Origin of the sequence: Arthrobacter sp. 2762 (genome assembly GCF_040548745.1) — a bacterium.
In the GTDB taxonomy this organism is placed as follows: Bacteria; Actinomycetota; Actinomycetes; order Actinomycetales; family Micrococcaceae; genus Arthrobacter.
The window spans coordinates 1-111264 of the sequence record NZ_JBEPSI010000006.1; the positions used below are offsets into that span (position 1 = coordinate 1).

Consider the following 111264-nt stretch of genomic DNA (forward strand, 5'->3'; position numbering starts at 1 on the left):
ACTTGGCACACTATTGAGTTCTCAAACAACAGACACTAACCGGCACCACCGGACCCTTACAGGGCCACAGGATCGCTCCGGAGCAACTTTTCAAAGTTACCCGATTCGGTCGCATGAAGCAAACCGTCCTCAGGTCCCCCAACCAGATCGGAGGCGCAAAAAGCACCACCGGAAACCGGTAATTTGAAGGGGATTTCGTCACCATTATTTCCGCATCAGCGGCGGCGACTCAGATAACTTTACACGTGCCATACCGTCCTAACAAATCCAGCCAGACGCCGCCCAAAACCCCGTAAACACTGGGGAATCTGCCCGGAAACACGTCAATATCTCCAGAACCGCTGTCCGTGAAGCCCGTCACACAAAGAAGAGGCGGAAATACCCGCCCTTTGAAGCGGCACTCAGGATCCGCCGTCGGGCCTGATTCAGCGGCCGGCCGCCAAACACGTCACCACGTGAGAGAACGTCCGTCCAAACACGTCACCACGTGAGAGAACGTCCGTCCAAACACGTCAGGATGTGAGAGAACGTCGGGAAGGGCATCGGGCGCAAGAGGCTGTTTGGCGGGCATCCGGCAGCGCGCGTCCAAGCGAGGCACGAGCGAGCGCGCAGAGGATGCCCGCCAAACCGCCGGATCCCGCCTAACGCGGCGCCCCCCAAACGACCCGGCCGAACCCAGGCCCAGCCCAGCCCAGCCCAAACTCAGTGACCGCCGTGGCCTGCGCCTTCGGTCTTGCGCATCATGGCACCGAGCACTACGGCAGCTCCGGCAATGATGGTTGCCGCCAGGAAGGCGGCTTGCATGCCGGCTACCAGGCCGGAGGATGCGGACACCACGGCGAAGATGGACACGAGCAGTGCAGTGCCAGCGGCACCGGCCACCTGCTGGGCCGTGCTCATGATGGCCGATCCGTGGGAGTACAAGTGCGGAGGCAGCGGGTTCAAGCCCGTGGTGAAGGCAGGCGTGAAGAGGAGTGCCAAGCCAAGGCTCAACGTTACGTGCAGGGCAATCACCCATCCCAGAGCACTGGCCTGGTCCAGGCGCGAGAACTGCCAAAGCGTCAGCACCATGAGGACTGAACCGGATACGGTCAGCGGCAGTGGACCCACTTTGTCGAAGATCCGTCCGATTACAGGACCCAGCAGACCCATGGCCAAACCGCCGGGCAAGAGTGCCAGGCCGGTTTCCATCGGCTGGAGGTGCAGGGTGTTCTGCAGGTAGAGCGGGAGCAGGATGACGCCACCGAACAGGGCCATCATCGCTACGACCATCAGCAGTGTGGACACTGTGAACATTCGGAAGTTGAAGGCCCGGAGATCCAGCAGTGGCGAGTCGGACTTCTGCAGTTTGAGCTGGCGGAAGACGAACAGCGCAAGGCACACGACTCCTACTACGAGTGCGATGATCGGGACCACCCCGGCGTTGGCGCCACCGATCTGGCTGAGGCCATAGACCAGGCCACCGAACGCAGGCACCGTGAGGATCACTGAGGTGAAGTCCAAACCGGTCTTCCCGCGCTCCCCCACGTTGGTGAGGTACTTGGCGCCGATAGCCAAGGCAGCCAGGGCTACGGGGAGCACGAACACGAACATGAAGCGCCACGAGAAGTGGTCCAGGATGATGCCTGAAACGGTGGGGCCCATAGCGGGAGCGACCGAGATGGCGATGCTGACGTTACCCATCACGGCTCCGCGCCGGGACATCGGTACCAGAGTGAGAATGGTGGTCATCAGCAATGGCAGCATGATGGCTGTGCCGCCAGCCTGGACGATGCGTGCAAGGAGCAGCACGGGGAACCCGGGTGCCAGGGCGGCGAGCAGAGTTCCGCCGCTGAAGAGTCCCATCGCGAGCATGAACGAGCCACGGGTGGTCAATCGCTGCAGGATGAACCCGGTAGTGGGAATGACGACCGCCATGGTCAGCATGAACCCGGTGGCGAGCCATTGGACCGTGGGCGCATCCACCTTGAGATCGGTCATCAGCCGCTGGAGCGCCACGTTCATGATGGTCTCGTTGAGGATCACCACAAAGGTGGCAACCAGCAGGGTGACAATGACCGTGACGGATTCGCGGGACATCTTCCCTGATACGGGAGTCTGCGTGAGCGCTTCCTCTGTGGAGGCAGCACTTGCGGATGCGCCGGAACCGGGCTCGCTGTTGGCGTCGGACGTGACGTCGGTAGACATGAGGATTCCTCAGGTTTGGGCTTGGATTCCGGCGGTCGGTGCCGGTGAAGACAGCAACAGTCTAGACGCCCAGGAGATTCCCGTCAGCAGAAAATCCAAACGTTAGGTATTCAACCTCAGGAATTAAGCGGAAGGTTGTCTATCAACCGCACGGGGCCCACCTTGGCGGCAATGATTGCCAGCCCTTCGCCGCGGAACGGAGTTTCTTTGCAGTTCTCCGCCAGCGGCTCAAGAGTGTTGGGATCCACGACGTCGAAATAGTCCAGTTCCACCAGCGGCTGGGATTCAACAAGCGCGACGGCGGAATCCAGGTCCAGCGGTTCATGTGCGTTCGCGCGGGACTCGATAAGGCGCAGAGCCCGTGAGAGCACCAGCGCTGCCTCGCGTTCTTCGTCCGAGAGGAAGCGGTTACGGCTGGAAAGCGCCAACCCGTCGTCACTACGGACGGTGGGCACGGGCACGATCCCCACGGGGAAGTTCAGATCCGCGACCATTCGCTTCACGAGGGCAAGTTGCTGGGCGTCCTTCTGGCCAAAGTAGGCACGGTAGGCAGGCATAGAACCGTCCGCAGCTGCACCGCCCGGAATTCCGTAGTGCAGCAACTTGGCTACCACTGTCAGGGCACCGTCGAAGTGTCCCGGGCGTGAGGCGCCTTCCCATTTCCCGCCCAGCGGACCCGCCGTGACGCGAACCAGCGGCTGCCCGCCGGGGTACACCTCGTCCACGGAGGGCGCGAAGACAAGGTCCACTCCTTCGGCATCCAGGAGGGCCATATCGGCGTCAAGGGTGCGGGGATAGCGGTCGAGGTCCACGGCGTCGCCGAACTGGAGCGGATTGACGAAAATCGTTGCTACCACGACGTCGTTTTCTGCCACGGCGGTCTTTGCCAGGGCTGCATGGCCGGAGTGCAGGGCCCCCATGGTCGGCACCAGGCCCTGGGAACTTCCTCGCTTGGAAGCAAGGAGCCGCGCGCTTTCGGCACGCAGTTCGGCCGCGGTGGTCACGAGTTTGATGGCCATGCTGTTCAGATTCCTTCCGGCGCGGTGGGCTCTGTTCCCAAGGCCTCGCCAATGTCAGTCAGTTGTTCAGGGCGCAGCAGTCCGCGGTTTCCGGCACGCCGGGCCGTCGCCCGGGCCATGGCCTGGTAGGCCGCGAGCACGTCGCCGCCCGCACCGCCGTCGTATTCTTTCAGCACTTGGGCGTGCGCAGCAACGGTGCCTACGTCGCCGCGCGCGACGGGACCGGTCAACGCAGACTCGCCGGACGCCAGAGCATTCTCCAGTGTGGCCCGCAGCAATGGGCCCAGCATGGACTCCGGGGATTCGACTCCGATTTCCCGCAGCAACTGCGACGCCTGCGCAACAAGCGTCACCATGTGGTTGGAGCTGTGCGCGAGGGCGGCGTGGTACAGGGTGCGGTCTGCCTCGGCAATCGCTACCGGCTCGGCACCCATCTCCACAACCAGTGCTTGGGCAATCGGCAACATAGCGGCGTCGGCGGTGATTCCGAACGTGCAATCCATGAGGCGGGTCAGGTCAAGGCTCATACCGGTGAACGTCATGGCGGGATGCATTGCCAGCGGAATGGCACCCGCCGTGCGGATCGGTTGCAGGATCCCGACGCCGAAACGGCCGGAAGTATGAGCCACCAGTTGGCCCGGCTGCCACGCACCGAGCTTCGCGAGTCCGGCAACAAGCTCGCCGAGGGCATCGTCAGGAACGGAAAGCAGCACCAGTTCTGATCGCTCCACGATGTCCTGGATCCCAAGGATCGGGACTCCCGGTAGCAGCGTTTCTGCCCGCTCGCGGCTCGCTTCGGATACGGCAGAAACCCCGACGACGGCGTGCTCGGCCGCGCGCAAAGCGGCACCCAGGACGGCCCCCACCTTGCCGGCACCGATAATGCCGACTCCGAGTCTTCCTGGCCTAACCATGCTGTGGGTCCTCCTGCGTTGGTGCTTGCGGTAGAGATTGCGTTGGGGCTTGCGGTAGTGATTGGGGTGGAGCCTGGCCGCTTACCTGCGCAAGCCATTGCTCGCTGGTCTGCCGCTTTCTCGCCTCGCGGGCACGGGCAGCCTGCTGGTCGAAGAGCTGCACAGCCTGCTCCACGTCGGCCTGATAGAGGCGCGGCACCACGGGTCCGGCCGTGGTGTGGAGAACAAGATCAGCCACACCAAAACGCCGCGCAAGCGGACCTTGCTGCAACGCCATGGACTGCGTGCGCTGATGGGGAACCAGGACCAGAGTGCGCCACCATCGGCCGGATCGAATCAACAATGCCGTTCGCGTGGCCAGGAAACCGTTGCGCCGCCAGCCCAGTGGTGCCAGGAGCCGGGCGCGGCGCGGAGTAGTGACGAAACCATCGGTGAAGATAAATCCGGCAGACCCGGCTGAGCCGGAACCCGCCGGCGTCAACCCCTCCAGCCCAGCCAACCCCTGCAGCCCGGAAGTGAAAACCCGTTCCGGATCCTCAACACCCGGATCCGGCAGCACGAGGGACAGGATCCGCATGACGTCAGGCTTCATGCCCACCGGAAGCAAGGTGGTCCGGGCAGCGTTCTCATTGCCTGCCGCACCCCCGTAGCCGGCCACGTTAACTTGCATCCGGTACCAACCGAAGATCCTCCAGATGGGCGGCTGGGTGACTTTCAGCGCCTGGATTCGGCCCGGGGGCAAGGTCTGGGCTTGGGTGTCCAGGAGCCCGTAGCGCAGCCGGATCCCATCAGGGGAGATCGCGGCGGTAAAGTTGTAGCCCTTGTTGAATGAGCTCCAATAAGCAGCACCGATGCCCAGCACGGCCGGGATCAGCGCCAAAAAGATGGCGCTGTTTTCGGTGTACACGGAGATAGCTATGGATGCCACGGCACCGAGCAGGATACCGACGGTTTGCTCGCTCAGCAGGAGCGAGCCAATAAGCCGGGAAGGTGGCACGGACAAGACAATGTGCTCCGGCGCTTCGGGGATTTCTTCCGCAGTCTCTGGTCCACACACCACTCCGGCAGCTCGGGCAAGGATAGTGGCGCGCAACTGTTTGGCTTGGGCCAGCGGAAGGTAAGCGAGCCGCACGGCCGACTCGCCGGCGTCGGCGACTTCAAACTTGAGTTCAGCGAGGCCAAAAATCCTCGCCAAAAGGGGCTGCACTATGTCGATCGCCTGGACACGGTCCAGCCGCGCCTGCCGCTGCTGCTTGAACACGAATCCGGTGTTGACCCGGACATAGCCTTCGGCCACCTGATAGCGCGTGAAGTACCAGCTCAGGATGAATCCGCCCACGGTCAGGAGAAGCACAATGCCGCCACCGGCCAACAGCCAGGGCACCCGTCCATTGAGGTTGGGATCGAGGATGTCGCGGCCCTGCAGTATGCGTTCAAAGGCGTCGCGACCGAAAAAGTATCCGACGGCGGCCAGCGCCACCCAGCCGCGCACGAACGGCGACGCTGGATGCACGCGCCGCCAATCGCCGTCGTCGGCTTTAGCGGGGAGGCCCACGGTGGCGCTACCTTCCGGGCTCACAGCCCGGCCAGCCTGGCTTCTCCACGTGCCGAAAGCTGTTCACGCAGCCGTGCCCCTTCCTCGGCAGGAAGCCCAGGAAGGTATGCGCTGGTTCCGGCGGACGCCGTGTGGAGTTTCAAAGTACAGAGTCCCAGTCCACGTTCCACCGGACCAACAGACACATCCACGTACTGCATGCGTCCATACGGGACCACCATGGTGCGCTGGAAAAAGATGCCACGGCGGATGAGGAGATCGTCATCGCGCTCCGCGTAACCGATTGCGCGGACCTGGCGCGGAATCAGCACGAGCCGCCACAACGCCAGAACGAGCATTACCGCAGGTACCGTGATGGCGAGCCACAGCGGGGGCCACCGCCACCAACCCAGCTGCACAAATACGAGGGGAAGGCTGAGGATCGCCACCATCACCAGGTTTCCGATGGCCCACTCCACCAAGCGGACCGTGACGTACTTCGGGGAGACCCGCAGCCACTGGACCCCGGGAGGGTCAATCGCCTCGGTACGCATACTCGCCTTCGCCTTTTGCTTCCCCGCGGCGGGTTTCCGGTCCAGGGGTGCCACCTTCGAGGTCTTCCGGTGGGATCCGGCAGAACCTCTCGACCACCAGGCCAACGACCACCATCACCACGCCACCACCGCCCATCAGGACAGCGTTCCACAGGATGCCTTCACCACTGCGCAAGGTTCCGATTCGCAGAAGGTCAAAGGAGATGCCAGCATGCCAGCCCAGAAGGAGCGTCCCTGCATATGCGCAGGCCTGGGCAAGAATCAGCGTCCTTGCGGCCAGGATCGGGTTGAGCAGGTTCTTCTTCTTGCCGTTGCGCCACCGCAGCACCCGGATTCCCATGATCAGGGTGAGCACGGCGATGACGCCCATGGTGACCAGTGCGGAAACCGGAAGCACGGGAGTGGGCATGCTGAAGCGGTTGGTTGCCGCCGTGGCCAGCCAACCGATGGCGGCAGCGATGATGGCGATGATGACCAGGACCGCGGGGCGCATGGGCTTCACTGCTACTCCACCGCTCCCGTCGCAGGAACACCGGCGACGTCGCCGTAGCCGTCGAAACGACGGATGTCGGGCATGTCTTCAGCTGCGGCTGCCAACTCTGCAATGCTCTGCCCGTTCAGTTGGGCGCTCGGCTCCAGCAGCGACCACGGGTACAGGACAAAGGCCCGTTCGGCCGCCCTCGGATGAGGCAGGGTCAGGACGGGGTCTTCGCTGACCACATCACCGAAAACGATGATGTCGACGTCCAGCGTCCGCGGACCCCACCGCACTTCACGGGTGCGGTGGTGCTTCTGCTCGACGTCGTGGCAGTGCTGCAGCAGCTCAAGGGGACTGAGCGTTGTCTCGACTGCCATGACCATGTTCAGGAAATCGGGTTGGCCTTCCGGGCCGCCGACTGCCTTGGTCTGGACAACCGGAGATACTCCAAGGAGCCTCACGTCCGGTGGGTCAACGAGATCGGCGACGGCGGTGGACAGGGTGTCGTTCCGCTCACCAAGATTGCTGCCGAGGGCCAGGATCGCTTTGGTGTATCCGGAGTTCATGATCGCTCCCTGTGGACACTCACAGTGACATCGCCGAACGGAACCTCGATGGGCGCCTTCGGCTTGTGGACGGTGACATCCACTGCGGCCACGTTGTAATTGGCGAGGATGCCATCGGCGATCCTCACAGCCAAACCCTCAATCAGGTTCAGCGGCTCGCCCTCGATGTGCGAGGTAATGAGCTCAGCCACCTCGCCGTAGTGCGCGGTGTACTGGAGGTCATCCGTCTCCGCAGCCTTGCTGAAGTCAGTATGGAGGACGGCGTCCACGACGAACGGCTGGCCGTCCCGGCGCTCGAAATCGAACACTCCGTGATGGCCGACGGCGGTGACACCGGTCAGCGTGATCCTGTCCACAAGGTCCTCCGGTCAGCGGGCGATTCGAGCGGCAACCTTGACGGCGTCAAGGCTCGGACCGACGTCGTGGACGCGGACAGCCCAGGCGCCCTTCGCAGCGCTCAAAGCAGTGATAGCTGCGGTGGCGGCATCCCGCTCCAGCGGCGCGGCCGACTTACCGGCAACAGTCAGAAGCGAGCCGAGGAACCGCTTGCGCGACGCAGCCACCATGACCTTGTGTCCGAGTCCGAACAGCTTGTCCAGGTTCTTGAGGATTTCCCAGTTCTGGTCCTCGTTCTTGGAGAAGCCGATTCCGGGGTCAACGATGATCTGCTCGGGAGCGACGCCCGCTGCATAAAGTTTGTCGCGAACCCCCTTGAGCTCGGCCACGACGTCTTCGGTGACGTCGTTGTACTCGGTGAGGCTGTCCATGGTGCGGGCATCGCCACGACGATGCGTGAGGATGTATGGAACCTGGGTCCGTGCCACGAGCTCGGGCATGTCCGGCTCGATGGTCAGCCCTGAGACGTCGTTGATGATCGCGGCACCGGCTTCCACCGCAGCAGCCGCCGTCGACGTGTGCATCGTATCGATGCTCACCAGCGCGCCTGCCTTGACCAGCGCCTGGATCACAGGGAGGACTCTGCGCTGCTCTTCTTCAGGGGAAACAGGTTCGGCGCCGGAGCGGGTGGACTCGCCACCGACGTCGATGATGTCCGCGCCGGCGTAGAACATACGCAGGCCGAGGGCGATTGCGGTGTCCGGCGTGCGGTGGGTGCCGCCGTCGCTAAAGGAATCCGGGGTGACATTGAGAATTCCCATAACGAGCGTGCGGTCCGTTGGCAGGTCCTCAAACCTGGCCGCGGGCCTCGGCTTGCGGAGAATCGGCAGTGGGCTTGTGGCCGGGCCGGTTCCGGGAGCTGCAGCGAGGGAATCCATATATTGCTTACCTTCCGAGTATGAGGCTCATGGCCTCGGCGCGGGTGGCCGGGTCATGGAGCTGACCACGCACCGCGCTGGTGACAGTCTTGGCGCCGGGCTTGCGGATGCCGCGCATGGACATGCACATGTGTTCGCATTCGATGACGACAATCGCGCCGCGCGGGTTCAGGTGCTTAACCAGTGCCTCAACGATCTGCGTGGTGAGCCGCTCCTGCACCTGCGGCCGGCGCGCATAAATATCCACCAGACGGGCCAGCTTGCTCAGGCCCGTGACCTTGCCGTCATGTGACGGAATATAACCAACATGAGCGACGCCGTGGAACGGCACCAGATGGTGTTCGCACGTCGAGTAGAAGGGGATGTCCTTCACGAGGACAAGCTCTTCATGGTCAAGGTCAAACGTGGTGGAAAGGACATCCGCCGGGTGCTGGTGCAGGCCCGCAAAGACCTCAGCATAGGCCTTGGCAACACGCTTGGGCGTGTCATGCAGGCCCCCGCGATCAGGGTCTTCACCGATGGCGAGCAGGATTTCACGTACTGCTGCTTCAATGCGCGGGCGGTCTACTTTGTGGCCCCGCTTACCGTCCGCGGCTGAGCCGTGGGCGGCGGCGAGGTCGTCGTCGTCGAAATGAGTCACAGCAGAAAGCTTAGCCGTGAAGCGGAGAGTCGTTGCCGCCGTCGGGTCCCGGTGACTGGAATGACTCCTGGCTGCTGACGCCCTGGGCGTGCGGGGCTACGGCATCCAGCGGCTCGTCCAGACGGGCCTTCTTGGCCTCTTCCTGGGCCTCGCGCTCGGCTTTCTCGGCGCGGGACTCTACCGGCGGGATGGACTGGACAGGGCGGGACTCCTTGGACAGCCAGATCTCGCGGAAATCGCGCTTGCGGATGTCGTGGAAGATCTCGGCGATCTCGGCCTGGTTGAGGGTTTCGCGCTCAAGCAGTTCCAGTGCCAGCCGATCGAGGACATCGCGGTTTTCGGTGAGGATGGCGTAAGCCTCATCGTGCGCCTGATCGATCAGGCGACGCACTTCCTCGTCCACAACGTAGGCGATCTGGTCCGAGAAGTTGCGCTCCTGCGCGGCGTCGCGGCCGAGGAACGGCTCACCGCCGCCTTGGCCGAGCTTCACAGCACCAACGCGTTCGCTCATGCCGTATTGGGTGACCATCTTCCGGGCCGTTGACGTGGCCTTCTCGATGTCGTTGGACGCACCGGTGGACGGGTCATGGAACACGATTTCCTCGGCAACACGGCCACCCATGGCGTACGCCATCTGGTCCAGCAACTCGTTACGGGTTACCGAGTACTTGTCGTCCTCAGGAATCACCATGGTGTAGCCAAGGGCACGGCCACGGGGAAGGATGGTGATCTTGGTGACCGGAGCGGAGTTACGCAGCGCGGCCGCAACCAGTGCGTGGCCACCTTCGTGGTACGCGGTGATCTTGCGCTCGAGTTCCTTCATGACGCGGCTGCGCTTCTGCGGGCCTGCCATGACGCGGTCGATGGCCTCGTCCAGGGCGCGGTCATCGATCAGGTTGGCATTTGAACGCGCAGTCAGCAGCGCAGCTTCGTTCAGGACGTTGGCCAGATCCGCACCCGTGTAGCCGGGAGTCTTCTTGGCAACACCCCTGAGGTCGATGCCCGGAGCCATCGGTTTGCCCTTGGCGTGGACGTTTAGGATCTGTTCGCGGCCGATCATATCCGGGGCTTCCACGGTGATCTGGCGGTCGAAACGACCCGGGCGCAGCAGCGCGGGGTCCAGGACGTCAGGACGGTTGGTCGCCGCGATGAGGATGACGTTGGTCTTGACGTCGAAGCCGTCCATCTCAACGAGGAGCTGATTCAAGGTCTGCTCGCGCTCATCGTTACCGCCGCCGATACCCGCACCGCGGTGACGGCCAACGGCGTCGATTTCATCAACGAAGATGATGGCAGGGGAGCTTGCTTTGGCCTGTTCGAAAAGGTCGCGAACACGGGAAGCACCAACGCCGACGAACATCTCAACAAAGTCCGAGCCGGAGATGGAGAAGAAGGGAACGCCTGCCTCGCCGGCAACAGCGCGGGCCAGCAGCGTCTTACCTGTACCTGGAGGGCCGTAGAGCAGCACACCCTTGGGGATCTTGGCGCCAACGGCCTGGAACTTGGCCGGCTCCTGGAGGAATTCCTTGATTTCCTGGAGCTCTTCCACGGCTTCGTCAGCACCGGCGACGTCTGAGAAGGTCACCTGGGGCATGTCCTTGTTGACCAGCTTGGCCTTGGACTTGCCGAACTGCATCACCTTGGAGCCGCCGCCCTGCATGCGGGACAGCAGGAACCAGAACAGGACACCGAGCAGCAACACGGGGATGAGCAGGGAGAACAGACCGGAGAACCAGTTGTTCTCGACCGGCTGGTCAGTGAAGCCCTTGTCCGGGTTGGCGCTGGTGACAGCCTTGACGACGTCCGGGCCACGGTCCGTGACGTAGAAGAACTGGACGTTCTTGCCCTTGTCCTGGCCATCAATATTCAGGTTGTCTTTCAGTACCAAGTCAACGCGGTTCTCGGCGTCGAAAATCTTGGCCTGCTCCACCTTGCCGCTTTGCGCGAGGAGCTCGAGGCCGTCCTTGGTGTCAATACGTGTGGAACCGCCCGGAGCCAGCGTTGCGAATGCCACCAGGAGCAAGCCGACGACGACAACAATCCAGATGCCCGGGCCCTTGAAGAAACTCTTAGCTTTCATCTGATCGGGGTTTTGCCCCGTCCCTCCTGGTAGTGCTGCGAGGCGCAACTTCTGCGCGCGAATGGTGCTGCTTCAGTTTCTAGCTATACACCGTTCCCAGTTATTCACGCACTGGAATGCTCAAAAGTTCCCTCTGGGCGTACACAGGATACTCGCCTACGCCGCGCTAGGACAGCCCTGGGTGGGGATTCGTAATGGATTCGCGGGTCACCAGGGGACACTCCAGAATCGTCGGCTTGGCTGCCAGGACGGCGAGGTCTGCCTTGCCCTCGATGGCATCGATCAGGCGTTCAGTGGCCCAGGCACCCATCTCGTAGTGGGGCAACGCCACTGTCGTCAGGCCAGGATAGAGGTTGGCCGCGATGAGTTCCTGATCGTCGAAACCCACCACGGACAGTTCATTGGGAATGCTGATTCCCACCTCGGCCGCTGCACGGTAGGCACCCATTGCCATGCGGTCGTTGTAGCAGAACAGGCCCGTGGGCCGGTCCTTTCGCTTGAACATCCGCAAGGCGGCAACATAGCCGCCCAGCACCTCCGAGAGCTCGGACTCCACAGGTGCGGCAGCGCCGTCGAGCCCTGCTTCGTCCAAGGCGTTCCGGAAACCACGCAAGCGATCCCGCGTAGCCGGGACGTCGTCGGTGTTGTTCAGGAAACCGATCCGGCGGTGGCCGGCATCAAGGAGGCTTTGCACGGCAACCCTGGCGCCGCCCTCTTCGTCGGGGACTACCGCAGCGACGCTCCCGGTCAGGCTCTCGGAGTCCACAAGCACCGCGGGAATTGAACTCAGGTTTTCCGGCAACGTGACCTCGCGGTGGTACATGGTGGCGTACAGGATGCCATCCACGCGTCGCTCCAGGAGGGCCTCGACATCGGCCTGCCTGGACTCGTCACTTGCTGCGCCTGAGGTGTTGATGATCATCAGGTTGTAGCCCCGCGCCCTGGCGGCCTCATCTGCACCCAGGATGATTCGCCCTGCGTGTGGTGTGGTGGCGATTTCCTCGCTGACGAGACCCAGCATTCCGGTCCGTTGCGTACGCAGGGCCTGGGCCAGCCGGTTTGGGCCATAGCCGAGGCGTTCCGCCGTGGCTTTGACCTTTTCCCGTGTTTCCAGGCTGATGCGGGCGTAGGCGACGTCATTCAGGACGTGGGAAACAGTGGTGACGGACACGCCGGCGGCAACTGCTACGTCCTTGATGCCAATGCTTTTGTTCGTCAACGGGTTCCCACGTCCTTATGGTCCGGTGAGGGCGTAAGTAAGGGGATTTACTCGTAAACGTGCGGGGCCAGCGTGCCCACGAAGTCCAGGTTGCGGTACTTCTCGGCGTAATCCAGGCCATAGCCCACAACGAACTCGTTGGGGATGTCGTAGCCGACGTATTTGACGTCGATCTCCACCTTGGCGGCGGTCGGCTTACGGAAAGCGGTGCAGATCTCAACGCTGGCCGTACCCCGGGATTCGAGGTTGGACTTGAGCCATGAAAGTGTCAGGCCGGAGTCGATGATGTCCTCGACGATCAGCACGTCCTTCCCCATGAGGTCGGTATCGAGGTCCTTGAGGATACGTACAACACCGGAGGATTGGGTGCCGGAACCGTAGGAAGAAACGGCCATCCAGTCCATGCTGACGTGGCTGTGCAAGGCACGCGCCAGGTCCGCCATGACCATCACGGCACCCTTGAGGACACCGACGATCAGCAGTTCGCGGCCTTCGTAGTCCTTGTCGATCTGCGCCGCCAGTTCAGCGATGCGAGTTTGGATCTGCTCTTTGGTGTAAAGAACGTGCTTGAGATCTGCCTGGACGTCGTTTGAATCCACCAATGGCTCCTGTTTTGATGCTCGGGTGCGGCTACTGTTGGGGCGATTTCTGATGCCGGAATACTAGCTTCCCACAGCGTGCGGCCTCGCGGGGACCGCTCGTGGCCGAAGCACCGGACTCGGGACCGCCGGAGGCAGCCCGTTCCTGCTCCAAATCGCTGAGGGACAAGCGATAGACACTGACGTGGCCGGGAAGTTCCACAGGGCCGGCAGAACCCTGGCGGCGAAGCAACGCTTCCGCGGCTTGGAGCCGCCCGTACCCGGGTTGTAGGCCCCCGACGTCGGCAGCGGCCTTCGCGATAACGCGGAACCTCAGCGCTGCGGGAAGTCCGCGGACGGCGTCCTCCGGCAACCACGCGCCGTCGTCGGTTCGCTGCACCAGCGAGAGATACGTCTCGTTTGCAAGATCCTCAAGGAAATCGGCGTCCTGCTGCAGGATTGCAGCCGTCCGTGCCAAAGATTCGGCAACGCCCGGCCCCAGCTTTTCTTCGAGTACCGGCATGACCTCGACGCGGGTTCGCGAGCGCGCGAAGGCAGAGTCACTGTTGCTCGGATCGTGCCACGGCTGCAGTTCCTCGACCTCGCAGATTTCCAGGGTCTCTTCCCGCCTTAGGCCCAGGAAGGGCCTAAGCAGCCGTCCCCGGATGGGCCTCATGCCGGCCAAAGAACGGGTACCCGAGCCACGGGCCAGCCCCAGGAGCACCTGTTCGGCTTGGTCATCCAAGGTGTGCCCGAGCAGGATTCGATCGCAACCAAGGTCATCTGCAGCGGCCTCGAGTGCTGCGTGCCGGGCATCGCGGGCTGCAGCTTCGGGCCCGAATCCTGTGGACGCGACTTCCACCGTACGCACTTCCACAGGTGAGAGGCCGAGTTCCCTCAAGACCGCTGCCGTCCGGGAAGCTACGTCTGCCGAGCCAGCCTGAAGTTGGTGGTCAACAACCACGCCTGCCACGGAAATGGGATGCCCGTCCACGTGGCCGCGCCGGGCGAAGTATCCAGCCACCGCGGCGAGCGCAAGCGAATCCGGGCCTCCGCTGCAGGCTACGAGAACACGTTCCGGGTAACCCGCAGCGGCCAAGGCGTTCTGCAACTGCTTCCGTGCCTTGCCGACGACGGGCGCCAAACGGCCGGGCCGGCGTCGGCCCGTGCCTTTAGCTCCATTCTCGGAACCGTTGTCAGAACGACTGCCAGAAGCGCTCTGGGAACCACCATCAGAGGGGCCATCAAACACGAGTGCGCTCAAAGCCCCATCCGCTCGAGCCACATCCTGGAATTGTGGATCTCTTCCTCGGTGGGGAGGTTTTCGGCAGACTCCCACACCCGGTTGAAGCCTTCCATGCCGCCCACCTCAACAACCTCGCGCACGAACTTTGCGCCGTCGGTGTACTGGCGCATCTTGGCGTCGAGACCGAGGAGGTTACGGATGAACTTCTCGATGATGCCGCGGTCCTTGCCGCGATCATTGAACCGCTGGCGAATCGTCTTCACGGACGGGACGATGCTGGAATCGACCGCATCCATCACCACGTTGGCATGACCTTCGAGGAGGCTCATGACGGCAGTGATGTGGGACAGGGAAGCCTTCTCCTCGGGATCCTGCAGCAGGTCCAGAATTGCGCCCCGGCTTGGCACGTTTCCCGATGCAGCGCGGTCCTTCAGGGATTTGGCTACCGCCGCTGCCCGTTCAACCAGGGAATCCATGTTGCCCAGGAGATGACTGCTGAGCTTTTCGATTTCGGCGAGCATGTGGTCCCGCAGCCACGGTGCTGCGGCGAACTGAACGCGGTGGGTTTGTTCGTGGAGGCATACCCAGAGCCTGAAGTCGTCCGGGTGCACGTTGAGTTCGCGTTCCACCGAGATGATGTTGGGTGCAACAAGGAGCAGCCGGCCGCCCGAAGGAACGTTGGCGTCCGGGGCCAGGGCCGCGAACGGATCGTATTGGCCCAGGACTTTACTGGACAGGAAAGCAAGGATGGCGCCGAGTTGGCTGCCGGTGATGGCCCCGCTGGCCGCAGCGGCCGCAGGTGTCAGGGACAGGCTGCTGCGGGACTCCAGCATTTTCTCCAGGACAGGCTGGAGCATGACGGAGAAGCTCTGGGTGTTGGCCTTGGACCATGAGGCACGGTCCACGACGAGAACGTGCGAATCCCGCAGGTCCCGCGCCGCTTCAAGCCCGGTGATGTCATGGACATGCGGCACGGAGATATCGGCGTTGAAGCGCAGGTTCTCCACCGCCTTGCCGATTTCCCCGGCGCTCATCGCGGGACCGGGCGGGGTAAGCCGGGCAGCCGTGGAGGCGGCCAGGTCCCAATTGATCAGGGACGGGGCCCCTGCTGACGAATCTCGGGCAGATGACACCATACGGTCCATCACACCACATGAGGGTGGCAATGGGCCTTTAAGTTCGCTCCACGCGGAGCGAGGGGAGTTTGCTGTTCCCCAGCGGGGCTAGCGGCATCCACACGAGGCCAGTACCGATGCCGAGCGGTCCATCGCCTCCTTGTTTCCAGCCGCACCCGGATCCAGGCCATTGCCGATGAAGGAGAACACCAGCAGGCGTCCATCGGCGTCCACTACGTACCCGCTGAGCGCAATGACAGTGTTGAGGGTCCCCGTTTTGGCGCGGACAAGCCCTGCACCCTCGGCAGTGCTGGGATCCACATACCTGTCGTCCAGGGTGCCCGTAAGGCCCGCCACCGGGAATCCGTCCAGAGCGGTTCGAAGGCTCAGGTCCGGTCCGCTGGTGATGGCACGGACTACCTCCGCAAACTGGCGGGCAGTGACCTGGTTCTCCAAGGCAAGGCCCGAAACATCGGCCAAGTGCAACTGCTTGGGATCAGTGGCGATTCCCAACTCCCCCAGCCGTTGGCGCACGGCTGAAGTGGCGCCGTCGTACGTCGCTTCCTGGCCGGAGGCAAGGGCGGTCATCCGCCCGAGCGCCTCCGCCAGGAAGTTGTCCGAGGTCTCCAGCATGAGATCCACTTGCTCGCTCACAGTCGCGGATTCAGCGGCCGCCAGCATCTTGGCGGGGACACCCTTGCCGCGCTCGACGCCGGGACTCACCTGGACGCCGGCAGCCACCAATTGTTCGGCGAAAGCCTGGGCGGTGGTGATGGCCGAATCCTGCGGACGCGGCCCGGTGGTAACCGTTGGTGAGTAGCGCCCGGAATTCAGGGCGAGGGAAAACAAGGGGGCGGTTTCGCCAGCCGCGACGTCGTCCAGACTCCACGCAGGGTTGAGGGGCGCGCCGCTGAACAGGGAATCATCCACCTGCACGGTCACGGGCCCTTTGACCCCGGCGGCAGCCAAAGAAGCGGCAGTATCGGCGGCCAGGGTTGCAAGACCCGCCCGGCCCATCACGGCCCCGGGATCCGAGGCGCCTCCGCCAAGCAACACGTCCCCTCCTCCCGTCAGCACCACGGTTGACTCATCAGAACCGGCCAGCACACGGGTTGTAAAACGGGATTCCGGACGGAGCGCCTTCAAAGCGGCGACGGCGGTCAAAAGCTTCATGTTCGACGCCGGGATTCGGTTGGCGTTGGCATCGCGGTCGAACAGGACCGTGCCTGTGGAGGCGTCCATGACAATGCCCGTAATGCTGCCGGCACCGGAAGGTTTCAGGGCGTCATTCACGAGGCGCGAGAGCTCAGCCGGTACAGGCGCGGGCGCATCGGGGTCCAGGGGAAGCACGCCGTTGGCCTCGGACAGGCGGTCAGGCTCCTGCTGCCATGGCGGCGCGGAAGGCGGGGGCTTGGGTGCGCTGAGGAGTCCAGGCACCATACCGACCACCACGATCGCACCCACGCACAGCAGAACCAACGTCAACAGCATCGGCCACTTCAAGCGCCCCCACGCCGTGGACACCCACTTCCGGGCACCCCCGTTTTTAACGCCCTTCATGCAGTTGCTTGGTCCTGTCAGTCCTGAAAATGTCCCCGCCGGTTCAAGAAACCCGGGCCTCTCGCTATATCCTCAATAGTAGTCGGCGGCGCTGGCTGCACTTTCGCCTGCCGCGCCCCACCCCCACCCGTCAAGGAGCACGCCATGAAGCACGACGTGACCATCGAGATCCCCAAGGGATCGCGCGTCAAGTACGAAGTTGACCACGAAACCGGCCGCGTCCGCCTGGACCGCGTCCTCTTCACCTCCATGCAGTACCCCACGCACTACGGTTTCTTCGAGAACACCCTGGGCGAAGACGGCGACCCGCTGGACGCACTGGTGCTCCTGCAGGACTTCGACCTCCACCCGGGCGTCATCGTTGAGTCCCGCCCCATCGGCGTTTTCAACATGACCGACGACGGCGGCGGAGACGCCAAGGTCCTCTGCGTTCCCGTGGATGCACGCTTCGACCACATCCAGGAAGTCAGCGACGTCAGCGAATTCCTGATCAAGGAAATCGAGCACTTCTTTACCCGTTACAAGGACCTGGAGCCCGGCAAGTGGGTCAAGGCTGAGGGCTGGGGGGATCGCGCCGCTGCCGAAGCCGAACTGGAAGCTTCCATCAAGCGCTTCTCGGCCGAAGGCCACTAGCATCACTTACGACGGCGACTGGTGGTGTTCCCTGTGAACAGCACCGGTCGCCGTCGTGCTTTAAGCAACGCGGGGTCACTTATGGCCCGTTGGGAACCCCAACGTGGGCCATAACTGACCCCGCGTTTTCCACATGGGCATCTCTCCCCATCGCGGCATCTTCGGGGTCCGCCTACGCTGGGACGAGACTTTACGACGCATGTAACAGGGGGTTCCACATGGCTGGGTTCTACGGCGCGGACATTGCGCAGCTTCGCAGTCTGGCCGGCGTCATGGGCAAGGCTGCCGATGCCATCAATTTGCAGAGCGCGCAGTTGTCCAACGCCATCAACTCCGCAACGGCGTGGCAGGGGCGCGACGCCACAGTCTTCAAGAGCGATTGGAACAGCCAGCACAGGCAGAGCCTGGTGAAGGCCGCCAACATGCTCAGGGACAACGCGAGCCAGCTCAAAAAGCACGCCAACCAGCAGGAATTTGCCAGCCACAACGACGGCTCGGGTACATCGGTGGGCGTCCTGAAGGATGTCTATGACACCGCAACGGGCGTCAAGGAACTGGGCGCGCAGCTCTGGACTGCCTACAAGTACGGCAAGCTAGGTCATGCCGAATGGGTCAAGACGCGCGAGGTACTCACCAATTGGCGGGCTGGCGGTACAGTACTGCGGGATGCTTTGAGCGCCTTGCGCAGCGGCGAGAAGGTCACTGACGTCATCACCGACCTCAAGGCGAACATTCCCTACAGCCAGGCCTTCCAGGACGCCACAAAGTTCTCCAAGGGCCTTCGAATCGCCGGAGCCTTGGCGGCGCCGCTGAACATCGTTGGCGGTATCAGCGACATGATCAATCCGGAGCACGACGGCTGGCGCGGTACTGGAGACCGGGTTGCCGGCGGCCTGTCCGTAGTGGGCGGGGTGGGCAGCATCATGCTCATGACGGCCGGTGGCGCAGCCTTGCTGGGGCCCATCGGCGCCCCGATCGTGATCGGCGCGGGCATCGTTGCCGGAGCCTGGGCCTTGGGCAACCTGGTGGCGGACAACTGGGATTCCATCAGCAACTTCGCGCGGAACCCTGGCAGTTACATCGCCGACGGCGCCCGGGAAGTAGGCAATTTCGCCAAGGATGTAGGCAGTAAGGTGGCAGACGGGGTCGGTAATGCCGCCAAGTCAGTCGGAAACTTTGTCGGAGGGATATTCGGATGACCACCAGCACCATGAATTGGACCGAGCGGGACGTACAGGCTGCAGCGAAGGTCCTGGCATCGGCCAGCGCCACGGGCAAGGCCTTGCCGACGTTGACCGATGAAGAGGTTGTTGCCTTGGACGGCGTCCAGCACGAGCAGATCGTGGCCCTTCCGTGGCTCACGGCGCAGGATGCCAGCAAGGAGCTGATGTGCGCGGTGGCCTTGCGTGGACTGCTCGCCAAGGAACTCGTCTACCCCGTGATCTTTGAAGGCGAGACCGAGCCCACCCGCCTGCACGCCACCGAGGAAATCACCGGTGCCCTGACACTGCGTCGCAGCGGCAGCAGCGTGGTCTCCGTGGAACGCACCGTTTCCACCGGCAAGCGCTGGCTCTACGGCTACATCCACGACGACGGCGTGCTGCTGGAGGAAGTGGACGAAGGCGGGCTGCACGGCTTCACTGTTGTCACCCGCGATCAGCTGGCTCCGCGCCTTGCTGAATTTGTTGACCCGAACACGGCGGCCCACCGGGACACCGATCCGACTGTTTACACAGAGACCGAGTTCGAAGAATATGCGGCAACCGCCTTGGCCGATACCCAGGCGGCCAGCAACGTGGTGGTCTTCAACACTGACACGAACGACTTTCCGACCGTCACCGTGTACACCGGTCCCACCAGCGTGCACCTCCTTACTCCCCGCGTAGAAGGCGAAACTGTCTCCCTTGAGCTGAAGGAGACGTCCGCACCCACCCTGGCCCAGGTCCTCGGCGGGCTGGCTGGGCTGGCCTGACCCATGAGCAATTCGAAGTCCCAAACCGCTACTGGCTTGGTTGATGCCCTCAACGGCCGCCCGGTACGCCGCCATCCTGAAACTGGCGCATACTTCGTGAAAGTATCCGGAGGAGCCCACTTCTGGGGTCGCGTCCTTGACGCGATCGTGTTCCTTGCCGGGTATGGCATCCTGGCCACGATAGTGGCCGTTGCACGCAACGCCATGATGAACTCCGGCTCACTCCTCGCCTTCAACGACGGCTTCTGGCTGACGCTCTACGTCGTTCTCTGGTTCGTTGGGTTGTTCGTTTACGGCACGATCTGGGGTACAGCGGGCAGCGTTGGCGATGCTGCAGCGGGCATGCGTTCGGTACGGATCAAGGACGGCACGACGGCGGGCGCCTGGCTGGGCGGCTGGCGTGCCATCTGCTGGTCCTTCTTCCCGTTCTTCGTGGTGATGCTGATTCTGGCGGCGTTCAGCGGGAGCTCGGGCGATACGTGGGATCCAAAGTTTGCAGCTTTTGATCGGCGATCCGGGGTGGCACAGGGCCGCCAGCCGGTCCCGGACCCCAAAGTGGTCGCCGCACAACAAGCCGCAGAGGCAGAAAGGCAGAACCTGCCAAATCTCTACGGCCAGCGCCCTGATGCGCGGCCGTAACTGGCTGGTAAGGCGCACTGAGCGCAGGCTCGGACCCGAGCTTGGACAGCTACGTCATGTCGCGTCCTCGCGCCGCATCTTTTGGAAGCTCCTCATCCCCTGCTTGGCGGTTGGATTCCTTTTCGGCGCAATGGGTGAGTTCATCAGCCCCGCCACTTCCACGCGGGAGCCCGGCCACTTCGATGATCCAGTCCTGTTCATCGTGGCAAGCACGCTTACAGGCCTGGTCCTCTGGTCCATGACGCTCCTGGGCAGCTTCCGCAAACTCCTGGTGTTCGATGGTGGGATTGTGGCCAGGTATTCCCAGCAGTACACCACTTTGGAGTTTCCGTGGGCGGAGATCCCGCCTGCCTATATCAAGGCAGTGACCACGGCGGATGGCACTGATCCTGACCGCCGTTTGGTGGCGCGGCAAAAGTCGTCGCTGGGAGTTGCCGGAAACAATGCGCTGGTTTTTCAGGCACGCGACACATTCTGGGTGTTCTCCACCAATGAAGATCCTGCCCCTCTGGTGGAAGCCATCCAAGTGGCGATGCGTGAAGCCGGAATACCCGACGCCCGCCGGTTGGCGGCAGGTGCGCTGCCCGCCGTCGTCGTAACCGGACGCACCGCCCTGGACTAGGTGTATTGGAACCAGGGAAGGGGTGCATTGGAACGAGGGAAGGGCTAAAGAAATAAGGAAAATAAGCCCTTGCAGAGCGGCTACCAGCCGGTAGCATGTGATCCACTATGTTCACTCTGACCATCAACCAACGCGACAGCCGCCGTGACGGCGACCTCGTGCCCGAGCTCCTCAAGGACCTGCGGCATATTCCGGCACGGCTCGACTTCGACCGCTCGGTTGAGGACGAGGTGCAAGGCATTGTCGAGTCCGGCCACCAAGCTGTTGATACAGCGCTGATCGCCCTACGGACCGGCCAGTGGTATGTGGGAATCGGGGTGGGGCCCATCAACGAGCCCCTTCCCAACCTTGTCAAAGACGCTTCCGGGCACGGTCTTGTCTATGCCCGGCGGGCTGTTGACCGTCTCCGCAACGGGAAGGAACGAGTCCCTGTTGCCGTTGATGGTCCTTTCACGGCTTTGGCAGCAGAAGCCGAAGCAGTACTGCGACTCCTCGGACACATCGTGCAGCACCGGAGCGTGGCCGAGTGGCGGGTCCTGGACCTCCTCACCCCCGGTGTCCGCGGCCAGCAAAAGGCTGTGGCCCAGGAACTCGGCATCACAACGCAGGCGGTCAGCAAAGCACTTGCCCGCGCACAGTGGGCCGAGGAACACGCTGCGCGTCCGGCCGCCGCACGTTTGCTGCAAATGATCCTGGAAGTGCGCTAACCAGCCCCGCGAACCCAACTGAGTCGCAGTTAAGGCCGTTCTGACAGCTCAAAACGGCCCTAACTGCGACTCAGTTGGGTGAGTAACGCGATTACTGGTTGCCGAGGTTGTCCTTGGCCATGGCGGCGCGATCCTGCACATCTGCAGCAGCGGCCTGGCCCTCGTCCTTGACGTTGGCAGCCGCCTCAGTGGCGCTGTCTTTGACGTTCTGGACTGCGTCCTGTGCCGGTTCCTTGAGGTGTTCGGCCATCTCCTGGGCGGCGTGGCCCAGTTCCTCGGTCAGTGGCTGGGCTGCTTCCTTGACTGCCTGCGCAGCCTCGCGTTCCTTGTCCGACGGTGGGATGAGGGCCGAAACCAGCAGACCCGCGCCGAAGGCGATCAAGCCCGCAGCAATGGGGTTGCCTTGGGCTTTTCGTGTGATCACCTGTGGTGCGTCGCCAATGTCCGAGACCACACCGGAAACAGCGTCCTGGGCCTGATGGGCAACATGGCCCGCCCTGTCCTGAACGTCGTCGCGGGCGCCAAACACGGCCGTCTTGATCCTGTCTACCCTCCGGTTGACGATGTGCGAGGGTGTGACCTTGTCAGCAACGGCGTCAACGTTGGTACTGAGCCGCCTGCGAGTTTGTTCGATGTCGGCGCGCAGGGCGTCGGGGTTCTGCGTCATCGTGTCTCCTCAGTATTCGGTTTGAAGGTTGGAGGTATTTCCTTGACTGTCTCGGTGGTGCGCGGCATGCCCTTGATGGCGTTCAATTCCTTTCGCCCCATCGAGGCCAGCACCGCTGCGACTATGCCCCAAATGACCGCCACAACAACTGAGGACCATCCCAGGCCTATGAGCTGACCCAAGGCCCACCAAAGCGCCAAGGACAGGAACAGCACGGTCAGATGCCCGGCCCAAGCGGCTCCGGCCATCATCCCTGCGCCCTTTCCGGCCTTGGTGGCCGACTCCTTGAGCTCTACCTTGGCCAGCTCAACTTCCTGCCGCATCAAGGTGGAGACATCGCGCGTCAGGTCGCTCAGCAGTTCGCCGAGGGGTACTGATTCGGCTTTGAGATGGGCTTCGGTGGGAGGAAGGTCGGCAGGACTACTCATCGGGGACCTCCATATACGGGATCATCGGGATCGCTGGGATCGTCGGGACGTGCCAGCGGATCTCCTTGCGCCTTTACCCCACCGGCGTCGGTTTCCGGGTAGGGCATGGTTGATCCTTCAAGGCCACCCGTTGTGCCCGCGCCGTATCCAGTGTCAGTTCCGGCACCAGTCGCAGTTGTTCCAGCGGCTGTCGTTCCGTATCCAGCACCTGTTCCGGCACCGGTCGTGCCGTATCCAGTGTCCGTTCCAGCACCCGTCGTTCCGTACCCAGCGGTTGTCGTCTGAGGTCCTGGCAGATCAACTGCCGGAGGAGTCACAGCGCCACCCTGGGTTGGGTAGTACACGGCGCGCGGGGTCTGGGTGGTGGCATCCGAAGCGCCGGTCCCGGTCATGGGCGAGTTGTCCGCCATTCCGCGGCCCAAACGTCCGGCGAGGACACCCGCACCGGCCGCCAACAGCAAGAACGTACCCGGCTTGCGGCGGGCAAAGCTCTTGACCTCGTCCAGGAGTGAACCCGGATCCCGGTTCTCCAGCCACCGGGCAACCGAGGAGGAACGCTCGGCCGCTTGCTGGACCAGATCCGTGGCCACACCACCGTTTTGGGTCGAATTGGCCATGGTGGATAGTTCGTCGGAAATGGACCGCAAGCCCTCCGCAACCCTCTGCTGTTGGGTAGCGGCCTGATCCGTCAACTCGCCCTTGGTTTGCGTTAGCAACTGCCGGGCGTTGATCTTGACCTCTTGGGCCACATTTCCGGCCTCGGCCTTGGCTGTTTCGACGACGCCGCCAGCCGCATCGCGGGCTGTGCCGGCGACTTCGGCGGCTTCATGCTTGGCCGAATCGACAGTTCCCGTGCCGGATGTGGTCCCGGTTCCCCCGGTAGTGCTTCCGTAGCCGGTAGTCCCCGCGCCGGCATCGGTTTCCATGCCAGTGGTGTCGGTTTCAACCGGTGAGTCCAGGTAACTTCCCGAGTAAGGCTCGGTCCCGGCGGGGACCCCAGTCCGTGGCGCCGCGAAGCTTCCGTCCTGCGGCGATTGGCTCTCAGTCATTGTCGCTCTCTTTCCACAGTTGGCAGGCTGCGGACAGCAGCCGGGATAGTAAGTATCGTTACTATCAATGGGTGTGTACCCGCTTGCCGGGGATTCAATCGCCACATTCTGAAACGAAATCCCAGCTCGACACGCGGAGTAAGACCCGTCTACGTTGGACCAATGAGCCACAAGCCCTCCAGGCGGCGGCTGATTCCCGCGCTTCGAAAAACTGTTACGCGTCACCGACTCCTGTTCGCCGCTAAAACCGCGGCGGCGGCAGGATTGGCCTGGTATCTCGCGCCCTTCATGCCTGGTCCTGCAGCGTCCTACCCCTACTACGCACCGCTCGGCGCACTCGTCAGCATGCATCCCACGGTGGCGGACTCCGCCAGGCATGGTCTGCAGAGCCTCATGGGCCTGGCCCTGGGTATAGGCATGGCTTTTGCGGTGACCACAGTGGCAGCGCCGACGGCGTTGGCAGTCGCCGTAGTGGTGGGGTTGGGCGTGATCATCGGCGGCCTCCCCCGGCTGGGCACCGCCTCCGAATGGGTTCCGATGGCTGCCTTGTTCGTACTCGTCCTCGGGGATTCCAATGCGGAGGGCTTCTCCTTTGCCTACGTCCTGCAGATGGCCATGGGCGTTGCCGTTGGCTTCGCTGTGAACTGGCTGGTGTTTCCGCCGTTGCACCTCGAAGGAATCGACCCCGCCCTGGCCGGGCATCAACGGGCCTTGTCCCAACAATTGAAGGACATGGCGCGCGCGATGGAGGAATCCTGGCCGCCCAACCACGAAGCCTGGGCAAGCCGCAGCGGCGAACTGTCAGCAACCGCCGCTGCCGTGCGGACTGCCGTTCATGAAGCGGAACTGAGCGCAAAAGCGAACCCCAGGTCCCGGCGTCGTGCTGGCCGTCTACCAAGTGATTTGGCTGGATTGCGGATAGTGGAACGGCTGACTTTCCATGTCCAAGACATCACGGACGTCCTGGCGAGCGTGATCTGGGAAGAGGACGCGGGAACAGTCATCCCGGACAGCGTCCTGACCAACCTGTCCGAAGCGCTGGAGGTCGTGTCCCGCGTGATTGATCAGTGGCGGGGCGAGGATGCCGGGGAATTGAAGAGCCGTTTGGCGGAGGCAAAGGACAGCATCTCGGAGCTCGGGGATGCGGTCACGGAAGCTGCAGCTGGCCAGGCTTCGGTGAATGCGGCGGCGTCAGTGGCCATGAGTTTGCGCAGGATCATCACGGTGGTATCCCCTGCGGATTAGGGCCACAAACACAAAAAACTAGCGTGGCGTCAACGGCGGCGAGGCTTTCCGCCCCTTGCCGGCACCGAGACCCTCCAGCACTTCCGTCAGCGCCTCCAACGATGATCGGTGGGGCATCCAGCCCAGGAGGCTGTGGGCGCGGCTTGTGTCCATAATGGGTGCGCCGGCCGCCATGTCCACCCAACCGCCGTCGGTTACCTGCAACCGCAGGCGCCAACTGACCTCGACGACGGCGCGCAGCACCGGGAGCGGCAAGGGCAGCTGCCGCCGGGCGTTGAGGATCCAGGCGAGGGCGTTGGGATCCAGCACGGGCTCCGCGGCGATGTTGAACGCGCCTTCTGCGCGACGTTCCAGCACGCGCCAGTACGCATCGGCGACATCGTCGGCGTGAACGGCCTGAAAAATCAGCTCCTTGGGGATGGGGAGAATGGGCAGCCATGGCTTACGGGGAATGAGCCGCGGGAGAACGCTCCCCAGAAAGTAGCGGCCCACTTCACTGCCCGCCTCGGCGCTGAAGATCAGTGCCGGGCGTAGCCGGGCCACTACGATGTCCGGATTTTCTTTGGCAAAGCCATCCAGAAGCCGCTCTTGGGCTGCCTTGTCCACACTGTAGTGGGATCGCCTGATGCCGCCTGCCGGCCAACCTTCCTTGGTCCGTTGATCCTTGGGGGCCGGCGAATAGGCACCAACGGATGAGGCACAGACGACGTGCTTCACGCCAGCCTTCCTGGCCGCGCCCAGTACGTGGGCTGTTCCCGCTACGTTGGTCCGGCGCAGAAGTTCGCGATTGTGATTTGGCTGGATCTGCCAAGCCAAATGCACCACGGCGTCGGCACCTGCGAAGGCGTTTTCCAGTGCATCCCTGTCCTTATAGTCGCCGACGTCCAGCGTGTGCCACTCCACTGCGTTGTAAGGGGCCGCGTTCTTGTCAGGTTCGCGTCGCGCTATCCCCACGAGTTCAAGATCCGCGCCCTCTTCAGAGCGGGCAGCCTGCAACCGCTTCAGCAAAGCGGTGCCCGCGTTACCGGTGGCTCCCGTGATGACTATGCGCATGAAACTCTCCCTTCGCCTTCCTGCAAGGCCCGGTCAGGCATACGGGTTCTCTCCCGTGGAACGTATACGCTCCAGTACCGCCGTCGTGGAGTGTTCTGGGACGTAATCCAAAATCGTCACCGTGCCGCCATAGCGCTCCACAGCCGCGGTTTCGGCCAACATTTCCGGCGTGTAGTCGCCACCTTTGGCGTACACATCGGGCTGCAGCAAATCGATGAGCGGGATGGGAGTTGGGGTGTCGAACACCGTGACGTGGTCCACGCAGCTGAGCGCGGCAATCACGGCAGCACGGTCCGCTTCTGGATTCACAGGCCGGTCCTGCCCCTTCAGCTGCCGCACCGAGGAATCGCTGTTAAGGGCCACCACCAGGACATCGCCCAGTTGCTTGGCTTGGTTCAGATAGCGGGTATGGCCACGGTGCAGGACGTCGAAGCACCCATTGGTCAGCACGATCCTCCGGCCCTCCCGGCGGTGCGCTTCCACCTGCCTGGCCAATTCATCGGCAGTCAACGCAGTATCGGCGAACCCGCCCAGGTGGCGGGCAAGTTCCTCGGTGGTGCAGACGGAAGTGCCGGGCCGGTGGACCACCACATCAGCTGCAGCCTGGGCAAGGTCAACACTGGTAGTCAGGGGCAGCCCGGCCGCCCGCGCCAAGGTCAGCGCGGCCACAAACGTATCGCCGGCACCGGAGGCCTGCTTCTCGGCTTCCGGCCTGGCCCAGGTTCGGTGGGTGGCGCGGGATCTGTTCGTATCGTCGCCGCTTGCGTCCGGATCGCTGGAACGCAGCGTCAGCGTCCCGTCACGGTCCAAAGTCACGACGACGGCGCCCGCACCCGAGGCGCGAAGGAGCTGGTCCGCGTGGGCCTCCACGAAGGGGCAACGTGCAGCGCCACCGGGAAACTCTGTTCCGAGCAGCCCGGCAGCTTCCTGGGCGTTCGGGGTTGCGAGATCCGGCTTGAGTTCGGCCCACCGGGCAGGATGATGGGCATCGACCACCAGCAAGGTACCCTGCCTGTGGCTGGAGTCAGGGTGAGAACCGGCCTGGGGATCACGGGCGGGTCCCAGTGCATTCATCAAAGCTGCACGCACTGGCCCCTCCAACGCGCCGGCCTCGTAGTCGCACAGCACCACGGCGTTGGAACCCGCCAATGCTCCGGGGATGGCGGCTGCCAACTTCTGGAGGCCCTCGGGGGGAACGTCCGTGGCTGCGTCATCCAGGCGAAGCATCACCTGGCCGGCGCTGCTTATCCGGAACTTGGTAGTGGTGATCATGCCGGTATGCTGCACCACGCCTGATATGTCGATGCCGGCAGCCGCGAGTCTCCCAATGAGCTCCTGACCTGCAGAATCCCGGCCGACCAAGGAGACAAACCTGACGTCCGCGCCAAGGGCCGCCAGGTTCATGGCAGTATTGGCGGCTCCTCCGGGGGCGAAGTCGCGGCGCTTGACCTGGACCACCGGGGCGGGAGCTTCGCGGCAAAAGCGCTCAATCAACCCATCCCACCAACCGTCCAGGATGGCGTCGCCGACGACTGTTACTACGGGCCGTTCCTCGGCCAAGCGGCGCGGCAGCCATTCGGCCAAACCTTCTTGATTGGATAGGCGTGCCATTGGGTACCTTCCGGTAGAGGCGGCATGTTCCTGCTCCCCTCAGGTACCCCACAGCCCGCGGTTCACACGCCGGCTTCGGTAGTTTTCCACCACCTTTGACGAAGGGAAGTCCAGATGGTCGTTCAACCGAATTTAGGCGTTGGCCCCGTTCTGGAGAAGTTCCCGGACGTGGAACGGATTGCCGTTCTCAGGGGTGGCGGCCTGGGCGATGTGATTTACGCATACCCTGCGCTCTATGCCCTGAAAGAGGCCTACCCGGAAGCCATTATCACGCTCCTGGGCACGCCGATCCACGCGGCCTTGGCGGCCGGGACGGATGGGCCCATTGACGACGTCGAAATTCTCCCCTTCGCCAAAGGCGTCCGCGACGGCGGCCTTAGGGACGGTGATCAAGAAGACGACACCCAAGACAGACCTGCCCAGGAGGAATTCTTCTCCGCCATGCGCGCCCGCAGGTTCCACCTCGCGCTGCAAATGCATGGCGGCGGCCGGTACTCCAACCCTTTCCTGCTCCGTCTCGGGGCGCGGCACACCGTGGGCACCCGAACCAAGGACGCCGAGCCCCTGGAGCGGAATCTCGATTACATCTACTACCAAAACGAGCCTGACCGATGGCTTGAGGTAGCGGGGCTGGCAGGCGTGCCAACCATCATTTCTCCACCCTTACGGCCCCTGCCCGAACACCAACAAAGCGTTCAAAGCCTGCTCAACCCCCAACGGGGTCCCCTCCTGGTGGTCCACCCAGGTGCCACCGATCCGCGGCGGCGCTGGCCGGCGTCGTACTTTGCTGAAGCTGCGGCGACCATCGCGCAGGAAGGTGCGCAGGTGTTGGTGGTGGGTGACCGCTCCGAAAAGGCGCTGGCCCAGGAAGTGGCAGAACTCGCGGCAAGGCAACTAACGATCGGGGGCAAAGATGCCGTGCGGTCAGTTGCCGGCGAACTGGAGATCGGCGAACTCGCTGCGCTCTTGGACGCGGCCACCGTAATGCTTGCCAGCGACAGCGGTCCCCGGCATTTGGCGCAAGCCCTTGGAACACCAACCGTGGGGATCTTCTGGGTAGGCAACGTTTTCAACGCAGGGCCCCGAGGCCGGAGCCTGCACCGTATCCATATGTCGTGGGTGACCGAGTGCCCGGTGTGTGGGGCGGATGTGACCCAGGTGGGCTGGTCTGCACAGCACTGCGGCCACGACGACACCCTGATCAGGGGTATCGCCGTGGCCGACGTTGTTCAGGACGTGCATGACCTTATGGCCACGAGCCTTCTTCTGCGGGGCAAATAAGGAGCTCGCGGACCTCGCTGCCAAACGGCTGCGACAACGCGAACACCACGGCTTGCGCCACATTCGCAGGATCGTTGAGCTTGGAGTCGTCCTGCGGCTTGTATTGTTCGTCGCGGTCATCAAAGAAGTGTGTCTTCATGCCTCCCGGAATGATGGTGGTGACACCAATGACTCCCCCGGTTTCGGCGGCCAGTGCCCGGCTGAATCCGATGACGCCGAACTTGGAGGCGCAGTACGCCGTGGCGTCCGGCAGTGCCCGCAAGCCCAGGGTTGATGCGATGGTGATGGCCCGGCCCCGGGATTCCTTCAAGTAGGGCAACGCGGCACGGACCACGGAAACGGTGCCCAGGAGATTCACTCCAATCACCTTTTCCCACTCGGCTGCGGGAACGTCCGCCAGTTTGCCACAGCGGTCGATGCCCGCGGCCGTCACAACCCCATCCAGGCCGCCGAGGCTTTCGGCTGCCTCCTTCACGGCAGCTTCAACTGATTCACGGTTGGAGACGTCGACTTCAAGGGCTTTCGCGCCGGACACGTTGCTGATATTGCGGTCGAAGACGAAGGGAGTGCCTCCGGCGTCGCGGATGGCATCGACAATTGCAGCGCCGAGGCCGGAGCCGCCTCCGGTGACGATGACGCGGCCGGGAGTTTGCGTGTTCATGCGGTTCCTTTCGGTGGTCGATTCTTTGATGGCAATTACGGTCAGCTGACTTTGGCCAGTGCTGCAGCCAGACCGCTGGTGGAGCGGGCCGGATGGAAGGGCACCGTAACGCAACGCCCTCCCCACGCAGCCACGAGGCTGGCTTCCGGTAATTCATGGGGTTCGTAATCTCCGCCTTTGACCCAAATATCCGGCCTGAGTTGGTTCAGGCAGGCTTCGGGGGTGTCCTCATCGAAGATCACCACGGCATCAACGCAGGACAACGCGAGCAAGAGCTCTGCCCGGTCCTCCATGCTGACGATCGGCCGGTGCGGGCCCTTGAGCCGCCGCACGGAATCATCGGAATTCAAGCAAACGATGAGGCAATCACCCATGCTGCGGGCCGCGGCCAACGTCCTGGCGTGACCGGCATGGAGGAGGTCGAAGCAGCCGCCGGTCGCCACAACGGTCCCGCCATTCGCGCGGACTGTTCGCGCAAGTTGGATTCCGCGTTCCAGGCCCGGAAAGCGGCCAAAAAGCTCGACGACGGGACTCGCCTTTGCCCTGACAGGCTGGCTGTTCCCTCCTGCGTCGGGGGTGCTCGTCGCCATGGCCAGGGAGGAAGCTCCGCCCTTCGCGAGGAACGCGGAAGCATCCTCAATAGCCCTGGCCGCGGCACCAGGCAGCTCGAGCCCCAGCCCCAAATACACGGCAAGGCTCCCAGCCAAGCGGTCTCCGGCACCGCAAGGATCGTCCACGATTGTTTTGGGAGCGAGGATGATCCTGCCTGGCCTCCCAGCCTCCACCAAGACTGCACCGTCTTCGCCGGTGGTGACCAGGACGGCATTGCTGCGCCAGCGATCCAGCAAATGTTTTCCTGCGTCCTCTGCAGCAGACGTGGACGGATCCAGCCCGCCCGCCTTCGCAGCGGCCCGGGCCTCTGCGAGGTTGGGCGTCACGACGGCGACACCCGGCACCGGCTCCGAACCGGAGGGGTGCGGATCCCAGACCACAGGGACGCGGCGTGCGGCGTCGGCGAGCGCAGTACGGATGTCGGGGTTCGCCGTGATTCCACGGCCGTAGTCGGCCACGATAACCGCTTCCGCGGAGGCAATGGCTGCGAGCATCTCCCCGGTGCATGACGGGGAAGGGGCAGGCGCGCATCCTTCATCGAACCGGACCATGGGGTGGGTTCCAATACGCACGCGGGTCTTGGTGGGCGTTGGGGCGAGCGGGGCTCCGGTGAATATGGCGACACCGGTCAGGGCGCGCCTGAGGTGGGTGGCGCCGTCGTCGTCCGATACCGCGGTGACCAGGGCGACGTCGTGACCATCACGCGCAAGAAGGGTAGCCACGAGACCCGCGCCGCCTGCCCGACGCCGGATATGGGCGACGTCCACGACGGGTACGGGTGCGTCGGGGCTGAGTCGCGTGGCGGTGCCGTTGATGTCAACGTCCAAGAGGACGTCACCTACAACTGTCACTTTCATGGCTTGGCTCCGCCCTCGGCCGGGCGAGGCCGCGTCCTCCTCGCGACCTCCGCATCGAAGGCACGGCATACTGCGTGGACGGCGATGAGGTGGCCCTCCTGGGCGTTGGCGGCGATGGCGTCCACTGTGATGGCTTGATCGCAGGCGTCCGCCAGCGGGTTGGGGCCGGCGCCCGTCAGCGCCCAGGTGGTGATGCCGCGTTCGTTTGCTGCCCTGACGGCGTTGAGGAGGTTGGGGCTGCGTCCGCTCGTGGAGAGCAGGATGAGGACGTCCCCTGCCCGGCCGTGTGCCCTGACCTGGCGGGCGAAGACTTCCTCGTAGCCGTAGTCGTTTGACAGTGCCGTGAGGGCGGAGGTTTCGGCGTGCAGGGAAATCGCGGAGAAGGGTGCGCGTTCGGCGTCGAACCTGCCCACGAGTTCGGCGGTGAGGTGCTGGGCTTCGGCAGCCGATCCCCCGTTGCCGGCGGCCAGCAGCCGTTGTCCGGACAGGAGCCGGTGGGCGAGTTCAGTTCCCCACTCCGAGAGGCGGGCTGCCTGCGAGCGCAGGGACTCCAGCGCCGGCAGTACGTTGTCCAGGTGGGCGGTGACCTCTGATGCGATCTGTGGTTCACGGATGTTTGTTGACCTTGTGGACCCGGTCCAGCCCGCGGGCACGGTATCCGGGACGGGCTGCGTGGTGGGCGTGATTCTCTTGGGAACTGTCGATTCTGTAGTCACAGCGCTGTTCCTTCCAGTGGTTCCAGGCCTTCCCCGGCTTGCCGGGACAGCCCCGCGGCCAAGACGGACCGGTACGCTTTCTCGGTGTCTGCGGCGATGCGGTCCCAGGAGTAGCGGGAGCGGGCGCGGCGGTTTCCCGCCCGGCCCATTTCGGCGCGCAGGGCGGGGTCCGCGAGGAGCCGCGCCACGGCGTCGGCGATTGCTTCCGGGTCCCGCGGCGGTACGTGCAGACCGGTTTTCTGGTCAACCACGGTCTCCCGGAGTCCGCCGACGGCCGCGGCCACCACCGGCACTCCGCAGGCCATGGCTTCAAGGGGAACGATGCCGAACGGTTCGTACCACGGCGTGCAGACCACGGCGTCAGCGCTGCGGAAAATTCCGGGCATTGCGTCGCGCGGGACCTGTCCCCGCATGGTGACCTTGTCCTCCACGCCAAGTTCCTTGGTCAAGGCGCGAAGTCTCTGGGCTTCCGGATCCTCTTCGAGGTTCAGGGCGTCGCCGGAGCCTCCGACTATGAGGAGTTCGACGTCGTCGAAACCGGCCTCAGCCAGGAGGGGCAGTGCCTGGATCACCAGATCCACGCCCTTCCTGGGCACCAGGCGGCCCACACTCAGGATGCGGTGCGTGCGGGACTTATTCTCTGGTTCTCCGGTGCCCGGGAAGAGGTTGAGATCCACCCCGCACGGTGCGATGGAAATCCTTGACCGGCCAATGCCCAGCGCTTTGAGCTCAAAGACCTCGTCAGGGCAGGTGGCGATCACCCAGTCCGCGGTGCGCCCTACCCACGGTTCAAGCCATGCACGTGCGGGTGGGCTGGTGTCCGCTGAACCTTGGTGCCTGCGCTTGACCGAACCCAGTGCGTGGAAGGTCTGGACCACGGCAATCGGCTCGGCGGCACCGGCCCGCCTGGAAGCTTGGATCGCGGCCAGCCCTGACATCCAGAAATGTGCATGGACAACGTCCGGGACCGAGCCCGCCCAGTCCCCGCAAATGCCATCGGCGAGCTCACCCATGAAAGGAAGCAGCTCGTCCTTGGGGATGTGGCGGGCCGGGCCGGCGTCAACGTGTACCACGGTGAGTCCCTGCGTAACCTGCACCTTTGCAGGAAGATCCGGGTCATCCCGCCGCGTGTAGACGGTGACCTGGTGGCCACGGCTGGCAAGGCTTGATGAAAGGGCCGCCACGTGGACGTTTTGCCCCCCGGCGTCCACACCTCCCAGGGCGGCCAAGGGACTGGCGTGTTCGGAAACCATGGAGATTTTCATGGGTGCGTCCTCTCTGTGTCATGGCTGACGGACTCCGAACCGGGTTGCGGGCGGCGTTCCGTGTCGGGGAGGTGTTTGTTTGGGACCTGCTTTTCGGGAATCTGCTTTTCAGGAAGACGGGTTTCGGGGGGCGAGGGGCGGGCCGTGGTGAGATCGGCCAGGAGTTCGTCCCAAGCCTGATGAAATTTCCCGAGACCGTAGCGTTCCAAGGCGGCCGCGCGGGCCACCATCCCCATCGCGTAGGCGTCATCGGGCTCATCCAGCAGCCGCCGGGCGAACCGTTGGAGTTCGTCCACGTTGTTCGTGACAAGCCCGGCTCCCGGCGGGACAGCGCGGCTCGCCTCAGTGGTAGCAAGTGCCAGGACCGGCATTCCGAGGTGCATGGCTTCGAGCAGGGCCAACCCGAGCGAAGTCCAACGCAGGGGATGCAGGTAGAGCCGGCAGCGGGCGAGTTCTTGATGCAGCCTGGGCGCCGGTACGTCCCCCGAAATCCGCAGGCGCTCCTCGCTCAAGCCGAACCCCTTCAGGTTCAGCGCTTCCGGCAAGGCTTCCGTCCCCATTCCGAACACCCTCAACGGCCCTACCCCGGCGAAGCCAGGGAGGAGGTCCGTGCCCGTCACGCGGCCGCGACGGACGGGTTCGTTGACCACCACCCCCATCTCTTCGCGTTCACCGGTATAGAGCCGGCCGGTATCGGGGATGCCGTGCTCGATCACAACTGTTGGCGTGGATCCGGTATCCCAGAAGAGCTGGTTGAAGTGCGTCACATGAACCACGGGGATCGTGTGCTGATCGGCCAGGGGATGGAGAGTGAACGGGACGTCGCCTTTGGGCGTGTTGTGTTCAAGGTAGACGGCAGGCAGGTCCACTCCGGGCCTTCGACCCAGCTTCCGGGCAACGGCGGCGATCTCCTCCGGACGTTGCAGGACCACCGCGTCCACGCTGTCCGGATCAAGGGTGTCCAGGTCAATCTCCTGCGCGGCGGCCGGCCACTCACGGCCACCTCGCCCCAAACCCCATGCACCGCCGTCGGGCTCTACCGGGAGGAGGTATTCGTGCCGGCCCCTGACGAAGGCCTCCATCCATCCTCCGTGGATATGCCAGACCAGGATCCTCATGGTTTCCACACCTTTCTTCGGGTGCTGAGGGAGGAGACTCCCCCCAACAGCCGTTCCACCGCCTCAAGGACTTGTTCCGGGGTAACTGAGCTAAGGCACGGGTGGCCCGGTACCGGGCAGATGCGTGCCCGCGTGTTCCTGCATGCTGCTTCCTGGTCGCCCAGCAGTTCCAGCGGAACGCCGTATGGCGCCCAGCGAATTGCTGGAACCACAGGGGCGAACAGGCACACCACCGGCGTACCGACCGCGGCGGCCAGGTGGGCGGGCCCGGTGTTGCCGGTAACCACGACGGCGGCGCCCGCGAGTACCGCGGCAAGCGTTCGCAAGTCTGTTCTGCCCCCGAGATTATGCGCGGAGGGTCCAGCCACGGTTGCCGTCAGCGATGTTTCGCCCGGCGCTCCCGTGACCACCACGCGGTGCCCGTACGCTTCAAGGAGTTCCACGGTGGCTGCATGGTGAAGCGCAGGCCAGGCCCTCGCCGGAGCGGCTGCACCCGGGTGGACCACGATGTACGGGCCCTTTTGGGTGAGTTCGTCCACCAGTTCTTCGGATTCGTCCACCGGGTTGATGTGCAGCTTGCCGTCGTCGCCCCGGGGAAGCTGGAAGCCCGCTGCCTGCGCAATCCCCAAAGCACGCAACACCTCAGGCTGGTCCTCGGGAAAGTCTTCGCCGGGTTTCAACCGGACGTCCAGGAGGGAGCCCGCGTAGTCAGTGGAAGCGCCCGTGATGCGTTTGACGCCTGCCAGCCGCAGCAACAGTGCCAACGGAAGCGGGGATTGGTGGAAGGACGTGAGGATCACGGCTTCCTCAATCCTGGAACTGCGGACGAACTCGATCAGGCCATTGGTCAGTTCAGCTGTCGCAGCGGGCGCCGGATTGACGATCCATGGGCACGGCCACGTGTGGACCTGGGTGACTCCAGGGAGCATCTCCGCGGCGCCGGCGCCTTCAGGGCCGCACAGGAGGACGACGTCGTTGGGTCGGCTGCCGTCCAGCCTGCTTCCGTTCGCCACGGCACGCAAAGCCGGTCCAGCAAGGAGGACATCGCCTATGCTGTCCAGTCGGGCTACCAGGACGCGGCTCATACAGGTGAGTCCTGCCTGGCGTCGGGTTTCCGGGATGCCCCTCCTGCCGCGCCTGTCGCAGTGTCAAGCAACAGCTCGACGGCGGCCAACAGGTTCTCCGCAACCACCTCTGCCGCCTCAATTTCCTCGGTCCGCGTCACGTGGGTGGGCACCAGTACCGACTGCGAGCCGGCCGCCGTCGCTGCTTCCACGTCGGCACCGATGTCCCCAACAAAGGCCACTTGGGACGGGTGCAACCCCAGTGTGCTGCAGGCTGCGAGAATCATTCCCGGCGCAGGCTTACGGCAGGTACAGCCATCGGCCGGTCCGTGCGGGCAGATTTCCCACACATCAAATGGGCCCAGGAGCTCGTCCACGCGCTGGTTGACGGCGCGGACCTGATTCAAGGTCAGCAAGCCACGCGCAACGCCCGACTGGTTGCTCAGCACCCCTGTTGCCAGTCCCGCCCGGCGTACCCGCTCCAGGGCCGAACGGGCACTGTCCATGGGCCGCACCAGTTGCGGGTCACCGTTATATGGCACGTCAACGACGAGCGTTCCATCGCGGTCAAACAGGACCGCTTTCAACGTTCCAGTTCCTCCCATACCCGCAACGTTCCCCAGTTCTCCCGACACTAAACAGCGTGACAACGAGAAGTTTCCCTGCGGCGCCGGCGCCTGCGTTGGCCGCTAGACTCCTAGCGGGAGGCCACCATGGACATCGTCGAAATGAACGGACAACCCCTGCTGCTTGCCCTGCGCGCCTTGAAACTAGGCGACCTCCTTGTTGCCGTTCCTGCGCTTCGCGGCCTGCGCCGGGCATTTCCCGAGCATCGCAATTTGTATGCGGCCCCAGCCTGGATTGCCGAGGCCTTGGAACTGGTGGGGGGCATCGACCACCTGCCCACGCCGGGCCTTGATGATCCACTGAACATCCCCCCGGGCGCCGTGGACATCGCCGTGAACCTCCACGGGAACGGACCCGAAAGCCGCCAACGCATCAATGAACTTCGCGCAAGGCGGGTGCTCGCGCACCAGGCTCCCGGGTTGGATGGACCGGAATGGACCACTGGCATCCCTGAGCGCGAGCGCTGGACGCGCTTGCTCAACTGGCACGGCATCGACGCCGATCCCCTGGATTATCGCCTCAACAGGCCAAGCATTCCTTCACCCCGGCCCGGCGCCACGGTCATCCATGTCGGCGCCGCATATGGCAGCCGACTCTGGCCCATTGAACGATTCGCCGAAGTGGCCGTTGAGCTCACACGCGCAGGCCACGACGTCGTGCTGACCGGGGGCACGTCCGAGCGTGGGCGAGCAGTGGCGACTGCCGCCTTGGCAAACCTCAAAGGAGCAAACCTCGACGGCGGTGTGCTGGCCGGGCGGCAGAGCCTCGCAGAGTTCGCAGCGACCATTGCAGATGCGCGGCTCGTCGTTTCCGCGGACACCGGTGCGGCCCACCTGGCGTCCGCCTATGCCCGGCCCTCCGTGGTCCTGTTCGGCCCGGCTCCTGCTGAAGAATGGGGTCCGCCGCCGGGACCGCACGTGGTGCTTACCGCCGTCGAACTTCGCCGCGGTGACGTTTTCGCCGCCGATCCCGATCCCGCACTCCTTGCCGTGACCGTCCATGATGTGTTGGATGCGGTGGACGGGTTGGGCTGCTGAGTCCTCCTGGTTGTTGTTTGCCTACTTTGCCTACTTTGCTTATCAGGGCGCCGTTCCGTCCTGGAGGTGCGCTTCCTCATCCAGCAGCTGTGTCTGCAGGGACACCAGGATCTTGGAAAGCCGCCGCGAGACCTGCATTTGGGACATGCCCAGTGCCTCCGCGATGGTGGACTGCGTTTCCTCGCGGTAGTAGCGGCGATAGAGGAGGTGCCTGTCCTCAGCGCTCAGGCCCCGGATGGCATTGCGCAGGGCGAGCACGTCCTCCAGCCTGTCGGTCGGACATCCGAAAGCGGAAAGATATCCTTGCAGTCCGTCGCGGCCTTCCGCAGCGGGGGCGTCAAGGGAATCCGGCCGTTTGCTGGTGCCGGCCATCAATGCTTCCCTGACTTGGCAAGGTTCCAGGCGAAGGTCCGCCGCCACTTCTTCGGGGGTCGGAATCCTCTGCAGGCTTTGGGTCAGTTCCTCGGTCCTGGCGAGAACTTGGCGCCGCACATCCTGGATGGGCCTCGGTGGGCGCACTACCCAGCAGTGATCGCGGAGATACCTCTTGACCTCGCCAGCGATGGTCGGAGCGGCGTAGGCGGGGAAGCTGACGCCTTTACTTTCGTCAAATCCTCGTGCCGCTTTGATCAAGCCCATGTACGCAACCTGCCGGACGTCGTCGAGATCGTGTGTGTGGGCGGAATACCGGGCGGCAATGGATTTTGCGAGATTCAGATGGTCCAAAACCAAGCCGTCCTGGAAGCTTTGACGGATGGTACTCTCCGGCGCAGGAGGCCGGTTCTGGACGTCGTGTGGTCGGGTTTGTCGCATGTGGCTTCAATCCTTAGACCTGCTGGAGTGAGTGAGCCCACGGCAAGACTCCTTAAAAAGAGAAGCACACTTACTATTAGCTTTCAACGGGTATTCAGGACTACGCTCGAAGAGTAGCCTCGTCCAGGGATCGGAGATCCACGTGGAAAACCAACAACTCACCGAACCGCATCTTGTAGCTGCGGAAATCCAGGACCTGCTTCTGGATACACCGGACGTGGAGGCCTTCCTGAGCGAGCTGGCACGCCACTCAGCGGCGATGTTCACCAAACCTGACAACGAAGTATTTTGCGGTATCACGCTGCTTCGGCATCGGGCCGCGGCCACAGTGGCGAGCAGCAGCGAGCGAGCGCAGATGCTGGACGAACTCCAGTACCAATTCGCCGATGGCCCGTGCATCCATTGCTGCAGGCAAGGCACGCAAGTGCACATTCCAGACTTTGAAAAAGACAACACCTGGCCTGAGTACAACGACCTGGCTCTGGCGAATGGTGTTCATTCTGTCCTCGCCGTTCCTTTCCCGCTCACGGATGACACCGCACGGGCAGGCTTGAACCTCTACTCCGAACGCGCAAACGGCTTTGACCAGGCTGCGGTGCAGCGCGCCAGTGATTATGTGCAGCAGGCATCCAAAGGCCTGCAACTGGCAGTGCTGATTGCGCAACACAGCCAGACCGCCGCCGACCTACGCGCGGCCATGGCATCCCGGACGGTCATCGACGTGGCCACAGGCATCATCATCGCCCAAAACAGGTGCAGCCAGGCCGAAGCGGTGGAGCTCATCAAAAAGGCCTCCAGCAACCGGAACGTCAAGCTCCGGGACGTTGCGCAGGCAATCGTCGACTCAGCCGGCGGCGGCCCTGTCCAAACCCATTTCACTTAACCCCTCACCTAAACCACAACAACCCAAATCGAGGTGTCTCTCATGCAAACCGTCACGAAGGCCATCGAGGTAGAGGTACCGGTTTCGGTCGCCTACAACCAGTGGACCCAGTTCGAAAAGTTTCCCGAGTTCATGAGCGGCGTGGAGAATGTCCGCCAGATCAACGACTCAACGCTGCACTTCTCAACCAAGGTCGGCGGAGTCCGGCGCGAATATGATGCCCGCATCACTCAACAAGTTCCGGATACCGTCATTGCGTGGGAAAGCATTGACGCACCACGCAACGCCGGCACAGTCCGCTTCGACAACCTCGGCCCCCAGCACTGCGGCGTCAACGTGACCCTGGAATGGGAGCCTGAAGGATTCGTGGAGAAGGCCGGCGCCGCGCTCTCCGCCGACGAGATGCAGGTGGCCGCGGACCTGGACAAATTCAAGGAATTCATCGAGGACCGCGGCCAGGAAACGGGTGCCTGGCGGGGGCGGGTGGACTAAGGGGTCCGGCTGTTACAGCAGGCTGCGCAGAACCAGGGCGGCGCCGTCGTCGAATACTGACGCGGTGACCTCATCCGCAACGGCGATCACTTCCTCCGGAGCCTGGCCCATGGCCACTCCCCTGCCGGCCCATGTGAGCATCTCGATGTCGTTGCGGCCGTCGCCCACCGCCACCGTGTTGACCTGTTCCGTGCCGATCCTCTGGCGCAGGGCCTCCAGCGCACTGGCCTTGGTGACGCCCTCCGCGGCAATGTCCAGCCACGCTGTCCAGCCCACCGAGTACGTCACGCCGGAAAGGCCGATGTGACGGATGGCGTGGTTGAAGTCGTCCGAGGTGTTGTCACTGCTGAAGACCACCACGCGTACGGCCGTGGCCTCCAACATGGTCTGGAAGTCCACGCCAATTGCCTCGACGCCAAAGCTGGCATCCTGGAAACGCTCCGTGGAGAGGAAGTTCCCGTCTTCATCCTCCAGCGCGTACTTCGCGTTGGGCAGGCGTTCGCGCAGGGCCTTCAGAGCCGGAGCGGGATCGAACGTTGCCTTGTGGATGATCTCGTAGCCGGGCTCAAGCGTGGGATCCAGCCGGAGAGTCACGCCGCCGTTGCAGCACACCGCGTAGCCACGTTCCAAGCCGATTTGCTCGATGATGGGCAGGGTGGCATTCAGGGACCGGCCGGTGGCGATCATGACGTCGTGCCCGCTCGCGACTACCTCTTGGGCAGCCGCCCTAACCTCTGGAGACATGTGGCCGTCGTGGTCCACGAGCGTACCGTCAACGTCCAATGCGATCATGAGTTTGTTGTTGTCATTTGGCTGGTCATCGATGCCAGCAACTGGAGTGTCAGTCAAAATAGTCATGGTTCCAGTAGAGCAGACACCTCTGACACCGCACTAGGACCGAGGACACAGCACGGGATTAACGCCGCATGAACACTCGGCCCCTGGCTCCACGGCGCTCCGTCCCTCGCCCCACCCCGCTAGCCACCCCGCACCAGACACCCTCCACCGGACAATTCACCTCCGCGCGCGAAGGTGAATTGTCCGCTAGTGGGTGAAACGCGATGAGCTTTTCCACATAGCCCCACCTGTCGTACCCACGGGTCCCCTCCTCCATCGAAGGTTGTTTCCATGAAAGAAACAGCCGAGTTCCTAGTGTCCGCGCAACAGAGAGCCAACACGGGAGATATTCGTTCGCTCAGCAGGCGATTTACGAAAGGTGAGCTGGTCAGAGTGCGCAAGGGAGTCTATATGGACAAGAGCCGGTGGATCTCCCTGAAGCCTTGGGAGCGCTACTCCGCGACCATCAGGGCAGTCGCTTTGGAACTACCTTCTGCATTCTTTTGCTACGAGACGGCGGCCGTACTCTGGGGGATGCAGGTTGTCGGAATCCCGGCGCACATCCATTTGGCCAATTCGTCATCCAGCCACGCGGGTTCCAAGCGACCGACTACTCAGGTCTCGGGAGGCACGAAGTCTGGCAGCACAGGACTGGAGGGCACCAGGAGTTACGGCATCTATCGCCATGCCTACCAAGCGAGCCCAGTGCACCTGACCGGGCTGACCGTTACGGACCTTAACTCAACAGCGGCTGACGTAATGGCCCGGCTTCCCTTCGCACGGGCGGTGGTTCTAGCCGATCACGCCATCAGCCAAGCAAGGTTCGGAACTTCGGCCGCCAGCGTTGAAGACCTGCGTCATGCAGGAGACAGCCTGGCATCCGCTGCCAAGAGACTCTGGGTCAGCTCAGTCCTTGACTTCGCCGACGCTCGCTCGGGATCAGCTGGCGAGTCCCTGAGCCGTGCCCAAATGCATCTACTTGGTTTTCCAGCCCCCGAGCTTCAGGCCGAATTCCATGACGCCTTGGGATTCGTTGCCCGGACGGACTTCTACTGGCGGGAACTTAAGATTATTGGCGAGTTCGACGGAGATGCAAAGTACCTCAATGACGAGTACCTCAACGGGGGAACTGCACGTGAAACCGTGCTCAAGGAGAAGAAACGCGAGGACAGGCTCCGTGCCATGGGCTTCCAGGTAGTGCGGTGGGACTGGACCACCGCCATCAGGCCGGAGAAGCTGCTTGCAAAGCTCGAAGCAGTGGGACTTTCCAGGACAAGAAACCCCGTCCAACGGACCATTCACCGCCGCGCGCGAGGGTGAATGGTCCGTTGGGCGGGGTCTTCCGCGGAGAGAACTACAGGACCGGCAGAACCTCAAGCCCGCCAATGTACTTCTGCAGCGCCTTGGGAACGTTGACCGAGCCGTCCGGGTTCTGGTGGTGCTCCAGCAGGGCAACGATCCAGCGGGTGGTGGCCAGGGTGCCATTCAGGGTGGCGACGGCGCGGGTACCCTTGGCAACGCCTTCCTCGTTGATCACGCGTTCGCGGATGTTCAGGCGGCGGGCCTGGAACGTGGTGCAGTTGGAGGTAGAAGTGAGCTCGCGGTAAGCGTTCTGGGTAGGAACCCAGGCTTCGCAATCGAACTTCCGGGCCGCGGACATGCCGAGGTCACCCGCAGCAGTGTCGATCACGCGGTAGGGAAGCTCGCACTTGGCCAGCATTTCCTCTTCCCACGCGAGCAGGCGCTCGTGTTCAGCAGCTGCTTCCTCAACCGTGGTGTAGATGAACATCTCCACTTTGTTGAACTGGTGCACCCGGATGATGCCCCGGGTGTCCTTGCCGTGCGAACCGGCCTCGCGGCGGTAGCAGGAGCTCTGGCCGGCGTAGCGGATGGGGCCGGCGGAGAGGTCCAGAATCTCGTCTGCGTGGTAGCCCGCGAGGGCCACCTCCGAGGTTCCCACCAGGTAAAGGTCGTCTTCAGCGAGACGGTAGATCTCGGCGTCGTGCTTTACATCAAAGCCGGTGCCCTGCATGGTTTCCGGACGCACCAAAGTGGGGGTGATCATCGGGACGAACCCGGCCTCGATTGCCTGGTCCATGGCCATCTGCAGGAGCGCCATTTCCAGCCGGGCGCCAACACCACGGAGGAAGTAGAAGCGCGCGCCCGAGACTTTGGCGCCGCGTTCCATGTCGATCGCGCCGATCAGTTCGCCGATTTCCAAGTGGTCCTTCGGCTCGAAATCCGTGAATTCGCGCGGCGTGCCCACCGTCTTGACCACAACGTAATCGTCCTCGCCGCCCTCGGGGACGCCATCCACGATCAGGTTGGGGATACCGCGGAGCAGCTCTTCCTGCTTGGCTTGCGCAGCAGCGGCTTCAGCGGAGGCGGCCTTCACCGAGTTCGCCAGTTCCTTGACCTCGGCCAGCAGGGCCTGCTTCTCCTCGCCCTTTGCCTGGGCAACCCTTTTGCCGAAGGCGTTCTGCTCGGCACGGAGGGTCTCATGGCGGATCAGCGCGGCGCGGCGATCGGAGTCTGCGGAGATGATCGCGTCCACAACAGACTCGTCGGCGCCACGGGCGCGCTGGCTGGCACGGAACTTGTCCGGATTTTCGCTGAGGTCTTTTACGTCGATCACCACACAAGAGTATCGAATGGGCCGCTGATTTCCCGTGCGGACGCAGAGCCGTGCAAGCGCCGGAATGAACACCGTGAAATCAGGACTACGCAGGACGATAGTGTTGGAGCACCATGAGCGACTGGATCCTGTACGTGATTCTCGCTGGGGGCGTGGCGTTTGCCGTCTCCAGTTGGTGGGGTGTGCGCCGATTGAGAGCCCGTCACATCAGGAGCGCGGTGCGGGAGGACACCCACAAGCCGGAGCCAGGGCACCAGAAGGTTGCGGTCATCCTCAACCCGGTGAAAAACAAGTCGCTCGAGGCCCGCCAAGCGATCATTGACGCCTGCGACCTCGCCGGTTGGGACAGCCCGAAGTTCTTTGAAACCACTGTGGAGGACCCCGGTTACGGGCAGTCGCGCCAGGCGCTGGAGTACGGGGCCGACGTCGTACTTGCGTGCGGCGGCGACGGTACAGTGCGCGTGGTGGCTGAATCGCTTGCGCATAAGGGCGTGGCGATGGGCCTCATTCCGCTGGGCACCGGCAACCTCCTGGCTCGCAACGTCGAACTGGACGTCAACGACATCGCGGATTGCATCCAGATCGCCCTCTTTGGCCATCAGCGCTTTATCGATACCGCCAGCATGGCCATAGACAACGGCATTACCGGGGAATCATCCACGCATACGTTCCTGGTGATCGCCGGCATGGGCCTGGATGCCGAGGTTGTGGGCGATACCAAGGAAGACCTGAAGAAGACCGTGGGTTGGCTGGCCTACACCGAGGCCGGGGTCCGGCATCTGCCCGGCCGCCGCAAGCGTGTCACCATCACCATGGATGACCAGCCGGAGCAGGCCCGGAAAATCCGCAGCGTGCTTTTCGCCAACTGTGGCCTGATTCCGGGAGGTATTGATTTCATTCCGGAAGCCATGATCGACGACGGCATGCTGGACATCGTCGTCATGAGCCCCCGCAGTGCCTTCGGATGGATCGCCATGTACACAAAGATCCTCTTCAAGCACAAGCGGAATCTGCCGATGATGAATTTCTATCGCTCCGGCAAGGTCACCATTCGCAGCCAGGAACCCATGGCGACGCAACTCGACGGTGACCCCGCAGGCGAGGCCACGGAGGTCACCGTTCAGGTCCAGCCGGGTTCGCTATTGGTGCGGGTACCGAAGGCTCAAACCCTCTAGACTGCGCCCTTCTCGGGTTGGGCCGCATTTGCTGCGGCTGCTTCGGCCGCCGCCTTCGCTGCAGCCCGGGCCTCGGCTTGCTCTCGGATCATCGCTTGTTCTTCTTCAAAACGGAGTCGATCCGCGCGGTCAGCTTCGTCGCCGTCCCAGTCGTCCTTGTTCTCGCCGGAGGGCTTGGGATTGACGATCATGCCCTGGCCGTCTTTGTCATCTCGGTGGACAGACATGACCGCTCCCTTCTTTTTGGGCATTCATCCATCGTTTATGGATCAGGCAAGCATACGCACACTTGCATCAACGCGAAAGGGGTTGAAGGTTCAATAATTTAGCGCCGGAACCAGCGCAGCCTAGCCCTTAAGAATCGACTGAACCCACGCATGAGCGGAGGCAAAGGCAGCGTCCGAAGTATGTGGGGCAACCACCGCAGCCTGCTTATCGGCGCGCGCGTACGAGCCCAGGAAACGGGTTGCCGGACTGATTCTGTGGAGACCCGCCAAGGCATCAGCAACACGGGAATCCGACGCATGACCGTCGGCATCGATGCTGAAGAAGTAGTGGCCAAGGTACTGGCCGGTGGGGCGTGATTCGATTCGGCTCAGGTTGACCCCTCGCGAAGCGAACTGGTCAAGGATTTCCATGAGAGCACCAGGGTGGTCCTCCGGCAGCGGGACAACAACGGTCGTCTTGTCCGCGCCCGTGCGTTCGGGCAAGGTACCCGGCCGGCTCACCAGGATGAAACGGGTGACTGCGTCCGGGTTGTCGCCAATGTTTTCGGCCAGAACGTTGAGCCCAGGCTGCTCCCCCGCAATCAGCGGTGCACAAATAGCGGCGTCGTAGTGGGCATCTCCTTCCAGGAGGCCCATGGCCGATGCCGCGGTAGAGGAACCGGGGACATAATCCGCGTTCGGAATATTTTCCTCCACCCAGAGGCGGCATTGGGCCCACGCGTGGCCGTGGGTGGAGATGCGCTTTATATCCGAAAGCACGACGCCGGGCCTCGCCACGAGCACGAAGGTAATAGGAACCAGGGCCTCGCGGATAATCCGGAGTTCAGGTCCTGTGGCAATGGCATCCAGCGTCGCAGTCACACCACCCTCCACCGAGTTTTCGATGGGAACCATGGCGGCGTCGGCCTCACCATTGCGGACCCGCTCGAGCGCCGTGTTCACGTTGGTGCAAGGAATGCGGGAGGCATCAGCGGCGCCGGGGACCTGCATGAGGGCGGTCTCAGTGAACGTTCCCTCAGGGCCCAGGAACGTATAGGTCGGTGCTGACATTGAATATTCCTTGCTGGTTATATACGTGGAACGGGCTTGCCGGAGGTTAAAGAACCACTGGCTTGAGGCCGTTGTCCGACACCATTGGGCGGCCGGCTTCGAACCACATATCCATGCCACCGGCTACGTTCACCGCTGAGTAGCCCTGGCCCACCAGCCATTGGACTGCCCGGAAGGAACGGCCACCGGTACGGCAGATGACGAAGAGGTCGTCGTCGGGATCCAGTTCATCCAGGCGGGCCGGCAGTTGGTCCATAGGGATATGCCGTGCGCCCTCAACATGTCCGGCAACCCATTCATAGTCCTCACGAACGTCCAGGATGCTGGCATCAGCCGGAATATCGCCCACAGGCACGGTTTCGAAGTCGCTCATGGCGGTTCCTTCCCATCGATTCAGGTCATCATCCAGCCTAGTCGCAGCGGCCGCGAAGCGGGACGTCGCTTGCGTCCCGCGGTTATGGCACTAAGACTGGGACGCAAAGACTCCCTGAATCGGCTGTTAGGAGCAGGACCATGGCGGCTGGCAAACCCACCATCCTCGCAACATCCGGCGGTTACAAGCCAGGCAGCCGGACCCGCATCGAGTTCGACCACCTCATGCACTACGCCGTGGAGTTGTCCGGGGTAAGTGGCCGGGCACCCCGCGTGACCCACATTGGTACGGCATCAGGTGACCAACGCTGGTGGGCGGCAGAGATGGATCAGGCAGCCCGCATTGCCGGGTTTGATTTCGCACATCTCAACCTCTTCACCATGCCCAATATTGAGGACCCCGAAGCGCATCTTCTGGAGCGGGACGTGGTGTGGGTGCACGGTGGTTCGGTGGTCAACCTGCTTGCCGTGTGGCGGGCACACGGCCTGGACGGAATTTTGCGGAAGGCTTGGGAAAGCGGCGTGGTCCTGGCCGGCGTTTCCGCGGGTTCCATTTGTTGGTTCAAGAGCGGCGTAACGGACTCCTTCGGCCCTGAATTGCAGCCGGTCACCAACGCGCTGGGTTTCCTTCCCTACGCCAACGGCGTCCACTACGATTCCGAACCCCGCCGCGCTCCCGCCATCCACAAGCTTGTAGCCAACGGCACGCTGGGCGAGGCGCATTGCACCGACGACGGCGTGGGGCTGGTTTACCGGGGCACCGAACTTGTGGAGGTGGTGTCCGAAGTCAAGAACAAGGCTGCTTTCCGGGTCACGGCTGGTGCTGGCGAGAGCGTGGACGCCATCGCCGTGGAGGAACGGTTGGAGTCTCGTTTCCTTGGTTGATCTTTCCCCGCAAGCCCTCACCGCTGTGGCGCTTCGCGATGCCCTTGCATCCGGCGAGCTGTCGGCGAGGGAGGCGACCACTTATTTCCTGTCCGTCATCGAGGCACGCAACAGCCACTTGGGTGCCTTCATTACTGTTACCGCAGAGCAAGCGATGGCCGACGCCAGCAGGGCAGACACCCTCCATGCGAAACTGCGCCGGGAGGGCCGCCTTTCCGATTTGCCACTGCTGCATGGCGTGCCCCTGGCCTTTAAAGACCTCACTGACGTGGCGGGCATTCCCACTACCCACGGCAGCGCCGCCTTGGAACACAAACCTGCCCCGGAGGACGGCGCCCTCGCAGCCACTTTGAAAGGCCAAGGCGGAGTCTCGCTGGGCAAGACGCAAGTTCCGGAATTCGGACTCACCGCGTACAGCGAAAACCGCATCGCACCGCCGTCGCGCAATCCCCATTCCTTAAGCCGAAGCTCTGGCGGGTCGTCGGGCGGAAGCGCTGCGGCCGTGGCCGCTGGCATGGTTCCGTTCGCTCCAGGGACCGACGGCGGCGGTTCCATCCGGATTCCGGCCGGTGCCTGTGGACTGGTGGGGCTGAAGCCGGGGCGCGGCGTGGTGCCATCCGGAGCGAGCGCGGGCGATGCAGCTAAATTGGTGGTCGCCGGACCGCTGGCGCGCACGGCTGCGGACGCTGCCCTGCTGATGGACGCGCTGGTCCCTAGCGAACAAGCGCCCGACGGCGGTTATCTCGCCAACGTTGACCAGGCGCCAACGCCCCTGAAAGTGGGGGTGAGCCTGGATAGCCCGTGGGCCGGAGTCTTCCCTTTCGAGGTGGAACAGGAAGCTTCGGACGCCCTTGCGCGCGGAATCAAGCTGCTTGAGGTGGCGGGGCACCGTGTCGCGGAAGCGGAGATCCGCTACGACAACCGCTACCCCGAGGCGTTCACCGCAGCCTGGACTGCCGGCGTCGGGAGTGCGCGAATCGCACCCCAGCGCGAGGCGCTCCTGACCCCGCTCACCCGGACGTTCCGTCGTCGTGCGCAGCAGCGCAGCGCGTTGAAGATCAATGAAGCCCTGAGTTTCCTGCGGCAGTTCGAGCACGACACGATCGCACAATACGCGGAGTGGGACGTCATCCTCATGCCCACGCTGGCGCAGACACCACGCCCGATCGGCTGGTACACGGGCGGCGGCCACAGCAGCGAGCCTTGGCCGAGCGAGTGGGCCGGTGACGCGGACGAGGACTACAGAAGACAATGCGAGTACGCACCTTGGTCCTCCATGGTGAATGTGTGCGGATTGCCGGCGATCAGCATCCCCGTCCATGTGACAACGACTGGCCTGCCGATGGGCATCCAGGTGATCGGTAAACCTGGTTCTGAGCTGCAGCTTCTTCAGCTCGCGGCGGTTCTGGAGGCCTTTCAGTAAGCCGGCTTGGGCGGTTGTCTACCATATGGAAAGTGGTTGCCATGGGCATCCATCGATGTGACAATGCCCGCAGTCAATGCCAGCATTGAGGAAATGAGCACACCTCTAACCACGGCTACGCCCCAAAAACCATCGGGCGATACGTCATTCTTCGGCCACCCAAAGATGCTGGCCAGCCTCTTCTCCGTGGAGATGTGGGAGCGATTCTCCTTCTACGGCATGCAGGGCATCCTGCTTTACTACATGTACTTCACCGCCGACCAAGGCGGACTGTCCATCGACAAGGGCCTCGCCGCCGGCTTGGTTGGCGCATACGGTGGCGGCGTTTACCTGTCCACCATCCTGGGCGCCTGGCTTGCTGACCGTATCTTCGGCTCCGAAAAGGTCCTCTTCGGCTCGGCCCTCATGATCATGGCCGGCCACATCGCGCTGGCCCTCCTGCCCGGCATTCCCGGACTGATCGCGGGCCTGGTGCTTGTGGGTATTGGCTCCGGTGGCCTGAAAGCCAACGCGACGGCGCTGGTCGGCAGCCTGTACGGCGAGAAGGACGAACGCCGCGACGCCGGTTTCTCCATCTTCTACATGGGCATCAACATCGGCGGACTCATCGGCCCACTGGTCACCGGCTGGCTCCAGGAGAGCAACGGCTTCCACTGGGGCTTCGGCGCAGCGGCGGTGGGCATGGCGATCGGCCTTCTCATCTACTCGCTGGGCCGCAACAAGCTCCCCGAGGAAGCGCACCGCGTCCCCAACCCGCTCCCGGCTGCTGACCGCACCCGGTACGGGCTGATCTTCCTGGGCATCCTGATCGTGATCGGCGTACTGCTCGGCACGGGCACCGTTAACGCCGACAACCTGGCACGCAGCATGGCTTACGCCGCCATCGGCGCATCCGTGATCTACCTTTTCCTGATCTTCCGAAGCGCCAAAGTCACAGGCCTGGAGCGCAAACGTGTGCTCGCCTTCATCCCGCTGTACATCGCATCGGCCGCGTTCTGGGCACTGTTCCAGCAGCAGTTCACGTTCATCGCCGTGTACTCCGAGGAGAAACTGGACCGCAACCTGTTTGGCTGGGAGATGCCCGCCGCATGGGTGCAGTCCATCAACCCGGTGTTCATCATCATCTTCGCCGGCGTCATGGCTGCCCTGTGGACCAAGCTGGGTGCCAAGCAGCCGAGTTCCCCGCTGAAGTTCTCGGCGGGCCTGCTCATCATGGGGCTTGCCTTCCTCTGCTTCATCCCGCTGGCCGGCGACGGCAAGACCCCGCTGCTTGCACTGGTGGGAATCCTGTTCCTGTTCACCCTGGCGGAACTCTTCCTCTCCCCCATTGGCCTGTCCGTGAGCACCAAGCTCGCCCCGCAGGCATTCCACACCCAGATGGTGGCGCTGTTCTTCCTGTCCGTTTCCCTGGGCACCACTCTGGCAGGCATCCTTGCCGGCCTTTACAACCCCGACGACGAACTCCCGTACTTCCTGGGCATTGGCGGCGTGGCTGTGGTGTTGGCTGTTGCCCTCGCTGCTGCATCCCCGGCTATCAAGAAGCTGATGGGCGGGGTGCGGTAGCTGGCCTGGGGGCATCCGACGCTCTGCCTGCTCGCCACGGAAACTCGCTGGCGACACGACGGCGACCCTTACGTTTGGTGGGATTCCCACATGACGTAAGGGTCGCCGTCGTACGCGCTTGTGTACAGCTGCCGCCCGTAAGGGGCGCGGGGAGGGCTAGTAGTTGTACCTGCTGCTCGAAGCCCCGATCGCGGCGAAGAAGAAGATCAAGACGACCACCGTGATCGCCACGCCGACGTAACCCATGATCAGGCCGGCAATCGCCATGCCCTTGCCTGCGGGTTCGCGGTTGAGGGCAAGGTGGCCCAGGATCACGGCTGCAATCTGCGGCAGGATGAAGAACCCGAAGCCAATGAAAGTGGCAATGCCGCAGCACATGCTCGCAATGCTTAGGCCCTTGGGTTGCGTGGGCATGGCGTAATACGCGGGCTGTCCGTACGGGTTCTGCTGCCCATAGGGCTGCTGCTGGTACGGGACCTGGTTGAACTGGCCCTGGTTGTACTGGCTCTGGTTGTAAGGGCTCGGCGGCTGGCCATAGGGCGATGGGCCCGGCTGGCTGTAATCACCGGGTGTGTACGAGTCCTGACTGGACGAGCCCTGGCTCTGGCTTGTGGGCGGGAGCGGCTGCGTGTAGAAGTCGTTCTGGCCCTGGGCGTTCTGCGTGTATGCGCCCTGATCGTACGGCGGAAGCGGCTGCGTCTGTGAGCTCTGCTCCGGCGCGCTGAATTCGGCGGGCGGGATGTACTGCGGCGGTTCGTAGCCCGCCGGTTTGTCCTCGTTGCCCTTGGATGGTTGATCTGACATGGGATTCCCCCTCGCTAAGTCTTTGTTTCCCACCCTACCGCCGTCGGGTGCGCCGCATAAGGTAACCCGCTTTGGGGTTATGCACAGTGTCAGGGCCGGCGTCACACCATGTCAGGGCGGGCGACGGGGCGGAATCCTCCCACTAAAGCCGCCGCTCGTAAACGCGAGGTAAATCTTTGGCTCATCCGGCGCCACATCGCCGCCATTCTGCGTCACAGGGGCAGGATCCCGGGACATTTGCTGTCAGCCGACGGGGTGGTCTGGCATGCTGGACGACATGGCTAGCCGAGCGGGCACAGTTGCCCTTCCCCAAGACCTTGTTGACATCACAGCCCTGCTGGACGCGTACTTCGACGTCACCCCGGATTTGGGCGATCCCGCGCAACGCGTGGCATTTGGAACGTCGGGCCACCGCGGATCCAGCTTGAAGTCGTCGTTTAACGAACCGCACATCCTCGCGATCACGCAGGCAATCGTTGAATACCGCGGCCGCCAGGGCATCACCGGGCCGCTGTTCATCGGGCGCGACACCCACGCCCTGAGCGAGCCCGCGCAGAACTCCGCGCTGGAGGTCCTCGCGGCCAACGGCGTCACAGTTCTCGTCGATGCGCGCCACGGCTACACACCCACGCCCGTACTGAGCCACGCCATCCTCAAGTACAACCGCGAAGCCGCGGCGGGAACACCGCAGGCTGACGGCATTGTTGTCACGCCCAGCCACAACCCGCCAGGCGACGGTGGCTTCAAGTACAACCCCCCGCACGGCGGGCCGGCCGACACCGACGCCACAGGGTGGATCGCAGAACGCGCCAACCAGCTCCTTGAGAACGGCCTCCGGGGTGTCAAGCGCATTCCGTTGAACGATGCTTTGAATGCGGACACCACCGGAAAATTCGACTTCCTCAGCAGCTACGTTGACGATCTCCCGTCCGTCCTGGATCTTGACGCGATCCGCAACGCCGGTGTCCGCATTGGTGCCGATCCCATGGGCGGCGCTTCCGTTGACTATTGGGGCGAGATCGGTGAGCGCCACCAGCTCAACCTGACGGTGGTGAACCCCACCGTCGACCCGCAGTGGGCTTTCATGACCCTGGACTGGGACGAGAAGATCCGCATGGACTGCTCCTCGCCGTCGGCTATGGCGTCGCTCATTAAGCGCATGTCCGTGGGCGCGGATGGTACCGCCGCCTACGATGTCGCCACCGGTAACGACGCCGACGCCGACCGCCATGGCATCGTCACGCCGGACGGTGGACTCATGAACCCTAACCACTACCTTGCCGTCGCCATCGATTACCTGTACCGGAACCGCAGTGGCTGGAATCCCGCGTCCGTTGTGGGCAAGACGCTGGTTTCGTCCTCGATCATCGACCGCGTCGCTGCAGGGCTCGGCCGCAAACTCGTTGAAGTTCCGGTCGGCTTCAAGTGGTTCGTGCCTGGCCTGCTGTCCGGCGAGGGTGCTTTCGGTGGCGAGGAATCGGCCGGCGCCTCCTTTAACAAGCGCGACGGCAGCGTGTGGACCACGGACAAGGACGGCATCCTCCTGGCCCTGCTGGCCTCGGAAATCACGGCTGTCACGGGTAAATCCCCGTCGCAGCTGTACAAGGGACTCACCGACCAGTTCGGCGCACCGGTCTACGCCCGCATCGATGCCGCCGCTTCCCGCGAGCAGAAGGCCAAGCTGGGCAAGCTCTCCGCCGCGGACGTTACAGCCACCTCATTGGCGGGTGAAGACATCACCGCCAAGCTCACGGAAGCCCCCGGCAACGGCGCTTCAATCGGTGGCCTGAAGGTTGTTACCGAGAACGCCTGGTTCGCGGCCCGCCCCTCCGGCACCGAGGACGTCTACAAGATCTACGCCGAGTCCTTCAAGGGCGCCGATCACCTGGCCAAGGTGCAGGAGGAAGCCAAGGCTTTGGTGGATGGCGTTATTGCCTAGGTTCAGGCGGTTTGCGAGTCCTCAGCCTCTGCAGCGTCCTGCGTCCAGAGCCTGAGGATGCGCCGGATGGTGTGGTTGCCTTCCGGCGCCATGTCCACCAGCGCCACCTGGTCAAGCACGACGACGTCGCCCGGCTTTGGGCGCTTGCCGTCGTGATGCGAGATATGTGGTCGGTAGCGTTCGAGGACGTAGTTCGGCGTAGCGATGCGCCCGCCCGCGCTGACCACGGCGTCGAAGAGTTCCTCGTGCAGGCCTTGGAGCAGCGGGTTTTGTTCCACCAGGCTCACGGGAATCGACCCCATGTGGCCGAAGCCCGCTTCTTCCCCGATGGTCAGTTGCGTTCCAAGGGCTCCCTGGACCGGCGCTTCGGCCAAGTCAGCGAGGACATCGGCGACGTCGGCACTCACGTCAGTTCCGACGTCGAACCTTAACAGTGTGATGTGAAGGGGCCAGTCGCTGCGCGGAAACACCAGCCCTGGCCGCACGGGCTCTGTAAATGCCACCCAGATGAGGTTCCGCATAGGCATAGTTTGCCACTCAGCGAGTCAGAACTGACGGGATCTGCGAGAGGGATGCTGAAATAGCCGCAGGATGTGAGAGAACATCCCACCCCCCGGTTCCTCTCTCACATCCTGACCTTTAAACGCCGATGCTCTCGCACATCATGTACGAGAGCATCGGCGGAACAGCAGGAAAGACTAAACAGTGCGAACGACCTCTTCGTAAGCAAACTTCGGCTTTGCTTCGCCCCAGGCGTCCGGACCCGGCTGGCCGATGTTGACGATGAGGAAGCTCTTCTGGTCGCCGGCCGGGAAGAACTCGGCGTCGATGGCAGCGAAATCAGCGCCGGTCATCGGGCCAGCCGCGAAACCGAGCGAACGCACAGCGAGAATGAAGTAGCCGGCCTGCAGGTGGGCGTTGTTGTTGCCCGTAGCAGCGGCGAAAGCGGGATCGGCGTCGTACATGGCCTTGGGGGCACCGTAAGCCGGAAGGAACTTGTCCCACTGACCCTGCCAGTCGGTGTCGTAGGACAGGATGGCGACCAACGGAGCCGAGGCGGTCTTGGCCTGGTTGCCCTTGGAGAGCGCGTCAACCAGCTTGGCGCGGGCCTCGTCCGAGCGGACGTAGGTCACGCGGAGGGGCTGGGAGTTGAAGGCCGTTGGGCCGAACTTGGTGAGTTCGTAGATGGCGCGGGCTTGCTCTTCGGTGACCTCACCGGCAAAGCTGTTGGCGGTGCGGGCTTCGGCAAAAATGGCGTCGACTGCTGCGGCGTCAATGACTGCTTCTTCGTGGGCGATCGTCATTCGTAAACCTTTCGCTGGGCCCGGGCCTTCGGGACGGCCAGGCGCTTCTGCTTTCCATGGTTGCAACTTCAACTTCACATGTCCTCTTCCCGTGACGGCCCGTGACGTTGGGCACAGTCCTCCTGCAGGATCTGCGTTGCGGGGCCCGATTTGCGCGTCATTATGCGCGCGAGGCGCGTAGAGCGGACCCCACAATGGCGGTAATGTTGCACCGAATCCCAACATTCTTCTGAGGAAGGCCCGCCATGAGCATGCTCGGCACCAAATGGAAGCTCCACGGCAACGGGAAGTCGGTCCGCCCCGGCCACGTGGTCTCACCCGACGAGCGGCTGGCGTGGCCCCTCACCATTGGCATCGGTATGCAGCACGTCGTCGCCATGTTCGGCGCGACCTTCCTGGTCCCCATCATCACAGGCATGCCGCCCGCCACCACCTTGCTCTTCTCGGGCATCGGCACGCTGCTTTTCCTCATCATCACCAAGGGCCGCGTGCCCAGCTACCTGGGTTCGAGCTTCGCGTTCATCGCCCCGATCATGGCGTCCCAGCAGCAGTACGGCGTTAGTGGCGCTTTGGGCGGCGTGGTGCTTGCCGGCGTCGTGCTGGCCCTTGTTGGCGCCGTGGTCCAGAAGTTTGGCGCCGAATGGATCAACCGGCTCATGCCGCCGATCGTCACCGGCGCGATCGTCGCGCTGATCGGCCTCAATCTGGCGCCTGCCGCCAAGAATAACTTCGACGCCGCTCCCGTCACTGCGCTGATCACGCTGGTCACGATCATCCTGGTCAGCGTCCTCTTCCGCGGAATCCTGGGGCGCCTGAGCATTCTGGTGGGCGTGGTGGTGGGCTATCTCGTGGCGATGATGCGCGGCGAGGTCAGCTACGAAAAGATGGATGCCGCCGCGTGGGTGGGCTTGCCGCTGTTCCAGACGCCCGAGTTCCACATCGGCGTTGTGGGGCTGTTCGTGCCGATGGTGTTGGTGCTGGTGGCTGAGAACGTGGGGCACGTAAAGTCGGTGGCCGCGATGACCGGTCAAAACCTCGACGGCGTCTCCGGACGCGCGCTGATGGCCGACGGCGCCGCGACCGTACTTGCCGGCCTCGGCGGCGGTTCCGGTACCACGACGTATGCGGAAAACATTGGCGTCATGGCCGCCACTAAGGTCTACTCGACGGCGGCCTACTGGGTGGCCGGTATCTTCGCCATCCTGCTGAGCTTCTCCCCGAAATTCGGCGAACTGATCGCAACCGTACCGCCCGGTGTCCTCGGCGGTGCGGCGACCATGCTGTACGGCATGATCGGTGTACTTGGCGTGAAGATCTGGGTGCAGAACAAGGTCAACTTCTCCAACCCAATCAACCTGACCACGGCTGCTGTTGCCCTGATTATCGGTATTGCGGACTACACGTGGACTATTGGCGAGCTGAAGTTCACGGGCATTGCTTTGGGGTCTGCCGCCGCGCTGGTGATTTATCACGGCATGAAGGGGCTGGCTCGCTGGCGCGGGACCGTCGCTGAGCCGGAAACCGAGACGGCGGGGCTCCCACCGGCGGTGAAGTCGGCTATGAATGCTGCGGCTAAGAGGGGCGGGAAGAAGGGGAAGTAGGGGACTATTGGGGAACCCATATGAAATCTCGCACAAGTGCCTTGAAACCAAGGGCCTGATCGGTTCGGATTTCTCACTCAAGGATCTTAGGGAGGCCATTGGCTCGGAAGGAAGCGGCGGAAGCGCCTTAAGGGATCGTCTTCCTTTTGACCCTTACAGTGATGAAGCCCAGGCTTGTTTCATAGGGGCCAACATGACCATCGCCAAAGCGTCCTGGGCGAAATCAATATCATGATTGTCCTGAGCGTAGGTCTGTTGCCAAGCACACGATCCCGCGCGCCCTATGTTTTCCCCACGACGTAGTGCCGGGCGTGAGCCACGAGCTCTGTGGTCAGCGGCGAGGCGCCGTTCCGGAGCCAGACCAAAACAGTGGGCATGGGGAGGGATACCCCGGCGAACGGGCGCCACACGACGCCGGGCGGATCACCTGGCACCACCTGGTGCGGCGTTTTGAAGGACACGCCAAGGCCGGCAGCCACCAGGCTCATCGTGGTGGCGATGCTCGGCGACCAGCGGTGCGGACCCGGAATCATTCCCCCATCCACCAGCAAATTCAGTACCCGCTCGCGGACATCTGGATCGCCGTCGCGTTGCAACCAAATCAACGCCTGGCCACTCAGATCCGTAGGGCTGATCGCCGCTAGCTTTGCGAGGCTGCTGCCTGCCGGAAGCGCGACCCCCATTGGCTCAGTTTCCAGGGTCAGGACACCAAGCCGTTCGTCGTGAGGTGGCACGGCGTGAATGAAGACAGCGTCGAATTCGCCTTCAAGAAGCTTCTGCACCCCTTCCCTTGCTGCCGCAGGATGAACGTTAATCTCCGGAGCTGGCCCTCCGGAACCAAGGCCGCTCAGCAACTCCGCCAGCAGCGGGTAGGCCACGCCCACAGCGACGCCCAGATTCAGCATGGCAGGCGGTGGGCTGCGAAGTTCTTCCATGGCCGCCGCTGCCGCATCATGCGCCTGGATGATTTGTAACGCTTCTTCTTGAAGACGCCGCCCTGCCTCAGTGAGGGCAACGTGATTGTGGGTCCGGTCCAGAAGACGAAGCCCCAAGCCTCTTTCCAATGCTTTGAGCTCTTGGCTCAGTGCCGGCTGGGCTATATGGAGCCGGGCCGCGGCTTTGCCAAAATGCAGTTCCTCTGCGAGCACAAGGAATCTCCGGAGCTGGCGGATCTCCATGAGCCATCATAAGAATTTGTGATCGTCCGAGTCCATAGCGGTCTTGGACGTCAGGTCCCACTCGGGCGTCCAATGAAGGGGAAGGGTAATCCACCCTCGAGGAAAGGTGAAGGCAATGAGAATGACCGATGAGACCGCTCTGGTGGAGGCCAACGGCGCCACGTTTCACGTTGAAGTTACAGGTCATGGGACGCCCGTGCTTCTGGTCCCCGGCGCTGGAGGCGATGCCAGGCAATACGCTGAACTTGCCCAATTGTTGGCCCAAAACCATGCGGTAATCGCCTTTGACCGCAGGAATAACGGACGCAGCCCGCAGCACCCGGATTGGGCGGAAACGTCAGTGCCCTCGCAGGCCGGCGACGTTGTTGCCCTGTTGGAATCGCTAGGTACGGAGCCGTGCGTTGTGTTTGGCAACAGCACCGGGGCATTGATTGCACTGGCCGCCGCGCTGCAGTCTCCGGAGCGCTTTACGGGCGCCGTATTGCATGAGCCCGCTCTGCTGGCCGTTCTGACGAATCCCGACGAGGCAATGGCCACCGTGCAGCCAGTCATCGCAGCGGGTGTGGAGGCCGATGGACTCGCTGGCGGCGCCGAGGCGTTCGTCAGGTTTGCTGCAGGCGATGCCGCAGCGCGGTTGTCCCCGGACTTGATCGACGGACTCCGGACCAACGCCAAGGTCCTGCTGGAAGCGGAGTTTGGAGCCTTTGCGTCCTGGCGGCCGGAGCCTGATGCTTTGTCGGAACTGAGTGTGCCTCTGGCAGTACTCAGCGCCGAACAGACTGCGCCATTCTTCCTCGAGGCTGCCGAGTGGATAGCTTCCCATGCCGGAGTTAGCCGCCGGACCATACCCGGCGGGCACATGGGTTTCCTGGATCACCCAAAGGAACTCGCCAAGGAAATCGACGCCATGTTCTAGGCTTCCCACCGCAACAAGTCCCCCGGCTGGCAATCAAGCACTTCGCAGAGTGCTTCCAAGGTGGTAAACCGCACCGCCTTGGCCCGCCCATTTTTCAGTACAGCGAGATTGGCCGGCGTAATCCCAACCTTCTCCGCAAGCACGCCCACGGGCATCTTCCGCTTGGCCAGCATGACGTCGATATCCACGATGATGGGCATCAGATCACCTCGTCGAGTTCGGAGCGCAAGCGGGCCGCTTCGACGTCGCGGTCAACGGCCTGGGCAAGCAGTCGGGGGCGCCAGCCTCAACAAGGTCGAACCGAAATTGAATACTCAGCTTGCTTACTAAAATGACCTTCCCTAGGCTTGAACAGGTCAGACAAACAACTCTCACAGCGGCGGCTTACGCCCTCAGGCAAGGCAGACGAACCCGCCGCGCAATGGAGGAGGAACAATGTCAGAACACACCATCACAGGCAAGAAGGTCGCATTTCTGTTGACGGACGGCGTGGAGCAGGTCGAACTCACCAGCCCCTGGCAAGCCGTGAAGGACGCTGGCGGCCAGCCAACGCTCGTGGCACTTTCAAAGGGAAAGCTGCAGGGATTCAACGGCGTGGAGAAGGGTGACACTTTCGACGTCGATCTCGCAGTAGCCGATGCCAATGCATCGGACTTTGACGCCCTGGTGCTCCCCGGCGGCGTGGTAAACGCCGATCACCTCCGCGTTGACAAGGACGCGCAGAACTTTACGCGCGCCTTCTTCGAGCAGCACAAGCCGGTAGCCTCGATCTGCCACGGACCGTGGATCCTCATCGACGCGGGCGTGGTCAAGGGCCGCAACGTCACCTCGTATCACACGCTCCAAACCGACCTGAAGAACGCAGGCGCCAACTGGACTGATGAAGAAGTTGTCGTGGACCAAGGCCTTGTCACCAGCCGGAATCCGGACGACCTCCCGGCGTTCAACAGCAAGGTAGTAGAGGAAATCTCGGAGGGCCAGCACGCGGGCCAGACCGCCTAAGCACCCACCTGACGGACCCATATAAGGCGAGTGCCGCCGTCGTACTTCACAAAAGTACGACGGCGGCACTCGCGTTTGGACCTACTGGCGCCGAGCCGCAACGCCGGAAAGCTTCCCAAGTACGCCACCACACCATACCGTGATGCCTGAGAACCTATGGAGGCACGTATGCGCAAAGTTACCGCCGGCCTGTTCCACTCCGTGGATGGCGTAGTACAGGACCCGTTCAAGTTCCAGTTCGACAGCTTCGACGACGAGCTGGGCAAGGGACTGACCAAGATGATCAACACTGTGGACACCGTCGTTCTAGGCCGAATCAGCTACCAGGAGTGGGCCGGATATTGGCCGAATGCTTCGCAAGACGAAGATTTTGCCGCATTCATCAACCCCGTGGAGAAGTTCGTCGCATCCCGCACTCTGTCCGAGCCCCTCGAATGGGAAAACTCGCACCTCATCGATGGCCCGCTGGAGCAGTTCGTCACTGACCTGAAGGAGCGTGACGGTGGAGAAATTGCGGTCTGCGGCAGCATCTCGGTGGTACGCCAACTGCTGTTCTCGGGCGTCCTTGATGAGCTGACCCTCATGACTCACCCCGTCGTTGCCGGCAATGGACGGCGACTCTTCGAGGAAGGCGACCCACTGAGCCGGCTCGTTCTGGAGGATCAGTACGCCACGAGCAAGGGCAATGTCGTGAGCACTTACAGCCGACGCAAAGACTGATACGCCCGACGGCGCGGCAATTAGTCCTTCAGATCCTGGACAGAATTCACATGCACGATGATGACCCGCTGGTCTTTGGGGCCGTCGTACCGGAGGTCATAGGTAACTGCCAAACCTGTTGATGTACCAGGGCCAAGGGCATAGCTGCTGGTTTCCGTCTCCTTGCCGCCGATGCTTTCAATCCATCGCGCGGCGGTGCCGGCATCGATACCGTAGCGCGCGACGCCGTCGTGAATGAACTTTACGAGCTCCTCCCAGCTGCCAGCCCTCAGGAAGTACGTGACCTCACTGAAATCCGGTTGGGTAGAGACAGTATTGAATCGTAAGGTGTCCGAGCTCGCAGAGAGGTCCCCGTCAGGTCCCGCGATGCTGATTTCGATCATGCGTCCATCCTTGGCGAGGATTGTTGGACCGTATGCCGCATCCGCGGGCAGGCCGACGGCCTCCTTTTCGAGCCGTCCGGAAATCATGTCCAACCTCGCGGAACCCCGCGACTTGATTCGCTCCACCCCGCTTTCCGTGAGGTGGTCGAACTCGCCGGCCACGGGCGCGGAAGGCCGATCTTCGGGGGCAAAGTAGTCCCCCAAGCAGCCGGTCAGGACGAAGGACATGGCAACGATAATGAGGGCCCCGAGCAAGCGCTTCCGGAACATGTTCACTTTTGGCTACCCAATTCCAGCAGATCCACATCCACGCTCCCTGTACCTGGTTTAGGTGAGCCCCGTTCCTTGCGACGCCGCGTTGCCCGGTACTCATCCCTGCTTAGGCTGAACCCGTAGCAAGCGAGAAATGCTGCAAATGCCATAGGCCACAGCGCACCCCACCCAGGCCCTTCTCCATGCCACACAGGTGCCAGGAACATCGCGAACGCACCAAGAAATCCTGCGAACCCAAAGGCAGCCAGAATCGCCATCCCCCACCAGGTGCTGACCTGCGCCTGACCCCGCCCTGGTGTAAACCCGATCTCGTCCGAAGGGTAGCTGTGAAGCTCACCCATGCTGGTTCTGCGCAGTACGCGCTTCTCGCCGCGCGCTACAGCATCCTTATGCTCGGCGTACACGGCGTCATCACGTAGGTCACGCTCTCGGTCATAAACCACTCTGCTGTCCCCCAACGATCCAAAAAGTCCAGCCTACCGCCCGAACGGACGACGGTGGCTGGCACCTCGCGCGGGACCGGCAGCCAGGATGCTACTTCTTCCCCGCCTTCAAATCCGCAACAATCTTCGCGATGCGCCGGGCCCGGGTCTCCTGCGTCTTGGCATCCCCAATCGGCTCAACGTATCGGCGTTGAGCACTGTAGTTCAACGTTCCGTAGAAGGCCTTGGCCTCAGGCTCGGCCGCAAGGGCTGCAGCAAGATCGTCCGGCACTTCGATCACGCGCGGCTGGGTGTCGACTTCCAGATCCACGTCCACGGTGTCGCCCGCGGATGCGCCGGCCAGTTCCCTGTTCGCGGAGCTGACACCCACCATGTATTTCCCGCCCATCACCGCGATGCTGCTGCGGTAGCTCTGGCCATTAATGGTCACAACCACTGGGGGCCGCTTGCCGGCATCAAGCGCACTAACAACGTACTCAGGAACCTCAATGCCAGCCTTGTTGCCGTCGCCGACGATGGTCGTGGTGAATTTCATGTCCCAAGTATGCCGTCGGCCACCCGTAGACGCATCCCGCCAGCCGGACTACGTTCGGTATAAGCAACTACCCAGTGAACCAAGGAGAGCGAACCATGGACGAGCAGGACCTTCTGGAACGGATTCAGTCACTGGTGGAAGAGGAGCACCGCCTTCGGGCCGCAGCTGTCGGCGGGGGAATTGAGGACGACGTGGACGGCGACGGCAGCCGCGCCCGCTTGGCCCAGCTCGAGGCTCAACTCGACCAGTGCTGGGACTTGCTCCGCCAACGGCGGGCCAAGAAGAAGGCTGGTGAGAATCCCGACGATGCCGAACCCCGCCCGATCAGCGAAGTCGAAGGCTACAGGCAGTAGCCGCGCCCGGCGCCAAACCCGCTACGCCCCCTCAAGCACCTGACTCGTAGCCCAGGCAACATACTTGGCCGCGTTGGCAACGGCGTCGGCGACGTCGGGAACACCGTCCTTGCGCTGTGCGACGTCCAGCAACTGCGCCGCTGCCACGATCCCGTGCTTGGCCAGGTCCTCGGGCGTGACCGTGATTCGGCCCGCCACAGCGACCACGGGTATTCCGTGCACGCTTGCGGCGTCGGCCAAGGCGATGGGCGCTTTACCGGTGAGTGACTGCTCATCCATGGAACCCTCGCCCGTAATCACGAGGTCCGCCTCGCTGAGGTGCGAAGCCAAGCCGGTCAGCCCGGCGACCAGCGCGAAGCCGCCTTCGAGCGCGGAGTCGGTAAAGGCAAGGAACGACGCCGGGAACCCGCCTGCCGCTCCGGCTCCCGGAACGTTGACGTCCCTGCCCGTGGCTTCCCGAAGGAGCGACGCCCAGTTACGGAGGCCGGCGTCGAGCCTTTCAACAGCATCTACGTCGGCTCCCTTCTGGGGGCCGAAAACATGAGCGGCACCATCCGCGCCGAACAGCGGGTTTTGGACGTCGACGGCGATCCGGAACTTGGCTTGTGAAAGCCGCGGATCCAGCCCGGAAACGTCAAGGGCAACGACGTCCGCAAGGAAACCTCCGCCGAGGGGCACCACATTTCCGGCAGCGTCCACGGGCTTGAGCCCCAGCGCACGCAGGGCGCCACTACCGGCGTCGGACATTGCGGAACCACCAAGTCCCAACACAATCTCGGTGGCGCCGGCGTCGAGCGCCGCGGCGATGAGCTGTCCGCAGCCGTAGCTGTGGGCGCGCAGCGAATTCTCGGGGGTGGGCTCCATGAAGGCCAAGCCGGAAGCCTGGGCGGTTTCGATGACGGCGGTGGCTCCGCCGAAGGAATCTTTGCGGATGGCCCAGGAAGCTCCCACCGGCTTGAGAATTGGACCCACAACGGCGTGGTTCCGCTCTTCGTAACCAGCGGCGATGGCGGCGTCGAGTGTGCCTTCGCCGCCGTCAGCTACGGGAAATTGGGTGGTTACAGCGTCCGGATAGACGCGCAGTGCGCCCTCGGCCATGGCTGATGCGGCTTCCGCGGCGGTCAGGGATCCCTTGAATTTGTCCGGGGCGATGAGGATACGCATGGGTCCATCTTGCCAGCTTTGGCCGGAAAGCGATTGCCGGTTACGAAGATTGCGTCACTCGTTCAGCGGACGAATGGGGGCACCATCGAGCCACCCCTTGACGTCCTCGAATGCACCGCCGTAAAACTGCCGGTAGCTCTCGTGCGTTACGTAACCGATGTGCGGCGATAGCACGGTCCGTGAGGAATGAAGCAATGCATGTCCGGCGGGCAGGGGCTCCTCGTCAAAGACATCCATGGCAGCGCCACGAATCCAGCCTTCCTCCAGCGCCCGAATGAGCGCTGCCTCGTCCACCAGTGGCCCCCGTGCGGTGTTGACGAGTACGCCTTCGGGACCCAGGAGCCTCAATTCTTCCGCTCCTACGATGCCCTCGGTCCGCTCGGAAAGCCGCAGATGCAACGTCACCACATCAGACTCACGGAACAGCTCCTCTTTGCTCACCCGTCGAACGCCCGCCGCCTCGGCCGCCTCCGCCGTGAGATTCTGGCTCCACGCCAAAACGTCCATGCCAAAGGCTTTCGCGTAGCCTGCAATGCGCTTCCCAATCTTGCCGAGGCCGACGATTCCCAGCGTCTTGCCTTCGAGTTCAAACCCGACGGCGGTCTGCCAGTCGCCTGCCCGCAGCGAGTTTTCCTCCACAACCAGGTTGCGGGCAAAAGCGAGCAACAACGCCCACGTCATTTCCGGTGCCGCTGCCGGTGACCCGCCAGTGCCGCACACCAGGATGCCACGCTCCGACGCTGCCTCAAGGTCGATCGCAGCATTGGCCATACCCGTGGTCACGAGCAGTTTCAGGTTGGTCAATGACTCAAGCACGCGGCTAGGGAAGCGCGTCCGTTCGCGCATCGCCACAATGATGTCGAACGGCCCCAAAGCTGCCACAGCCTGCTCTTCCGAAACAAAAGGTGCGCTGAAAACGCTGACCTTCACGCCGTCGTCGAGCAGTGAATCCCAAGGGGCGTAGTCACTGGCGACCTGCTGATAGTCATCAATGATGGCCAAGCGGAAACTCGTCACGTCATTCTCCTCGCGGCGGCTAGTGGTAGAAACACCATCTCACGTCACGATTCCTATTTGGCGGCCACAGAGAATTTAGTGCCGTACGGACAGTACGCCGGCGGGTGGGTGCACATTTTCCGGTGATGCGCTTGACTGGAAATTGAACCCTTCCCCTTCCGAAGGAGATGCGTTGACAGAGTCCAACATGATGCCGGCACTTCCCAAGCCCGAGCATCCCCGCCCCCAACTTGTCCGCGAAAACTGGATGAACCTCAACGGAACCTGGGGTTTTGAGATCGACGCCGGCGACTCGGGTTTGGAGCGCGGACTCGCCAGGCGCGAGCTCACTAATGAGATTCTTGTGCCGTTCGCCCCGGAATCTGCCCTTTCCGGAATTGAGCACGTGGATTTCATGGAAGCTGTTTGGTACCGACGTACGGTGGCCATTCCCCAGGAGTGGGCCGGCCAGAACGTCCTCCTGCACTTCGGCGCCGTGGATCACGACGCGACTGTCTGGGTCAACGGCATTGAAGTGGCCCGCCACAGGGGTGGTTTCTCCCCCTTCACCGCCGATCTGGGTGGAGTGGCCGAGCCCGGCACGGAAGCGGTCATCGTTGTCCGGGCCCGCGATTCGAGGCACGAAATGCAGGCACGGGGCAAGCAGGCAACCTGGTACAACAACACACATTGCCAGTACACCCGCACCACTGGAATCTGGCAGACGGTCTGGATGGAGGCTGTCCCCGAGGTCCACATCAAACGCCTTCGAATGACTCCCAACCTGGCAGACTCAAGCATCACGATTGAGGTTCCGATCAGCCAGAACCGCACGGGGCACACGGTGACCGCTGTCCTCAGTGATAAGGGCGATGTAACTGTGGAAGTCACGGCCAGGGCCGATTTGGATCTCACGCCAACCCTGCGGCTGAGCATTCCCGCCGAATCCCTGCGCCCTTGGTGGATTGAGGATCCCTTCCTTTATGACCTCGAGGTGACGGTGCGGGACAGTGCGGGGACTGTGGTTGACCGTGTCAGCAGCTACGCAGCCGTTCGTTCAGTTGCCCTTGACGGCAAAGTGGTTCGTCTCAACGGCAAGTCCGTGTTCCAAAGATTGGTACTGGACCAGGGCTATTGGCCGGAGTCGCTGATGACCTCGCCGGACGAAGCTGCCCTGGTCAAGGACATCGAGTTGTCCATGGCGGCAGGATTCAACGGTGCACGACTCCACCAAAAGGTGTTCGAAGAGCGTTTTCTCTACCACGCAGACCGACTCGGCTACTTGGTCTGGGGCGAGTTCGGCGACTGGGGCGTCTCCGGAGGAGGAACCATTGGGCACAACCAGAAGCCGACAGCGAGTTTCGTAGCCCAGTGGCTTGAGGTGCTTCAGCGCGACTTCAACCATCCCTCGATCATCGGATGGTGCCCGCTCAACGAAACGCACCAGGTCCTGCACGATCGACTAACGGTACTGGATGATGTCACGCAGGCCATGTTCCTTGCCACGAAATTGGCCGACCCCACGCGGCCGGTCATCGACGCATCCGGATACTCCCACCGCATCCGCGAAACCGACATTTATGATTCCCATTCCTACGAGCAGAATCCGGAGCAGTTCCGGATCGAGCAGCAGGGCCTTTCGGACGGGAAGCCCTTTGTGAACCGGAATCCACAGGGTGAGGAATACTCCGTGCCTTACGCTGGCCAGCCATATTTCGTGTCTGAATTCGGCGGCATTTGGTGGAACGAAACGGAGGCGCGCCAAGCAGCGGCAGAAGCGGGCCTCGGAAGTGATGTGTCGACGTCGTGGGGTTACGGCCAGCGTGTCAGCAACGAGGAGGAGTTCTACGCCCGTTTCGACGGACTATGTGGCGTACTCCTGGATAACCCGGACATGTTCGGTTATTGCTATACGCAGCTGACGGACGTCTTCCAGGAAAAGAATGGCATCTTCACTTTCGATCGCAGAGGCAAGTTCGATCTCAGGCGGATCCGCGCCAGCCAGGTCCGTAAGGCAGCCATCGAAGCCCAGGACGACTAACAATGTCGGCCCATAAGAAGGGTGCTGAGTTTGCGACTTAGACCCACTGCCCCCGGCGCACCAGAACGTCCTTCAGCAGGTCCAGCCGGTCGGACACGATACCGTCCACACCCAGATCCAATAGACGCCCCATTTCAGCGGGCTCGTTGATGGTCCAGACGTGAACTTGGACGCCCAAGCGGTGGGCGCGACGAACAAAACCGGGAGTCACCACGGGGAATCGCCCATAGCGGACTGGCACTTGGAAAGCATCGACGCCGGTGAGCACCTTGCGAGCCAAACCCGCCGGCAGCACGGGCCCAAGGAGTACGAAAAGCGCGGTCAGGGTGCTGCCAGCCGAAGAAGCCGTCCGCTGGCTGAGGAGTTTCAAGACTGCACGACGACGCCGGTCGGAGAAACCCGTCACCAACACCCGGCCATGGATGCCGTGCTTCTCGATAGCCTCGGCCATCGGTTTAACGGAATTCCAGTCCTTCACGTCCAGATTCAGGCGGGCATCGGGGAAGGCTGCCACCAGCTCGTCGAAAGTCGGCACGGGTTCCACTCCGCCAATCCGGGACTGCGCCACCTCGGCTGCCGTCAGCTCTGCGATCCGGCCAGACGAATCTGTGACCCGGTCCAAGGAAGAATCGTGGAAAACGAGGAGGACTCCATCTGAAGTGGTGTGCACATCAGTTTCAAGGTGCAGGGTGCCCAGCTCAACGGCGGCACGAAAAGCAGCCATGGAGTTCTCCAAGCCATTCATGGAGAATCCGCGGTGAGCGAAGGCCAGGGGGCCCACAGTGCCGTCCTTGCGGAGGAAATAAGGCAGCGTCACATCCGAAGCGTAGCCCATTGCGCGTAAGCGCCTACGACTCCTCGGTGACCCTCAGCTTCTCCAGGGGGACCACTGCCACGCCATCGCTGATGTGCACCAGCGTACGGCCCCGACCGCCGTCGAGCTCCACCCAAACTGCCGTTGCGTCACCGGTAACGGCGTCCACTATCCCAGCGGATTCATACCCCGGCGTTAGCGTCACGCTCACGCGGTCGCCCTGGCGAAGCGACCTCCAGTGGTGATCCGGTTCGATCCGCCGCAACGGAGCGGTGTTGAAGTCGTTGATCCTGCGCTTGGCCATGATTCCCCTACATCCAACAAGCTAAACGGGTCTGTGGCTGAAAGCCTACGGGCGCAAGTTGAACGCGGGTTGTATGGAGACTGGGAAGTTGGTGACAGCTTGGCGGAGCATCAGGACTGCCAAACTAGTGGCATGAGTGTATTGATTGCCGGGTGCGGCGACCTTGGAACCGAAGCCGGACTGCGTTTCGCAGAGTTGGGCCATGCGGTGATCGGGCTCCGCCGTTCTCCGGAAAAGCTCCCCTCGGGGATCCGGGGGATGCGCGCGGACCTCTCACGAGAAGTCCCGGCCATCCCGGCAGATGTGAACATCGTTGTGGTCGCAGTCGCCGCCGATTCTTCCACCGAGGAGGCATACCGGGCAGCGTACATGGACGGCCTCCGAAATACTCTGGACGCCTTGGATCACGATTCTGTTGAACCGGAACGCATACTGTTCGTCTCCTCCACAGCCGTATATAAGGACTCCGACGGAGCGGTGGTGGACGAAACCACACCCACCGAGCCCACGCGCTTCAGTGGCAAAGTGCTGGTGGAGGCTGAAAATATGCTGCTTGCCCGCACCCGGGGAACGGGAACCCAACCCATCATCCTTCGGCTCGGCGGCATTTACGGTCCGGGGCGAACGCGACTGATCGACCAAGTGCGGTCAGGGCAAGCCGTGATCCCAGCACAACCCCGGCACACCAACCGTGTTCACAGGGACGATGCCGCGGCCATGATCGTCCACCTCACCACCATGGATCAGGACCCGGATCCGGTCTACGTAGGCGTGGACGACCATGCGGCCGAGATGGGTGACGTCATGCGGTTTCTTGCCTTGGAAATGGGAAACCCTGAACCACCGACGGCGTTGGAAGACGCCCACGCCGGCCCCGGGGACAAACGCTGCTCCAACCAAAGGCTGCGCGGGACTGGCTTCGAGTTCGCCTTCCCCACATACATGGAGGGCTACCGCGCAGTGCTGGCAGGTCGCGGCGTCCGTCATCCGTGATGCAGGGGCCTTAGACCGTTTGCTCCGTCAGTTTCGCCTCGAGAATCTGGGCCACGCCGTCGTCGTCGAAGTGTGGCGCCTGCTGCCCCGCAGCGAGGATGGCTTCCGGGTGGCCGCTGGCCATCGCGTAGCCGTGACCGGCCCAGCGGAGCATCTCGATGTCGTTGGGCATATCCCCGAAGGCCACGACGTCGGCGGCCTCGATTCCCAGCGACTCGGCGTACTTCGCGAGGGTGACGGCCTTGTTGATGCCGGGCACGGACATCTCAAGCATTGCGGTGCGCGGTGCCGAGTGCGTGGTGCTGACCAGATGGGCGACGGCCGGCTGAACTTCGGCAAGGAATTCGTCCGGGGTGCCTTTTCGGGTTATCGCCAGGAACTTCACGACGGCGTCATCCGCCGTCAGCGTCTGGTCCAGCGGTGCGGGGGTGAACTCCGCGAGCAGCTCGCTGGTTTCGTTCTCGAGGAAGCCCGGCTCCAGTTGGAAACCAGTCAACGTTTCCACGGCGAACAAAGCATCCGGCCGCAGGGACTTGATGATGCGTCGCGCCTCAAAAATGGATGTGATATCCAATGTGCAAGAAGAAATGGGCTTCTCAGTTTCGAGATCCCACACCACCGCGCCGTTGGAGCAAATCACGATACCGCTGTGTCCGAGTTGTTCCTGCAGCGGATACAACCACCGCGGCGGGCGCCCCGTGACGAACACCAGCTCCACCCCAGCGTCCCGGCATGCTTTGAATGCCTTGACGGTCCGATCACTGATCTTGCCGTCATGACCGAGGATGGTGCCGTCAATATCACTTGCTACGAGGCGCATCATGTCAGTCTACGTGGCTGTTGAGAACCCAAATGCCGCCGCTAACGCTCGAACGTACCCGTGATGGTTCCGCGCGCCAACGTATGCGCAGGAAGGGCTGAAGCAAGCATGCGTGCCTCGGAATCCTTTTCGATGCCCAGGTCCTCCACGTCCAGCGCATGTACGGCCACTATGTACCGATGCGGTCCGTGCCCTCTGGGAGGCGCCGCACCAACATAGCCGCTGCGGCCGCCGTCGTTCTTTAACTGGAATGCGCCAGCGGGCAACGCGTGGCCGTCCTGGCCGCCGGCGCCGGCCGGAAGGCTTGATACCTCAGGAGGAATATTAAGTACCGCCCAATGCCAGTAGCCCCCGGGGCCGGGAGCATCGGGATCCCACATTGTGACAGCGAAACTCCTGGTTCCGTCCGGAGCTCCACTCCAGCTCAGCTGGGGAGACATGTCTTGGCCGCCCGCACCCAGAATCCCGCTCCGCTGATCGGGGCCGAGAGTATCGCCGTCGGTGAATGACTCGCTCGCAACCTGTAATTCCGGCGCGGGCGTCGTGGCGTACGGATCGTGCTCTTTCATGGCGCACCTCCTCTTGTCCGGACTTCGCCGGCAACAGTTTTAGCTTGCAACAGCCCTGTGGTTGAGCTCAGCCCGCGTGGGCGGATTGGCCCCTGCCCGCGACACCGTGACTGCGGCAGCACGAGTCGCATGGTCCATGATGGCGGCAAGGGTCTCGGCCGGCATGGCTCTGAGTGCCCCGCGGTTTTGCGCACCGTCCAGCCCGCGGTCCACTATCGCTGACAGCAGCCCAGCCATGAACGAATCGCCGGCACCAACGGTATCCACCACGGTTACGGAAGGCGCCGGGACCTGGGTCTCGCCGATGGCCGTGATTCCCCACGGACCACGCGCGCCCCGCGTCACCACCACCAGCGCGGGTCCTTCCGTACCTCCCAGAGACAACCAGTGGCGTGCTGACTCCAGCGGATCAACGCCCGGATACAGCCATTCGAGATCTTCGTCAGAAGCCTTCACGACGTCGGAGAGCACCACGAAGCGTTCGGCCTGCCTTCGTGCGTAATCGCGATCGGTAATGATGCTGGGGCGGCAGTTGGGGTCGAAGCTGATAGTACTGCTCGGATGGGCATGCTCGACGGCGGCAAGCACGTCCGCGGCGCCGGGCTCCAAGGCGGTGGCTATCGAACCCGTATGCAGCAAAGTGGCCCCCTGCAGCATAAGCGGTAACCGCTCTCCGAGGCCCGGCAAATCCCAGGTGAGATCGAAGGTGTAGGTGGCGGCGCCGTCGTCGTCGATCACTGCCGTGGCTATGCTGGTGGGTTTGCCGTCGGGCGGAAGGGGGACCATCACGGAACTGGACCGGAGGTACGCCGCCACGGAATCGCCGTATGCGTCCTGGCCAAACCGCCCGATGAACTGCACGGGGTGGTCCAAACGCGCCAAACCAACGGCGACGTTGAGCGGGCTGCCCCCTACGTGCGCCTCGATTCCGCTGGGGCGCTGCACAACGTCAACCAAGGCCTCGCCAATCACAGTCAGCATGGGACCACTCTGCCAGAGGAAGGGCAGGCGCTACCAGTGATTCAGGAGAGCAGGCGTTGTACCAATTCGCGGCATTTCTTGTAGGCCACAGCTTTGGGATCTATGAGATCGAAGTGATCCCCAGGGACACGCAGCAATTGCGCTGCGCTGCCGGCCGCGGTTGCCGCCGCGACGTAGGCCTCGGACTGACTGACGGGAACATCTTCGTCGTCGGTGGCATGGACGGCGAAAACCGGAACATCGATGGGCAGTGAACTCATAGGGTCTGCGTATTTATGCCTTTTGGGGTATCTGGCAGAATCGCCGCCCATGAGGTTGCAGACGGCACCGTTACTGAGATTCAGTTTTTCCGCGGCAGCAAGGTTCAGGAGGCCGGACTGGCTGACGACGCCCGTCAGGTGGACAGCGTTGTCCTCCGGTCCACGCACGAGTTGGCGGTCGGCGTCGGGCGTTCCAATGGCCGAGAGGCGCTGCCGTCCGGCGGCCCACACAGCCAGGTGACCGCCGGCCGAGTGGCCCAAGGCCACTACCTTGCCGAGGTGGAGCTCGTGCTTATCGGCGATTTCAGCGAGATGATCAATGCCGGCCAGGATGTCTTCGAACGTATGGGGCCAACCACCGCCGTTGCCGGCACGTCGGTATTCAAGGTTCCAGGCGGTAATTCCATGCGCCGCGAGGTCACGGGCCAAGGGCTCACCGAGCTCGGCGCCGTACTGTGAGCGCCAGTAGCCGCCGTGGATCACAACCGCGACACCACCCGCGACGGCTGACGCGCCGCGATGGTTTCCGTTGTTCGGTTCAGGTATGAAGAGTTCGCCCCATTGACTGGGGTGTTCGCCGTAGCTGTACTTGTGCCGCAACATTGCGCCCTCCTTTGTACCGAGCCTATCGTGACGTCCCGCAACTTTGGCTAGGGCACCCCGACGGCGGGTGGCCCGCCCCAGTGTCGGACCCGCCCCGTAAGCTGGGGGCATGGCAAGCAATTGGGACAGCCTGGACCAGGACCAGCGCGATGCAGTGGATGCGAACGTAGCGCTCTATGAGCGTGTTCGCCCTGCCCTGAAGCGGGTCACACGGGATGTGCTGCTGACGTTAAGGGACATGCTCAACGACGCCGAGGTCACTCCCTTGTTTGTCACCGGCCGAACCAAAACAGTGGAGTCGTTCCGCGAAAAAATTTCCCGCACGGATGATCCTTTGGAGCCGGGCGGCCCGCGCGTCCTCAAATTCCCGGACCCTTTCCGCACCTTGAATGACATGGTGGGCATCCGCGTCATCACCAAACTGCCTGCCGAGAACGCAGCCGTGGCTAACATCATCAAGCGACAACGCCAGCTCTTCGACTGCCGAGGAGACCGCGAGAAGGACATCGGTTCCATCGAATCGGGTACGTACGGTTACTCCAGCCGGCACCTTATCCTGCGAACCATCCAGAATGAGGCCGTCAAGGAGTATCAGCACGTCTTCAACCCGGATATGCCTGCCAACGGCAGCTACTTCTTCGAGTGCCAGATCCGCACTGTCTTTGCGCACGCCTGGAGCGAGATCGAGCACGATATCCGGTTCAAGGCGGAGGATCCACGGGCCTGGACCCCGCATTTCGATCGCCAGTTCACGGCCACTGCGGCCATGTTGGAAACCGTGGAGAGCGCCTTCGCCGACCTCCACGAGCGCTATGAAGAGGTCCGCAGTTATTGGGACCTGCACGGTGAAGGTGCTTCCCCACTGACTCCCAACCGCGTTCGGGACGTCTGGCGTACGCTGCTGCCCCACGTTGACCGTAAAGTTGATGACGACTGGGGGTGGGCTGCCGAACTTCTGGCCGCCCACGGACTCACCAAAACCGTGGAACTTGCGGGGCTCCTTAGTGCCAACCGGATCACGGAGGTCCGCAAAGCGCTGGATCACCGCTACTCCCCGGGCCCCGACCGCCTCCTGGACGACCTCCTGTTGTGGCAGTACGGAACCGAACATATTGACCTCACCGCTGAGGCGCCCGACGTCGTTCCGCACCCGCGGCGCGATAGCCTCCAGCGGCGTCTGAAGCAGATTGAGCGTTACCGCCAGACTGCACTGTAAGGACGCCATGACTCCCGAGCAACTCATGTCACTGCGGGTGACCTTCCGCTCGCCCCGCCGCCTGCTGACGGAATCCCTGGCTGGACTGGTGGTTGCACTGGCGCTCATTCCGGAGGCCATCGCGTTCTCGATCATCGCGGGCGTTGATCCCAGGGTCGGGTTGTTCGCTTCCTTCACCATGGGCGTGGTGACGGCCTTTGTTGGTGGTCGTCCAGCCATGATCTCTGCAGCGACAGGGGCCGTGGCGTTGGTCATCGCTCCCGTGATGAAGGAGCACGGACTCGACTACCTGATCGCCACGATCATCCTGGCGGGTCTCTTCCAGATCATCCTGGCTGTACTCGGTGTCACGCGGCTCATGCGGTTCATTCCGCGGTCGGTGATGATCGGTTTCGTGAACGCACTGGCAATTTTGGTGTTCATCTCGCAGATGCCGGAACTCTTCAATGTCCCGTGGATGGTCTATCCAATTGTTGCCGTGGGACTCGTCATGGTCTTTGGCCTACCTCGCCTGACCACGGCCATTCCTGCGCCTCTCGTGGCAATCGTGGTCATTACTCTGGTTACAGTTCTGGGGCACATCGATGTTCCAACGGTCAGTGACAAAGGCGAGCTCCCCCACAGCCTGCCCGGGTTCTTCCTGCCCAATGTCCCGCTGAACCTGGAGACGTTCCAGATCATCGCGCCCTTCGCGTTGTCCATGGCCCTGGTTGGCCTGCTGGAATCACTCCTGACGGCAAAGCTGGTGGACGACATCACAGACACGCGGTCCAACAAGACACGCGTTTCCTGGGGTCAGGGGGTGGCCAACATCGTTACGGGATTCCTTGGCGGACTGGGTGGGTGTGCCGTGATCGGACAGACCATGATCAACGTCAAGGGATCCGGCGCGCGGAGCCGGCTCTCAACGTTTTTGGCTGGCGTCTTCCTGCTGGTCCTGGTGGTTGTCCTGGGTGATGTTGTGGGGATGATTCCCATGGCGGCCCTTGTTGCCGTGATGATCTTCGTTTCCCTGATTACCTTCGAGTGGCATTCTGTTCGTCTGTCCACCCTGAAGCGACTGCCGAGATCAGAGACCGCCGTCATGCTGATCACTGTTGCCGCTGTTGTGGCGACGCACAACCTGGCGGTGGGTGTCGGCGTCGGCGTTTTGACCGCGATGGTGCTGTTTGCGCGCCGCGTGGCGCACTTCGCTACTGTCGAGCGGACCGAACTGGAGCTCAACGGTGAAACAGTGGCCACCTATACGGTGGACGGCGAACTCTTCTTTGCCTCGTCCAATGATCTGTACACCCAGTTCGACTATGCAAAGGATTCCTCGGAAGGCATAGATCGTGTCGTCATCGATCTCCATAACTCGCACCTTTGGGATGCATCCACTATTGCCGTGCTGGATTCCGTCACCGAAAAGTACCGGAACCACGGGCGCGAGGTGGAGTTCATCGGGCTTAACGAGGCCAGTATCCGGATGCGCGAACGGCTCGCGGGAAAGCTCAACTCCTGACCCAACTAGGTCGCAATTGTGCGCGTTATGAGCTCTCAAAACGCGCACTGCTGCGACCTAGTTGGGAACAAAAGACGGTCATCTGACATATATGCCGTATTGGAAGTAACGAACTCGGTCATGCCCGCGGACCAATGTGAGCATGGATGAATGCTTGAGGCAACGAATTCCCAGACAGACACTTCAGGGTCCGAGGCTCCCGTCAACGCAGCTCTCGCCGCAGAGGCCAAAATCGCGCGGATAGCCGTGACGGTTTTCCCGCTCCTGGTTGTGCTGGCCGGCGTCCTCGGGTTCCTCCTTCCGGAACTGTTCAAGCCGATGGGCGTCGCCGTTCCCTATCTGCTGAGCGTCATCATGTTCTGCATGGGCCTCACGCTGACGCCGCCCGACTTCGCTTCTGTGGCGCGTCGTCCATGGGCTGTGGCACTCGGCATCGTGGCTCACTACGTGATCATGCCCGGGGCAGGCTGGTTGATTGCCGTCCTGCTTCAGCTTCCGCCCGAGCTCGCCGTCGGCCTTATTCTTGTGGGCTGCGCACCGTCCGGTACTGCGTCCAACGTGATGGCGTTCCTCGCCAAGGGTGACGTCGCGTTGTCGGTCGCTGTCGCCTCGGTTTCCACATTGATCGCTCCCATCGTCACGCCGGCACTGACTCTCCTGCTGGCCGGTTCGTTCCTGCACATTGATGCTGGCGCCATGGTGCTGGACATCGTGAAGACCGTGTTGCTTCCGGTCATCGCAGGCCTGCTCGCTCGACTCTTCCTATCCAAGCTGGTCGCAAAGGTGCTTCCGGCACTTCCGTGGGCGTCCGCCGTCGTGATTTCACTGATCGTGGCGATCGTCGTGGCCGGCAGCGCCAGCAAGATCGTTGCAGCCGGCGCCATCGTGTTCCTGGCAGTCGTCCTCCACAATGGCTTTGGGCTGGGCTTGGGCTACCTGGCCGGTAAGCTGGGCCGCCTGGATGATAAGGCCCGCCGCGCCCTGGCCTTCGAGGTGGGCATGCAGAACTCCGGTTTGGCCGCGACCCTTGCCACGGCGCACTTTAGTCCGCTGGCTGCGCTGCCTTCTGCCGTCTTCTCGCTGTGGCATAACATCTCCGGCGCGATCGTCGCGGCATGGCTGGCTCGCCGACCACTGAAGGACTAGCGTCCCGCGGCTCCAGCTAAGACTCCATCAACCAATTGGACGCCTCTTGACGCAATTAGTTGTGAACGTTAACAATTGCGGGAGCCGATAAGTAACCAAGTGGGAAGATCATTCAATGAAGAACTGGGCAGGAAACCTTGAGTATTCGTCCGCAGAAGTCCAGCGGCCCACCTCCGTGGACCAGCTGCGCGGGCTTGTGGCCAACGCGCCGCGGATCAAGGCCCTAGGTTCCCGCCACTCGTTCAACAAGGTCGCAGACACCGATGGCATGCACGTTCTCCTGGATGCATTGCCCCAGGAAATCTCACTTGATGCCGAGAAGGGCACCGTCAAAGTCAGCGGCGGTATCAGCTATGGCGCACTTTGCCGGGCAGTCGAGGAACAGGGTTATGCCATCCACAACCTCGCTTCACTCCCCCACATCTCGGTAGCTGGAGCCATCCAAACCGGGACGCACGGCAGTGGTGTCGGCAATCCCTCCTTGGCTGGCGCGGTTGTAAGCATTGACCTGGTGCGTGCAGATGGCGGGCTGGTGACGCTTGCTCAGGACGACGACGAGTTCCTCGCCAGCGTTGTGGGAGTCGGCGCCCTGGGGATCGTCACAGGACTGGAACTGGCCGTCCGGCCGAGCTATCAGATGCGGCAGCGCGTGCTCACGGGACTGCCGTGGGAGCGGGCGCTGGCTGACTTCGCGAACATCGCGTCGGCCGCGTACAGCGTCAGCTTTTTCACCAATTACACCGGCGGGTCCATCCCGCAGGTCTGGCTCAAGGCACTGGACACCGAAGCTCCGTTGCCGGACCTGTTCGGAGCAACCTCCGCTACTGCCGCCCTCCACCCACTGCCCGGGATGTCGGCGGAGAACTGCACGGGTCAGCTGGACGAGCCCGGCAAATGGCTGGACCGCCTGCCGCACTTCCGCCACGAATTCACGCCGAGCAATGGCGAGGAACTGCAGAGCGAATTCCTCCTGCCCCTGGAGCATGCACCCGCTGCGCTTGAAGCTGTCCGAGAGCTCGCGGACAAGCTGGCACCGCTGTTGTTCATCTCCGAAATCCGTACCGTAGCCGCGGATGAGTTCTGGCTCAGCCCGTTCTACCGGCAACAAAGCGTGGCCCTCCACTTCACATGGAAGCCACTGCAAGCCCAGGTGGAAGCGGCACTCCCGGAACTGGAGGAAGCACTACGCCCATTCGGCGCGAGGCCGCACTGGGGCAAGCTCTTCACGCCAAGCCTGTACGACTTCGCCGCGCTCTACCCACGCTTCGAGGATTTCTGCAGCCTCGCCGTCACCAACGACCCCTCCGGCAAGTTCCGGAACGGCCTCTTGGACAGCATCTTGGGAGCCACAACCTCGTTGCTTGGCCGCTGATCCGTTGTTGCCCCAGCGACGAAATGGCAGGCTAGCGACGTTCCAGCGACCGTCCTGACCAGAACCGAGCACGACGGCGGCCCGGCCCCCTCACGAAGGGCTGGACCGCCGTCGGGGTTAAGCCAGCCGGACTACTGGATGTGCGCCAGCACGGCTCCCGCGGTGACCACACCGCCGGGTGCCGAGAGCACCTCGGAGAGCGTACCCGCACGGTGTGCTGCCACCTGCGTTTCCATCTTCATGGCCTCCACCACCAGCAAGGGGTCCCCTGCCGAGACCTCGGTGCCGGGCTCCACGAGCCACTTCACAACGGTGCCGGCCATGCTGGAAACCAGGGCTGATTCCGCTGGCGAAGCTCCCCCTGAATCGGACGCTCCCACGTAATCGCCCTGCAACCCCGTGACCACCGAGCCTGAGGGAAGTCCCTGCCCTGACCGGGCCCAACCCTCCAGCAGATCAGCCGGGAGTCCCACCGCGAGCCGCTTGCCGTCGATGTCCACGGTGATGGTGCGCCGCACGCCACTTGGGGCAACAACGTTGTATTCGGAATCAACGGGGATCTGGTCTGCGAAGTCTGTCTCGATCCACCGGGTGTGAACGCGCAGCCCGGCTACGGACGTAAAGTCATCGGATTCCACAACCGCGCGGTGGAACGGCAAAACGGTGGGCAGTCCGGTGATCTCCATTTCGGCAAGTGCACGGCGTGCGCGGCGCAGCGCTTGCTGGCGGTCGGCACCAGTAACAATCAATTTGGCCAGGAGCGAATCGAACTGCGGTGCAATAAACGAGCCCGCACGCACGCCTGTATCCAAACGAATGCCGGGACCCGTGGGCGCTTGGAACGATGCCACTGTGCCCGGGGAAGGCAGGAATCCGCGGCCAACGTCCTCGGCGTTGATGCGGAACTCAAAGGAATGGCCGCGGGCTGTGGGATCCTCGGTAATGCTCAAGGGCAGGCCGGCTGCAATGCGGAACTGCTCCTGAACGAGGTCAATCCCAGCCGTTTCCTCGGTTATCGGGTGCTCCACCTGCAGGCGCGTGTTTACCTCGAGGAAGGCCACGGCCCCATCTGCGGAGACCAGGAATTCAACAGTCCCGGCGCCGTAGTAGCCGGCCTCGCGGACGATTGCTTTGGCGGCGTCATGGATCTGTTGCTGCTGGGACTCGGTGAGGAAAGGCGCGGGTGCCTCTTCCACGAGCTTCTGGTGACGGCGTTGGAGGGAGCAATCGCGCGTACCCACCACAACGACGTTGCCGTGGGTATCCGCGATGACCTGCGCCTCCACGTGCCGAGGCCTGTCAAGGTACTGTTCCACGAAGCATTCCCCGCGCCCGAACGCTGTGATGGCTTCACGCACTGCGGAATCGAAAGCCTCCTCCACTTCGGCGAGGTCGCGGACAACCTTGAGCCCTCGACCACCGCCGCCAAAGGCCGCCTTGATGGCCACTGGCAGTCCGTGTTTCTCGGCAAATGCCCGGGCTTCAGCAGCAGTGGCAACCGGCCCATCGCTGCCGGTCACAAGGGGGGCACCAGCACGGATGGCGATCTCGCGGGCTGTAATCTTGTTGCCCAACTGCCGGATCGATTCCGGTGACGGACCGATCCACTCGAGTCCGGCGTCGAGGACTGCTTGCGCAAAGTCGGCGTTTTCCGAAAGGAAGCCATACCCGGGGTGGACGGCGTCAGCCCCCGACTGTTCGGCAACGGCTAGCAGCTTCGCGACGTTAAGGTATGTGTCAGCGGGGCTGTTTCCGCCCAGGCTATAGGCTTCATCCGCGGCACCCACGTGCATTGCGTCGGCGTCGATGTCCGCATATACGGCCACCGAGGAAATGCCGGCGTCATCGCAGGCTCGGGCGACTCGAACAGCGATTTCTCCGCGGTTCGCAATCAGGACCTTTCGCATCAAATACTCACTTCTCTGGGGTCTTGGTGAAGTCGGGGGAATCGGGGACCATCCGGAACCGGATCCGTCCGCCAATGGGGACCTGCCCGGCAAGGTCAAGGTGTTCGTCGCGAACCACGCCGATCACGGGGTACCCACCGGTGATGGGGTGGTCGGCCAAGAACAGCACGGGAAGTCCGGCGGGCGGGATCTGGAGGGCACCAGCCATAGTCCCCTCGCTGGGAAGTTCACCCTCGCGGGCGCGCTGGAGAGGAGTACCGTCCAGTCGCATGCCCACGCGATTGGATTGTGGTGTGACCAGCCATTCCTGACTTGTCAGGGACTCGATGGCGGACTGGTCGAACCAATCAGCGCGCGGTCCGGGAATCACATCGAGAACAGTGACACCGGTGCCCGGGAATGCCGGTTGCAGCTCCGGGCTTCCAACCGCAGTAGACGCCGTGGCGTCGCCCGCCGGGAGCTCCTGCCCAACCATCAGTGGGGCAGGTCCGATCCCGGACATCGTATCGGCCGAACGACTCCCCAGGACTTCGGGAACCGCTATGCCACCGCGGATTGCAACGTAATTGCGGAACCCGGCCTCGGGCGGTCCGAGCGTAAGTATTTCACCGTCAAGCAAGGCGAATGGAGCAGCCATCGGGACGCTGCGCACTTCGTCCCGGGCTTCGCTGTCAGACTCCTCAAATTCAGCCGACGACGGCGACTGGACAGTCAAGGTGGCAGGCGCCCCTGTCACGGCAATCACCTGGTCGCCGACCGCTTCCACCGTAAGCCCGCCATTGACGGTTTCGATGGCTGCGGCCGAGGAAATGTTGCCGACGAGGCGGTTGGCGCGGCGCAGGGATGCCCGGTCCAAGGCACCGGCCGCCGAGACCCCCAAGGCCCCGTAACCTCTGCGGCCCAGGTCCTCGACGAGGCTTTGAGCGCCGGGGTTGAGTATCCGCAGGCCGGAGTCCGTCTGGTGATCAGCCTCGGGTTCAGCTTGATGCTCCGCACTGGCCGTGACAACCTCCCGAACAGCGCGGTACTGCACCCTGTCACCGGGCCGAACCAGGGCCGGTTGCGGACGGTCGAGATCCCACATACGGGCTCCCGTTCGGCCAATCAACTGCCAACCGCCGGGAGAACGCCGGGGATAGACAGCCGAGTACTGGCCGCCGAGGGCGACGGATCCAGCGGGAACAGCCGTGCGCGGTGAGGAGCGGCGGGGAACCGTGAGGACTTCATTCTCGCCCACCATGTAGCCGAATCCGGGAGCGAAGCCGGCGAAAGCAACAGTCCAGATCTGGCCCGTGTGGGCCGAAATTACGCCCTCCACGCTCAGCCCGGTGAGCTCCGCGACATCGGCAAGATCATCGCCGTCGTACAGGGTATCGATGACCGCAAGCCCAGAGTCAGTAACCTCGGTCGCGGTGAGTTCCAGTTCGAGCAACCGGGCGCCGATGGCCCGGGTTGCCGCTGCGGATTCGCCAACAACCATAACCGTTTCGGCTGCTGCCAGCACGTCAACCTGGCCAGGGAGCGGAGACTTGTAGAGCATGTCCTGCAGGGCCAATACGTCCTGCAGCCCATCCAGCTCCGCAAGGACGGCACGGGTGCCGACGGGTCGCACGGAGCGGACCCTTTTCGCTGTGGTCGATTGCTTCGCGGTGGTCGATTGCTTCGCGGTGGTCGTTTGCATCACGGTCTCCATCATCCGCTTCGCCGCCAATTAGGCGGGCGACTCCTGCAGAAGGCGAACGTCTTCTTCAGGCTTCGGATCCCGGCCCAGGACCATGCCCACGATCGTGACAACGGCTGTCAGGACGAGGTACCCGGCGATCAAATACCAGCCGCCGGATGCCGCGCCGTAGAGAGCTGTGAAAATGATGGGCGCAACGGCTCCACCAATCACGCCGGCCAGCGTGTAAGCCAAGGAGCTGCCGGCATAGCGCAGGCGGGCTGGGAACTGCTCAGTGATGAAGGCGGCCTGCGGGCCATACATGAATGCGTGGAGCGCCAAACCGATCACTGTGCCGATGGTCAGCATAACCACTGACTTGCCCTGGATCATGAGGAAGAACAGGGGAATATAGACGGCTGTAGCGGCTGCTGTAACGCCGTAGACAAGGCGGCGGTTGAAGCGGTCGGTTAGAGCGCCGGCCAACGGAATGAGGAACAGCTGGAACGCGGAACCGATGAGGATGGCTGCCAGGACATTGCCTGTAGTCATGCCAAGTTGCTTGGTGGCGTACACCGCAACAAACACCGTGAACAGCGCGTAGAGAACGTCAGGGCAGACCCGCGAGAGCGCAGCGGAAACCAAGGCCTTGGGTTCGGTGGTGAAGACCTCCTTGATGGGTGCTTTGGGTCGTTCGCCGTGGGCCTGGATCGCCTTGAAGACCGGGGTTTCTTCGAGCTTGAGGCGGATGATCAGGCCAAAGACCACCAGGAGTGCGGAGGCGAGGAAGGCGACGCGCCAGCCCCAGGAGAGGAACGCCTCAGTGCTCAATGAAGCAGCAAGGATGGCGAGGACGCCGTTGGCCATGAGGTTGCCTGCGGGCGGGCCGATCTGCGCAGCGGAGGACCAGAAGCCACGCTTGTTGGGGTCGCCGAATTCGCTGGACAGCAGAACCGCTCCGCCCCATTCGCCACCTACACCGATGCCCTGGGCGAGGCGAAGAAGGACCAGGATAGTGGGCGCCGCCACGCCGATCACTGAGTAGTCGGGCAGCGCACCGATGAGGACGGTCGCGACTCCGATAAGCACGAGCGTGAAGACCAGGACGTACTTGCGGCCAATCTTGTCGCCCAAACGCCCGAAGATGACGCCGCCGATCGGACGGGCCAAGTAGCCCACTGCAAAAGCTGAGAAGGAGAGCAATAGTGCAACGAATTCATCGTTGCCGGGAAAGAAGATCTTGGGAAAGACGAGGGCCGAAGCTACGGAGTAGATAGCGAAGTCATAATATTCAAGCGACGTGCCGGTGAGGCTGGCTACGTAAGCCTTCAGGGCGCCGGCCGGTGGCTTCCTTGTCACGGCCTTGGCTGCGTTGGTGCTGGTCATGGTTTCCTCCGGGGGGATGAGGGGGTTGTGCTCAAGCTTGGGGATTTAGAGGAACGAGCCGATGCTGACGCCGGCGTCGTCGAGAGCGGACTTCACCGCAGTAGCCATCGCGACGGCTCCCGGTGAGTCACCATGCACGCAGATGCTCTCCGCGCGGATCTTCAGGATGGAACCATCGATGGTCCTGACGGACTGTTCGGTGGCCATCCGCAAAACGTGTTCCGCCACTTCAGCGGGATCGTGAAGGACGGCGCCTGCTTGGGTGCGTGAGACGAGGGTTCCGTCCCGGTTGTAGGCGCGGTCCGCGAAAGCTTCGGAAACACCACGAAGTCCGGCTGCGTCTGCAAGACGGAGGACTTCGGAACCGGGGAGACCGAGGATCGGGAGGGCGGGGTCAACGGATTTCACGGCGTCGACGACGGCCTTTGCCTGCGCGGTGTGCTTGACGATCGCGTTGTAGAGACCGCCGTGGGGCTTCACGTACTGGACGCTCGCACCCGTCGTGGCAGCCAGCGCCTGCAGGGCGCCGATCTGGTAAACGACGTCGTCGGCCAGCTCCATGGGATCAACATCCAGGAAGCGACGGCCGAATCCTGCAAGATCCCGGTAGCCGACGTGGGCGCCAATCACGACGCCGGCCTCAGCCGCCTTCTTGCAGGTGCTGCGAATAACGCTGGGGTCGCCAGCGTGGAATCCGCACGCAACGTTGGCACTGGAAACGGATTCGAACATGGCTGCGTCGTCGCCCAACGTCCAACGTCCGAAGGACTCTCCGACGTCGCTGTTCAGGTCGATGATTGCCATGGTGTGATTCCTGCCTCGTGATGTGCGTTACATCAAGGATGCACCAGATTACCGGATTGTTCAACAATCCAGCGATCCTAATTTTTGGCAATCGTGTAATTTTGGTGTCATGGCCAGTGCAGATCAGGAATCCAGCGAAAGAACTGGCATCGACGGCGCCGGCGCCCGTATGCGCCTTCGGGTGCCTTCGGTTGCCGAGAGGGTCGCCGAGGAACTGCGCTACCAACTGGCCGAGGGCTTCCTTGTGCCAGGTGCCAAGCTCACGGAAGCAACCATCGCCGAGGACCTGGGCGTTTCCCGCAACACTGTCCGTGAAGCCTTCGCGGAACTAGCCAGCGAACGGCTCCTGGTCCGTCACCCCAACCGCGGAGTGTACGTCGCCACCCTGGAAGCAGGGGATATTCACGATGTCTATACGGTCCGCCGCGCCATTGAGGTCAGTTCCATCCGTGCCGGCGGTTCCCCCGAGCGCATTGCCGCCGTCAGGGCCGCCGTCGAGGAGGGAAAGCGCGCAGCAGTCGCCAATGACAACGAGGGCTTGGGCAGCGCCAACCAGCATTTCCACGGGGCGATCGTTGCCCTGGCCGAAAGCGGGAGACTGAACACGATCATGGCCCAAGTGCTCGCTGAGATGCGTCTTTACTTCCACAAGGCCACCATGAACGCGCACTTCTACAGCGACTGGCTCAAGGAAAACGAGCAGATTTGCTCAGCGCTCGAATCCGGCGACCTGGAGCGCGCCGGGGACCTTCTGCTCGCCTACCTCAACAGGTCAGAGCAGCAGCAGGCCACCATCCACGGTGAATAACTAGCGCTTGCCCTTCTTGCGCGAACCCTTGCCGCGGCCCTTGTCCGGATTCGGGGCGTAGCGCTGCGCGACGGCAGGCTTCTTGGCCCCGCCCCCGCGACGATCCGGCTTGGGCGCCTTCTTCGGCTTCTCCTGCTGGGCGGACGGCTGGCGTGAACTCTGCGCAGTCCGGCCGCGCACGATCCCGATGAACTCCTCGATCACCGGACTATCCGTACCAGCAAGCCAAGCGAGGCCGATCTGCGTTCCAGGAGCGCCAGTCAATAGCCGCATGACGGTCTGCTTGTTGTTCAGGTGCCGGGCAACTGACATGGGCAGGATGGCCAATCCGGCTCCGGAAGCCACCACCTGCAAGGCCATATGGGGCCCGCCCATTTCCTCCACATCCAGGAAGTTCTCCTCGGACAGGTCCTCCAGCGCTACTTCTTCAAACACGGAGATCTCGTGCCCCTTGGGAGCGACCACCACTGGCTGCTCTTCATAGAGGGGAATGACGTTCAGGCCTTCCCGGTCCACGGGCAGCCGAACAAAGCTAAGGTCAGCGGAACCGTCGCGCAGAACCGAAAGCTGCGCACCGTCGTCGGACATGAACGCATGCAATGGGACGTCCGGCATCCGCTCTTCCCACCGCCGGATCCATTTCCCAGGCGTCACACCGGCCACATAAGCGAAGCGAAGCTCGGTGGGGGGCTCGGTTATTTGGGCGGATTCTTCAGCGGCTGGCACACACTCACAGTACCGGCCAGATACCCTTGAAGCATGACGTCCTCGAACTCCCAGTCCATGAAACCGGCAACCGTTGCCAAGAAACTCGGCATCTACCTGCCCGCGACACCCCAGGAGTTCCAGGATTCGTCCATCTCCCGCGAAGAATTCGCCGAACTCCAGGCCAACCCGCCGGAGTGGCTCGCCGAGCTCCGCCGCAACGGCCCGCACCCGCGCCCGGTGGTGGCACAGAAGCTGAACGTCTCCATCAGCGGCCTCGCCCGCGGCGGCGTCGAAGAAGCACTCACGACGGCGGAAATCACCGAGCTGCTGCAGGCTCCGCCGCAGTGGTTGGTTGTGGAGCGCGCCACCCACGCTGCCGTCCGCGCCGAGGCGCAGCGGGTCAAGGACGAAGCTGCGAAGAAGGCAGCCACCAAGGAAGCCAAAGACAACGCAGCGGCCAAGCGCGATGCCCCGAAGACGTCAAAGCGCGATCACGCATAGTTTCAGCTGACTGTGGCCGGGACCCTTTGGTCCCGGCCAGAGCTGTTTAACTAGTCCTGGTGGAGTTGGACGAAGTTCCCGCACCCGTCGTCGAAGACCGCGCTGATCCCGGAGAAATCCTCACTGGGTTCGCCCTGGAACGTCACGCCGGCAGCCAGCAGACGCTCATATTCAGCCTGGACGTCAGGCACGCCAAAGGTGATCGCTGCCAACCCGGCCTCATGGAGGGCGTTCATGTAGTTAGCGCCAATCGGGTTGTCGCTGGGCTCCAGCAGGAGTCCCACCGAAGTGTTGTCCGCGCCGGGATCCTTAATGATGAAGAGGTTGTACTCGGGCATGGCCATCAAAGTCTCGAAGCCCAGCGTTTCCGTATAGAAAGCGTGGGCCGTAGCCGGGTCCTTGACGTGGATGCTGCACATTTTCAGTCTCATGGTGCATAGGCTACGCCCGGGGAGCGGTGAATTGTCCGTACGGAGGTGTTGCCCGGAAACACTCTGGCGCATACTGAAATCACAGCAGCGCGTACTCGCCTGGAGGTGTCCAATGCCCGCCATGATGCTCCTGTGGGGCGTAGCCCTGGTGCTCGCAACAGCGGCAACCACGTTCGTCCTCCACAGAAAACTCACGCATGGGCGCGGCCCGGAACCGGACACGATCTTCTGGGATCTCTTCGCGGGCTTGGTGGTGATTCTTCCGGCCATCCTGGTTCCCGCAGTGGAATGGCCACCGGCAGGACTGATCATGGTCTTCGTCGCGATGACCACGGCAGCAGCAACGCTGGCAACCAGCCGCAGGGTGGAGCGTCTCCACTCAGCTGAGCCCCGACGTCGTCCTGGTTTTGCTGAAGCTGCCGCCCGCCACGCGAGCGTCCTCCAGCAGTGGCAGCGCTACGAACTCGATCCCGGGCAAGCAATAAACTTCCCAGCCATGACGGACGTCAGAACGGCCGAGACAGCTGCACTTGCCCGCGCTATGCGGGAGGCTGAGCGCTGCCGGGTGACACCCGGGACTGACTACCAGGCCGCCGTCGAGCGTCTGGCACAAGCACTCATCGAAGCGGAGCGAGCCGCAGGCGTGCCGGGAGCCGGACAAGCCGCGCCGAGGTGACACTTAACACCGATCTCAGGCGGGAAAAGGGTATTAAGTGCCATCCCGGCGCCACCCCCTAGCCGACCGGCAGCGCGCTCAACTTGTTGGCCTCGACGATGCGGGCTGCGGTTGCCTGGCCCATCCGGACCGCGCCGTCCACGTGCTGGTAGCCCTCGGCGGCGAGATCGGACGAGGACCAGTAGATCGGTCCCACGTTCGCGTGCTGGTCCTTGCCGTAGCGGTGCAGGCCGCCGAGATCGTAGCTGGAAGCGTATGCGCCGCGGGTCCATTCCTCGGAGCCCCAGTCTGATTCGTAGTAGACCTCGGGGGTGAGGGCCTTGTCGCCGAGGAAGCCGGCGATGGACTGGAGGACGGCCTTTTTGCGGTCTTCGGCGCTGAGCTCGAATACGGCGTCGGCCTTTTCATCCGAAATAAAGCCCACCAAGGTGCCCCGGGAATCGCCGTGGTTGGTGTTGTCGTAGACCTCCTGGACCAGGGCGCCGGCGCTGAAACCGGTGCCGGAGAGGCCTTCTTCGCGCCAGAACGGCGTGCTGTACACAGCATGCACCTTGATGACCAGGCCCAGTGACTGGTGCTGGTGCATCTGGTGCTGACGGCGCGGCAGCGGCGGGTTGAAGGAAACGCGCGAGTACAGGTTGGGCGGCACGGCCATGATGACATACCGCGCGTTCACCGTGGCTTGCTCAGACTCAACCGTCACGCGGTCCACGTCCCAGTTGATGGTGCGAACCGGGCTGTTTAGGACGACGTCGGAACCCAGCTCGGCTGCCTGGAGCAGCGAAACCTGCTGCATGCCACCAATCACGCGCTTGTCCAGGATGAAGTCTTCGTCCGTCAGGTGTGTGAAGGACCCTGCAGAAGCGGCCATGAGAACAGCCTGCAGCGCAGAGAATGCGTGGGCGGGCTTAGTGAGCATGCCGCCGGCGATGAAGAGCCCGATGTTATTGCAGGCTTCCTCGTCGTTGGAGTTCTGGCGGAGCCAGTGGTGGAAGGAGATGGTGTCGAGTTCGCGGGCCTTGTGGTGCGCCCAGGGCTCGGTGGGTCCGATCTCCGCGGCGAGCCCGTCCAGGATGGCAACGAGCTTGTCCATCTCGGCCTTGGTGTGCTCGTTTACGGGGAATGTGTCACCCGTGTACTGGACGCGTTTGCCGTCGGCACCGATGTAAACGGACTCGCCGTCGCGGTAGCGCGAGTACATTTTCAGTCCCAGCTCGTCCAGCAGGTCCATGAGGGCCGTCTGGTCCGGGGAAACCCACTGGCCGCCGATTTCCAGCATGGCGCCGTCGATCGTGTCGGTCCAGGTGCGGCCGCCCACGCGGTCGCGTGCTTCAAGCACTGCAACGCTGAGTCCGGCCTTCTTCAATTCGCGTGCCGCCGTCAACCCTGACGGTCCGGCACCGACGATCACAACGTCGCGATCAAGATTCTGCATGATGTCCTCTCCGTGGCCGTCCGTGGTGGCTGACCAATAAATGAATGCCATTCATTTATATTCGATAATAGCGGCCAAGTCCGTGACTGGGAAGACCCGATGGAATAATGCTGGAGATACAGGCAGCAGAAAGGCTTCCGATGCCCGCACCCACACCCGCTCCAGAACCCGAGCCGGGCGTTGCCCCCGCTTCTGCCAGCAAGGCTCGGCGGCGCGCCGGACGCCCCATTGCGCGCATCCTGGACCAGAACGGCATCACGACGGCGGCCCTGGAGTTAATCAGCAGCAAGGGCTACGACGGACTCACCATGGCAGCCCTGGCACGCTCGCTGGGCGTGGCGCCATCCGCCCTCTACAACCACGTAGCATCCAAGGACGACGTGCTCTTGCTTGTGGAGGACCACTTGGCCGCGATGGTTGATGTGTCCGCTTTTGGTGTGGAGCCGTGGGATGTGGCCGTGCGCCGCTGGGCGTGGTCCTACCGGGATGTCTTCTCGGAGCACACGCCACTCATCCCCGTCATTGCCGTGCTGCCGGTGGCGAACGCCCCGAAGACCCTGGCCATGTACGAGGCAGTGACCGCCGGATTCCGCGACGCCGGCTTCCCGGAAGCGAAGATCATTTCGGCGATTGTTGCTTTGGAGGCCTTCGTCTTTGGGGCCGCTTACGACGTCACCGCGCCGGATGATATCTTCGACGCCGGCTCGCTCGCCGACCAGGTGCCCAACTTCACCGCCGCCGTCGACAGACTTGCCCTGGAGCAGCATCCGCGGCCAACGGACGTTGCTTTTAACCTGGGGCTCGAGGCTCTGATCAGCGGGTTCGGGGCGCTGCGGCGGTAGATTCCAGCCAGCCATTCCTTGTAGTACAAGTTAATAACTTGTATCCTAAGTTTCAGGCAAAGATGCCCATCCCTTAGGAGAACCATGAGTCCCGTAGATCTCATTCGACACATCAAGCTGTCAAAGGCCCGTTTGCCCCTCACCGTGCCCATCAGCGACGCCAAGGTCTTCACGGGCCGTCAGAAGCCGATGACCGAAGTCGTGTTCCTCTTCGCCGAGATCACCACGGAGCAGGGCCACAGCGGCATCGGATTCAGCTATTCAAAACGCGCTGGTGGTCCGGCCCAGTACGCCCACGCCAAGGAGGTCGCGGAGGGCATCATCGGCGAGGACCCCAACGACATCGGCAGGATCTACACCAAGCTTCTCTGGGCCGGAGCTTCAGTGGGCCGCTCGGGCGTTGCAACCCAGGCCCTGGCAGCAATAGACATCGCACTTTACGATCTCAAAGCCAAGCGCGCCGGACTCCCCCTGGCCAAACTGCTGGGCTCCTATCGCGACTCCGTGCAGACCTACAACACCTCCGGCGGCTTCCTCAACGCCACGCTGGAAGAGGTCAAGGCACGCGCAACGCAGTCCATCGAAGAAGGCATTGGCGGCATCAAGATCAAGGTGGGCCTGCCGGATTCCAAGGAAGACCTCCGTCGCGTGGCCGGCGTCCGCGAACACATCGGCTGGGACGTACCTCTCATGGTGGACGCCAACCAACAGTGGGACCGTGCGACTGCCCTGCGCATGGGCCGCCAACTTGAGGAATTCAACCTCATCTGGATCGAAGAGCCCCTGGACGCCTACGATTTTGAGGGTCACGCCCACCTTGCCCATGTGTTGGACACGCCCATCGCCACAGGCGAGATGCTGGCCTCCGTTGCGGAACACAAGGGCCTAATCAACGCCAACAGTTGCGACATCATCCAGCCCGATGCACCACGCGTCGGCGGCATCACCCAGTTCCTGCGCCTCGCAGCCCTTGCCGACGAACGTGGCCTTGGCCTGGCTCCGCACTTCGCCATGGAGATCCACCTCCACCTGGCTGCCGCCTATCCGCGCGAGCCGTGGGTGGAGCACTTCGATTGGCTGGATCCACTGTTCGAGGAACGCCTCGAGACCAAGAACGGCCGCATGATCGTTCCGGACCGCCCCGGACTCGGCGTGACGCTGAGCGGGCAGGCCCGTGCCTGGACCACCGAATCCGTGGAATTCGGCGCGTAATCTTGAACCCATGAGCCGAAACCTGACTGCGGATCTCGCCGCCGACCTTCGCAACCGCATCGTCGACGGCGTCATCCAGCCAGGTGAGAAACTCCCCAGCGAAAATACCCTCATCAGCGAATACGGCGTCAGCCGGACAGTGGTCCGCTCGGCCCTGACCCGCCTCCAGGCGGAGGGACTTGTCGAAACCGAACGTGGGCGGGGCAGCTTCGCGCTGACCCCGCCATCGGACGGCCCTCTTCAAGCGCCGGGCACAAGACCGGTTGTGAGCATGGAAGACCGGCTGCAGATGCTCGACTTCAGGATCGGCGTGGAGACGGAAGCTGCAGCGTTGGCTGCGCTGAACCACACGGAGCACCAATTGAAGGCAGTCCACGGTGCCCTGGAGCAATTCACGGCAAGTTCCGGCCACCCGGCCCATTCCATGAAGGCTGACTTCGAATTCCACCGGGCCGTTGCTGCAGCTTCAGGCAATCCCTTTTATACGGACTGCATCAGTGCGCTGGGCCAAACGATGATCACCATGCCCCGCACACGCCTACTGGCCAGCGACGAGGAGGACTCCCGGGAACGCTTCGAGCAAGTGGTCCACGAGCACTCCTCTATATATGCAGCCATCGCCGATGCCGACCCAGCCGCTGCCTCGGCGGCCATGCGCCTGCACCTGAGCAATTCGCGACGCCGGTTCAAGGGCTCGCCGCGCGGCTGACAGTTTCCATGGTCCGGCCAGGCATTCCGGGCAAAGCAAAAGAGCCCCGATCCTAAGACCGGGGCTCTTTACAATTGCGTGCGCGAGGGGGGATTTGAACCCCCACACCCTTTCGGATACTGGCACCTGAAGCCAGCGCGTCTGCCGTTCCGCCACTCGCGCGCAACTTCTTTTTCAGGACGTTCCACCGGTCTCCCGGCTTCGTTTCCTTCAAAAGCAGCGAGATCAAGCATAACGGACATTCCAGACAAAACACCAATCGAGTCCCTGCCGGGTGTGGACAACGCGGCCGCGAGGCCCCCAAGGCGTACAACTTCTGGTTAACGGCACGGAATTTTCACCCCCTCGCTCCCCCGTCAGAACGGGCCGGAATCGAACTTTTCCGCGTCGTAAGGCGTTGTGGATTAAGGCCATTCCCAGACACTCCCAGTAGTATCGGGAAGTGGAAGGGCCGTTCGGCGCTCACTTTGCTGTGTGCATGGACGGGTCGAAGCACGGAGTATTGAACCAGGCACAGTGGGTGCCGCGGCGAGGAAAGGAGAAGGACCATGGGTTTGCTGGACAAAGTCGAGCGCGGCATTGAAAAGGCTGTCCGCAACGTCTTCTCCACGGGGTCGCGGGCACGTGTTGAGCCGGTGGAAATCGCGAGCAAGCTACGGCGCGAGCTGGACAATAAGTCCATCACCATCGCAGCCGGGCGCACTCTCGCCCCCAATGTGTTCGATGTCCTCCTCAGCGACGAAGATTTCGGACGCGCCCAGGAGTGGGGGACCCCGCTGGCAGAGGAACTGTGCGATGTGGTCATCCAGCACGTTCGCAGCCAGGGCTACACGCTCCAGGGCGCGGTCCGCATTTCGTTCCGTCGAAATGAAGAGGAACGCGCCGGACACTTCGAAATAACTTCCCGGACCGAAAAATCCTCCGACGACGCCGCTGCCGCGCCACAGGCCCCACGGCCAAATGTTCCAGCTGCACCCGCCCGGCAGCCCACCCGGCTCCAGCCTGTCCTGGACATTGCCGGTCAGCGGTATTCCCTCAATGCCCAGTCGGTCGTGCTGGGCCGCTCTTCGGAAGCGGACATCCTGGTGGATGACACCGGAGTTTCCAGGAAGCACCTTGAGGTCCGCACCCAGAACGGCACTACGTGGGCCGTTGACCTTGGTTCCACCAATGGCAGTTACGTCAACGGTCACAAGGTGGACGGCAGCGTGGAGCTCACTGACGGCTCAACCATCACGATGGGACGTACAAAGATCATTTTCCGCCTCCTCCCCCAGACCCTGGGTGGCCACGCGTGAACGACATCAGCGAACTGACCATCACGGCCCTTCGCTTCGGTTTCCTGTTGTTGCTGTGGGTCTTGATCTTCAGCATCGTGTCCACCATGCGCCGCGACTTCCAGATCGGCCGCAAGGCCGTGACCGGGGCCCCCACAGCGCGCGAGGTCCGCAAGCACCCCGAATTGGCCGCCTCCCCGGCGCCCGCCATCCAGCATGCGCGCAATCTGGTGGTGACTGAAGGCCCTCTCAAAGGCACCACCCTTCCCTTGGCGGCAAGCCCTATCCTGTTGGGCCGCGCTCAGGAAGCCACACTGGTCCTGGAAGATGACTACGCTTCCGGCCGGCATGCACGCTTGTTCCCGCAGGGCAGCCGCTGGTTCATTGAGGACCTCGGGTCCACCAACGGCACCTACCTGGCCGATCAACAGCTCACCCGTGCCCTGCCGGTGGAGCTTGGCGTTCCCGTGAGAATCGGCAAGACGGTCATTGAATTGAGGCCGTAGTCCATGGCCTCTCCCGAGACCCCGGAAGGCAAGGAAACGCCTGCGGAGCGCCCACTCATCATGCGCTACGCCGCGCGATCCGACGTCGGACGGATCCGCTCCAAGAATGACGACTCCGCGTATGTGGGCCGCCATCTTGCAGTCGTTGCCGATGGCATGGGCGGTCACGCGGGCGGAGACGTCGCGTCGGCCTCCACGGTGCTGGACATGATCCACCTCGATCATGATGACTACCCCGACGGCGCCGACACGATCCTCGCCGATGAGATCCAGACCGCCAATTCGCTGCTGTCTGAGTTGGTGCATCAGAATCCCAAGCTCTCCGGCATGGGCACCACCGTCACCGCCCTGCTCCTTGAGGGCCGCAAACTGCATTTCGCCCACATCGGCGACTCCCGGGCCTACCGCCTGCGGAACAAAGAGTTCGAGCAAGTCAGCATTGACCACACGTTCGTTCAACGCCTTATTGATGAAGGTCGGCTCCGCCCCGAAGAAGCCGAAACACATCCCCATAAAAACGTTCTGATGCGCGTCCTGGGTGACGTCGACGCCAGCCCTGAGCTGGACTTGGATGCCCTCGACGTCGAGCCGGGCGAACGCTGGTTGCTCTGCTCAGATGGCCTCAACTACGTGGCAGGGCACGTGGTTGAGCGCGTATTCCGGGAAACCAAGGACCTGCGGGAATGCGCGGAAATCCTGGTTAACCTCACGTTGGAAGCCGGCGCCCCGGACAACGTCACCGTGGTCGTGCTGGAGATTGTTGAGGAGACCGACGACGACGTCAACACGGCCGCCGTCGACGTCGTTCCTCCCGCGGCGCTTGCCGCGCTGGACGAGCCGGAATCATCTGCTGCAGATAAGCCGACGGAAGGTCCCTCCGCCACCAAGCCCGCAGACGCCAGTCCGGGCGAGCTTAAGGCAACAGCGCCCAATGATGGCAAGGTTGCCGATGCAGGTTCATCCTTCAGCAATGGCGACCCAACCGCGGAGAAGGCTGAGTCCGCTGACGAAGACGGAACCTCCAAAGAGCCGCCAACCACTACTGACCCCCACCTGGGTGAGCACCTTTCCGCTGAGGTCCTCCGCGAAGAGCTCGCCAGCCGTCCCCATGAGCTTGTGGGTGCCGCAGCTACAGCCGCCGAAACGGGATCAATCCCGACGGTAGCGGGCCGCACTGTTGCCCGACGCGCGGCTACGGTCCTGACGCACAAAGCCGAGCAGGACCGCTTGGAAGTCGAAGAACCGGCACGACGCCGCATTCGCTGGCTCATGCCCGCTGTTGCTGCTGTTGTTGTGCTCGGCGTCGTGGTGGGCCTATGGCTTGGCTACGCTTGGACGCAGACCCGCTATTACGTGGGCGAGTACGATTCCCGGGTAGCAATCTTCAACGGCATTTCGCAGCGGCTCGGACCCATCCAGTTGTCCCGGCTTGAGGCTGTTACTGACCTCCGTGTTGAGTCCCTTCCCGAGTACGGTCAACAGAGTGTTCGGCAGACCGTTCCCGCCGGGGACCTTGATGATGCCCAGCGTATTGTCGAGAACCTGAAGAACTACGGCAGTACGTCGGGAACCTGCCCCAGCACCACTCCTTCCCCCACTCCGTCAGCGACAACAAGTGTTCCAATTCCAAGTACAGCGGCCATTGCCAGCCCCACGCCTTCGCCCGTACCGACTCCCTGTGAGGCGGCAAAATGATCCAGACTGAGACCGCACCCAAGCCGCGGCGCAATGTTGAGCTGGTGCTCATCCTGCTTGCGCTTGCCGTTGGCATCGGCGCCAGTGCTCTGGTGAGCATCAATTCCGAAAGTGGATTGGACAGCGACTTCTGGTTCCAATCGAGCCTGCTGGCAGTCGCTGCCTTTGCCTTCCACGTTGTCCTCAGGCTGCGTGCCAAGTATGCCGACCCGGTAATACTTCCGATCGTTGTTGCCTTGAACGGGCTCGGCCTCGCTTTGATCCACCGCATGGACGGCCCCGGGGACGATACAGGTAATAATCAGCTGCGTTGGACGCTTATTGCCATGGCGGTATCCATCGCTGTGATTTGGTTCCTCAAGGACCACCGCGTCTTGCGCCGATTTACCTACATTTCCTTGGCAGCGAGTGCATTCCTTCTGATTTTGCCGCTCGTTCCCGGCATCTCTGCCGGTGAAGTACTGGGTGCGAGCGTGTGGATCAAGATCGGCCCGATGACGTTCCAGCCCGGGGAAATTGCCAAGATCACACTGGCAATATTCTTCGCCGGATATCTTTCCTCCAACCGTGATCTCATCCTGCTGGCAGGACGGAAAATCGGTCCCATGCAGTTCCCCCGGTTCAAGGACCTGGGTCCCATGATCACCGCCTGGTTGGTCAGCATTGGCGTCCTCGTATTCCAGCGCGACCTCGGATCGTCAGTCCTGTTCTTCGGCCTCTTCATTGTGATGATCTACGTCGCCACAAGCCGCATCTCATGGGTGGTGATCGGCCTGGCCCTGATCCTTGGCGGCGGCTTCATCGCTTCCAAGATCTTCTCGCACGTTGCCTTCAGGATCGACAGCTGGATCAACGCCTTCACTCCCGAAGTCTTTGGCAGGTCACCCGGTGGCAGTGGACAGATCGTCCAGGGCTTGTTCGGCATGGCTGACGGCGGTCTGGTGGGCACGGGCCTTGGCCAGGGCCGGCCGGACCTGGTGCCCTTCGCCAACAGCGACATGATCGTGGCACTGATCGGCGAAGAACTCGGCCTCATTGGTCTGTTCGCCGTGGTGATGCTCTACTTGTTGCTTTTTACCCGTGGTTTCCGTGCCGCACTGGGCACCCGGGATGCGTTCGGTAAGTTGCTGGCTTGCGGGCTCTCCTTCGCAATCGCGCTCCAGTGCTTTGTGGTCATCGGAGGCGTCACCAGGCTTATCCCGCTGACGGGCCTCACCACGCCGTTCCTGGCCGCCGGTGGATCCTCGCTTCTGGCCAACTGGATAATCGTCGGCCTCCTGCTCATGATCTCCAACACGGCCCGCGGGCCCATAGATACCACTCCGATGGTCAACAAACCTCCTGCAAGCAGCACCAACCCGGCCGCCCGCAAGTCGGCCTCCGTACCCACACCGGGCGCACCCACGGAAGCGGTGAAGCACCCATGAACCAGGCAATTAGAAGTTCGTGGATGGCTGCCGTCGCCATGTTCGCGTTGATTTTCGGCGCCATCAGCTACGTCCAGGTCATTGGCGCTGACGACCTCAACGCCAATCCATGGAATCAGCGGGCAATCCTGGCAACGTTCTGCAACGACCGCGGGGCGATCATTGTCGCCGGTAAGCCGATTGCAGAGTCCGTTCCGGGAAACGAGTCCTGCGCGTTCCAACGCAAGTACACGCAGCCCGAACTTTATGCGGGCATCACCGGATACTTCTCCAGGGGATTTGGTTCTACGGGGCTCGAGCAGTCGCTCAGTGATCAGTTGGCCGGAAACTCTGACCAGCTGTTCCTGGACCGCGTCAGCCAGATGTTCCTGGGCAATGAGCCCAAGGGTGCCTCCGTGGAACTGACGCTGGATCCCGCCATCCAGCAACTTGCCTACGGCCTCATCCCCGAGGGTCAGCGTGGCTCGATCGTGGTGACCAACCCGAAAACCGGCGCCATCCTGGCCATGGTTTCCAAGCCGTCCTACGACCCCAACCTGATCGCTACCCATGACACCGCTGCCGCAGCGGCCAATTACGCCGAGCTGAACAAGATTCCCGGCATCAACTTGAATCAGAACGTCAGCGGGCCCACAGGTAACTTGTTGTCCCCAGGCTCGGTGTTCAAGCTCGTCGATACTGCAGCGGCGCTGAATTCCGGCAAGTACAACAAGGACAGCGAACTGCCGAACCCCAGCAGCCTGCCCCTGCCTGGATCCAGTGCCAGTCTGCCCAACTACGCCGGCGGCAACTGCAACGTCCGTGAAACGGCAACGTTCTCCTTCGCCCTGGAACAGTCATGTAACACTCCCTTTGCGAGCATCGCGCTGGACCTTGGCCAAGACGCCATCCGGGAGCAGGCAGAGAAGTTCGGTTTCGGTGACACCTTCGGCGAGCAGCTCAAGCTCCAGCAGGCCGTCAGCGTCTTCCCGAAGGATCTGGACCAAGCGCAGCTGGCCCAGTCCTCAGTGGGTCAGCGCGACGTCAAGGCAACCCCGCTGCAGATCAACCTGATGACTGCGGCAATTGCCAACGGTGGTGTGCAAATGAAGCCCAACCTGGTCAAGACGGTTCGCGCTCCCGACCTCCGGGTGATCAGCGAATTCAAGCCCGAGGCACTCCGTACAAGCACCACCCAACCCATCGCGAACCAGATCACCCAGTGGATGAGCAGCGCGGTCTCCAACGGCATCGCCAGCGGCGCCGCGGTCCCGGGAGTCCAGGTAGCCGGGAAAACCGGTACCGCCGAGCTCGGCGATTCAGGTTTGAACAACTCTTGGTTCACCGGGTTCGCCCCGGCGAACGATCCGCAAGTGGCCGTCACCATCGTCATGGAAGGTGTGGATGTGCTCACAGGCGCCAAGCTAACCAGTCCGAACGCAAAGAAGATTTTTGAGGCGGTGTTGAATAAGTGAGACCTACTTCGGGAATCACACTCGGCGGCAGGTTCCAGCTGACCAGTCGCATTGCGATTGGCGGCATGGGCGAGGTCTGGAAGGCCAAGGACCAGATCCTGGGCAGGATCGTTGCCATCAAGGTGCTCAAGGAGGAATACACCGGGGACCCCGGCTTCCTCCAGCGTTTCCGCGCTGAAGCCCGCCACACGGCACTCCTCAACCACGTGGGTATTGCCAACGTCTTCGATTACGGCGAAGAAGCCGGCTCTGCGTACCTGGTCATGGAACTGGTGCCCGGCCATCCGTTGAGCGGCATCCTCGAGCGCGAGCAGGTCCTGTCGCCTGACATGACCCTTTCGATCATCTCCCAGACGGCGCGCGCCCTGGCCGTGGCACATGCCCAGGGCCTGGTCCACCGCGACATCAAGCCGGGCAACCTCCTGATCACGCCTGACAACCGCGTCAAGGTCACCGACTTCGGTATCGCCCGCCTGGCTGACCAGGTGCCGCTGACCCAGACCGGCCAGGTCATGGGCACCGCCCAGTACCTTGCTCCCGAGCAGGCAACAGGACAAACTGCCACTGGCTCGTCTGACATCTACTCGCTGGGCGTCATCGGTTACGAATGCCTCACCGGCCACCGTCCGTTCTCCGGTGAATCGCAGATCGCCATTGCCCTTGCACAGGTCAACGACGCTCCGCCACCGCTTCCGGAGACGCTGCCTACTCCGGTGCGTGCCCTCCTGATGTCCATGCTCGCCAAGGATCCCAAGAACCGTCCAGCCAACGCCATCAAGCTGGCTGAGGCCGCCGAGGCTATCCGCAACGGCGATATCACCACTGCCCACGCTGCGGTGCCGGGAATGCTTCTCTTCGAAGCCGCTACTGGACCCATCACGGCACCTGTCAATACCGCTACGGCCCCCACCGGCGTCGTTACCTCGCCGTTTGGCAAGGAGCACACCGCGACGTCGACTTCCGCACTTCCGGTGATCGGCGCCACCGCCGCTATTGGAGGCGCAGCCGGGGCTGCCCTTGGAGCTGCCGGCGCTTCCGCCGACAACCCTTTGTCGCGGGCGAATGCACTTGAGGCAGAGCGGCAGCTGAACGACGAAGAAGAAGTTATCTACAGCGATGACGACAACTACGACGACGTCGAGCCGGAGCGTAAGAAGCGCAGCCCCTGGACCTGGCCACTCGTTGCCCTGATCCTGCTGGTGCTCTTCGCACTGGTTGGTTTCCTGATTTCACAGTCGGGCTTCTTCTCCCCGAATCCCGGTCCCAACGAGTCCACATCTGCAAGCCCAAGCCGGAGCGCAAGTCCAACGTCGCAATCGGCCACCCCGACGCAGACGTCCCAGGCCCCCTCACCCACGCCGACGCAGTCCACTCCCCAGAAAATCAACCTGATCCCTGAGGAGTATCTTGGACAACCCTTTGAGACTGTCCGCAGCCAGCTTGTTGGATTGGGCCTGCAGGTAAACGGGCAGGAAGTATTCAACACTGCCGCGGTGGGTACGGTAACTGACCTTAACCCCACCGGTCCTGTTGATCCAGGGGAAGTTATCACTGTCCAGTACTCCAAGGGTCCCGAAATGGTGTCCGTGCCCAGCATCGGTGTCGGCCTCAGCGAGGACGAGGTCCGCGGACTGATCGAAGCAGCGAACCTGCGGTGGGTCCCGGGCGATCCCGTGAATGGTGCCGTTGGCCAGAAACCAGGGACCTTCGTACGGTCCGAGCCAGCCCCTGGAACAAAGGTTGCCGCTGGTTCGGTAGTCACATACCACCTGTCCAAGTCGCTTGTACCGAGCAATCCGACGTCCCCGAGTGCCAGCCCCAGCGGCTCCGGCAGCCCGAGCAATTAAGTAGCCGCCATGTCTACGCCACGGCCCGGTCCAGCGCACCGAGAGGAGAGCACACCTGTCTCTTCGCAGCGCATCCTCAATGGTCGCTACGAACTCGGTGACCTGATCGGCCGTGGTGGCATGGCAGACGTCTACCGTGGGGCAGATACGCTGCTGGGACGCACCATTGCCGTCAAAGTCCTGCGTGCTGACCTGGCCCGCGATCCCCAGTTCCAGGCCCGTTTCAAACGCGAGGCCCAGGCTGTCGCGGCACTGAACCACCCTTCCATCGTGGCCATCTTCGATACTGGTGAGTACTCCGTCCCGGGCGGACCGGGTGAGGACGTGCGTGTCCCATACATCGTGATGGAGTTCGTCGCAGGACGGACCCTGCGGGACATGATCAAAGCGCACGAACTCGGTGTTGAAGACTCCATCGGCTACACCCTTGGCGTCCTCGCGGCGCTGGAGTACAGCCACCGGGCGGGCATTGTGCACCGCGATATCAAGCCGGCCAACGTCATGGTCTGTGCTGATACCGGGGACGTCAAGGTCATGGACTTTGGCATCGCCCGCGCCATGGCTGACTCCGCTGCCACCATGACGCAGACGCAGGCTGTGGTGGGAACGGCCCAATACCTTTCCCCCGAACAAGCACGGGGGGAGACCGTTGATGCCCGCAGCGATCTCTACTCTGCCGGCTGCCTCCTGTACGAGCTGCTTACCAGCCGGCCACCGTTTGTAGGCGACAGCCCGGTTTCAGTGGCCTACCAGCACGTCCGGGAGACGCCAGACCTTCCCAGCGTCCATAACCCCGAAGTTTCCGAGGCTTTGGATTCCGTCCTTGCCAAGGCCCTGCAAAAGAACCGGTCAGACCGATTCCAGGATGCGGCTGCCTTCCGGCGGGCACTCAGGGCCGCGAGTAATGGCATCCCCGTTCCCGCTCTTCCCCCCAGCGAGGCACCTACCGACCCGAACGACCTCATTTCATCCGAAGACCCGGAGACGCAGCTCTTGAGCGCAACAGCCGTTGGATTCCTGGATGTCGAGCACTACAAGGACGTGCCCCAGGACCCCATGGAGGAGCCGCTGGACGAAGCGCTTCCCTTGGACCTCCCACCGGAACGTGAGCGGACCGCGCGCCAGAAGTCCCGCCGTCGTACTTGGGCGGCGACCCTGGCAATCTTCACTATCCTTGTTCTCGCAGGCGCCGGATTCTGGATCTACAGCCTGGTCAACGCGCCCGCCGCGACGCCGGCCAAGGTGGCGGTTCCCTCGGTGACCAACATGTCGGAGTCCCAGGCGCTGCAGGAGCTCTACTCCGCAAAGCTGGTCCCCAAAACGGCACGTGTGGCCAGTGACAAGGTTGCCAAGGACATGGCGATCGGCACGGCACCCAGTGCGGGCTCCATGCTTGAACAGAACGCCGAAGTCATCCTCAACATCTCCAGCGGTCCCAGCTCGGTAACTATCCCGGCAGACATTGTGGGCCGCACCGAGTCAGACGCCCGCGACACCCTCCGGCGCCTGGGAATCACGGGCAACATCTCCAGCGTGAGGACGCATAGCCCCACCGTTCCCATCGGACTCGTCATCACCACTGGTCCAGCCCCCGGGGCGCCCATAGCCGCAGGTTCCAACGTTGAGCTGCAGGTCTCCTCCGGCAAAGTGCTGATGCCCCAACTGATCGGTCTTGCCCAGTCGGAGGCCGAAGCGCTGCTGAAGGAGAACGGCCTCGTGATGACCGTGGTGGAGCAGGAAAATTCCCAGGTGACCCCCGGAAAGGTCACGGCGCAAAGCGAAACCTTCAATACTGAAGTGGATCAGGGCAAGACAGTAACGGTAACGGTAGCCAAAGCCCCGGCTCCGACTCCCACACCCACGCCAACAGATACCTCGAGCCCCAAGCCGACGCCCACCAAGAAGGACTAACGGGTCGCGTCCTCTCAGCCGCCGCTACACCTCAGTGCTGGATCAGCGGGCTCAGCTTCGAAGCACGTTCCGCGGCGCCGGTCATGCCGAGAGACTCCAGCCAGTTGCCCAGCATCTGGTAGCCGCCTTCGGTGAGGACTGATTCCGGGTGGAACTGCACGCCGCAGAGGGGAGCGGTCTTGTGCTGCAGACCCATGACCACACCGTTGGTGGTCTCGGCTGTGATCTCCAGGACGTCCGGAATCGAGTCGCGAACCGCAGCGAGTGAGTGGTAGCGCGTAGCCGTCACTGGCGACGGAAGCCCGACAAAGACGCTCTTGCCTTCGTGCTGCACAGGCGAGGTTTTGCCGTGCATCAGCTCAGGCGCATGGGTGACCACGCCGCCATAAGCTTCGGCAAGGGCCTGGTGGCCAAGGCAGACTCCGAACATAGGCTTGGCGGCCTCGCCACACCACTTGATGAGGTCAATGCAAACACCAGCTTCTGCCGGCGTTCCTGGACCGGGAGAGATGAGGACTCCATCACGGGCTGCGGCAAGCTCTTTGGCTTCTGCGAGTGTCACGTCGTCATTTCGGACCACGGTTGTCTCGGCGCCGAGTTCTTGCAGGTAGCCCACCAAGGTGTAAACGAAGCTGTCGTAGTTGTCCACGACGAGGATTTTTGTTGAGCTCATGGCTGCTGCACTAAACCAATCGTTGAGTCGGTCAAAGAAGTGAATTGGGAGAACCACGGGAAGAGGAACTCCACCATCAGGACGAGGGCTACGGCCACAAGCGCCACCGATGTCAGTATCCGCACCCACAAGGGGCCGGGCAAATTCCTGAAGATCCAGGCGTACATCCGTTACCCCTTTCCTTGGGCTTGGGCTACTTGGGTGGCGATTTCCGACGGCGGTCCCGCTGAGGCCGGTTGCCAACCCTCAAGGACGGAGTAGGCGATGATGCGTTCCTGGGATCCGAAGCGCGGGTTGCAACTGGTCATGGTCAGTATGCTTTCACGGGGCGTGACTCCGGGTTGCGTGGGGACCGGCATCAGGACGTCGGTCTGGCTGGGCAACACAATCTGGTTGTTGCGGAAGACATAGGTGTAATAGCCGTCGGGCGTCTGGACGTAGATTTTGTCACCGGGGACCAGTGTGTGGATGTTATCCAGTACAGCGCCGTGGGTTTGCCGGTGTCCCGCGACGGCAAAATTGCCCAGGGCTCCGGGCATGCTGGTGTTTCCGTAGTGCCCCAGGCCCAGTGTGTCCAGGACATCCTGGTCTGTTCCCTCGATAATGGGCCGCGTGTAGTCCGGACCGAATCGAGGGATGTACATGATCCCGATCGTTTTCCCATGGGCGGGTGCTGTCCCGACGACGGGCGGACCGTAGTCCGTAGCCTGGCTGGCAGCCGGTGTCACCGGTCCCGCAAATTCCTGTGCAAAACTCTTCACGGCTTCGGTCTGCTTGGCGTCGGCCTCCACGTTGGTCCACCACAGCTCCCAGCCCACAAAAAGCAGGAGGACAATGCCTGCGGTGATGAGCAACTCGCCCAGTACCTGGCTGATTTTGCGCATAACGTCCGAGGCTGTGAGCCGGGCGCGGGGAGGTTTTCGCTGCGGCCCGCGGGCGGACGGCACGGCTGCAGCCGCCGTCGTCTGCTGGTCCGCCACAGGGTCTCCTCGTATAGGGCGCGGGCGGCGCTGGCCTACCCCGGTTGCGGCTAGACTTGACAGCTAGTAACAACCCGGAGCACCGCGTGGCCGTTGACCGCTGGATTTTTTCCTTCCTGCAGGATACCAAGGCCGGCAGCATCGGGTTTCAATCGAACAGCCAAGGAGGATCCGTGCCCGAGTCCAAGCCCCGCAAGCGGCCTGCCCGTCAGGCCCAGCAGACTTCCGCCGCGCAGCAGTACAAGCCGAATCCCGTTTGGTACAAGCCGGTCATGTTTGGCCTCATGATCATTGGACTGATCTGGATCATCACGTTCTATATCACCGAGGGCCGGTTCCCCGTTCAGGAATGGGCTTCGTGGAACATCGTGGCTGGGTTCGGCATCGCAATCGTCGGATTCCTCATGACCACGCGCTGGCGCGCCTAGGAATCCCACACCTCACATTTCGGTGCCCGCGAACGTCTACAGGATATGAACACCAGGCACACCACCATGGATTCCCCGCTGGGGCAGCTGACGCTGACTGCCCGCGGGGAGTTTTTGACGGGCATCTTTTACGAAGGCCATTGGCACATGCCTCCGCCGGACTACTTTGGAGTCCCGGCAGGGATCGAGGAACCACTCTTCGATCAGACCCGCGGCGAACTCGGCGAGTACCTCCAAGGAAAGCGCACCGACTTCGACGTTCCCTTTGAAGCCCGGGGCAATGCCTTCCAAGAGAAGGTCTGGCAGCGGCTCCAAAACATTCCTTTTGGGGAAACCATCAGCTACGGTGAACTGGCTCTCGAGATGGGCGATCCCCACCTGGCCCAGGCTGTCGGCTCCGCAGTGGGGCGAAACCCCATCAGCATCATCATCCCGTGCCACCGCGTGGTGGGGCGCAAAGGGCAACTCACCGGCTACGCGGGTGGGCTGCCCAACAAGCGCTTCCTCCTCGAGCTCGAAGAGCCTGCCGCCGTGAAAGAGAGCAAACTCTTCTGATGCAGCGCCGGCAGCCGGCCCACACCAAGAGGCCGTTCGAAGCAGTCGTCCAGGAACATGGCGGCACTGTGCTCCGGGTGTGCCGTGCAGTGGTTGGCCTTCACGATGCCGACGACGCCTGGTCCGAAACCTTTCTTGCGGCTTTGCAGGCTTACGGCGCCCTCCCTGCGGATGCCAACCTTGAGGCCTGGCTCGTCACTATTGCGCATCGGAAATGCATCGACCTCATCCGTTCCAGTAATCGGCGCGCTTTGCCTGTCGATCAGCCACCCGAGCGGCCTTCGAAGATTGGCATTCCGGGTGACAACCAAGCGGAGCTACTCAACGCCGTCGCGCAGTTGCCACCTAAACAACGCCAGGCAGTGGCCTACCACTATTTGGCGGGCCTCCCATATCGGGAGATTGCGTCACTTCTGGGCGGGACACCAGATGCCGCACGACGTGCGGGATCCGATGGTGTGAAAGCCCTCCGTTCCATGCTCCGCGACGAGCCCGAATCCGTCCGAGCTTTCCTGGTTCATTCCACGTCCGTGACTACGTCATCCGTCCCAGCATCGGCGAAAGGAGAAATCCGATGACTCTTGAATCTCTTTCGGACCGCGCCGCGGTTGCCACACTTCTTCAACCCCTCGACGCCGGAATCGAACCTGCCCTGGCCAGCCTCCACGCGCGACTTGTCCGCTCTGCACAGGAAAGCCATTCCCTGGACATCGCCTACACAGTGGTGGATTCTCCTGTGGGCAAGCTGCTTTTGGCGGGTACGGAGCATGGCGTGATGCGGGTAGCGTTCGAGCGTGAAAACCACGAGGCCGTATTACAGTTGTTGGCCGACACTGTGAGTCCCCGCATCCTGTATGCACCTTCACAACTTGAGGCCGCTGCCCGCCAATTGGACGAGTACTTCAGCGGCACCCGTAAGGATTTCAGCCTTCCCCTGGATTTCCAGCTCGCACGCGGGTTCCGCCTCAACGTCCTCCACCACTTGCCGCAGATCGCTTACGGAAGGACCGAAAGTTACGCACAGGTGGCCCAGGCCGCCGGCAGCCCCAAAGCTGTGCGCGCCGTTGGAACGGCCTGCGCTACCAACCCGCTGCCGGTGATCGTTCCTTGCCATCGCGTGGTGAAGTCCGACGGCACTTTCGGCGGTTACCTCGGTGGAACCGAAGCGAAACGAAGGCTCCTTACGCTTGAGGCTGCCGCATGAGCGAGGACGCCCTGTTTCCGTTGACGCTTATCCAACCTCACACCTACGACGCCGCCCCTCGCGCTATAGCTCCAGGCGCCGTGCACGTGCCGGGCTGGCTCAGCCTGGAGCAGCAGAGGTGGATCGTGCAACGCTTTGGCGAATGGACGCACGGGCCGGTGCCCCTCCGGGCAGCAACATTGCCGGGAGGACATCAGATGTCTGTCCGGACCCTTTGCCTTGGCTGGCATTGGCAACCCTACCGCTACACGAGGGAAGCTACGGATGTAAACGGCCAGCCTGTACTCGACTTCCCGGAGTGGATGGTTCGCTTGGGCAGGAAGGCCGTATCCGATGCTTACTCCTCCGGGCCGGAAGGCAACGAGGCCCTCGCCGAGCTCGCTGGCAATTACACACCCGATGCAGCACTGGTGAACTTCTACGATCGCGGCGCCGCCATGGGGATGCATCAGGACAAAGATGAATGTTCCAATGCTCCAGTAGTGTCCCTCAGCATCGGGGAGACGTGCCTCTTCCGCTTCGGCAACACCCAGACGCGGACCAAGCCATATACGGACGTCGAACTCCGATCGGGAGACCTTTTCGTTTTCGGCGGAGCATCAAGGTTCGCGTATCACGGCATCCCAAAGGTCCTCCCCGGAACCTGCCCGGAAGGATGCGGGCTCTCCCATGGACGAATCAACATCACTATGCGTGTCACCGGATTGTCCTAGGGACCGGATCGCAGCGGCAAAATGTCCCAGGCAACGGGCAAAATGTCACAGCCAACGGGCAGAATGTCCCTAAAGGCAAGAGCAAGGGTTGGCGTCCGCGGGACGGCCGCAGAGGAGCGTTCATGACCACGGAAGAAACCGGCATCATCATCGGCCAGGATGGCCTGGCGCGGCCGCTGTGGGCTGCCTCGGATCCCCTGATGCAGGCTTACTACGATCACGAGTGGGGCATGCCGGTCCGGGACGAGCAAGGAATGTATGAGCGCATCAGTCTTGAGGCGTTCCAAGCCGGCCTGTCATGGGCAACCATCCTTCGGAAGCGGGATGCCTTCCGGAAGGCTTTCCTGGATTTTCACCCTGAAAGCGTCGCTGCTTTCACGGACGCGGATGTCGAGCGGCTCATGCTGGACGCAGGCATCGTCCGGAACCGCCTGAAGATCCAGGCAGCCATCACCAACGCCAAGGCCACCATCGCCCTGAGGGCAGAGGGCGGCTTGGTGGACTTCGTGTGGTCCTTCAAGCCGGAAACCACCCCTGCTCCCCGGTCCTACGCAGAAATCCCCACTACGTCGCCCGCATCCGTTGCTCTGTCCAAGGCGCTCCGCAAAAAGGGCTTCGCGTTTGTTGGCCCCACAACCATGTATGCCCTCATGGAAGCCGTGGGGATCATCGATACCCACTTGGTTGATAGCCACAGGCGGGGTACGTCCGGCGTTTGGCTTGAGCAAGGTTGGAAATAGGGCTTCGGCCTTCCCGCAGATGCCCACAGGCCTTTTCCACAGAAGTGCGTAACTTTTTCCACAGGCGTGGATAACTTCTGTGGACATCCATGCACTTTCCCCAGAATCCCCCGCCGCAGTGCTGATCCTGGACTCAGGACCGACGGGCAGGAGTTATGCCCACTGTGCATCCAGCTGTGGATAGTGACCGCATCTTCATTGAACGTTCACCTGTGGAGCATTGCTGGATTTACTCACCAGCGTTTTCACCGACGAGCCGGAGCCCAAAATCATCTCAGAGCGGGCCTTCCTCCCTCAGTGATCACCTTCACGACCTTCGCGGCCTGGGGAGTTACCCACTTAACAACAACCCCCTACCCACAAGTTATCCACAGGTGGGGAAAACTTGTGGGTTTCCGGTGCCGGATCCGCGCGCTTGCGGTCTAAAAGGAACCGCAACGGGCCTGAACTACACGCGTGTAAGTTATTAACATTGTTGATAAGCCTGTTGATAGAGGCCCCTCCACAGCATCATTAACAGCTTTATCCACAACTGGCCCAGAAATGGCTTGGTTGTCCACAAACCAGACAGGGTCGGGGACAAAGTTATCCACAGATGTGGATGAACCCATGCCTTTCCGGGGATATCTACCGCCCTGACAGGCCGCACAGCACTCTGACGAGCTAACTACACGGATGTAAGTTACACACACTGTGGACAACAGCTGTGGATAACCTCATCAAATCGAAAAGTAGGGGAGTGGGATTACTTGCCGATGAAAATCGACTTCAAAAAGCAGATTGAAACGTACAACGCTTCACATGGCAGGTTTTCCGTGGTGACGGTTCCAGCCCTGCAGTTCCTCATGATCGACGGCCATGGTGATCCAAACACCTCCCAGGACTACAAGGACGCGCTGACCACCATCTATCCGGTCGCTTACAGGATGAAGTTCTTCAGCAAACAGGAGTTGGGTCGCGACTACACGATGATGCCGCTGGAAGGGCTCTGGTGGGCGGACGACCTGGATACCTTCACAAGCGCCAGGGACAAATCATGCTGGGATTGGACCCTGATGATTATGGTCCCGGATTGGCTCACCCAAGATCACTTCGAGGAAGCGCGTCAGATCGTAGGCAAAAAAGACCAAGGGCCGGCAATTGACGGTCTTCGATTGGAAACAATCGATGAAGGGCTCAGCGTCCAAACCCTCCACATCGGCCCCTACGATGACGAGGGTCCAGTGCTCGCGGAAATGCACACCAGCTTCATTCCCGGGGAGTCATTGATGATGTTGGGGAAGCATCACGAGATCTACCTCAGCGACCCACGCCGTACTGCACCGGAGAAACTCAGGACGATACTGCGGCAACCGGTCGCGGTTGCAGGAAGCGCCAGAGCTAGCCGGCAGTGATGCGGAACCACGCGACCACGGCCAAAAGGCCTGCCACGAGGATGAGGCCACCTGCTTGCAGCAGAGCCTGGTTCTTGCCCCGCGGGGCATAGGCGACGGCGGCGGCAGCGAGGCCGCCGGTGATCAGGCCACCTAAGTGGGCTTGCCAGGCAATGCTGGGAACAAAGAAGCCAATGGCGCCATTGATCGCAATGAGGATCCACAGTTGTTTGGTTTCACCGCCGCGATGACGCTGCACTACGAGCATGGCACCGAACAGACCGAAGATGGCGCCGGAAGCTCCCACAACGCCAACCACGGGAAACGTGGGAGTCAACAACAGGTAGCCCACGGATCCACCGACGGCGGAGAGCAGGTACACGGCCAGGAACCGGATCCGCCCGAGCAATGGCTCAAGGGCTTGTCCGAAAATCCATAGCGTGTACATGTTCAGGACGATGTGCAGCAGGAAGCCTTGCGAATGAAGGAAGGCCGCAGTAAGCATCCGCCAGGGCTCGCTGGCAGCTGCATAATTTGCGAATGCAAAATTCTGGAATACAGCGTCACCAGGAACAATCCATTGAAGGACGTAAACCAGCACGCACAACCCGATGATCGTAAACGTCACCAAAGGCCGGCCGGTTGCCAAGGCACCGCCATAGGGAGAGCGGTAGCTCGGCGTCGTACGTTTTTGTTCGTTGACGCAATCGACGCATTGGAACCCGACGGCGGCCGCCCGCTGGCACTCGGGGCACGCGGGGCGCCCGCAGCGCTGGCACCGCACGTAGGAGGGCCTGTCCGGGTGCCGTGGGCACACCGGGATGGTGGCGGACGGCTCTGCCGACGGGATTCCGTAGCTCATGGGCTCTGATTCAGCCTGTTGTTAGAGCTGTTCGATGTCGATGCTGTTGATGACGACGTCCTCAACGGGGCGGTCGCCCATGCCGGTGCGGACGCCCTCAATGGCGTCAACAACCTTGCGGGATTCCTCGTCAGCTACTTCACCGAAGATGCTGTGCTTGCCGAACAGCCAGTCGGTGTTGACCGTAGTGATGAAGAACTGTGACCCGTTGGTGCCCTTGCCCATCTGGATACCGGCGTTGGCCATGGCCAGTTTGTAGGGAGCGTTGAAGGTCAGCTCGGGGTGGATTTCGTCGTCGAACTTGTAGCCCGGTCCGCCAACGCCGCGGCCCAGGGGATCTCCACCCTGGATCATGAAGTCCTTGATGATGCGGTGGAAGATGGTGCCGTCGTAAAGGGGGGTGCCGGTCTTGTCTTCGCCGGTTTCCGGGTGCGTCCAAGACTTTTCGCCCGTGGCGAGGCCAATGAAGTTGGCGACCGTCTTGGGGGCGTGGTTGCCGAAGAGGTCAACCTTGATGTCGCCGAGGCTCGTGTGGATCGTTGCTTTTGCGGTTGCGATGGTCATGGCCCCATTCTTTCATGCAGGGTCAACGCCGGCATGGCTGTAAAGCCGGTTCCGCGCTGGGTGAAATCCGGGAAGAATCATGCAGATGAATAGCCGCTGTTCCTCAAGGCACGTAGGCTAGCTTCAAACGAGCATGTGTATCGGGAGGTAGTTGTGAAGAAATCAGACCGTATTGCCCGCGACCTTGAACACTCCGTTGCGGCTGGTGTGGATAACGCCCGCGACTGGGCGGCGCCCCGCGTGGAAGCAGCCGTCAATTGGGCTGTTCCCCGTATTCAGCACGGCATTGATACCGCTTCCCCCAAGATCCAGGAGGGACTGAAGTCGGCGGCGCACAACCTCGCCGACGGCGTGGCAACAGTTACGCCGCGGCTTCAGGATGGACTGGCGCACCTCGCGCCGAAGATCCATGACGCTGTGGAGGACGCCACGCCCAAGATCCAGGAGACCCTTAATAAGGCAACTCCGGCGCTTGGACTCGCCCGGGACAAGGTAGTTGAGGAGTACCTGCCCAAGCTGTCCGAGCAGTTGGGCCAGGCTTCCGTAGTTGTCCATCACGTTCTTGAGAACGCGCCCGCCCAAGTGGATGCGGTTGCGCAGAAACTTGTGGACTCGGGTGTGGTGCACAGCGTGCAGGAGCAAGCCCAGGCCACCAGCAAGCAGATCAAGGCAGTGGCGGACCAGACCAGCAAGGCTGTTTCCCAGCAACTGGCTGTCCAGCAGAAGCCGAAGAAGCGCGGATGGCTGGTTGTCACGGTTATTGCAGCCGCGGTTGCTGCCGGCGTCGCTGCGTGGAAGGCCTCCAAGCCCGTGGAGGATCCTTGGAAGACGCCGGCCCCGGTCAATCCAACCCCTGCCCCAACGCCAACCCCGGCTCCCGCAGACACTGCAGCATCAGCTACAGCGACGGCAACTTTGCCGGCCGAATCCAAAACTTCTGACATTACGCCCGAGGAAGCGGCTGCCGAAGTGGAGCAGGCAACCAAGGATGCGTTCGAGAAGAGCAAGGATTCGACGACCAACGTCGCTACTGATGCCAAGACCGCTGTCAGGAACATTGCGGCAAGCGGCCAAAAGGACAACGACACCACGTCCACGTCCAAGGACTCGCAGCTCTAGGGTTCTGATCGGCCTGCGTTCATAGAGGCCGTCATCGAAACATCATCTGAAGGGATCCCGGCCAGCCCGGGATCCCTTCAGTGTTTGCCACCTTGTAACCCAACAGTCCTCCGGGGACGCTCTGCCGGGTGTTAGATTTGAAGTGATGTCAGCCGATAGACCCGTTGCGGGTGCCCTCAAGGAAGTCCCGGAGCCTCCGGGGGTTTCAATCGTCATCCCGGCGTATAACGAGGAAAGCGTCATTCGCCAGTGCCTCATCGCGGCCATCTACCAGTCTGTTCCCGCTGAAGAAATCATCGTGGTGGACAATCTCTCCACTGACCGCACCGCCAGGATCGTGCGCCAGATGCAGCAGGAATACCCGGAAAGCCCCATCATCCTTTTACGGCAGGACGCCACGCAGGGGCTCATTCCCACCCGCAACTTTGGCCTCAACAGCGCCAACGGGGAAATCGTGGGGCGCATCGACGCCGATTCCGTCTTGGAACCTGACTGGGTTGAGCAGGTCCAGAAGGCCTTCATGGACCAGTCCGTCCAGGCGGCTACCGGACCTGTGGTCTACTACGACATGCCGATGCGCCGCTTTGGGCTCAAGGCGGACGACAAAATGCGCCAGCTGATGCTGCGCCTGGCCAAGCACCAGTACCACTTCCTGTTCGGTTCCAACATGGCCCTCCGGCGTACCGCATGGGAGACCATCCGGGACGAAACGTGCCTCGATGAGAAGGATGAAATGCACGAGGACATCGACCTCTCACTGCACCTCGCCGAGCACGATCTCCACGTCCGCTATTGCCCGCAAATGGTGTCCGGCATGTCGGCCCGACGCCTTGAGGACTCTCCGCGGGACTACCGCTATTACGTCACGCGCTTCGACCGGACGTACAAAGCGCACAACGTTAAGAAGATGGCCCTGAAAGCGCCCATGGTGGTCTTCTTCTCCGTCTATTTCCCCGCCAAACTCCTGCGGGCCATTCATACGGCCAACACGGCGCAGGGCATTCGACGCAGCAGCCTGTAGGCCCCCGGCCATACAGCGTCAGGCCACGCAGCGGCACACCAGGCAATAAAAGCCCGACGGCGGAAGCTCAGTCAGTTCCCAGCTCGGCCTCGCGCCGGTCTGCTTCGCCTTTGCCACGCCGTTGCCCGGCGACCACCACCGCGAGTCCAACGAGAATGAGCGCAAGGCCGGCGTATGTCCCGGCGGGAAGTGTCTCGTCCAGGAAGATTGCCGCCAGGATCGCTGCCCCCGGAATTTCCAGCAGGATGATCATGGAAACCAGCAAGGGACTCATTGTGGCCAGCAGGTGGTTGAAGGCGGTGTGCCCTACCAACTGTGCACACACGGTGATGGCGAGAATCCCAAGCCAACCTCCGGCGTCGAACCCTGCCAATGGTTGGCCACTGAGCAAAGCGAACACGGCAACAATCGCGGCACACATTCCATAGCAGAGCGTGGTGTACGTGCCCGTTCCCATGGATTGGCGGGCCCTGCCGCCAGCCAAGGTGTACAAGCCGGCCAGGGCTCCACCAGCCAGCGCCATGACGTCGCCCAGCAGGGCGTGCGGTGACGAGCCCATATCGAATCCTGTAATGGCCACGACTCCGCCAAAGGCTATCCCCAGGCCCACCAGAACCGGCCAGCGATGTCGGGCGCCCCTGAACAACTGGAAGACCGCGATCCATGCTGACTGGAGGCAGACCAAGGCAGTGGCTGCAGCCACCGAGGTCAGCTGCAGCGCCGTGATGAAGCAAGCGAAGTGAAAGGCCAGGGCGATGGCGGCAACGGTGGACCAGCCAAACTCTCGCCGGTTGATCTTCCCAAACTGTTTGGGCTCCCGGATGGCCACCGGTGTGGCCATCACGACTGCGCCAATAGCGTTCCGCCAGAAGGCGATCGCCAACGCCGTCACTGACGTGGCACCCAAGGTGCCGGCGATCAGTGGTCCTGAGGAAGCCACGCCCAGGACTCCCAGCGCGGAAATGAGAAGGTTCACGGCTCAACCTTAGTTTGGTGAGGCACCCGTCCTGCCCTCTATGTGCGGCGCGGACAGTGTGGTTGTCTTGATTCAACATTCCAGACAGCCGGCGACGGCTTTCCCAAGGGGACACCTGATTGAACACAACGCCCGTCCGTGGAGCTAGACGGAGACGATCAGTACTGCTGCTGTTCGCAGTCGCGGCTCTGGCTGTCGCTCTGGTCGTTACGGGCTGGTTGGTGGTTTCCCGGGAACGGCCCGGTGGCCAAGGGACGGGCAAGACCGAAATCCCAAGTATCTTCCCGGTCCCACAACATCTCCAGGCCGGAGTGGGGGATCCCATCCCTCTGAACGGCCACGTTTACATCGTGGCTTCCCCTGGCACAGACCAAGCGTCCATCGCAGCCCTCCAAGACCTGGTGACAGGAGCCGGGGGCACCGCAGAAGCCGTGACGGCCCTGAACAGCCCAGCGGCCGGCAGTTCGGCCGTCTTCCTTGGCACTGCAGCAGATCCCACTGTCAGCCCGGTACTCAAGGAGCTGGGGAAGGACAGCACGGCGGAGAACCAGGACGCAGTCGACCGAGCCGAAGGCTACGCCATAGCTACCGGAAAAACTTCCGGGATTCCGACGGCGGTACTCGCCGGAACGGATGCCGACGGCGTTTTCCATGCCGTGCAGACCGCGCGTCAATTGCTCAAGAATGGGGGAATGGCGGCCGCCCGCGTCAGTGATTGGCCGCTGATGGAAACCCGTGGCGTCATCGAAGGTTTTTACGGCACGCCATGGTCCCATCAGGCTCGTTTGGATGTCCTCAAATTCGCAGGACGCCAAAAAATGAATACCTATATCTACTCCCCAAAAGATGATCCACTGTTGCGGGAGAAGTGGCGGGCACTGTACTCGAACGAGGACCTCAAGGAACTACAGGAGCTGGTGGATACCGCCACGGCCAACCACATCCGCTTTACTTACGCGCTGTCCCCAGGCATCGATAGTTGCTACTCCCGCGAGGCGGACCTGAACTTTGCAGTGGCCAAGCTTGAATCCCTCTATTCGATCGGTGTCCGTTCGTTCGTGATTCCGCTCGATGACATTGCCACCAAGGTCCAGTGCGCCGAAGACCTCAAGGACTTCGGTGCCGGTCAAGCCAACCTGGCCAAAGCGCAGGCTTCATTCCTGAATGACGTCAATGACCGGTTCATTTCGACGAAACAGGACATCGAACCCCTGCAAACGGTTCCCACCTTTTACAACGGTTCCGGCAGCAATCCCTACAAGAGGGAACTTGGCCGGTCCCTGAACCTTGGAATCGTGGTCCAGTGGACCGGTGAAGACGTGGTCTCCCACAGGATCAGCGCCGACTCAGCCGAGACCGCCCGGCTGACATACGGGAGCCAAGGTTCTCCACGGGACCTGGTCATTTGGGATAACTACCCCGTGAACGACTTTTCGCAGGACC

113 protein-coding genes and 1 tRNA gene (1 of these 114 only partly in view) are annotated in these 111264 nt (G+C 62.6%); 51 read left to right on the plus strand and 63 right to left on the minus strand.

Annotation, left to right across the window (positions count from 1 at the left end):
• Window positions 1-702: 702 nt before the first annotated feature.
• The 16 genes from ABIE18_RS12260 to dacB form a co-directional block, all read right to left on the minus strand.
• Window positions 703-2187, minus strand: a complete 1485-nt coding sequence (locus ABIE18_RS12260) for a DHA2 family efflux MFS transporter permease subunit (protein ID WP_499723078.1) — start codon at window positions 2185-2187, stop codon at window positions 703-705.
• Window positions 2188-2303: 116 nt separating this feature from the next.
• Window positions 2304-3206 (minus strand): pantoate--beta-alanine ligase, encoded by a 903-nt coding sequence (panC, locus tag ABIE18_RS12265; RefSeq protein WP_431117457.1) that lies wholly within the window; start codon window positions 3204-3206, stop codon window positions 2304-2306.
• Between the two features lie 5 nt (window positions 3207-3211).
• Entirely contained in the window at window positions 3212-4120 is a 909-nt protein-coding gene (locus ABIE18_RS12270; RefSeq protein ID WP_499723080.1) for a Rossmann-like and DUF2520 domain-containing protein, read from the minus strand.
• Complete coding sequence (locus ABIE18_RS12275; RefSeq protein WP_499723081.1) at window positions 4113-5699, minus strand: PH domain-containing protein; 1587 nt, start codon at window positions 5697-5699, stop codon at window positions 4113-4115. Before ABIE18_RS12275 ends, ABIE18_RS12270 begins: the two co-directional genes overlap by 8 nt.
• Window positions 5696-6208 carry a PH domain-containing protein gene (locus ABIE18_RS12280; RefSeq protein ID WP_223935291.1) on the minus strand — a complete coding sequence of 171 codons (513 nt, stop codon included), beginning with the start codon at window positions 6206-6208 and terminating at the stop codon, window positions 5696-5698. The genes ABIE18_RS12275 and ABIE18_RS12280 overlap by 4 nt, the downstream gene beginning before the upstream one ends.
• Entirely contained in the window at window positions 6189-6710 is a 522-nt protein-coding gene (locus ABIE18_RS12285) for a DUF3180 domain-containing protein (RefSeq protein WP_224166000.1), read from the minus strand. Before ABIE18_RS12285 ends, ABIE18_RS12280 begins: the two co-directional genes overlap by 20 nt.
• Before the next feature lie 2 nt (window positions 6711-6712).
• Entirely contained in the window at window positions 6713-7252 is a 540-nt protein-coding gene (gene folK / locus ABIE18_RS12290) for a 2-amino-4-hydroxy-6-hydroxymethyldihydropteridine diphosphokinase (protein WP_499723083.1), read from the minus strand.
• Window positions 7249-7608 (minus strand): dihydroneopterin aldolase, encoded by a 360-nt coding sequence (gene folB, locus ABIE18_RS12295; protein ID WP_216924207.1) that lies wholly within the window; start codon window positions 7606-7608, stop codon window positions 7249-7251. Before folB ends, folK begins: the two co-directional genes overlap by 4 nt.
• A 12-nt stretch (window positions 7609-7620) precedes the next feature.
• Window positions 7621-8526 carry a dihydropteroate synthase gene (gene folP, locus ABIE18_RS12300; protein WP_499723084.1) on the minus strand — a complete coding sequence of 302 codons (906 nt, stop codon included), beginning with the start codon at window positions 8524-8526 and terminating at the stop codon, window positions 7621-7623.
• 7 nt (window positions 8527-8533) lie between these two features.
• Window positions 8534-9166 (minus strand): GTP cyclohydrolase I FolE, encoded by a 633-nt coding sequence (folE, locus tag ABIE18_RS12305; protein WP_499723086.1) that lies wholly within the window; start codon window positions 9164-9166, stop codon window positions 8534-8536.
• A gap of 10 nt (window positions 9167-9176) precedes the next feature.
• Window positions 9177-11246, minus strand: a complete 2070-nt coding sequence (gene ftsH / locus ABIE18_RS12310; protein ID WP_431117449.1) for an ATP-dependent zinc metalloprotease FtsH — start codon at window positions 11244-11246, stop codon at window positions 9177-9179.
• Between the two features lie 166 nt (window positions 11247-11412).
• A complete protein-coding gene (locus ABIE18_RS12315; protein WP_499723088.1) occupies window positions 11413-12465 on the minus strand; it encodes a LacI family DNA-binding transcriptional regulator in 1053 nt (350 codons plus the stop codon).
• Window positions 12466-12512: 47 nt separating this feature from the next.
• A complete protein-coding gene (hpt, locus tag ABIE18_RS12320) occupies window positions 12513-13064 on the minus strand; it encodes a hypoxanthine phosphoribosyltransferase (protein ID WP_216924216.1) in 552 nt (183 codons plus the stop codon).
• A 31-nt stretch (window positions 13065-13095) separates the two neighbouring features.
• A complete protein-coding gene (tilS, locus tag ABIE18_RS12325) occupies window positions 13096-14154 on the minus strand; it encodes a tRNA lysidine(34) synthetase TilS (protein WP_499723329.1) in 1059 nt (352 codons plus the stop codon).
• Window positions 14155-14303: 149 nt separating this feature from the next.
• Window positions 14304-15425: a zinc-dependent metalloprotease gene (locus ABIE18_RS12330; protein WP_431120086.1), complete on the minus strand. Its 1122-nt coding sequence runs from the start codon at window positions 15423-15425 to the stop codon at window positions 14304-14306.
• Window positions 15426-15512: 87 nt separating this feature from the next.
• Window positions 15513-16964 carry a D-alanyl-D-alanine carboxypeptidase/D-alanyl-D-alanine endopeptidase gene (gene dacB, locus ABIE18_RS12335; protein ID WP_499723089.1) on the minus strand — a complete coding sequence of 484 codons (1452 nt, stop codon included), beginning with the start codon at window positions 16962-16964 and terminating at the stop codon, window positions 15513-15515.
• Between the two features lie 144 nt (window positions 16965-17108).
• Here dacB and ABIE18_RS12340 point away from each other — a divergent pair, with 144 nt between their 5' ends.
• From ABIE18_RS12340 to ABIE18_RS12365, 6 genes are all read left to right on the plus strand, one after another.
• Window positions 17109-17597, plus strand: a complete 489-nt coding sequence (locus tag ABIE18_RS12340; protein ID WP_144663396.1) for an inorganic diphosphatase — start codon at window positions 17109-17111, stop codon at window positions 17595-17597.
• Between the two features lie 218 nt (window positions 17598-17815).
• Window positions 17816-18796, plus strand: a complete 981-nt coding sequence (locus ABIE18_RS12345; RefSeq protein WP_477514303.1) for a hypothetical protein — start codon at window positions 17816-17818, stop codon at window positions 18794-18796.
• The gene (locus ABIE18_RS12350; RefSeq protein WP_499723090.1) at window positions 18793-19569 is read left to right on the plus strand and encodes a hypothetical protein; all 777 of its coding nucleotides are present in this window, start codon (window positions 18793-18795) and stop codon (window positions 19567-19569) included. The genes ABIE18_RS12345 and ABIE18_RS12350 overlap by 4 nt, the downstream gene beginning before the upstream one ends.
• Window positions 19570-19572: 3 nt before the next feature.
• Window positions 19573-20208 carry a hypothetical protein gene (locus ABIE18_RS12355; RefSeq protein WP_499723091.1) on the plus strand — a complete coding sequence of 212 codons (636 nt, stop codon included), beginning with the start codon at window positions 19573-19575 and terminating at the stop codon, window positions 20206-20208.
• A complete protein-coding gene (locus ABIE18_RS12360) occupies window positions 20195-20830 on the plus strand; it encodes a hypothetical protein (RefSeq protein ID WP_499723093.1) in 636 nt (211 codons plus the stop codon). Before ABIE18_RS12355 ends, ABIE18_RS12360 begins: the two co-directional genes overlap by 14 nt.
• Window positions 20831-20937: 107 nt before the next feature.
• On the plus strand, window positions 20938-21537 hold the full coding sequence (locus tag ABIE18_RS12365; RefSeq protein ID WP_499723095.1) for a hypothetical protein: 600 nt from the start codon (window positions 20938-20940) through the stop codon (window positions 21535-21537).
• Window positions 21538-21628: 91 nt separating this feature from the next.
• Here ABIE18_RS12365 and ABIE18_RS12370 read toward each other — a convergent pair whose 3' ends face one another.
• Genes ABIE18_RS12370 through ABIE18_RS12380 form a run of 3 tightly spaced genes read right to left on the minus strand, consistent with a single transcriptional unit; the run spans window position 21629 to window position 23681 of the window.
• On the minus strand, window positions 21629-22204 hold the full coding sequence (locus ABIE18_RS12370) for a DUF3618 domain-containing protein (RefSeq protein ID WP_224094596.1): 576 nt from the start codon (window positions 22202-22204) through the stop codon (window positions 21629-21631).
• Entirely contained in the window at window positions 22201-22632 is a 432-nt protein-coding gene (locus ABIE18_RS12375; protein ID WP_499723097.1) for a phage holin family protein, read from the minus strand. Before ABIE18_RS12375 ends, ABIE18_RS12370 begins: the two co-directional genes overlap by 4 nt.
• Window positions 22629-23681 carry a hypothetical protein gene (locus ABIE18_RS12380; protein ID WP_499723099.1) on the minus strand — a complete coding sequence of 351 codons (1053 nt, stop codon included), beginning with the start codon at window positions 23679-23681 and terminating at the stop codon, window positions 22629-22631. The genes ABIE18_RS12375 and ABIE18_RS12380 overlap by 4 nt, the downstream gene beginning before the upstream one ends.
• Window positions 23682-23843: 162 nt before the next feature.
• On the opposite strand from ABIE18_RS12380, the gene ABIE18_RS12385 reads away from it, so the two are divergent.
• Window positions 23844-24926 (plus strand): FUSC family protein, encoded by a 1083-nt coding sequence (locus ABIE18_RS12385; protein WP_499723100.1) that lies wholly within the window; start codon window positions 23844-23846, stop codon window positions 24924-24926.
• An 18-nt stretch (window positions 24927-24944) separates the two neighbouring features.
• On the opposite strand, the gene ABIE18_RS12390 is transcribed toward ABIE18_RS12385, so the two are convergent.
• The gene (locus tag ABIE18_RS12390; RefSeq protein ID WP_499723101.1) at window positions 24945-25979 is read right to left on the minus strand and encodes an NAD-dependent epimerase/dehydratase family protein; all 1035 of its coding nucleotides are present in this window, start codon (window positions 25977-25979) and stop codon (window positions 24945-24947) included.
• Window positions 25980-26012: 33 nt separating this feature from the next.
• Window positions 26013-27590, minus strand: coding sequence for a D-glycero-beta-D-manno-heptose 1-phosphate adenylyltransferase (rfaE2, locus tag ABIE18_RS12395; protein ID WP_499723102.1), 1578 nt, complete (start codon window positions 27588-27590; stop codon window positions 26013-26015).
• 114 nt (window positions 27591-27704) lie between these two features.
• Between rfaE2 and ABIE18_RS12400 the strand changes: the two genes are divergently transcribed.
• Window positions 27705-28871 (plus strand): glycosyltransferase family 9 protein, encoded by a 1167-nt coding sequence (locus ABIE18_RS12400; RefSeq protein WP_499723104.1) that lies wholly within the window; start codon window positions 27705-27707, stop codon window positions 28869-28871.
• Here ABIE18_RS12400 and ABIE18_RS12405 read toward each other — a convergent pair.
• From ABIE18_RS12405 to ABIE18_RS12435, 7 genes are read right to left on the minus strand one after another with little or no spacing between them, the layout of a single operon-like run.
• Window positions 28837-29532 (minus strand): SDR family oxidoreductase, encoded by a 696-nt coding sequence (locus ABIE18_RS12405; RefSeq protein ID WP_223947500.1) that lies wholly within the window; start codon window positions 29530-29532, stop codon window positions 28837-28839. The two genes, ABIE18_RS12400 and ABIE18_RS12405, sit on opposite strands and share 35 nt — an antisense overlap.
• A gap of 41 nt (window positions 29533-29573) precedes the next feature.
• On the minus strand, window positions 29574-31001 hold the full coding sequence (locus ABIE18_RS12410) for a PfkB family carbohydrate kinase (protein WP_499723105.1): 1428 nt from the start codon (window positions 30999-31001) through the stop codon (window positions 29574-29576).
• Window positions 30998-31717, minus strand: coding sequence for a D-sedoheptulose-7-phosphate isomerase (locus tag ABIE18_RS12415; RefSeq protein ID WP_499723106.1), 720 nt, complete (start codon window positions 31715-31717; stop codon window positions 30998-31000). The genes ABIE18_RS12410 and ABIE18_RS12415 overlap by 4 nt, the downstream gene beginning before the upstream one ends.
• Window positions 31714-32982: a glycosyltransferase gene (locus tag ABIE18_RS12420; RefSeq protein ID WP_499723107.1), complete on the minus strand. Its 1269-nt coding sequence runs from the start codon at window positions 32980-32982 to the stop codon at window positions 31714-31716. The genes ABIE18_RS12415 and ABIE18_RS12420 overlap by 4 nt, the downstream gene beginning before the upstream one ends.
• Window positions 32979-34100, minus strand: coding sequence for a glycosyltransferase (locus tag ABIE18_RS12425; protein ID WP_499723109.1), 1122 nt, complete (start codon window positions 34098-34100; stop codon window positions 32979-32981). The genes ABIE18_RS12420 and ABIE18_RS12425 overlap by 4 nt, the downstream gene beginning before the upstream one ends.
• Entirely contained in the window at window positions 34097-35185 is a 1089-nt protein-coding gene (locus ABIE18_RS12430) for a glycosyltransferase family 9 protein (RefSeq protein WP_499723111.1), read from the minus strand. Before ABIE18_RS12430 ends, ABIE18_RS12425 begins: the two co-directional genes overlap by 4 nt.
• Window positions 35182-35769, minus strand: coding sequence for a D-glycero-alpha-D-manno-heptose-1,7-bisphosphate 7-phosphatase (locus tag ABIE18_RS12435; RefSeq protein ID WP_499723112.1), 588 nt, complete (start codon window positions 35767-35769; stop codon window positions 35182-35184). Before ABIE18_RS12435 ends, ABIE18_RS12430 begins: the two co-directional genes overlap by 4 nt.
• Window positions 35770-35877: 108 nt before the next feature.
• Between ABIE18_RS12435 and ABIE18_RS12440 the strand changes: the two genes are divergently transcribed.
• A complete protein-coding gene (locus ABIE18_RS12440) occupies window positions 35878-36828 on the plus strand; it encodes a glycosyltransferase family 9 protein (protein WP_499723113.1) in 951 nt (316 codons plus the stop codon).
• A 42-nt stretch (window positions 36829-36870) separates the two neighbouring features.
• Here the strand turns inward: ABIE18_RS12440 and ABIE18_RS12445 are convergent, their stop codons facing one another.
• Window positions 36871-37641 (minus strand): sigma-70 family RNA polymerase sigma factor, encoded by a 771-nt coding sequence (locus tag ABIE18_RS12445; protein ID WP_499723114.1) that lies wholly within the window; start codon window positions 37639-37641, stop codon window positions 36871-36873.
• A gap of 142 nt (window positions 37642-37783) precedes the next feature.
• On the opposite strand from ABIE18_RS12445, the gene ABIE18_RS12450 reads away from it, so the two are divergent.
• Entirely contained in the window at window positions 37784-38524 is a 741-nt protein-coding gene (locus ABIE18_RS12450) for an ANTAR domain-containing protein (RefSeq protein WP_499723115.1), read from the plus strand.
• Between the two features lie 42 nt (window positions 38525-38566).
• Entirely contained in the window at window positions 38567-39016 is a 450-nt protein-coding gene (locus tag ABIE18_RS12455; protein ID WP_431117423.1) for an SRPBCC family protein, read from the plus strand.
• A gap of 12 nt (window positions 39017-39028) precedes the next feature.
• Here ABIE18_RS12455 and ABIE18_RS12460 read toward each other — a convergent pair whose 3' ends face one another.
• Window positions 39029-39874: an HAD family hydrolase gene (locus ABIE18_RS12460; RefSeq protein WP_499723117.1), complete on the minus strand. Its 846-nt coding sequence runs from the start codon at window positions 39872-39874 to the stop codon at window positions 39029-39031.
• A gap of 390 nt (window positions 39875-40264) precedes the next feature.
• On the opposite strand from ABIE18_RS12460, the gene ABIE18_RS12465 reads away from it, so the two are divergent.
• On the plus strand, window positions 40265-41173 hold the full coding sequence (locus ABIE18_RS12465) for a PDDEXK family nuclease (protein ID WP_499723119.1): 909 nt from the start codon (window positions 40265-40267) through the stop codon (window positions 41171-41173).
• Window positions 41174-41207: 34 nt separating this feature from the next.
• Here the strand turns inward: ABIE18_RS12465 and serS are convergent, their stop codons facing one another.
• Window positions 41208-42488, minus strand: coding sequence for a serine--tRNA ligase (gene serS, locus ABIE18_RS12470; protein WP_499723121.1), 1281 nt, complete (start codon window positions 42486-42488; stop codon window positions 41208-41210).
• Window positions 42489-42601: 113 nt separating this feature from the next.
• On the opposite strand from serS, the gene ABIE18_RS12475 reads away from it, so the two are divergent.
• Window positions 42602-43663 carry a diacylglycerol/lipid kinase family protein gene (locus ABIE18_RS12475; protein WP_499723122.1) on the plus strand — a complete coding sequence of 354 codons (1062 nt, stop codon included), beginning with the start codon at window positions 42602-42604 and terminating at the stop codon, window positions 43661-43663.
• On the opposite strand, the gene ABIE18_RS12480 is transcribed toward ABIE18_RS12475, so the two are convergent.
• From ABIE18_RS12480 to ABIE18_RS12490, 3 genes are all read right to left on the minus strand, one after another.
• On the minus strand, window positions 43660-43890 hold the full coding sequence (locus tag ABIE18_RS12480) for a hypothetical protein (protein WP_216924263.1): 231 nt from the start codon (window positions 43888-43890) through the stop codon (window positions 43660-43662). The genes ABIE18_RS12475 and ABIE18_RS12480 overlap by 4 nt on opposite strands.
• A 120-nt stretch (window positions 43891-44010) precedes the next feature.
• A complete protein-coding gene (pheA, locus tag ABIE18_RS12485; protein WP_477514280.1) occupies window positions 44011-44940 on the minus strand; it encodes a prephenate dehydratase in 930 nt (309 codons plus the stop codon).
• Window positions 44941-44986: 46 nt separating this feature from the next.
• Complete coding sequence (locus tag ABIE18_RS12490; RefSeq protein WP_499723123.1) at window positions 44987-45313, minus strand: rhodanese-like domain-containing protein; 327 nt, start codon at window positions 45311-45313, stop codon at window positions 44987-44989.
• Between the two features lie 140 nt (window positions 45314-45453).
• Here ABIE18_RS12490 and ABIE18_RS12495 point away from each other — a divergent pair, with 140 nt between their 5' ends.
• The 3 genes from ABIE18_RS12495 to ABIE18_RS12505 all read left to right on the plus strand — a co-directional run bounded on the left by ABIE18_RS12495 (window position 45454) and on the right by ABIE18_RS12505 (window position 49183).
• Window positions 45454-46197 carry a Type 1 glutamine amidotransferase-like domain-containing protein gene (locus tag ABIE18_RS12495; RefSeq protein ID WP_499723124.1) on the plus strand — a complete coding sequence of 248 codons (744 nt, stop codon included), beginning with the start codon at window positions 45454-45456 and terminating at the stop codon, window positions 46195-46197.
• A complete protein-coding gene (locus ABIE18_RS12500; RefSeq protein ID WP_499723125.1) occupies window positions 46190-47620 on the plus strand; it encodes an amidase in 1431 nt (476 codons plus the stop codon). The genes ABIE18_RS12495 and ABIE18_RS12500 overlap by 8 nt, the downstream gene beginning before the upstream one ends.
• Window positions 47621-47683: 63 nt before the next feature.
• Window positions 47684-49183, plus strand: a complete 1500-nt coding sequence (locus tag ABIE18_RS12505; RefSeq protein ID WP_499723126.1) for a peptide MFS transporter — start codon at window positions 47684-47686, stop codon at window positions 49181-49183.
• Window positions 49184-49339: 156 nt separating this feature from the next.
• Here the strand turns inward: ABIE18_RS12505 and ABIE18_RS12510 are convergent, their stop codons facing one another.
• Entirely contained in the window at window positions 49340-49987 is a 648-nt protein-coding gene (locus ABIE18_RS12510; RefSeq protein ID WP_499723127.1) for a DUF4190 domain-containing protein, read from the minus strand.
• A gap of 277 nt (window positions 49988-50264) precedes the next feature.
• Between ABIE18_RS12510 and pgm the strand changes: the two genes are divergently transcribed.
• Window positions 50265-51926 (plus strand): phosphoglucomutase (alpha-D-glucose-1,6-bisphosphate-dependent), encoded by a 1662-nt coding sequence (gene pgm / locus ABIE18_RS12515; protein ID WP_499723128.1) that lies wholly within the window; start codon window positions 50265-50267, stop codon window positions 51924-51926.
• Between the two features lie 2 nt (window positions 51927-51928).
• On the opposite strand, the gene ABIE18_RS12520 is transcribed toward pgm, so the two are convergent.
• Both ABIE18_RS12520 and ABIE18_RS12525 read right to left on the minus strand, forming a co-directional pair.
• Window positions 51929-52447 (minus strand): 2'-5' RNA ligase family protein, encoded by a 519-nt coding sequence (locus ABIE18_RS12520; protein WP_499723129.1) that lies wholly within the window; start codon window positions 52445-52447, stop codon window positions 51929-51931.
• A 177-nt stretch (window positions 52448-52624) separates the two neighbouring features.
• A complete protein-coding gene (locus ABIE18_RS12525; protein ID WP_499723130.1) occupies window positions 52625-53230 on the minus strand; it encodes a malonic semialdehyde reductase in 606 nt (201 codons plus the stop codon).
• A gap of 245 nt (window positions 53231-53475) precedes the next feature.
• On the opposite strand from ABIE18_RS12525, the gene ABIE18_RS12530 reads away from it, so the two are divergent.
• Window positions 53476-54831 (plus strand): uracil-xanthine permease family protein, encoded by a 1356-nt coding sequence (locus ABIE18_RS12530; RefSeq protein ID WP_499723131.1) that lies wholly within the window; start codon window positions 53476-53478, stop codon window positions 54829-54831.
• Window positions 54832-55112: 281 nt separating this feature from the next.
• On the opposite strand, the gene ABIE18_RS12535 is transcribed toward ABIE18_RS12530, so the two are convergent.
• Window positions 55113-56009: a LysR family transcriptional regulator gene (locus ABIE18_RS12535; protein WP_499723132.1), complete on the minus strand. Its 897-nt coding sequence runs from the start codon at window positions 56007-56009 to the stop codon at window positions 55113-55115.
• Between the two features lie 121 nt (window positions 56010-56130).
• On the opposite strand from ABIE18_RS12535, the gene ABIE18_RS12540 reads away from it, so the two are divergent.
• Window positions 56131-56925: an alpha/beta fold hydrolase gene (locus tag ABIE18_RS12540; protein ID WP_499723133.1), complete on the plus strand. Its 795-nt coding sequence runs from the start codon at window positions 56131-56133 to the stop codon at window positions 56923-56925.
• On the opposite strand, the gene ABIE18_RS12545 is transcribed toward ABIE18_RS12540, so the two are convergent.
• Window positions 56922-57125, minus strand: coding sequence for a helix-turn-helix domain-containing protein (locus tag ABIE18_RS12545; protein WP_499723134.1), 204 nt, complete (start codon window positions 57123-57125; stop codon window positions 56922-56924). The genes ABIE18_RS12540 and ABIE18_RS12545 overlap by 4 nt on opposite strands.
• Window positions 57126-57360: 235 nt before the next feature.
• Between ABIE18_RS12545 and ABIE18_RS12550 the strand changes: the two genes are divergently transcribed.
• Window positions 57361-57927 carry a type 1 glutamine amidotransferase domain-containing protein gene (locus tag ABIE18_RS12550; protein ID WP_224094558.1) on the plus strand — a complete coding sequence of 189 codons (567 nt, stop codon included), beginning with the start codon at window positions 57361-57363 and terminating at the stop codon, window positions 57925-57927.
• Between the two features lie 168 nt (window positions 57928-58095).
• On the plus strand, window positions 58096-58647 hold the full coding sequence (locus ABIE18_RS12555; protein WP_499723135.1) for a dihydrofolate reductase family protein: 552 nt from the start codon (window positions 58096-58098) through the stop codon (window positions 58645-58647).
• Between the two features lie 20 nt (window positions 58648-58667).
• On the opposite strand, the gene ABIE18_RS12560 is transcribed toward ABIE18_RS12555, so the two are convergent.
• The 3 genes from ABIE18_RS12560 to ABIE18_RS12570 all read right to left on the minus strand — a co-directional run bounded on the left by ABIE18_RS12560 (window position 58668) and on the right by ABIE18_RS12570 (window position 60281).
• On the minus strand, window positions 58668-59300 hold the full coding sequence (locus tag ABIE18_RS12560) for a hypothetical protein (RefSeq protein WP_499723136.1): 633 nt from the start codon (window positions 59298-59300) through the stop codon (window positions 58668-58670).
• Window positions 59301-59302: 2 nt separating this feature from the next.
• The gene (locus ABIE18_RS12565) at window positions 59303-59746 is read right to left on the minus strand and encodes a hypothetical protein (protein WP_499723137.1); all 444 of its coding nucleotides are present in this window, start codon (window positions 59744-59746) and stop codon (window positions 59303-59305) included.
• Between the two features lie 91 nt (window positions 59747-59837).
• Complete coding sequence (locus tag ABIE18_RS12570) at window positions 59838-60281, minus strand: YdeI/OmpD-associated family protein (protein ID WP_499723138.1); 444 nt, start codon at window positions 60279-60281, stop codon at window positions 59838-59840.
• 95 nt (window positions 60282-60376) lie between these two features.
• Here ABIE18_RS12570 and ABIE18_RS12575 point away from each other — a divergent pair, with 95 nt between their 5' ends.
• Window positions 60377-60634, plus strand: coding sequence for a DUF2630 family protein (locus tag ABIE18_RS12575; protein WP_499723139.1), 258 nt, complete (start codon window positions 60377-60379; stop codon window positions 60632-60634).
• Window positions 60635-60655: 21 nt separating this feature from the next.
• Here ABIE18_RS12575 and ABIE18_RS12580 read toward each other — a convergent pair whose 3' ends face one another.
• A complete protein-coding gene (locus ABIE18_RS12580; protein ID WP_499723140.1) occupies window positions 60656-61798 on the minus strand; it encodes a glycerate kinase in 1143 nt (380 codons plus the stop codon).
• Between the two features lie 54 nt (window positions 61799-61852).
• Entirely contained in the window at window positions 61853-62815 is a 963-nt protein-coding gene (locus tag ABIE18_RS12585; RefSeq protein ID WP_499723141.1) for a D-2-hydroxyacid dehydrogenase family protein, read from the minus strand.
• Window positions 62816-63002: 187 nt separating this feature from the next.
• On the opposite strand from ABIE18_RS12585, the gene ABIE18_RS12590 reads away from it, so the two are divergent.
• Complete coding sequence (locus ABIE18_RS12590; protein ID WP_499723330.1) at window positions 63003-64835, plus strand: glycoside hydrolase family 2 protein; 1833 nt, start codon at window positions 63003-63005, stop codon at window positions 64833-64835.
• A gap of 37 nt (window positions 64836-64872) precedes the next feature.
• Here the strand turns inward: ABIE18_RS12590 and ABIE18_RS12595 are convergent, their stop codons facing one another.
• Both ABIE18_RS12595 and ABIE18_RS12600 read right to left on the minus strand, forming a co-directional pair.
• On the minus strand, window positions 64873-65670 hold the full coding sequence (locus ABIE18_RS12595; protein WP_499723142.1) for a glycerophosphodiester phosphodiesterase family protein: 798 nt from the start codon (window positions 65668-65670) through the stop codon (window positions 64873-64875).
• Window positions 65671-65683: 13 nt separating this feature from the next.
• Window positions 65684-65953 carry a hypothetical protein gene (locus tag ABIE18_RS12600; RefSeq protein ID WP_499723143.1) on the minus strand — a complete coding sequence of 90 codons (270 nt, stop codon included), beginning with the start codon at window positions 65951-65953 and terminating at the stop codon, window positions 65684-65686.
• Between the two features lie 132 nt (window positions 65954-66085).
• Between ABIE18_RS12600 and ABIE18_RS12605 the strand changes: the two genes are divergently transcribed.
• Window positions 66086-66946 carry an NAD-dependent epimerase/dehydratase family protein gene (locus ABIE18_RS12605; protein ID WP_499723144.1) on the plus strand — a complete coding sequence of 287 codons (861 nt, stop codon included), beginning with the start codon at window positions 66086-66088 and terminating at the stop codon, window positions 66944-66946.
• A 10-nt stretch (window positions 66947-66956) separates the two neighbouring features.
• Here the strand turns inward: ABIE18_RS12605 and ABIE18_RS12610 are convergent, their stop codons facing one another.
• Genes ABIE18_RS12610 through ABIE18_RS12625 form a run of 4 tightly spaced genes read right to left on the minus strand, consistent with a single transcriptional unit; the run spans window position 66957 to window position 70179 of the window.
• Window positions 66957-67766, minus strand: a complete 810-nt coding sequence (locus ABIE18_RS12610; protein WP_431120083.1) for an HAD family hydrolase — start codon at window positions 67764-67766, stop codon at window positions 66957-66959.
• 41 nt (window positions 67767-67807) lie between these two features.
• On the minus strand, window positions 67808-68335 hold the full coding sequence (locus tag ABIE18_RS12615) for a YbhB/YbcL family Raf kinase inhibitor-like protein (RefSeq protein ID WP_499723145.1): 528 nt from the start codon (window positions 68333-68335) through the stop codon (window positions 67808-67810).
• 39 nt (window positions 68336-68374) lie between these two features.
• Window positions 68375-69316, minus strand: coding sequence for a carbohydrate kinase family protein (locus tag ABIE18_RS12620; RefSeq protein WP_499723146.1), 942 nt, complete (start codon window positions 69314-69316; stop codon window positions 68375-68377).
• A 41-nt stretch (window positions 69317-69357) separates the two neighbouring features.
• Window positions 69358-70179: an alpha/beta hydrolase gene (locus tag ABIE18_RS12625; RefSeq protein ID WP_477514252.1), complete on the minus strand. Its 822-nt coding sequence runs from the start codon at window positions 70177-70179 to the stop codon at window positions 69358-69360.
• A gap of 109 nt (window positions 70180-70288) precedes the next feature.
• Between ABIE18_RS12625 and ABIE18_RS12630 the strand changes: the two genes are divergently transcribed.
• The 4 genes from ABIE18_RS12630 (at window position 70289) to ABIE18_RS12645 (ending at window position 75417) form a co-directional block, all read left to right on the plus strand.
• Window positions 70289-71395 (plus strand): GTP pyrophosphokinase, encoded by a 1107-nt coding sequence (locus ABIE18_RS12630; protein ID WP_216924310.1) that lies wholly within the window; start codon window positions 70289-70291, stop codon window positions 71393-71395.
• Window positions 71396-71402: 7 nt separating this feature from the next.
• On the plus strand, window positions 71403-72899 hold the full coding sequence (locus tag ABIE18_RS12635) for a SulP family inorganic anion transporter (RefSeq protein WP_499723147.1): 1497 nt from the start codon (window positions 71403-71405) through the stop codon (window positions 72897-72899).
• A gap of 150 nt (window positions 72900-73049) precedes the next feature.
• Window positions 73050-74045 (plus strand): bile acid:sodium symporter family protein, encoded by a 996-nt coding sequence (locus ABIE18_RS12640; protein ID WP_499723148.1) that lies wholly within the window; start codon window positions 73050-73052, stop codon window positions 74043-74045.
• Window positions 74046-74160: 115 nt separating this feature from the next.
• Entirely contained in the window at window positions 74161-75417 is a 1257-nt protein-coding gene (locus tag ABIE18_RS12645; protein ID WP_499723149.1) for a D-arabinono-1,4-lactone oxidase, read from the plus strand.
• 131 nt (window positions 75418-75548) lie between these two features.
• Here ABIE18_RS12645 and ABIE18_RS12650 read toward each other — a convergent pair whose 3' ends face one another.
• The 4 genes from ABIE18_RS12650 to ABIE18_RS12665 are packed head-to-tail and all read right to left on the minus strand — an operon-like array spanning window position 75549 to window position 81174.
• Window positions 75549-77324: an acetyl/propionyl/methylcrotonyl-CoA carboxylase subunit alpha gene (locus ABIE18_RS12650; RefSeq protein WP_499723150.1), complete on the minus strand. Its 1776-nt coding sequence runs from the start codon at window positions 77322-77324 to the stop codon at window positions 75549-75551.
• Window positions 77325-77331: 7 nt separating this feature from the next.
• Entirely contained in the window at window positions 77332-79005 is a 1674-nt protein-coding gene (locus ABIE18_RS12655) for a 5-oxoprolinase subunit B/C family protein (RefSeq protein ID WP_499723151.1), read from the minus strand.
• Between the two features lie 30 nt (window positions 79006-79035).
• Window positions 79036-80370: an MFS transporter gene (locus ABIE18_RS12660; protein WP_477514246.1), complete on the minus strand. Its 1335-nt coding sequence runs from the start codon at window positions 80368-80370 to the stop codon at window positions 79036-79038.
• 45 nt (window positions 80371-80415) lie between these two features.
• Window positions 80416-81174: a LamB/YcsF family protein gene (locus tag ABIE18_RS12665; protein ID WP_499723152.1), complete on the minus strand. Its 759-nt coding sequence runs from the start codon at window positions 81172-81174 to the stop codon at window positions 80416-80418.
• 109 nt (window positions 81175-81283) lie between these two features.
• Here ABIE18_RS12665 and ABIE18_RS12670 point away from each other — a divergent pair, with 109 nt between their 5' ends.
• Window positions 81284-81982 (plus strand): GntR family transcriptional regulator, encoded by a 699-nt coding sequence (locus tag ABIE18_RS12670; RefSeq protein WP_499723153.1) that lies wholly within the window; start codon window positions 81284-81286, stop codon window positions 81980-81982.
• On the opposite strand, the gene ABIE18_RS12675 is transcribed toward ABIE18_RS12670, so the two are convergent.
• Window positions 81983-82708, minus strand: coding sequence for a LysR family transcriptional regulator substrate-binding protein (locus ABIE18_RS12675; protein ID WP_431117381.1), 726 nt, complete (start codon window positions 82706-82708; stop codon window positions 81983-81985). It lies immediately after the preceding gene.
• A 33-nt stretch (window positions 82709-82741) separates the two neighbouring features.
• Between ABIE18_RS12675 and ABIE18_RS12680 the strand changes: the two genes are divergently transcribed.
• The gene (locus ABIE18_RS12680; protein ID WP_223935217.1) at window positions 82742-83191 is read left to right on the plus strand and encodes a DUF5997 family protein; all 450 of its coding nucleotides are present in this window, start codon (window positions 82742-82744) and stop codon (window positions 83189-83191) included.
• A 50-nt stretch (window positions 83192-83241) separates the two neighbouring features.
• Here the strand turns inward: ABIE18_RS12680 and ABIE18_RS12685 are convergent, their stop codons facing one another.
• Window positions 83242-83622, minus strand: a complete 381-nt coding sequence (locus tag ABIE18_RS12685; RefSeq protein WP_477514242.1) for a VOC family protein — start codon at window positions 83620-83622, stop codon at window positions 83242-83244.
• Between the two features lie 112 nt (window positions 83623-83734).
• On the opposite strand from ABIE18_RS12685, the gene ABIE18_RS12690 reads away from it, so the two are divergent.
• Window positions 83735-84298: a hypothetical protein gene (locus tag ABIE18_RS12690; RefSeq protein ID WP_499723154.1), complete on the plus strand. Its 564-nt coding sequence runs from the start codon at window positions 83735-83737 to the stop codon at window positions 84296-84298.
• A 58-nt stretch (window positions 84299-84356) separates the two neighbouring features.
• On the opposite strand, the gene ABIE18_RS12695 is transcribed toward ABIE18_RS12690, so the two are convergent.
• The gene (locus ABIE18_RS12695) at window positions 84357-85784 is read right to left on the minus strand and encodes a flavin monoamine oxidase family protein (protein WP_499723155.1); all 1428 of its coding nucleotides are present in this window, start codon (window positions 85782-85784) and stop codon (window positions 84357-84359) included.
• A 56-nt stretch (window positions 85785-85840) separates the two neighbouring features.
• Here ABIE18_RS12695 and ABIE18_RS12700 point away from each other — a divergent pair, with 56 nt between their 5' ends.
• The 3 genes from ABIE18_RS12700 to ABIE18_RS12710 all read left to right on the plus strand — a co-directional run bounded on the left by ABIE18_RS12700 (window position 85841) and on the right by ABIE18_RS12710 (window position 88496).
• A complete protein-coding gene (locus ABIE18_RS12700) occupies window positions 85841-86575 on the plus strand; it encodes a TetR/AcrR family transcriptional regulator (RefSeq protein WP_499723156.1) in 735 nt (244 codons plus the stop codon).
• Between the two features lie 84 nt (window positions 86576-86659).
• On the plus strand, window positions 86660-87787 hold the full coding sequence (locus tag ABIE18_RS12705; RefSeq protein WP_499723157.1) for an L-talarate/galactarate dehydratase: 1128 nt from the start codon (window positions 86660-86662) through the stop codon (window positions 87785-87787).
• A gap of 10 nt (window positions 87788-87797) precedes the next feature.
• On the plus strand, window positions 87798-88496 hold the full coding sequence (locus ABIE18_RS12710; RefSeq protein ID WP_499723158.1) for a FadR/GntR family transcriptional regulator: 699 nt from the start codon (window positions 87798-87800) through the stop codon (window positions 88494-88496).
• Window positions 88497-88575: 79 nt separating this feature from the next.
• On the opposite strand, the gene ABIE18_RS12715 is transcribed toward ABIE18_RS12710, so the two are convergent.
• Window positions 88576-88658: transfer RNA gene (locus ABIE18_RS12715), tRNA-Leu, on the minus strand.
• A gap of 386 nt (window positions 88659-89044) precedes the next feature.
• Here ABIE18_RS12715 and ABIE18_RS12720 point away from each other — a divergent pair.
• From ABIE18_RS12720 to pknB, 7 genes are read left to right on the plus strand one after another with little or no spacing between them, the layout of a single operon-like run.
• Window positions 89045-89794, plus strand: a complete 750-nt coding sequence (locus ABIE18_RS12720; protein ID WP_216924342.1) for an FHA domain-containing protein — start codon at window positions 89045-89047, stop codon at window positions 89792-89794.
• 5 nt (window positions 89795-89799) lie between these two features.
• The gene (locus ABIE18_RS12725) at window positions 89800-90279 is read left to right on the plus strand and encodes an FHA domain-containing protein FhaB/FipA (RefSeq protein WP_416418304.1); all 480 of its coding nucleotides are present in this window, start codon (window positions 89800-89802) and stop codon (window positions 90277-90279) included.
• A 3-nt stretch (window positions 90280-90282) separates the two neighbouring features.
• Entirely contained in the window at window positions 90283-91974 is a 1692-nt protein-coding gene (locus tag ABIE18_RS12730) for a PP2C family protein-serine/threonine phosphatase (RefSeq protein WP_499723159.1), read from the plus strand.
• The gene (locus tag ABIE18_RS12735; RefSeq protein ID WP_499723160.1) at window positions 91971-93401 is read left to right on the plus strand and encodes an FtsW/RodA/SpoVE family cell cycle protein; all 1431 of its coding nucleotides are present in this window, start codon (window positions 91971-91973) and stop codon (window positions 93399-93401) included. The genes ABIE18_RS12730 and ABIE18_RS12735 overlap by 4 nt, the downstream gene beginning before the upstream one ends.
• Window positions 93398-94855: a penicillin-binding transpeptidase domain-containing protein gene (locus ABIE18_RS12740; RefSeq protein WP_477514234.1), complete on the plus strand. Its 1458-nt coding sequence runs from the start codon at window positions 93398-93400 to the stop codon at window positions 94853-94855. The genes ABIE18_RS12735 and ABIE18_RS12740 overlap by 4 nt, the downstream gene beginning before the upstream one ends.
• Window positions 94852-96702 carry a protein kinase domain-containing protein gene (locus ABIE18_RS12745; RefSeq protein WP_499723161.1) on the plus strand — a complete coding sequence of 617 codons (1851 nt, stop codon included), beginning with the start codon at window positions 94852-94854 and terminating at the stop codon, window positions 96700-96702. The genes ABIE18_RS12740 and ABIE18_RS12745 overlap by 4 nt, the downstream gene beginning before the upstream one ends.
• A 9-nt stretch (window positions 96703-96711) precedes the next feature.
• A complete protein-coding gene (gene pknB / locus ABIE18_RS12750) occupies window positions 96712-98613 on the plus strand; it encodes a Stk1 family PASTA domain-containing Ser/Thr kinase (RefSeq protein ID WP_499723162.1) in 1902 nt (633 codons plus the stop codon).
• Between the two features lie 31 nt (window positions 98614-98644).
• On the opposite strand, the gene ABIE18_RS12755 is transcribed toward pknB, so the two are convergent.
• The gene (locus ABIE18_RS12755; RefSeq protein WP_224094520.1) at window positions 98645-99286 is read right to left on the minus strand and encodes an aminodeoxychorismate/anthranilate synthase component II; all 642 of its coding nucleotides are present in this window, start codon (window positions 99284-99286) and stop codon (window positions 98645-98647) included.
• Window positions 99287-99456: 170 nt separating this feature from the next.
• Complete coding sequence (locus tag ABIE18_RS12760) at window positions 99457-100281, minus strand: class E sortase (RefSeq protein ID WP_499723331.1); 825 nt, start codon at window positions 100279-100281, stop codon at window positions 99457-99459.
• Window positions 100282-100439: 158 nt separating this feature from the next.
• Between ABIE18_RS12760 and ABIE18_RS12765 the strand changes: the two genes are divergently transcribed.
• The 7 genes from ABIE18_RS12765 to ABIE18_RS12795 all read left to right on the plus strand — a co-directional run bounded on the left by ABIE18_RS12765 (window position 100440) and on the right by ABIE18_RS12795 (window position 105300).
• Window positions 100440-100694 carry a cell division protein CrgA gene (locus tag ABIE18_RS12765; protein WP_216924354.1) on the plus strand — a complete coding sequence of 85 codons (255 nt, stop codon included), beginning with the start codon at window positions 100440-100442 and terminating at the stop codon, window positions 100692-100694.
• A gap of 45 nt (window positions 100695-100739) precedes the next feature.
• Complete coding sequence (locus ABIE18_RS12770) at window positions 100740-101249, plus strand: methylated-DNA--[protein]-cysteine S-methyltransferase (protein ID WP_499723163.1); 510 nt, start codon at window positions 100740-100742, stop codon at window positions 101247-101249.
• Window positions 101249-101827, plus strand: coding sequence for an RNA polymerase sigma factor (locus tag ABIE18_RS12775; protein WP_499723164.1), 579 nt, complete (start codon window positions 101249-101251; stop codon window positions 101825-101827). Before ABIE18_RS12770 ends, ABIE18_RS12775 begins: the two co-directional genes overlap by 1 nt.
• Window positions 101824-102453: a methylated-DNA--[protein]-cysteine S-methyltransferase gene (locus tag ABIE18_RS12780; RefSeq protein WP_499723165.1), complete on the plus strand. Its 630-nt coding sequence runs from the start codon at window positions 101824-101826 to the stop codon at window positions 102451-102453. Before ABIE18_RS12775 ends, ABIE18_RS12780 begins: the two co-directional genes overlap by 4 nt.
• Window positions 102450-103166, plus strand: coding sequence for an alpha-ketoglutarate-dependent dioxygenase AlkB family protein (locus ABIE18_RS12785; RefSeq protein WP_499723166.1), 717 nt, complete (start codon window positions 102450-102452; stop codon window positions 103164-103166). The genes ABIE18_RS12780 and ABIE18_RS12785 overlap by 4 nt, the downstream gene beginning before the upstream one ends.
• Before the next feature lie 122 nt (window positions 103167-103288).
• Window positions 103289-103906: a DNA-3-methyladenine glycosylase I gene (locus ABIE18_RS12790; protein WP_499723167.1), complete on the plus strand. Its 618-nt coding sequence runs from the start codon at window positions 103289-103291 to the stop codon at window positions 103904-103906.
• Between the two features lie 755 nt (window positions 103907-104661).
• Complete coding sequence (locus ABIE18_RS12795) at window positions 104662-105300, plus strand: GyrI-like domain-containing protein (RefSeq protein WP_499723168.1); 639 nt, start codon at window positions 104662-104664, stop codon at window positions 105298-105300.
• On the opposite strand, the gene ABIE18_RS12800 is transcribed toward ABIE18_RS12795, so the two are convergent.
• Both ABIE18_RS12800 and ABIE18_RS12805 read right to left on the minus strand, forming a co-directional pair.
• Window positions 105287-106141 (minus strand): rhomboid family intramembrane serine protease, encoded by an 855-nt coding sequence (locus ABIE18_RS12800; RefSeq protein ID WP_499723169.1) that lies wholly within the window; start codon window positions 106139-106141, stop codon window positions 105287-105289. The genes ABIE18_RS12795 and ABIE18_RS12800 overlap by 14 nt on opposite strands.
• Window positions 106142-106162: 21 nt before the next feature.
• Window positions 106163-106705: a peptidylprolyl isomerase gene (locus ABIE18_RS12805; RefSeq protein WP_216924370.1), complete on the minus strand. Its 543-nt coding sequence runs from the start codon at window positions 106703-106705 to the stop codon at window positions 106163-106165.
• Window positions 106706-106858: 153 nt separating this feature from the next.
• Here ABIE18_RS12805 and ABIE18_RS12810 point away from each other — a divergent pair, with 153 nt between their 5' ends.
• Entirely contained in the window at window positions 106859-107824 is a 966-nt protein-coding gene (locus tag ABIE18_RS12810) for a hypothetical protein (protein WP_499723170.1), read from the plus strand.
• A gap of 145 nt (window positions 107825-107969) precedes the next feature.
• Window positions 107970-108845: a glycosyltransferase family 2 protein gene (locus ABIE18_RS12815; RefSeq protein WP_431117360.1), complete on the plus strand. Its 876-nt coding sequence runs from the start codon at window positions 107970-107972 to the stop codon at window positions 108843-108845.
• Between the two features lie 67 nt (window positions 108846-108912).
• Here the strand turns inward: ABIE18_RS12815 and ABIE18_RS12820 are convergent, their stop codons facing one another.
• Entirely contained in the window at window positions 108913-109821 is a 909-nt protein-coding gene (locus tag ABIE18_RS12820) for a DMT family transporter (RefSeq protein ID WP_499723171.1), read from the minus strand.
• Window positions 109822-109940: 119 nt separating this feature from the next.
• Between ABIE18_RS12820 and ABIE18_RS12825 the strand changes: the two genes are divergently transcribed.
• A protein-coding gene (locus ABIE18_RS12825) for a glycoside hydrolase family 84 protein (RefSeq protein WP_499723172.1) crosses the window boundary here: on the plus strand, window positions 109941-111264 show its 5' portion. 674 nt of this gene lie beyond the right edge of the window; the window shows 1324 of its 1998 coding nt (coding positions 1-1324); its start codon is at window positions 109941-109943; its stop codon lies off the right edge, out of view.

Excerpts from the sequence above, each read along its gene's own strand:
- ABIE18_RS12385 (WP_499723100.1), top strand. The coding sequence starts at position 23,844 with ATGAGCCACAAGCCCTCCAGGCGGCGGCTGATTCCCGCGCTTCGAAAA.
- ABIE18_RS12365 (WP_499723095.1), top strand. The coding sequence starts at position 20,938 with ATGTTCACTCTGACCATCAACCAACGCGACAGCCGCCGTGACGGCGAC.
- ABIE18_RS12420 (WP_499723107.1), bottom strand. The coding sequence starts at position 32,982 with ATGAAAATCTCCATGGTTTCCGAACACGCCAGTCCCTTGGCCGCCCTG.
- panC (WP_431117457.1), bottom strand. The coding sequence starts at position 3,206 with ATGGCCATCAAACTCGTGACCACCGCGGCCGAACTGCGTGCCGAAAGC.
- ABIE18_RS12260 (WP_499723078.1), bottom strand. The coding sequence starts at position 2,187 with ATGTCTACCGACGTCACGTCCGACGCCAACAGCGAGCCCGGTTCCGGC.
- ABIE18_RS12550 (WP_224094558.1), top strand. The coding sequence starts at position 57,361 with ATGTCAGAACACACCATCACAGGCAAGAAGGTCGCATTTCTGTTGACG.
- ABIE18_RS12800 (WP_499723169.1), bottom strand. The coding sequence starts at position 106,141 with ATGAGCTACGGAATCCCGTCGGCAGAGCCGTCCGCCACCATCCCGGTG.
- ABIE18_RS12700 (WP_499723156.1), top strand. The coding sequence starts at position 85,841 with ATGCTGGAGATACAGGCAGCAGAAAGGCTTCCGATGCCCGCACCCACA.
- ABIE18_RS12560 (WP_499723136.1), bottom strand. The coding sequence starts at position 59,300 with ATGTTCCGGAAGCGCTTGCTCGGGGCCCTCATTATCGTTGCCATGTCC.
- pknB (WP_499723162.1), top strand. The coding sequence starts at position 96,712 with ATGTCTACGCCACGGCCCGGTCCAGCGCACCGAGAGGAGAGCACACCT.
- ftsH (WP_431117449.1), bottom strand. The coding sequence starts at position 11,246 with ATGAAAGCTAAGAGTTTCTTCAAGGGCCCGGGCATCTGGATTGTTGTC.
- ABIE18_RS12555 (WP_499723135.1), top strand. The coding sequence starts at position 58,096 with ATGCGCAAAGTTACCGCCGGCCTGTTCCACTCCGTGGATGGCGTAGTA.
- ABIE18_RS12330 (WP_431120086.1), bottom strand. The coding sequence starts at position 15,425 with ATGGTGTCATCTGCCCGAGATTCGTCAGCAGGGGCCCCGTCCCTGATC.
- ABIE18_RS12370 (WP_224094596.1), bottom strand. The coding sequence starts at position 22,204 with ATGACGCAGAACCCCGACGCCCTGCGCGCCGACATCGAACAAACTCGC.
- ABIE18_RS12540 (WP_499723133.1), top strand. The coding sequence starts at position 56,131 with ATGACCGATGAGACCGCTCTGGTGGAGGCCAACGGCGCCACGTTTCAC.
- ABIE18_RS12790 (WP_499723167.1), top strand. The coding sequence starts at position 103,289 with ATGACCACGGAAGAAACCGGCATCATCATCGGCCAGGATGGCCTGGCG.
- ABIE18_RS12690 (WP_499723154.1), top strand. The coding sequence starts at position 83,735 with ATGCCCGCCATGATGCTCCTGTGGGGCGTAGCCCTGGTGCTCGCAACA.
- ABIE18_RS12575 (WP_499723139.1), top strand. The coding sequence starts at position 60,377 with ATGGACGAGCAGGACCTTCTGGAACGGATTCAGTCACTGGTGGAAGAG.
- rfaE2 (WP_499723102.1), bottom strand. The coding sequence starts at position 27,590 with ATGGCACGCCTATCCAATCAAGAAGGTTTGGCCGAATGGCTGCCGCGC.
- ABIE18_RS12465 (WP_499723119.1), top strand. The coding sequence starts at position 40,265 with ATGGACAAGAGCCGGTGGATCTCCCTGAAGCCTTGGGAGCGCTACTCC.
- folP (WP_499723084.1), bottom strand. The coding sequence starts at position 8,526 with ATGGATTCCCTCGCTGCAGCTCCCGGAACCGGCCCGGCCACAAGCCCA.
- ABIE18_RS12495 (WP_499723124.1), top strand. The coding sequence starts at position 45,454 with ATGGCGGCTGGCAAACCCACCATCCTCGCAACATCCGGCGGTTACAAG.
- ABIE18_RS12645 (WP_499723149.1), top strand. The coding sequence starts at position 74,161 with ATGAAGAACTGGGCAGGAAACCTTGAGTATTCGTCCGCAGAAGTCCAG.
- ABIE18_RS12620 (WP_499723146.1), bottom strand. The coding sequence starts at position 69,316 with ATGCTGACTGTGATTGGCGAGGCCTTGGTTGACGTTGTGCAGCGCCCC.
- ABIE18_RS12405 (WP_223947500.1), bottom strand. The coding sequence starts at position 29,532 with ATGAACACGCAAACTCCCGGCCGCGTCATCGTCACCGGAGGCGGCTCC.
- folK (WP_499723083.1), bottom strand. The coding sequence starts at position 7,252 with ATGAACTCCGGATACACCAAAGCGATCCTGGCCCTCGGCAGCAATCTT.
- ABIE18_RS12625 (WP_477514252.1), bottom strand. The coding sequence starts at position 70,179 with ATGTTGCGGCACAAGTACAGCTACGGCGAACACCCCAGTCAATGGGGC.
- ABIE18_RS12280 (WP_223935291.1), bottom strand. The coding sequence starts at position 6,208 with ATGCGTACCGAGGCGATTGACCCTCCCGGGGTCCAGTGGCTGCGGGTC.
- ABIE18_RS12785 (WP_499723166.1), top strand. The coding sequence starts at position 102,450 with ATGAGCGAGGACGCCCTGTTTCCGTTGACGCTTATCCAACCTCACACC.
- ABIE18_RS12605 (WP_499723144.1), top strand. The coding sequence starts at position 66,086 with ATGAGTGTATTGATTGCCGGGTGCGGCGACCTTGGAACCGAAGCCGGA.
- ABIE18_RS12505 (WP_499723126.1), top strand. The coding sequence starts at position 47,684 with ATGCCCGCAGTCAATGCCAGCATTGAGGAAATGAGCACACCTCTAACC.
- ABIE18_RS12340 (WP_144663396.1), top strand. The coding sequence starts at position 17,109 with ATGAAGCACGACGTGACCATCGAGATCCCCAAGGGATCGCGCGTCAAG.
- ABIE18_RS12775 (WP_499723164.1), top strand. The coding sequence starts at position 101,249 with ATGCAGCGCCGGCAGCCGGCCCACACCAAGAGGCCGTTCGAAGCAGTC.
- ABIE18_RS12490 (WP_499723123.1), bottom strand. The coding sequence starts at position 45,313 with ATGAGCGACTTCGAAACCGTGCCTGTGGGCGATATTCCGGCTGATGCC.
- ABIE18_RS12345 (WP_477514303.1), top strand. The coding sequence starts at position 17,816 with ATGGCTGGGTTCTACGGCGCGGACATTGCGCAGCTTCGCAGTCTGGCC.
- ABIE18_RS12650 (WP_499723150.1), bottom strand. The coding sequence starts at position 77,324 with ATGCGAAAGGTCCTGATTGCGAACCGCGGAGAAATCGCTGTTCGAGTC.
- ABIE18_RS12455 (WP_431117423.1), top strand. The coding sequence starts at position 38,567 with ATGCAAACCGTCACGAAGGCCATCGAGGTAGAGGTACCGGTTTCGGTC.
- ABIE18_RS12640 (WP_499723148.1), top strand. The coding sequence starts at position 73,050 with ATGCTTGAGGCAACGAATTCCCAGACAGACACTTCAGGGTCCGAGGCT.
- ABIE18_RS12615 (WP_499723145.1), bottom strand. The coding sequence starts at position 68,335 with ATGAAAGAGCACGATCCGTACGCCACGACGCCCGCGCCGGAATTACAG.
- ABIE18_RS12580 (WP_499723140.1), bottom strand. The coding sequence starts at position 61,798 with ATGCGTATCCTCATCGCCCCGGACAAATTCAAGGGATCCCTGACCGCC.
- ABIE18_RS12695 (WP_499723155.1), bottom strand. The coding sequence starts at position 85,784 with ATGGCATTCATTTATTGGTCAGCCACCACGGACGGCCACGGAGAGGAC.
- ABIE18_RS12375 (WP_499723097.1), bottom strand. The coding sequence starts at position 22,632 with ATGAGTAGTCCTGCCGACCTTCCTCCCACCGAAGCCCATCTCAAAGCC.
- ABIE18_RS12435 (WP_499723112.1), bottom strand. The coding sequence starts at position 35,769 with ATGGGAGGAACTGGAACGTTGAAAGCGGTCCTGTTTGACCGCGATGGA.
- ABIE18_RS12795 (WP_499723168.1), top strand. The coding sequence starts at position 104,662 with ATGAAAATCGACTTCAAAAAGCAGATTGAAACGTACAACGCTTCACAT.
- ABIE18_RS12520 (WP_499723129.1), bottom strand. The coding sequence starts at position 52,447 with ATGCGGAACCTCATCTGGGTGGCATTTACAGAGCCCGTGCGGCCAGGG.
- ABIE18_RS12380 (WP_499723099.1), bottom strand. The coding sequence starts at position 23,681 with ATGACTGAGAGCCAATCGCCGCAGGACGGAAGCTTCGCGGCGCCACGG.
- ABIE18_RS12755 (WP_224094520.1), bottom strand. The coding sequence starts at position 99,286 with ATGAGCTCAACAAAAATCCTCGTCGTGGACAACTACGACAGCTTCGTT.
- ABIE18_RS12460 (WP_499723117.1), bottom strand. The coding sequence starts at position 39,874 with ATGACTATTTTGACTGACACTCCAGTTGCTGGCATCGATGACCAGCCA.
- ABIE18_RS12535 (WP_499723132.1), bottom strand. The coding sequence starts at position 56,009 with ATGGAGATCCGCCAGCTCCGGAGATTCCTTGTGCTCGCAGAGGAACTG.
- ABIE18_RS12525 (WP_499723130.1), bottom strand. The coding sequence starts at position 53,230 with ATGACGATCGCCCACGAAGAAGCAGTCATTGACGCCGCAGCAGTCGAC.
- ABIE18_RS12635 (WP_499723147.1), top strand. The coding sequence starts at position 71,403 with ATGACTCCCGAGCAACTCATGTCACTGCGGGTGACCTTCCGCTCGCCC.
- ABIE18_RS12815 (WP_431117360.1), top strand. The coding sequence starts at position 107,970 with ATGTCAGCCGATAGACCCGTTGCGGGTGCCCTCAAGGAAGTCCCGGAG.
- ABIE18_RS12595 (WP_499723142.1), bottom strand. The coding sequence starts at position 65,670 with ATGGGCTACGCTTCGGATGTGACGCTGCCTTATTTCCTCCGCAAGGAC.
- ABIE18_RS12350 (WP_499723090.1), top strand. The coding sequence starts at position 18,793 with ATGACCACCAGCACCATGAATTGGACCGAGCGGGACGTACAGGCTGCA.
- ABIE18_RS12610 (WP_431120083.1), bottom strand. The coding sequence starts at position 67,766 with ATGCGCCTCGTAGCAAGTGATATTGACGGCACCATCCTCGGTCATGAC.
- ABIE18_RS12545 (WP_499723134.1), bottom strand. The coding sequence starts at position 57,125 with ATGCCCATCATCGTGGATATCGACGTCATGCTGGCCAAGCGGAAGATG.
- ABIE18_RS12355 (WP_499723091.1), top strand. The coding sequence starts at position 19,573 with ATGAGCAATTCGAAGTCCCAAACCGCTACTGGCTTGGTTGATGCCCTC.
- dacB (WP_499723089.1), bottom strand. The coding sequence starts at position 16,964 with ATGAAGGGCGTTAAAAACGGGGGTGCCCGGAAGTGGGTGTCCACGGCG.
- ABIE18_RS12720 (WP_216924342.1), top strand. The coding sequence starts at position 89,045 with ATGGGTTTGCTGGACAAAGTCGAGCGCGGCATTGAAAAGGCTGTCCGC.
- ABIE18_RS12740 (WP_477514234.1), top strand. The coding sequence starts at position 93,398 with ATGAACCAGGCAATTAGAAGTTCGTGGATGGCTGCCGTCGCCATGTTC.
- ABIE18_RS12510 (WP_499723127.1), bottom strand. The coding sequence starts at position 49,987 with ATGTCAGATCAACCATCCAAGGGCAACGAGGACAAACCGGCGGGCTAC.
- pheA (WP_477514280.1), bottom strand. The coding sequence starts at position 44,940 with ATGTCAGCACCGACCTATACGTTCCTGGGCCCTGAGGGAACGTTCACT.
- ABIE18_RS12430 (WP_499723111.1), bottom strand. The coding sequence starts at position 35,185 with ATGAGCCGCGTCCTGGTAGCCCGACTGGACAGCATAGGCGATGTCCTC.
- ABIE18_RS12425 (WP_499723109.1), bottom strand. The coding sequence starts at position 34,100 with ATGAGGATCCTGGTCTGGCATATCCACGGAGGATGGATGGAGGCCTTC.
- ABIE18_RS12705 (WP_499723157.1), top strand. The coding sequence starts at position 86,660 with ATGAGTCCCGTAGATCTCATTCGACACATCAAGCTGTCAAAGGCCCGT.
- ABIE18_RS12660 (WP_477514246.1), bottom strand. The coding sequence starts at position 80,370 with ATGACCAGCACCAACGCAGCCAAGGCCGTGACAAGGAAGCCACCGGCC.
- ABIE18_RS12805 (WP_216924370.1), bottom strand. The coding sequence starts at position 106,705 with ATGACCATCGCAACCGCAAAAGCAACGATCCACACGAGCCTCGGCGAC.
- ABIE18_RS12270 (WP_499723080.1), bottom strand. The coding sequence starts at position 4,120 with ATGGTTAGGCCAGGAAGACTCGGAGTCGGCATTATCGGTGCCGGCAAG.
- ABIE18_RS12400 (WP_499723104.1), top strand. The coding sequence starts at position 27,705 with ATGGTCGTTCAACCGAATTTAGGCGTTGGCCCCGTTCTGGAGAAGTTC.
- pgm (WP_499723128.1), top strand. The coding sequence starts at position 50,265 with ATGGCTAGCCGAGCGGGCACAGTTGCCCTTCCCCAAGACCTTGTTGAC.
- ABIE18_RS12360 (WP_499723093.1), top strand. The coding sequence starts at position 20,195 with ATGCGCGGCCGTAACTGGCTGGTAAGGCGCACTGAGCGCAGGCTCGGA.
- ABIE18_RS12685 (WP_477514242.1), bottom strand. The coding sequence starts at position 83,622 with ATGAGACTGAAAATGTGCAGCATCCACGTCAAGGACCCGGCTACGGCC.
- ABIE18_RS12770 (WP_499723163.1), top strand. The coding sequence starts at position 100,740 with ATGAACACCAGGCACACCACCATGGATTCCCCGCTGGGGCAGCTGACG.
- ABIE18_RS12680 (WP_223935217.1), top strand. The coding sequence starts at position 82,742 with ATGACGTCCTCGAACTCCCAGTCCATGAAACCGGCAACCGTTGCCAAG.
- ABIE18_RS12410 (WP_499723105.1), bottom strand. The coding sequence starts at position 31,001 with ATGAAAGTGACAGTTGTAGGTGACGTCCTCTTGGACGTTGACATCAAC.
- ABIE18_RS12665 (WP_499723152.1), bottom strand. The coding sequence starts at position 81,174 with ATGGCAATCATCGACCTGAACAGCGACGTCGGAGAGTCCTTCGGACGT.
- ABIE18_RS12390 (WP_499723101.1), bottom strand. The coding sequence starts at position 25,979 with ATGCGCATAGTCATCACGGGAGCCACCGGTAACGCGGGCACCGCTTTG.
- ABIE18_RS12655 (WP_499723151.1), bottom strand. The coding sequence starts at position 79,005 with ATGCAAACGACCACCGCGAAGCAATCGACCACCGCGAAGCAATCGACC.
- ABIE18_RS12710 (WP_499723158.1), top strand. The coding sequence starts at position 87,798 with ATGAGCCGAAACCTGACTGCGGATCTCGCCGCCGACCTTCGCAACCGC.
- ABIE18_RS12445 (WP_499723114.1), bottom strand. The coding sequence starts at position 37,641 with ATGCGACAAACCCGACCACACGACGTCCAGAACCGGCCTCCTGCGCCG.
- ABIE18_RS12475 (WP_499723122.1), top strand. The coding sequence starts at position 42,602 with ATGAGCGACTGGATCCTGTACGTGATTCTCGCTGGGGGCGTGGCGTTT.
- ABIE18_RS12440 (WP_499723113.1), top strand. The coding sequence starts at position 35,878 with ATGGACATCGTCGAAATGAACGGACAACCCCTGCTGCTTGCCCTGCGC.
- ABIE18_RS12600 (WP_499723143.1), bottom strand. The coding sequence starts at position 65,953 with ATGGCCAAGCGCAGGATCAACGACTTCAACACCGCTCCGTTGCGGCGG.
- ABIE18_RS12730 (WP_499723159.1), top strand. The coding sequence starts at position 90,283 with ATGGCCTCTCCCGAGACCCCGGAAGGCAAGGAAACGCCTGCGGAGCGC.
- ABIE18_RS12480 (WP_216924263.1), bottom strand. The coding sequence starts at position 43,890 with ATGTCTGTCCACCGAGATGACAAAGACGGCCAGGGCATGATCGTCAAT.
- ABIE18_RS12735 (WP_499723160.1), top strand. The coding sequence starts at position 91,971 with ATGATCCAGACTGAGACCGCACCCAAGCCGCGGCGCAATGTTGAGCTG.
- ABIE18_RS12630 (WP_216924310.1), top strand. The coding sequence starts at position 70,289 with ATGGCAAGCAATTGGGACAGCCTGGACCAGGACCAGCGCGATGCAGTG.
- ABIE18_RS12570 (WP_499723138.1), bottom strand. The coding sequence starts at position 60,281 with ATGAAATTCACCACGACCATCGTCGGCGACGGCAACAAGGCTGGCATT.
- ABIE18_RS12530 (WP_499723131.1), top strand. The coding sequence starts at position 53,476 with ATGAGCATGCTCGGCACCAAATGGAAGCTCCACGGCAACGGGAAGTCG.
- ABIE18_RS12670 (WP_499723153.1), top strand. The coding sequence starts at position 81,284 with ATGGCCAGTGCAGATCAGGAATCCAGCGAAAGAACTGGCATCGACGGC.
- ABIE18_RS12780 (WP_499723165.1), top strand. The coding sequence starts at position 101,824 with ATGACTCTTGAATCTCTTTCGGACCGCGCCGCGGTTGCCACACTTCTT.
- ABIE18_RS12590 (WP_499723330.1), top strand. The coding sequence starts at position 63,003 with ATGATGCCGGCACTTCCCAAGCCCGAGCATCCCCGCCCCCAACTTGTC.